Here is a 112,925-nt window from a genome sequence, read left to right on the forward strand (position 1 = left end):
CATCATGGCCATGGCGCGCCATGCGGGCGTGGAGCTGCATTCGGAAGACTGGATGAAGTATGGTTACGACGTGCCGCTGCTGCTGAACATGCAGCCCGCCGGCAAGTACCTGGGTGAACGATTCCACCGCGCCGGCGGCGTGCCGGCCATCATGTGGGAACTGCAGCAGGCCGGCAAGCTGCGCGCCGAGCGTATCACCGCCACCGGCAAGACCATGGCCGAGAATCTGCAGGGCCGTGCATCGAACGACCAGGAAATGATTTACGCATTTTCCGCCCCGCTGCGCGAACGCGCCGGTTTCCTGGTATTGAAGGGCAACCTGTTCGACTTCGCCATCATGAAGACCAGCGTCATTTCGGAGACCTTCCGCGAGCGTTATCTGAGCACGCCCGGCCAGGAAAACATCTTCGAATGCCGCGCCGTGGTCTTCGACGGCTCGGACGACTACCACGCCCGCATCAACGACCCCGCACTGCAGATCGACGAAAACACTCTGCTGGCCATTCGCGGCGCCGGTCCGGTCGGCTGGCCCGGTTCGGCCGAGGTGGTCAACATGCAGCCGCCCGATGCGCTCATCAAGCGCGGCATCTCGACCCTGCCCACGCTGGGCGATGGCCGCCAGTCCGGCACTTCCGACAGTCCCTCCATCCTCAACGCCTCGCCCGAGAGCGCGGTTGGTGGCGGCCTGGCCTATCTGCGCGATGGCGACCGTGTGCGCATCGATCTCAACACCGGCGAGTGCAACATGCTCATCAGCGAGGAAGAGCTGGCGCGCCGCAAGAGCGAAGGCATTCCGCCGGTGCCGCCCAGCCAGACACCCTGGCAGGAAATCTATCGCAGCACGGTCGGCCAACTGGAGACCGGTGCCTGCATGGAGCTGGCCCTGAAGTATCAGGGCGTGGCGCAGACCCTGCCACGGCACAATCACTGACATGCTGACCCTGCATCGTGAATTGCGCATGCCACCGGCCCCGGTGAGAAGGATCAAGGGGCCGATGCGCATCGACGCGCACCAGCACTTCTGGCGCTACCGTTCCGAGGATTATCCGTGGATCGGTACCGGCATGGACCTGCTGGCGCAAGACCGCCTGCCCTATCAGTTCCAGCCCCTGCTGGACGCCCAGGGCCTGCATGCGTCGATCACGGTGCAAGCCCGTCCGGGCCACGAGGAGACCGGTTTCCTGCTGGAGATGGCGCGGCGCGATGCACGCATCGCCGGCGTGATCGCCTGGGATGACATCGCCTCGCCGCAACTGGCCGAGCGCATGGAGCAATGGGGCCGCGCCAAGATGCTGGGGCTGCGTCATCCGATGCAGGACGAGGATGATGCCGCGCAAGCGCTGGTACAACCGCAGTTCAATCACGGCGTGCGCTGGCTGCAGGAGCGCGACTACGTGCTGGAAGTGCTCACCCATGAACGCCACCTGCCGCAGCTGCGCCAGCTCTGCGCCTTGCATGACCAGCACTGGGTGGTCCTGAATCACCTCGGCAAGCCGGCCCTGAAGGAATTCCGCAAGGGCCGCGCCGCCTATGAGCGCTGGCGCCAGCAGTTGCGCGAACTGGCCGCCATGCCGCACGTGGCCTGCAAGATCTCGGGCCTCTTGACCGAAGCTGACTGGCTGCGCGGACTCTGCACGCGCGACTTCGATCACATCGTGCAGTGTCTCGATACGGCGCTGGAACTGTTCGGTCCGCAGCGCCTCATGTTCGGCTCCGACTGGCCCGTCTGCCTGCTGGCCGCCTCCTATGCAAGGGTGGTGGCGGTGGTGCGGGAATGGGCCGCGCGCCGTCTTTCTCCAGCGGACCAGGACGCCCTGTGGGGCGAATCCTCGGCCCGGATTTATGGCCTGATGCCATAAGGTTTTCCCCGGCTGCCTTTTCATTGCCAAGCGGTTTTCACGGTGCGATATTGCGCCAGGGAACGCTTTGTCATGACAAGGTACGGGGAGACAAAAAATCAAACGCCTCAAACGCAACATGACCCTGCTGGTCGGCTCGCTGACACTGATGGCAGGGGTCATCACCAGTGTGGTGCTCTACCAGAGCTACAAGCAGGTAGAACACATTTCGGTCAATCACACCCTCAACGTGGCGCGTATCGCACAGCGTTCGATCTCGCGCAACATGGAGCTGCTCTCGCTGGCGCTGGACAGCCTGGCGTGGCGCTATCGCCATACGCAACTGCATCGCATGCCGGCGCAGCAGCAGCTTGATTTCCTGCTCGGCGAAAAGATCGAGGCCGGCTACATCGCCGCCCAGGGCATCATCGACGCCGATGGTGAACGCGTGGTCGGATCACCCGTGCTGGACGAGATCATGCCGGGCAATTTTTCCGGACGCGATTTCTTCGATGTGCCGCGACAGGACGCGCGCGGCACGCTCTTCATTTCGTCCCCGCAAGCGGTACGGCTGGAACGGCGCGCCCAGGTGATCGTACTGTCCAAGCGGCTGGTCCATGTCGACGGCAGTTTTGGCGGGGTGGTCTTCATGGTGCTCTACCTGGATTATTTCCGGCAGCTGTTCGAGGCCATGTCATTGGAAAAGAATGCGGTCATGTCGCTCTACTCGGTGGAGGGCGTGGCCTACATGCGCCTGCCTTATGACGAGGCCTTCATCGGCTCCCGAGTCGAAAATGCCCCGCAGCTGCAAAAGCTGCTGGCGTCCAGCGCCCCCGCTGAAGGCAGCTATTTCACGCGCTCGCAGCAGGATGGGGTGCAGCGCCTCTACACCTACGTGCGCGTGCCACAGACGCGCTGGGTGGTCTTCATCGGCCACACCAAGGCGGCGCTGTTCCGTGAATGGATGCGCATGTTCTATGCCGTGGTCTTCCTGATGGCGCTCTTCAGCACGGCGGCCTTCTACCTCATCAGCCGCGTGCGCGAGGAATTGTTCCGCCGCAGCAAGCTGGACCAGCAACTGGAAGAGCAGGCCCGCACCGACAAGCTGACCACGCTGCTGAACCGCCGCGCCCTGGACGAAGTCCTGCAGGAGGCCTGGCACAAATGCCAGCGCAATGACGCGGCGCGCTTTGCGGTGCTGTTTGCGGATGTGGATTTTTTCAAGCTCTACAACGATACCTACGGCCACAAGGCGGGCGACTATGCCCTGGTGGCCGTGGCCCGTTGCATCAAGGGCGCGGTCTCCCGCCATTGCGACCGCGCCGGACGCTACGGGGGTGAAGAATTCGTGGTGCTGCTCGATGAGGCCGATGCCGAGGGTGCCATGCACGTGGGCAAGCTGATATTGGCAGCGCTGCAGGCCCAGAAGATCCCGCATGAACGCAGCCCGTTCGGCCGCCTCACCATCAGCGTCGGCGTGGCCTGCCTGGAGCGGGGCGTGCATCGCAGTATCGACGAAATCGTCAAGGCCGCCGATGAAGCGCTCTATCAGGCCAAGCGCGAGGGCCGCAACCGGGTGCGGCTGTACCAGGCCACCGCCAAGGTGGCCCCGCCTGAGTGGCAGCTCAGTTCAGCGAACAGTTGAGCCACTTGGCGATGCGCACCCCATCCAGCCGCGAGCCATCGGCAGTGCCGCTGCCCAGCATGGTGACGATCACCGGCCGGCGGTCATGCACCAGCAGGCGCAGCACCATGTTGTGGCCGGACTCGTTGATGAAGCCGGTCTTCTGCACGGTGGCATTGACCTGGCCGTAGCGGATCAGGCGATTGGAATTGATGTACTGCAGCTGGCCACGGCCGATGTTGATGATCTTCTGCTTGTCCAGCGAATCATTGCGGATGAGCTGGTAGCGGTTGGCCGCCTTGACCAGTTCGGCCAGCTCGCGCGGGGTCGAAACATTCTCGGGCGACAGGCCGGTGCCGTTCTCGAAATGGGTATGCGGCATGCCCAGTGCCTGGGCGCGTGCATTCATGGCGGCGATGAAGGCCGGACGGCCGCCCGGATAGTCGCGGCTCATGGCGGCGGCAGCGCGGTTCTCGGAAGACATCAGGGCGATGTGCAGCATGTCGGCACGCGACAGGCTGGCCCCGACGTTCAGGCGCGAATGCGTAAATTTGAGGTTGTCCAGGTCATCCTCGGTCACTTCCAGGCGATTGGCCATGGGCAGCGACTTCTGGTCCAGCCAGACGATGGCCGTCATCAGCTTGGTCACCGAGGCGATGGGGGCGACCGTATCGGCGTTGCGCTCGAAGAGCGGCGTATTGGTCTCTTCATCGAGCACGTACACCCCGCGCGAGAAGATGTGGCGGCGCGAGGCTTCGGTGAAACCGCAGCGCGGCAGCAGCTCGGGCTTGGTGTTGGTGGTGATGGCGGGTGTCGGGCTGGCCGGACTCGCCACGGCGGCGGCGGTGGCCGCGGTCGCTCCGGCCGCCGCAGCGGCCGCAGCCGCACGGCCACGACGGCGGCCACGCGCCGGGGTGCGCGCCTTGGCAGGCAGGGCGGCCTTCTTGCGTACGCTGCGATTGCGGCCCTTGGCACCGCTGCTGGCGGCCCGGTGCTTGCCGGCCGTGGAACCGGCGGCCTGGGCCTCGCTGAGCTTGCCCGAGAGCGCCGTCAGTGCCAGCAGCAAGACGCTGCACATCAGGAGACGGACCACCATGCCGGCCCGGCGCAGGCCAGGCAGGATCAGCAGGGAAAAGCGTAAATCATTACCGGAACGGGACTGCTGCGTGCGAAACATCGTCGAAAACCTTGTCGGTGCGATCATCCAAGACCGGCCATGATACGGAAACTTGGCTTTCAATGCAGCAACCTTCACTGCCGTACAGCCTCAAGTGAATAAGATGACAAGGCGACAAGTCCCGGGGAGGCCGCCGCCGCGAGACATAATTTGCTTCCCTGGCTGCAACCGGGCGGCGCATAATCTGTCCATTCCCGGCCGGGGCAGGCTGCTTCCGGCGCACTCCGTCTGACTGAATCAACGATTTTCTTCATGTCCAATCTCATCGTACACGGTGGCCGCCCGCTGCGCGGCGACATCACCCCCTCCGCCAACAAGAATGCCGTCCTCCCCATCCTCTGCGCCACCCTGCTGACCGACCAGCCTCTGCGGCTGATCGGCATCCCCGAGATCACCGATGTCAAGAAGATCCTGGAGATCTTCCGCGTGCTGGGCAGCGAGGTGAAGGTGGACTATGCCAGCGGCATGCTGGAACTGCATCACCGCGATACGCACTTCGATCCCAAAGTGCACCACCTGCCGGAGGAGATGCGTTCCTCCATCATGCTGGTACCGCCGCTGCTGGCGCGCTTCGGCGTGGCGCGGCTGGAGAACGACGTCAAGGGCTGCACGCTCGGCGTGCGCGAGATCGATCCGCACGTTGAAGTCTTCCAGCGCTTCGGGGCGCGGGTGGAAAGCAGCCCGGATTCGCTGATCATCCGCACCGGCGGCCGCATGCAGGCCAATCATCACTGGCTGGACTATGCCTCGGTCACGACGACCGAAAACTTCGTGCTGTGCGCCGCTGCCGCCGAGGGCGAATCGGTGCTCACCAATGCCGCCTCGGAACCGCACGTGCAGGAATTCTGCCGCTTCATGGTGATGATGGGCGTGCAGATCGACGGCCTCGGCACCTCGCGCGTGACGGTGCGCGGCGGCCAGCAGCTGGGCGGCGGTGAATTCCGCTTCGACGAGGATTTCCACGAGATCGCCACCTTCCTCGCCATGGGCGCCATCACCGGTGGCCAGGTCCGCGTGCGCAACAGCGCACCGGAACAGTTCCCGCTGATCGACCGCACCTTCGCCAAATTCGGCGTCGAAGTGGTGCATGAGAACGGCTGGTCGCACACGCGCCAGAACGGGCCGCTGAAGGTGGTCAAACCCTTCACCAGCAACATCCTCACCAAGGTGGAAGCCGCCCCCTGGCCCTATCTGCCGGTGGACCTGCTGCCGATCTTCATCGCCCTGGGTGTCAAGGCCGAGGGCAACACCATGTTCTGGAACAAGATCTACGACGGTGCCATGGGCTGGAGCAGCGAATTGTCCAAGTTCGGTGCCCACGTGTTTCTGGGCGATCCGCATCGCCTGATCACCTTCGGCGGCCTGCCACTGTCGCCGGCCTCGGTGGAAAGCCCCTACATCATCCGCGTGGCCATCGCGCTGTTCATGGTCGCCGCCAGCATCGAGGGCCGCTCCGAGATCCGCAATGCGCTGCCGATCCGGCGCGCCCATCCCAAATTCGTCGAGAACCTGCGTTCGCTGGGAGCAGTCGTCGATTGGGTCGAGGAAGACTGATCTACACGGTTCGACCTTGCAGGGGAAGTGCCCGGCGCAAGCTTCCCCTGCCACTCTCCGATTTCCATCCCGCGATGTTCCCTGCGCACCCTCCGGTTCCTCCCTCCTGTCCCCTGCGATTGCAGCTGTCCTCCCGGGTGCTGTGCATTGTCCTCAGGGCCAGTTTTCTTCTTCCTTTCACAGTTTGTGTTGGCTGCCGCCAGTCCTGCGCCGGCACACTTTTGAAATTGCCCAAAACACCTGCTTGTTGATCAAATAAATCGAATTATTTCGACAGCCCTGCGCCGACCCGGCACGGATAATTTCTGCCGTCAATCTACGCCGTGGCGGAAGTACTGGTCATGCATGGCGGATGCGGTCGAGCCACCCGAACACAAGACAAGGCCGACCGGCCCCCGGCAGGAATCGCTTCAGCTCCCTCCACCGAGACAGGCTTCGCCCCACTGATCCGAACGCAGACGCTTGCGCCGGCCAGTCCTGTCTCCTCCGCAATGATCGCCATGCCTGCCGGGTCGGCAGTGCCGTGGCCTCTGTCGTCCTGCGGCTGGCGTAGTCGTGATCAACATGCATGCCGGATGACGCGATCGGGTATGCCTTCAACGATAAAGCAGCCACCATGAGCATTACCGTACTGAATCTGACCGAAGCCAGCGCCCTGCTGCGTACCATCAACAAGCGCGACATCAAGGATGTGCGCGCCATCGATCTCGACCTGGCCCTGGTGCTGGAGAGCGGCCACAAGATCATCATCAGCCGCGGTGCCGTGGCGGCGGTGAATTCACCACAACTGATGCTGGAGTTCGCCGACGGCGATGTCGCGCTGGGTGACGTGTTCGAGAAGCTCAACCACATCGAGGTCCCGGCCGATGCTGCCGTGACCGTCACCTCCAAGGAGATCACGCGCTATGGCATCAAGCGTGTGGTCAAACCCAAGGTCGCCAGGAACAAGCAGGATCAGGAAGCGGACAAGGACAAGACCGACGAGGAAACCGCGGCCTCCCCCGACACCGACGAGGCGCGCCCCGCTGAAACGCTGGCCGGCAACGACGGATCCCGCAGCAGTCGCAGCGGCGACTCGGGCGGTAGCGACCTCACTGCGCGCAAGTTCACCAGTGGCAAAGGGAGCAGCTCTTCGCTGGCGATACAGGATGTGGCCGATGCCCCGGCCGATATCGGCAGCAGCAAGGGTGGCATCTCCTGGCCGGTGATTGCCGGCGGCCTGGGCCTGCTGGCAGCGGCAGGGGGTGGCGGCGGAGGCGGGGGTGGCGGCGGTGCTGCCGCGTCCGGTGCTGGTAGCGGCAGTGGCGCTGGCATTGCCGCAACCCTGTCCGGTGCTGCAGCCCTCGGTCCGCTCAACAATGCCACCATCACCGCCTATGACGCTGAAGGCCGGGTGATCGGCAAGGCGGTCCCGGTCATCAATGGCCGTTACACGCTGGTGCTGGACCAGTCCGGCTACAAGGGCCTGATCCTGCTGGCCATCCGCGACAACACCCCCGGCGTGGCCGACAACTATGCCGATGAAGCCAGCGTGCGCATGACCGACCTGGGCAACACCGTGCTGCGTGCGGTGGCATTGGCCGATGGCAGCAACCAGATCATCAACGTCACGGCCTTGACCGAACTGGCCGCGCTCAAGGCGGGCCTGGGTACCGGCCAGACCAACCTGGCTGCCGCACAGGTCGGCGCGACCACGGTGACCGGCGCGAATGCTGCCGTCAGCAACCTGTTCAAGGTCGACATCCTCTCCGGTGACGTGGCCCCGGTGACCACCACCGATGCGCAAGGCGCGGCCGTGATCAATCCGGCCTTCCTGCAGTCTGCCAGCGTGACCGCGCGCAACTACGGCATCGCGCTCAAGGCCATTGCCAACCTGGTCCAGACCAACAAGGAACGCTATGCCGACAACGGCGAAGCCATCCGCAAGCTGGCCGATGCCCTGCAGTTCACGGATGGCTTGCAGAGCCGGCTCAAATGGAAAGACGGCACTACCCAATCCGACCTCTTCGGCGAAAGCCTCAATGCGCGCGCCAACGATCCTGCCCGCAGCCAGAGCGAGCGCGACCAACTTCACGGGCGAGGAAGTCAAGCGCATCGTGGAAGGCGTGCGCATGGTCACCACCAGCCGCAACGACATCGAACGCAGCATGGAGATCACACTCGTGGGCCCCGGCAGCGCGTTGGGCGCCACCTCCCGCGCCACCCTGGTGGTGGACACCCGCGCCCCCGACCTCGACCTGGATGCCAGCCAGGCCGGGAATCAGGCCACGGTGAACACCATCGTTCCCAGGAACCAGGCCAGCGACGGGGTCAAGCTCTTCAAGGGCGAGGTGACCGCACCCGTGGCAGGCGACACCGCCAAGGTGGTGCTGACGCTGCCTGTGCCTGCGGGGACCAGCCCTGCAGGCTCTGAAAAGATTGTCCTGAGTACGGACAAGCGGTTCCCCACCACCACCGACTTCAACATCACCGGCAGCATCGGCGGGGTGGACGGGCTGGCCATTCGCTACACAGCCGCCACCCGTGAGCTGAGCATCAGCCGCCAGGACGGGGCCAGCCTGCCCGGCAGCCAGGTCAAGGCCATCCTGGAGGGGATCAGGTACAGCTTCCCGCCCAATCCCGACCTCAGCAGCGGCCTAAACAACGAACACCGGTTCGAGATCGCGCTGGTGGATCAGGCGGGCAATACCAGCAAGGGCCGCGTGGAAATGTCGACCCTCAGGACGACACCGGCCAGCCTGGTTGTGAGCGTGGTGGACGGACAGTTCGGCTACGGACTGATCAAGATGTCCAACGTCTTCGGATCGCCCAGACCACCAGCATGCAGGGCCTCAAGCTGGGCTGGTACTGGGCCGCGCAGGCGGGCACCTCGATCGTCGGCGGCAATGGCAATGACGAGCTGGTCTTGGGTGCTGCTGCCGATCCCGAGATCGTCGGGGGCATCCGTGTGCAAACCGGTGCAGGTGACGACAGGATCACCGTGGGCAGCTTCGGCAAGACGAGTGGCCTGAAGGCTACCGTTACCGACTTCACGGTCGGTATGGACCGGGTGAAGGTCTTTGGCCAGATCCTGAACCAGGACTTCGTGAAGAACTACGTCACGGCCTCCGATCTCAACGGCAGCACTCAGTTGCAGATCGACCTGGATGGCGCGGGCGCGGGCAAGCTGTATTACCACCTGACCCTGCAGGGAGTGCAGTACAACCCGTCCATGATCGGTAGCATCTTCGGCGTGTAAGCGGCAGGTCTCACCAGCCAAAGCACAAGGGCGGCCAACTGGCCGCCCTTGTGCTTTACTGCGTTTGCCTTTGCTGCGTTGATGGCTGCGTTCAGAACAGCAGGATCAGCAGCAGGATGATGGGAATCGGAATCCCCAAGAGCCAGAGCAGAATGGCACCCATGTCAGTCTCCTATGAAGGTTGGTGTTCAGGTTCGGCGAAACGTGGCGCGGGAGGGCGCTGTTCAACGCAACTCAGGTTCGCCGACGCGGCGGTCATGAAGTTCATGACGCAACACCGGTTCGCCGTAGAGTTCGTTGCGATCACGCAGGCGGCCGCCGTAGGTGGCCAGCAGACTGGCGACGAAGGCACCGCACAGCAGAGCCAGGAACATCCACAGCGAGGCATAGGCAGCAGCCTTGCGGGCGGCATCAGCGGCTTCCTTGGCCTTGGTGGCAGCCTGGTCCAGATTGCGCTGGTAGGCGGCAAAGGTATCGGCCACGCGCTTCTCGGCATCGGCTTGCGACAGGCCGGTATGGCGTGCCACCAGTTGGCCCAGGTAGCGCTTGTCGTTGTCGGCCAGTTGCTGGTTGGCCAGCGAATAACCGAAGACGCGGACCACTTCCATGCGTTGGGCCGAGGTCAGTTCACGGCCATCGGCGGGAGTCGGTGCAGCCAGCGGCGCGGCGGGAGCGGCGGTGGCGGCATCGCTGCCGGCGGCTGGAGTCACCGGTGCGGCAGGGGCTGCGCTGGTGTTGGCGGTGCCATTGGCGGTGCCGCTACGGAACATGGAATCGATGAAATAACCCGAGGCACGATCAGCCAGGTTGCCAGCTTGTTGCGCGCTCTCCGGGCCCATGGCCGCAGCGGTCGCGGCAGCGCCGGTACCGAGTACGCCACCGGCGGCACCCAGGGTCTTGGCCCCGCCCGAGATCACGCTGCCCACGGCCGAGCCCAGCAGGGCAGCGGTGGCCAGCGAAGCCACGGCCCAGGCCAGCAGGCCATGTGCGGTATCGCGGAAATAGACTTCACGGGTATGCAGGCCAGCCCACTTCACGCGCAGGCGGCCGGCCAGGAAGCCACCGATGGCCGAGGCGGCGATCTGGGTGAACAGCAGCCAGCCGGCCGTGGAATAGCCGATGGCCTTGGCCGAGACGCCCTCGCCGGACCACGGCGAGATCGACGAGAAGCCGAGGCCAAAGCCCAGCATCACCAGGATGAAGGACAAGGCCGCCGCCGCAAAAGCGCCCGCCAGAATGGCACCCCACGAAACGCCGGAGCCGTTGTTGTTGACGGCCTCGACGCTGGCCGGTGGAAGGGGATGGATGGTTGAGGTGGTCATGAGTCTCCTCGCGATTCTTGATGGATTGATCTCTGCGACTGGCGCAGGGCTGGGGGGCATTGCCACGGAGAGACTGTAGGCGCGCGCTGGCGCGCGCGCCATCGGCGGAGTTCGGCAGGTGGCGTAGGAGAGCAGGGAAGCGGGGAGTCGGCGTACAGGAAAACGTGCAGAATTCCGTACAAAATTCCGTGCCGAATTCACTACAGGAATCAGTACGGAAAAACGCAAGGAAAAACGTACAGAAAGAGCGGCAGAACAATGCTCAGTACGCTGTACAGAAAACTGCACAGCAGCGCTGCACCGAGTCTTATAGAATGAGCGCCTCACACACCGGCATCCTGCCCTGCCGCCCCAACCTGCTACGGATTCCCATGGCCAACACGCACAGCACTCCGATCACGCATTTCCTGTTCGACCTCGACGGTACTCTCATGGACAGCGACGCCCTGCACCACGCTGCCTTCAACACCATCCTGTCGCGCTGGGGCCGCTCGGTGGATGTGGACTACTACAAGACCCACATCATGGGGGCGTCCAACGCCATGATCTTCGATCACCTGTTTCCCGGCATGCCGGCCTCGGAATACCAGCCGCTGGCCGAAGAAAAGGAACAGCTGTTCCGCTCGCAGCTGGACCAGCAGGTCGCGCCCACGCCCGGCATCGAACGCCTGCTCGACCATATCGCCCGCATCGGTGGACGCACGGCAGTGGTGACCAATGCACCGCGCGCCAATGCCGAGCTGATGTTGAGGGCTACCGGCCTGGCCGGCCGCTTCGATACGCTGGTGATTGGCGATGAGCTGGAACGCGCCAAACCCGATCCCCTGCCCTACCTGACCGCCCTCCAACTGCTGGGCGGCACACCGGACCAGGCGGTAGCCTTCGAGGATTCGAGTTCGGGCGTGAAAGCCGCCAGCAGCGCCCAGGTCTGGACCTTCGGCATGCTGGGTGGACTGGATGAAGCGCGCCTGCGGGCTGCCGGTGCCCACGCCGTGATCCGCGATTTCAACGGTCAGGCGCTGTGGGACAAGCTCGGCGGATAAGTCCGCGCCTTCATTGCGAGCGGGCCGCCTCGAAGTGATGGTCCGGCAGGAACCACAGCAGGGCCAGCAGCACGTAGATGGCGGTCGCGCCCAGCGGGGTGGCCAGTGACAGCGGAATGGCCACCGCATAGAGCAGGATGGAGAGCGCATTCTTGCGCCCGTGTCCCAGCATGGCCGCCAGCGAAGGATGCGCCGCTTCACTGTGGCGCAGCGCGCGTTTCAACAGCAGGAAAGAGACCGAACACATCAGCAGCACCACGCCATAGCAGGCCACGGGTGCGCTCTGCCGATGATGGTTGGCCACCCACGAGGTGACGAAGGGCAGCAGCGACAGCCAGAACAGCAGGTGCAGGTTGGCCCACAGCACGCGCCGGTCGACCTGCGTGGCCAGCTGCAGCAGGTGATGGTGGTTGACCCAGTAGATGCCGATGTAGACGAAGCTCAATACATAGCTCAGCAGCGGCGGCATGAGCGGGGCGAGGTCGGCGAGACCGGCGCCTTGCGGTGTCTGCAAGCCCAGCACCATGATGGTGATGGCAATGGCGATGACGCCATCGCTGAAGGCTTCCAGCCGCGACTTGTTCACGACGTGGCCGCCTTGGCCGGCAGCGGCTGGCGAAATTCCCACGCCACCATCGCCACCAGGATCAGCACCGGCACGATCAGCCCGGCAAAGCCGATGGCGTGATAGGCGAAGGCGGCGGCGATGGCACCCGCGCCGAACGACAGCACCGGCCACACGAACTTGATGCAGCGCTCGGTGGTGCCGGCATCGGCCGCGCCGCGCAGCATGTCCACCACGTCGATCACCACTTGCGTGACGTTGCCCGTCATCAGCGAGGTCGGTGCCAGATGCGCCAGCAGCAGGCGGCTGATGGCGCTGTGGACACCCATGGAGGCGGTGCCCAGCAGGCCCGACGCCATCACCCAGCCTGCGGTAGGCGACTGCACCGGCGCGGCGGCGATGCCGCAGAGCATGAATCCGGTCAGCAACAGCAACTGCAGCAGCAGTGACCAGCCCAGGGCGCGGCCATCGCGGCGCTGGATGGCGGCGATGAACAGGCGTGCCACGGCCACGCCGAGGATGAAGGCCGGGAAGGCCAGGAATTTCAGCAGGATGGACATCTGCGAGGTATCCGCCAGGGCCGCGCCGATGAGGATGAAGTTGCCCGTCACGTGCGCCGTGAACAGGCCGAACAGCGCGATGAAGCCCAGCGTATCGACATAGGCGGCGAGGAAGGCCAGTCCCGAGGACTGGAGGCGGTTGCGTTGTGCGGCATTCATGAGGTGTCTCGCTTCCGGAGGGCGGGGGGCAGGCCGCACACCTTAGCACCGCTGCTGCCGTCCGCCCATTATCCCTGTGGATAAGACAAGTCCGGCGAAGCCGCGCCAAACCCTTGCCGATCCGGCAACGATATGCCTTTGATGGATGCAACAAAGGCATTTTCTACAAAAAACAGCACATTTGTACAATCCAAGCCGGGCCTGAATGCTGATGATGCGAAGGACTGCACGGCAAGGCCTGCGATGCCCGAAGAGGGGCGTTGCGAAGGCGTGCCGGTGCAAGGATTTTCGCAACCCGGCAAGACGGATTCATTATGGAAAGTACCGTATACGTCGTCGATGACGATGGCATGGTCAGGACCGCCCTGTTGAGACTGCTGGCCTCGGCCGGCCTGAAGGCGCGCGGCTTTGCCTCAGCCGACGAGTTTCTGCGCGAGTCACTGCCGGGCACGCCGTGCTGCCTGCTGCTGGACATGAAGATGCCCGGCTCGGATGGCTTCGAGGTGGTACGGCAGCTGGAACAGCGCGGCGATGCCATTCCGGTGATCTTCATTTCCGGCTACGGCACCATTCCCGTGACGGTGCAGGCGATGAAGGCGGGTGCCCATGAATTCCTCACCAAGCCGATCGAAGACGAGCGCCTGCTGGGTGCGGTGCAGGAGGCGCTGGCCATTGCCGGGCGTGATCTGCGTCAGCGTGTGGAGCAGGCCGCCAGCACTTCGCGGCTGGAAAAGCTGACCCCGCGTGAGCGGGAAGTGCTGGAACTGGCCATCGGCGGATTGCTCAACAAGCAGATCGCCACCGAGCTGGGCATCAGCGAAATCACCGTCAAGGTCCACAAGCGCCGCGTGATGGACAAGATGCAGACCAAGACCCTGGCCGACCTGGTGCGGGCGGCGGAGCGCTTGCAGATTCATTCTGCGCGGCAGCGGTGAGGGTGTCGAGCAACTCTGGAACGAATGGAAAGACGCCGTTCGCGCATCCGGCAGGAAACGCCGCTCTGCGCTGGCAAGAACGATGAAGGCGATACGACGGGGGACGACGGCAAATCAAGCGGATCCGGATCTCCATCTGGTCGTCGTCACCGGCACGGGAGACAAAATATATACGGACCAGAGCATCGCGCCCTTGTTGACGCCAGATGACCGCACCCATATTTCCGTGCTGGGCGAGTAGGCCTGGCATGGCCTATCCCTGTCCCCTCACCCACCCCATCGGCCCCACCCCCATCACCTGCTTGAAGACCCGGCTGAAGTGACTCTGGTCCGAGAACCCGCACTCCAGTGCAATGACCGACATGCTCTTGCCGTCCTCGCGCAGCAGCTGGCAGGCCAGGGCGATGCGCTGGCGCTGCAGCCAGGCGTGCGGCGGCAGGCCAAAGCTGAGCTTGAAGGCGCGCGAGAAATGCGCGCGCGACAAGCCGCACTGCGCCGCCAGCTCGGCCAGCGTCAGGCGCTGTCCCAAATGCGCCAGCATGTAGTCCCGTACCCGCACCTGCTGCCATCCGGCCAGGCGGCCGCTGTTGCGCGCCAGCGGCTGGCCGCCATAGTGCCGGGCCAGATGCGTGTGCAGGGCCAGCGTCACGCTGTCCATGAACACCGTATCGCCATCATTGGCCGCCTCGCCCAGCATCGGCAACATCGCCTGCACCAGGTGCCAGATCACCGGGTCGCGCACCGCCTGGCGCTGCTGCAGCCCGCTGATGCGGCGTCCGCCCTCCTCGCTCCATTGCTCGATGGTGGCGCGCGGCAACTGCAGGCGTACGTTGTCGTAGTCCGACAGGTGCTGGCAGCGCCACTGCTCGCGCAGGTCGGTGATGGCCATTTCGCCGCTGCGGTGGCCGCCCGCATGCACCAGCTGCTGGCCGCGCCACAGCTTGTGATGGCGGAAATCCTGCAATTGCACGATCACCGAAAAGGCATCCTCGCCCGGAATGTCGATCACCGGCACCGCCCCGGACGAGACGCCCGTGACCTGCGACTGCGCGGCGCGCGTCAGGCCCAGGCCGTCCTGCAGGCGGAGACGCTTGATGAAACGCTGGGGCAAGGGCTGGATCACGAGGAAAATCGATAAAAGTGAAAGAAAGAAAAACCACCCGCTCCAGTGGCGGCCAACAAGCCGATGCATCCGAAGCTGAGTGAAGGAAAACGCAAAAAAGGCAGAGCCGTCAAGCTCTGCCTTCCGCACCCTGCATCAAGAGGGAGCGCTCACATCGAGGTCCGCCCCGACTCAAACAGGAACCAGGCCCGCTGCTCGGCCTCGTCGATCCAGTTTTCCAGCAGGCTGGCGGTGGCGACGTCGCCGTGCTCATCGCACAGCTCGTGGGTCGCCATCATGAAACCGACCAGGCGCAAGTTGTCCTCGCGCAGTTCGGCCAGCATGTCGGAGGGCGTGACGAAGTCGGCATCGTTGTCGGCCAGCCGCTGCAGCTTGCCGACCTGCCCGGTGGACCGCAGTGTGGTCGCGCCGATCTTGCGCACCCGCTCGGCCACCGCATCGGTGATGGCAAGGATCTGCTGGGACTGGTCGTCCAGCAGCAGGTGATAGTCGCGGAAATGCGGCCCCGACATGTGCCAGTGGAAATTCTTGGTCTTCAGGTACAGCGCGAAGATGTCCGCCAGCAACATGGTCAAGGCCCCGCCGATCTCCTGGCTGGCCTGCGCGGACAGCACGCCAGGCGTAGCCAGCGGTGCCAGGCGACGCTTTTCAAGCTGCTGGCGTTGGTTTGCGTCCAGGCTCATGGTACTTACCCCTTCAGGAAGGCCAGCAGGTCTTCGTTGATCTGGTCCTTGTGGGTGGCGCACAGAGCGTGCGGCGCGCCGCCATAGATCTTCAGCTGCGCACCCGGCACCATCTCGGCCACCAGCTTGCCGGTGGTCTGGAAGGGGACGACCTGGTCGTCATCACCGTGGATCACCAGGGTCGGGAAATTGAATTTCTTGATGTCTTCACGGAAGTCGGTGCCGGAGAAGGCGCTCACGCAATCCAGCGTTCCCTTCAGCGAGGCCAGCATGGCGATGTTGAAGGTCTGCGAGAGCACGCCGGCGCTGACCGCATCGGCCTTGCCCGGACGGTTGGTGCCGAAGAAGACGGCGGCGAAGTCGCTGATGAATTGCGCGCGATCCTTGAGCAGGCCTTCCTTGATGCCGGCAAAGACCTCGGCCGGCACGCCCTGCGGGAAGTCCGGCGCCTGGCCGAAGATCGGCGTCACCGCACCCAGCAGCGCCGCCTTGGCCACGCGCTTGCTGCCGTGGCGGCCGATGTAGCGGGCCACGTCGCCGCCGCCCATGGAGAAGCCGACCAGGGTCGCGCCCTGCAGGTCCAGCTTGTCCATCAACTCGGCGAGGTCATCGGCGAAGGTGTCGTAGTCGTAACCGCTCCAGGGTTGGCTGGAACGGCCGAAACCACGGCGGTCATAGGCGATGACACGATAGCCGCGCTCGGCCAGGAAGTTCATCTGGTATTCCCACATGTCGCCGTCCAGCGGCCAGCCGTGGCCGAAGACGACCGGTTGGCCGCTGCCCCAGTCCTTGTAATAGATTTCAGTGCCGTCGCGGGTAGTGATGGTGCTCATGGTGTAACTCCTTGTGAGATGGTGTGGAGAGGCCGTGCAGGGGACAGCAACCGCCCTGCGCATGGCAGAGCGGCCTGACAACGTTGAATCTGCCAATGAAGCTGGAAGAGAGACCGCCGTGAATCGACTTGATTCCTACGGTTGAGCTGCGGCCCGGCCCAGCCGCCACTGGCCCGGACCGCACAGCGCGATGGCCGTGAAGATCACCAGCAGCAGCCAGCCGAACTGCCCTTCCGCGATGCTCCAGCCGGGATGCACCGCCAGCATGGCCACCAGCAGCACGCCGATGATGGGCAGGCAGGCCAGGCGGGTGAACAGGCCCAGCGCGATCAACACCGGACATAGCGCTTCGGCCAAAATGGCGGACCAGAGCGATACCGTCGGGCCGAGGCCGAAGGGATCCTCGATGACGGTCAGCTCATGCGCGTAATGCATGAGCTTGGGCAAGCCATGCACGTAGAACAGCATGAAGCTGCCGGCCACGCGCAGGAACAGCAAACCCAGATCCAGGGGCGGGACCGGCCAACCGGTCCGGCGAGCGGAATGATGCGCTTGCATGATCGGCCCCGCTCAGAACGCGAAGCAACTGCAACCCAACGCGCCCCAGAAACCGGCGAAGTGGGAAACCGGAACGCTGGACTTGCGCGCCACGTCATGGGAGTGACCATGCACGCCGCACGAACCCGCGCAGGCATGCGGCAGCGCGGTCTTCTTCTGGCGCGCGGCATCGCTGCTGGCGACGGCGCGATAGTGTCCCGGCACCTTGGCCACCGGCGACCACTCGGGCAGCACCGGGATCTCGCCCGGGCCGTGCGCGGAGAACGGACCGGTGCCATAGACCACCTTGCCATCCACCACGGTCATGACCGATTCGATGGACTTGATGTCGTCTTCATGCACGCTGAAGAAATCCGCCGACAGCACGGCGAGGTCGGCCAGCTGGCCGGCCTGGATGCGACCCTTCTTGGCCTGCTCGCTGGAGAACCAGGCGCTGCCTGCGGTCCACAGTTCCAGTGCAGTTTCGCGAGGTAACCTGCCAGTTGACCGGTACAGTGGCGTCCCGCCAACAGTACGGCCGGAGACCAACCAGTACAGTGCAGTCCAGGGGTTGTAGCTGGCCACGCGGGTGGCGTCGGTACCGGCACCGACCGGCACGCCCATCTCCAGCATCTTGGCCACGGGTGGCGTGTGCTCGGCGGCATCGCTGCCGTAGCGGTCGATGAAGTACTCGCCCTGGAAGGCCATGCGATGCTGGATGGCAATGCCGCCGCCCAGTGCCTTGACGCGCTCGATGTTGCGCTCGGTGATGGTCTCGGCGTGGTCGAACATCCAGTGCAGGCCGTCGAAGGGGATATCGCGGTTGACCTTCTCGAACACGTCCAGCATGCGCGAGATCGATTCGTCATAGGTGGCATGCAGGCGGAACGGCCAGCGGTTGGACACGAGGTGGCGCACCACCCGTTCCAGCTCCTCTTCCATGCCGTCGGCCAGGTCGGGACGCGGCTCGAGGAAATCCTCGAAGTCGGCCGCCGAGAACACCAGCATTTCACCGGCGCCGTTATGGCGCAGGAAGTCGTCCCCGTCACCTGGCTTGACCATACCGGTCCACTTCTGGAAATCGGCCAGTTCACTTCCCTTGCTCTGGGTGAACAGATTGTAGGCAATGCGGATGGTCAGTTGGCCGTCGGCTGCGAGCTTGTTGATGATCTGGTAGTCGTCCGGGTAGTTCTGGAAACCGCCGCCGGCATCGATGGCGCTGGTCACGCCCAGGCGGTTCAGCTCGCGCATGAACTGGCGGGTCGAATTGACCTGGTATTCCTGCGGCAGGGTCGGTCCCTTGGCCAGGGTGGCATACAGGATCATGGCATTGGGACGAGCGATCAGCATGCCGGTCGGATTGCCCGAGGCATCGCGCACGATCTCGCCGCCCGGCGGATTGGGCGTGTCCTTGGTGTAGCCGACCGCTTGCAGCACGGCGCGATTGAGCAGCGCGCGGTCATACAGGTGCAGCACGAAGACCGGGGTATCGGGTGCGGCCGCGTTCAACTCTTCCAGCGTGGGCATGCGCTTCTCGGCGAACTGGAATTCGGTCCAGCCACCGACCACGCGCACCCATTGCGGATGCGGCGTGCGCGCCGCCTGGTCCTTCAACATGCGCAGTGCATCGGCCAGCGACGGCACGCCTTCCCAGCGCAGTTCCAGGTTGTAGTTCAGGCCGCCACGGATGAGGTGCAGGTGCGAGTCGTTCAGGCCGGGGATGACGGTGCGGCCGCCCAGGTCGATGACCTGGGTGCTGGCCTGCTTGAGACGCATCACGTCGGCGGCGCTGCCGACTTCGATGAATTTTCCGCCGCCGATGGCAACGGCGTCGGCGATGGGGTTTTGCTTGTCGACGGTGTGGATCTTGCCGTTCAACAAAATCAGGTCAGGGGTGACGCTGGCTGCGGTGGTCATGGAGGCTCCGGGCATGGGCTGCAACGATGAAGAGGGCGGATTGCGCAAGTTGTGGCGTCGCGGGCGGCGAACCGTCCATCTCATGCGCTTGTGTTGGTGCTTTTGTTGGTGATGGCAGTGTGCAAAAACGCGCTGCCAGCGTCTAGCTATACGAACAGATAATGGCAGCGCCCTGCCCGCTTGCCTATGATCGCCTCCGGCAGCCTCACTCCCCTGCCACGCCGCTGCGCACCGCCTCTCCCCGGCCAAGGCAGCGGCTGCCGTCTCCCTGTTCACTCCACCTACGGAACCATCATGACCACCAACACCAAACTCGACGTCCTGACCCCGACCAACTGCCAGCTCATCATCATCGACCATCAGCCGCAGATGGCCTTCGGCGTGCAGTCGATGGACCGCCAGGCACTGAAGAACAACGTCGTCGCCCTGGCCAAGTCGGCCAAGGTCTTCAACATCCCTACCGTCATCACCACCGTGGAAACCCAGGGCTTCTCCGGCTACACCTATCCGGAACTGCTGTCGGTCTTCCCCGAGCACGACATCCTGGAACGTACCTCCATGAACTCCTGGGATGACCAGAAGGTGCGCGACGCCCTCAAGGCCAACGGCAAGAAGAAGGTGGTCGTGGCCGGCCTGTGGACCGAAGTCTGCAACAACAGCTTCGCCCTGTGTGCCATGGCCGAAGGCGACTACGAGATCTACATGGTGGCCGACGCCTCCGGCGGCACCTCCAAGGAGGCCCACGACTACGCCATGCAGCGCATGATCCAGGCCGGCGTCATCCCCGTGACCTGGCAGCAGGTGATGCTGGAATGGCAGCGCGACTGGGCCCGCAAGGAAACCTACAACGCCGTCATGGACATCGTGCGCGAACACTCGGGTGCCTACGGCATGGGCGTGGACTACGCCTACACCATGGTGCACAAGGCCGAGCAGCGCCCGCACGGCAACCAGAAGATCCTGGCACCGGTGCCGGCCAAGTAAGCCAGTCCGGTCACCGACGCCGCCGCGCTCCTGCCCTGCATCGGCGGGGCGCGGCGGCGTCCCATCTTCACGAGGAGCCGGGCCATGTCCGCTTATCTGATTTCCCTGGGGGCCGGCATCCTGATCGGTGTCGTCTATGCGCTCTTCAAGGTGCGCTCACCGGCACCACCGGGCATTGCCCTCATCGGCCTCTTGGGCATGGTGCTGGCCGAGCGCCTGGTCAACGGCCTGGGGCCCCTGCTGGGCCACTGATCCCGGAGTACGCATGAAACCTTACCTGATCTCCCTCCTGATGGGCCTGCTGGCCGGCCTGATCTACGCGGCCCTGCACGTGCAGTCACCGGCACCGCCCATCATCGCCCTGCTCGGCTTGCTGGGCATGCTCATCGGCGAACAGCTGGTGCCCATCGTGCGCCGCAAGCTGGCCGGCGAGCCGCTGAGCGCAGCGTGGTTCCACCGCGAATGCATGCCCAAGATCACCGGCACACCGCCGCCGGACGCCAAGTGAGCCACCGGGCAGACGATGATGAGCGAAGGGGAGACAACGCCACCATCACACCGCCCCATCGCGGTGATCGATGACGATCCCGGGGTCCGCGCGGCCCTGTGCAACCTGCTGGATTCCGCCGGGCATCGCCATTGCAGTTTCGATGGCGGCGAGGATTTCCTCACCAGCACCTGCCTGCCGGTAGCCGCCTGCGCCATCGTGGACCTGAACCTGCCGGGAATGAGCGGCTTCGAACTGGCCGAGCAGCTGCGCAGCCTGCGGCCGGACCTGCCGGTGCTGTTCATCTCGGCGCAGGTCACGCCGCTGCAGCGCCAGCGCGCCACGGCCATGGGCATGGCGCTGCTGGTCAAACCGGTCGACGCCGATACCCTGCTGGTGCTGCTGACGTCCACCCTGCTCTACGGCCCGCCCTGAACCGCGCGCGTCGGCAATGCGGCACAATGCGGCCTTGACCTCATCATCCTTGCCTGGAGATCCCCTTGCCGTCCGACCCGCGCCCTGCCGACGACGATGCCCTGCTGCACGCCCTGCGCGAATTGTCGGCGCTGCTCGACCCGGTGCTGCTCAAGCCGGCGCTCACACGCGCGCTCTGCCAACTGGCCGGTGCACGGCGCTGCCTGCTGGTGCGACATGAGGCCGGCCTGACGCTGATCGAGGCCGAGGCCAGGCGCGACGGGAGGGACGTCTGCAACAGCCAGGATCACTGCATCGCCGGGCCGGACGATCTGCACACGGCCGCGCTCACCCTGCGCCTGAGCCATCGTGGCCAGGCGCGTGGCGAACTGCTGCTGTATTACGACGCGCCACCCGCTGCGGCCCTGACGCGCCGCGCCCATCACCTCGCCGCCCACTCCGCCGTGGCCCTGGCCAATGCCGCCGACCATGCGCAGGCCTTGCTGGAAAAGGAACAACTGCTGTGCGCCGAGCGCGAACTGCGCACCAGCCAGGAACTGCTCAAGCAGGGCGAACGCTTCAACCACGCCGGCAGCATGCGCTACCTGGTACGCGAAGACCTGATGTTCTGCTCCGATGAACTGTGCCGCATCTACGGCCTGCCGCCGGGCCGCAACTGCATCACCTATGACGAGTTCGCGTCCATCATGCATCCCGATGACCGGCAGGAAGTGATCGAGACCGTCAATGCGGCCGTCGCCATGGGCGGCACCATTCGCGTGGAGCACCGCATCTGCCGCCAGGACACGGGCGAGGTGCGCTATCTCTCCGGCATCGGCAAGCCGGTATGGGTGGATGGCACCTTCACCGAATACGTGGGGACGGCCACCGACATCACCGTGCGGCGGCAGGCGGAATACGCCATCCGCGCGGCTCAGGTGGACATGGAGCGCGTCTCGCGCGCCAACACCGTGGGCCAGCTGACCGCGTCCATCGCCCATGAAATCAACCAGCCGCTGATGTCCATCGTCTCCAACGCCGGGGCCAGCCTGCGCTGGCTGAACCGGCCCGTGCCGGAACTGGAACATGCGCGCGCCGGCCTGCGCGACATCATCAGCGAAGGCCAGCGCGCCGGCGGCATCATCAGCAGCCTGCAGAACCTGACCCGCAATCGCGCGCCGCAATTCGAGCGCCTCGACCTGGCTGCGCTGATCCGCCATACGCTGACCCTGTCACGCAGCGAGCTGGATCAACGCGAAGTGCATCTTTCGCTGTCCCTGCCGCCTGCCGAGGTCCATGTACTGGGGGATACGGTGCAGTTGCAGCAGGTGCTGCTGAACCTGGTGGTCAATGCCATCGATGCCATGGCAGCCGTGCCGGAAAATGCTCGCACGCTCAACATTGGCGTGAGCTGCTGCAATGAACAGCGCGTGAAGGTAGAGATACAGGATAGCGGCGAAGGCATCGCGGCCGACGCCATGCCGCACATCTTCGATGCCTTCTATACCACCAAGGAAAACGGCATGGGCATGGGGCTGGCGATCTGCCGTTCCATCATCGAGACCCATCGTGGCCGCCTGCGCGTGGAGGCGGCGCAGCCGCAAGGGACGGTGTTCAGCTTCGACCTGCCGCGCGTGCCGTGAGCCGCGGGGCCATCAGCCCAGCCGGCGACGCCATGCGCCCGGACTGCTGCCCACGATCTGCGAGAACACGCGGCTGAAATGGCTCTGGTCGTAGAAGTCGCAGGCCACTGCGATCTCGGCCAGCGACAGGCTGGTGTGGCGCAGATATTCGCGCGCCATGTCGACCCGCTGCAGCAGCAGCCACTGGTGCGGCGTGTGGCCGGTACTGGCCTTGAAGGCGCGCAGGAAGTAGCTGGCCGACATGTTGCATTCGCGCGCGATCTCGGGAATGGAAACCTGCTCGCGGTTTTTCTGCAGCAGCATCTGCTTGGCTCGCTCCTCGTGCAGGCGCGACAGCCGCACATGGCGCGGCGCAGGCAGGCTGGCCCCGCCATAGCGTTGCAGCAGATGGGTGCCCATGGCCAGGCCGAGCTGGTCGACGAACAGGTAATTGTCGGCATCGGGCTGGGCCAGTGCCGGGGCCAGTGCGGCGGCCAGATGGGCCAGCACCGGATCATCGTGGCCGGTGACGGTGGCCAGCCCGCTGGCCTTGCGGCCGCGCAGATCCTCGTTGACCGTGGCAAACCATGACAGCGGCAACTCCACCAGCAGGAAGTCGAAGGGCGTCTGCAAGTCGGCCCGGTAGTCTTCGGAAAAATCGCGGATGTAGACGGCACCGCGTCCGAACTCGAACTGCGCGCCCTGGCGGCCACGGAAAATGCTGCGGCGGTGCTGCGACGCCATCGAGATGCCGACCAGGAAACCGCGATCGGAGGCCGGCGTGTAGACCTGCGACACCTCACTGCCCTCGACCCGCTTGCGATAGAAGCTGAACTGACTGCCCTGCAGCTCCTGGCTCTGCTTCAGCGCAGTGGACGAGCAGCCGAGAGAGTCGCTGCGTGCGGGGGCGGTGGCAAGCGGGACCTGGGCAGTCATGGGCGACCTCGTGGAAAACTGGAATGCAGGAGGGCATGCGGCAACCCTGTTCCGGGATTCTACAGGGCCGCGCATTCCCGTGTGAGGAATCAACAGCTTGCTTGCCCGCGATTACTGTTGCTTGCGGGCAGCCTCCTGCAGCATGGCCTCGCCCAGCTGCACATGGCCGCGCTCGGCCAGCGCTCTGCCTGCACCTTCGATATCCCGCACCTCCTTGTTCTGGCTGAGCTTGCGCTTGCCTTCCAGGCGCGTGATCTCGATTTCGATGCCGACGATGGCCTTGAGCAAGGTATCGGTGTAGTCGGCAGGCGCATCGGACATCTTCCACGGCTTGGCCTCGCCGGCCTCGTGAGTACGGGTCAGGCGCGCCACCACGCCGCGCAGGTAGCGCTCGTCATCGCGGATGGTCACGCGGCCATGGGCATGCGCCACGCTGTAGTTCCAGGTCGGCACCTGGCGATGCGCCTCATGCTTGCTGGGATACCAGCTCGGCGAGATGTAGGCATCACCCGCCGAAAACACCACCAGCACCTGATCGCCATCGGCCAGCTCGCGCCACAGCGGATTGGCGCGCGCCACGTGAAGATGCAGCGTGCCCAAGGCCCCTTGGGCAGGGTCGAGATGGCAAGGAAGATGGTTGGCATCCAGCCCGCTGGCCGTGTGCGAGACCAGCACGCCGAAAGGATGGGCGGTGATGAGCTGGTGCAGGCTGGCGGTGTCCTGGTCGGCGAAATGGGCGGGGATGTACATGGCGGGCGGCTGGCGTTGGACTGGCGTTGAAGGGAGAGGAGCGCCCTATTCTATTGCATCCTGCGCCGCGACTTCCTGCAGTTGCGGACAGCGCCAGTCAACGTCACCGTTCGCTCAGCGCGCTTCTGCGGTCTGCGGGCTGACCGGCATGGCCGAGCTGGGCAGGCCGAAGACACGGTCAAAGCCGAGGTTGAACAGATAGGTGTAGATCATGAAGAACACGATCAGCCCGAAGTCCAGTACCAGCGCTTCCCACAGGCTGATGCCCAGCCACCAGGCGAACAGCGGCACCAGCATCACCACCAGCCCGCCTTCAAAACCGAGGGCGTGCGCGGCACGGCGCGCAAAGTTGCGGCCACGGCGCGGCTGGCGCGCCTCCCAGCGTTCGAACAAACCGTTGAAGATGAAATTCCATACGAAGGCAATGGTCGACGAGGCCACGGCGGCCGCCGATGCATGGCCACTGTCATGGCCCGCGAAGACGCTCAGCCCGACCGTGGTGAAAATGATGGCCAGCCCCTCGAAGAGGCAGGCATAGACCAGCTTGCGTTTGAATCCCTGCATGATGTGCTCCAGAAGACCGCAGCGCGCCAGTCCTCTGGCCGCGCGATGGAAAGCATTCTATGATGAAGTTTTTGATGAATGAAGTCGGCTTCTTTCAGTTTTTCTGACAGGTCGGCACTGCCATACACACAAGGAACAGACGATGGCTTTCTCCAGTGACAACGTCAGGGTCTTCCTGGCCGTGCTCGACAGTGGTTCATTCTCGGCGGCGGCGCGCCAGCTGGGACGCGTACCTTCCTCGGTCAGCATGACCATCAGCCAGCTGGAAGCGGAGCTCGACCTGGTGCTGTTCGACCGCACCGCGCGGGATGCCCGACCGACCGAACTGGCGCGCGCGCTGGAACCGGATGCGCGCCTGCTGGCCAGCACCCTGCGCCAGCTCGACGCCCACGCGCTGGCCATGCATCAGGGACTGGAGCGCAAGCTGACGCTGGCGGTGGCCCCGGAACTGCTGTCGGTGCCCTGGGCCAAGCCGCTGGCGGTGCTGGCGGAAGAATTTCCCTCACTGGAGGTGGAAGTACTGTCCTCGCCGCAGGCCGATGCCATGCGCATGCTCTATGACAACACCGCACAGCTGGCGCTGGTCTTCGAGCGCCATGCCGGCAATGACCGCGAAGCCTTCCAGGAATTCAGCAGCGAGATGATGGTGGCGGTGATCGCACCCGAGCATCCGGCGCGGCTGCGCAAGAAGCGCAAGCTGCGTTATGAGGACCTGTACGACATCCGCCAGATCGCCGTGGCCAGCCGCGATGCCAGCATCTCGGACCCGCGCTTCTTCCTCGCACGCCACCTCTGGCGCACTGACAATCACCTGGCCACGCTGTCGCTGGTGCGCGAGGGACTGGGCTGGGCCTATCTGCCGCACAGCCTGGTGCAGGCACAGATCGAGGCCGGTACGCTGGTGGACATCGATTTCGACAACATCAGCAACCAGCAGCGCATGTGGGTGGATGTGGTGTGGAACAAGGACCAGCCGCTGGGCCTGGGAGCGCAGCGTTTCATTGCCCTGATGCGCGAAATGGCACCGAGCCGGCGCAAGCGCGCGCACAAATGAATGCGGCCCGCAGAGACCGTTCGGACTGAGCCGCGCCGTCAGGGCCGGCTCGAAGGCGCTGCGCGGGCAAAATTATCATCACGCTGCACAGCGTCTTCGATACGCGGCGGGGCCGCTACTCAGTCCGAACGGTTGGTTTTTGCACGATGAACACCGATTGAAAACCGCTTGAACACTGATCAATTTTTCTAAGTTTTTAAGAAGAGCTACCTTAGAGAAAAAATTCAGAAAACTTAGTTTTCAAGGAATGATTTTGGTCTTTCCCTTGGCCGCCAGCAACTGCACCAGCAGCTGGTCACGCTCGGCGGCAATGCCGGCAGAAGTCTTGCCGCTCATCTGCTCTTCTACCCCCGCGCGAATCTGTGCCTTGAGCGCGTCGGTGATGGAAGGCGCTCCCAGATCGGCCCACCAGCTTTCGATGGGCGGCCCCAGGTGATCCAGCATGTGGCCGATGCCGCCCTCTCCGCCCGACATGTGCAGATTGAGATAAGGCCCCATCAAAGCCCAGCGCAGGCCGGGCCCGTAGGCGATGGCCGTATCGATGTCTTCGGTGCTGGCCACGCCCTGTTCGACCAGGTGGAAGGCCTCGCGCCACAGGGCGGCCTGCAGGCGGTTGGCGATGTGGCCCTTGACCTCCTTGCGCACGTGGATGGCCTTCTTGCCGATGGCGGTGTAGAAGTCCAGCGCAGCCTGCACCGCCTCCGGCGCGGTCTGCGCACCGCCGATCACTTCCACCAGCGGGATCAGGTGCGGCGGGTTGAAGGGATGGCCCAGCACCACCCTGCCGGGATGGCGGCAGGCGGCCTGCACCTTGCTCATCAGCAGGCCCGAGGAACTGGAGGCCAGGACCACATGCGCCGGCAACGCGGCATCCATGCGCCGGAACAGATCGATCTTGAGGTCTTCGCGCTCGGGGCCGTTTTCCTGCACGAAGTCCGCGCCCTCGAGCGCCTCTTCCAGCGAGGCCGAGAAACGCAGGCGCTCAGGGGAGGCACCGGGCGCCAGCCCCAGCAACTCCAGGCTGGGCCAGTGACGCGCCACGGCGGCACGCAACTTCACTTCCGCCTCCGGCATCGGGTCGGTGGCCGAGACCTCCAGCCCCCGCGCCAGGAAATAGGCCGCCCAACTGGCCCCGATCACGCCGGTGCCCACCACCGCTACCCGGCGCACCTCCTGTTGACCGGCCCGAGCGCCGCTTGCTGATGCTTGCATCTGTGTCTCCTTTGTTGATGGGCTTCAATGAAGCCGGGTTCGTTATGAATATTCTTGATAAATCTCGATTTTATTCGAGGTTTTAGCGCGAGATTTGCATGGGCATTCGGCTACGATTGGCATCAAAGCACATACACAAATTCCCGGATATGAATCGGGATCAACTCCGGGTCACGCCATGTTTCTCTATCTTCCTTTCCTGCTGGCCTTTCTCACCGTGTTGGGGATTGCACTCGGCTGGAAATCAATAAGCAACAAGCTATGGTTGGCAAGCACCATCGTCACCCTGTGGTGGTTCAGCCAAACCGCCCAGGGCCCCCTGGGTTTCATCTTGTAATGGCACCGTCTCATGGACCGTTCCGTTGTCTTCACCCCACGCGAACCCGTGCTGCCGGGCGGGATTTTCCTCAATTGCCTGTGCCTGCTGGCCATCAGTGGCTACCTGGGCCTGCTGCTGTACCTCCAGTCGATGGCGCTGTTGCCTGGCACCCCGCTACGCCAGCTGCAGTACACCGGCATCATCCTCACCGGCATCGGCTTCCTGCGCAATCTGCGCTTCGGGATCAAGAGTGCGCATTATGGGGTAGCGCTGCTGGGCGCGCTGCTGACCGGGCTGATGGCCTTGCGCCAGATCTCGCTGGAAGCCCTGGCCGGGCAGACGCCCACGGGACCGCTGTTGCAAGGCATGCATTTCCATACCTGGATGGCCCTGTTTTCACTGACCGCAATCCTGACCATTGCAGCCCTGCTGGGTGTCAAGAGTGCCGAATACCCGGCGACGCTGCTGCTGCTGCAAAGCGCGGAAAAGGAAAATGAACCACGCCGCATCCCTTGGGGCAGGATAGTCGCAGGCACCATCTTCGTGCTGCTGGCCGGTGCGCATCTGGTGGCCAGCATGAGCGGCTGCGGCCGGCTGGTCTGTGACGAGGGGCTGATCGATCTCCTGCAATTGCATTCGCCACCCTCGCCCAAGCCCTGAAAAAAAACGGCGCACACCTGCCGTGAGCAGGGGTGCGCCGGTCAATGACGGCTCAAGACTATCGTGGCCCGCACGCCAACCACGCGTGCCGGGCCAGGGGACTACACGGACATCAGAAGCGGTGCTGCATGCCCAGGGTCATGCCGAACTGGCTGTTGGAGAAGCCGACGTCATCGCGCGACAGGCCCACCAGCTGGTTGTTCTTGGCCTTGGCATAGGCCGTGCTCAGGTACAGGTCGGTGCGCTTGGACATCGCGTACTTCAGGCGCAGCGAGTACATGATGGGATCAGCATCGTTGGCCACGTTCTTGATGTTCTGGTAGTAGATCGCACCGATCACGCTCATGGCCGGAGTGAACTTGTACGTCACGCCGCCCCAGATGAAGTCGCTGCGCTGGTCGGCAGCGCCGCTGGCCAGGGTCTTCTTGTAGTAGCGGTAGCCGAGGTTGAACTTCCAGGCATCCGACAGCTGGTAGCCGGCGGCCAGGTGGGCGCTGGTGGCGCGGTCATACGGGGCGTTGGTGGTGCTCACGCTGTTGTTGCGGTCATAGGTCGCGGCCACGCTGAACGGACCCGAACCCCAGCCCAGGCCGACACCGTACTTGGCACCGTTGCTGGTCTCGCCGGCCACTTCGCCGAAGCCGTACATGGCACCGACCTTCACGCCCGCGAACTCGCCCTGGTACTTGACCAGATTGGACACGCCGGTCGGCATGCCGTCCTTGCGGCCACCGGTGGCACCGGCCGAGGTCACCCAGGAATAGTTGGCCGAGTAGCCCATCGGGTCGAACGGCAGGATGAAGTCATAGGTGGTGGAGAAGGAACGGCCCACCACCACGCGGCCGAAGCCGCCTTCCAGGCCGACGTTGGACTGGCGGTTGAAGAGCTGGTTGGAATCGCCGTCGAAGGCGCCGTTATCCAGCTTGAAGCCGTTTTCCAGCTGGAAGATGGCTTTCAGGCCACCGCCCAGGTCTTCGGTACCACGGAAGCCGATGCGCGAGGTGTTCATGGTGCCCGAGCTGAGGCGCACCAGGCTGTTGCCGGCAGCATTGGCATTGGTGACATATTCCACGCCCGAATCGATCAGGCCGTAGACGGTAACGGAAGTTTGCGCCTGCACGGAAGTCGTGGCGAACGCGGCGAATGCGGCCAGCATGCTGGCGGCGAGGTGATTCCTTTGCACTGAGGTCTCCTTGGTTGAAAGCGTTGGATGGCGTCGGCACGGCCGTGCCGTGCGACGTCTTCTGTTCATGCACCCGGTGTGCTCCTGATGGCTTTTCCGGGTGAGCGAGGCGATGGCGGATAGCCTTGCTCGCTGGTTTTCATCGATGCGATGAACCGTCAAAAAACTAAGTTTTTCCGAACGGGAAACTTAGACATCCCGTTCGGTCAGCTTAGTTTTTCAGAATGCCCACAAGGCCTGTTCCGGCAGCGACAGCCAGTATTCGCCCTGGTCCAGGCGCTGCGGTGCGTAGGCGCGCAGGCCGACCGAACCGGCCGGTCCGCCCTCGACCTTGAACAGGCATTCCCAGCGGTCGCCCAGGTACATGCAGGTCGAGAGCGGCAGGCGAATCGCATTGCCGGTCTGCTCACCCGCGATGCGCACCTGCTCGACCCGGATGATGCCGGTGAGCTGCTCGCCGGGCTTGGCATCCTCGCGTCCGCGCAGGGTCGCCACCGCCGTGCCGCCATCCAGCTTGACGGTCACGCGGTCACCCTCGCGGCTGACCACCTCGGCGGCCAGCTTGTTGTTGCTGCCCATGAATTCGGCGGTGAACAGGGTATTGGGGGTCTGGTACATGCTCTGCGGCGTGCCCTGCTGTTCGATGCGGCCATTGTTGAGCAGCAGGATGCGGTCGGAGATGGCCATGGCCTCGCCCTGGTCGTGGGTCACCATCAGCGCCGACAGGCCCAGGCGCACGATCAGTTCGCGCAGGAAGGCGCGTGCTTCCTCGCGCAGCTTGGCGTCGAGGTTGGAGAGCGGCTCGTCCAGCAGGATCACCTGCGGGTTGTAGACCAGCGCACGGGCGATGGCCACGCGCTGCTGCTGGCCGCCGGAGAGCTGGTGCGGATAGCGTTCGCCCAGGTGGCCCAGGCCCAGCTGCGACAGCACTTCCTTGACGCGCTTGGCGATCTCGGCCGAGGGCGTCTTGCGCAGCTTGAGGCCATAGGCGACGTTGTCGGCCACGGTCTTGTGCGGCCACAGCGCATAGGACTGGAACACCAGGCCCAGATTGCGTTCTTCGGCCGGCATCTCGAAGTTGCGTGCGCCATCAAAAACGCGGCGGGTGCCGATGTCGATGGTGCCGGCCTTGGGCGATTCCAGCCCGGCCACGGCGCGCAGCAGCGTGGTCTTGCCGCTGCCGGAGGGACCCAGCAGCGCCACCACTTCGCCGCGCTGCAGTTGCATGGAGACGCCCTTCAGGATGGGGTTGGCGGAGGCGCCGGTGCCATAGTCCAGGTGCAGGTCGTTGACGGAAAGTTCGGTCATGATGATTCCTCAGAATGCTCTTGCTGTATCGGGAGGCCGGCACCCCGGGTACCGGCCGTGCTTTCGGTGCAGGTCAGTCGTGCAGCTTGACGCCGAAGCGCAGCGCAATGCCCAGGCCCACGGCCACCAGCGTGATGTTGATGAAGGACAGCGCTGCCACCAGTTCCACCGCACCCGCGGCCCACATGGAGACGATCATCGAGCCGATCACCTCGGTACCGGGCGAGAGCAGGTAGACACCGGTGGAGTACTCGCGCTCGAAGATCAGGAACACCATCAGCCAGGCGCCCACCAGGCCGTAGCGCACCAGCGGAATGGTGACGTCACGCGTGACGCGGGAGCGCGAGGCACCGACCGCGCGGGCGGCTTCTTCCAGTTCCGGGCCGACCTGCAGCAGGGCGGTGTTGATCAGGCGCAGGCCGTAGGCCATCCACACCACCGAGTAAGCCAGCCAGACCGAGAAGATGGTCGAACGCAGGCCGCGCAGGGCGGGAATGAAGCTGTCCACCAGCCACAGGGCGATGGGGTTGTCGATGCCCTTGAGGGCCGAGTCCAGCAGCGAGGGCACGAACAGGAACACCCACAGGAAGGACAGGCCGGCCAGCAGGCCCGGCACCGCACGCGGCACCAGCACGCTGTAGTCGAGGAAGCGGGTCACGCCATCCTGCTTGCGGTGCATGGCCAGGGCGATGGCGGTATAGCAGGCCACGGCCAGGGCGCCGCCGATCACGCCGATCAGCACCGTGTTGATGATGCCGCGCACCAGCGAGGGTTGATCCCACACGTTGAGCAGGTTCTCGAAGGTCAGCACGTCCAGCAGGTTGACGCCATCGCCCCAGTGCGAAACGAAGGTACGCAGGCCGATGCCCGAGAGCGGGATGATGACCGTGAACAGCAGCCAGCCGGCGATCAGAGTGAACGCCACCCAGCGCCACTTGCCCAGCGGCAGCGCCTTCTGGCGCGCGCCCTTGCCCTTGATGGCAACGAACTTGTTGGCCGAGCGCAGCAGCCAGCGCTGCAGCATCACCAGCGGCATGGTCACCGCCACCAGGCACACGGCCACCGCTGCCATCAGGTGATACGACGGCGTGCCCAGCTTGTTGGTGAGCTTGTAGAGATAGGTCGGCAGCACCAGGTGGCCTTCCGGATCGCCCAGCACCAGCACCAGGCCGAACACTTCAAAGCCGAGGAAGAACACCAGCACGCCGGAGTAGGCCAGTGCCGGGGTAATCATCGGCAGCGAGACGTTGAGCGCGACCTGCAGCGGCGAGGCACCGGCCACGCGGGCTGCTTCTTCCACATCCGAACCCAGGCTGCGCAGGGCGGCCGAGGCATACAGGTAGACGTGCGGCACGTGGGTCAGGCCGGCGATGATGACGATGCTGGTGAAGGAATAGATGTTCCACGGATCACCCTCGAAACCGAACACCGACAGCAGGTTCTTGACCCATACCGTGTAGAAGCCGACCGGCCCCATCGAGACCACGTAGCCGAAGCCGATCACCATGGGCGAGACGAAGATCGGCACCATCAGCGCGGGAGCGATGAAGCTGCGGCCCGGCAGGTCGGTACGCACCATCAGGAAGGCCAGCATGCCGCCCAGCGGCACGGCGATCAGGGCCAGGCCGGTGGCCAGCGTGAGGCCATTGACGAAGGCCTGGCGGAAGTCCGGGTCATCGAAGATGAAGCGGTAGGAATCGAAGGTCAGCGTCTTGACCGGCGCGAAGAACGGGGCCGACAGGAAGCTTTGATAGAAGATCAGCAGCAGCGGCACGAAGATGGCCAGGGCTGCCAGCAGCACGACCAGGCCGCGCGGCCAGTTCAGCCGGAAACGGCGGGTCGGCAGGGCTGGCTCGCTGCGCGGTAGCGTTGTGGTGGTTTGCATGGTGCGCCTCATGAGTGGGCAGATGGATCAGGACAGGCAGGGAAGCGGCCAGAGCCGCGCTCCGGAACAACGATGTTGCAAGGTGCTGACTTGCACCCCGTTCGGACTGGGCAGACCCGCAGGGAAAAATCGAAGGCGTGACGCCCTTGGCACTGCGGACTCCCCGGCCCGTAACAGGATTGATTTAAAAAATTTACTTCTTGGTGGCTTCCTTCCACTGCTTCAGGAAGTCCAGGCGCTTCTTCTGATCCAGGTATTCCAGCAGTTCGGTGGAGACCGGCATGGGCTTGAGCGACGCACCCAGCTGCTTAGTCAGTTCGGCCGAGGTGGTGGCACCGGTCACATCGCCACGGATGGCGAACAGCTGCGCATCATTGGCGATGATGGTCTGGCCGCGCTTGGAGAGGATGTAGTCCACCCACAGCTTGGCGGCATTGAGGTTCTTGCCGGCCTTGTTGATGAAGATCACGCGCGAGAGCACCAGGTTGTAATCCTTGGTGAAGGCCACGCCGATGGACGGGTCCTTCTTGGCGCGCACCAGGGCGTAGGGGCCGAGGATGTTGTAGCCGATCAGGTTTTCACCCGAGGAGATGCGCTCGAGCATGGTGCCGGTCGAGGATTGCACGCGCGCAGCCACGCCGCCCATGGCCTTGGCGAAGTCCCAGAAATGCGGGTTGTGCTTCAGGTCATAGGTCATCAGGCTGAAACCGACGCCGGACTTCTCGATGTCGTAGGTGGTGACCTTGTTCTTGAATTTTTCCTGCTTGCTGACCAGCAGCTTGGTGAACTCGTCGTGGGTGGCCGGCACTTCGGCTTCGGTCACCAGGCGCTTGTTGTAGACGATGGCAGCGGGCTCGAAGGTGGTGCCGTAGGCAGTGTCCTTCCAGTTGGCCCAGGCCGGCACGGCGGCGGCTTCCGGTGACTTGTAGGCCACGGCATAGCCTTCGGAGGCCAGCTTGACCTGCAGGTCCATGGAAGAGGACCACATCACGTCAGCCGTGGCGCCACCGGCGGCCGCTTCGGAGATGAAGCGGTTGTAGGCTTCGGTGGAGTTCATGTCGTTGTACTCGACCTTCACGCCCGGATAGAGCGCACCGAAATCCTTGATCAGCGCTTCGGCCGCCTTGGAATCGGTGGTGCTGTAGATCACGACCTTGCCTTCCTTCTTGGCGCCGTCGATGACCTTGGCGTAATCGGCGGGATAGCCGGCGGGGGTGTCGGCATGGGCCACACCGCTGAAAGTGACGGGCAAAGCGAGGGCCAGGCCGAGCGCAATGCTCAGGCGACGTTTGTGCAACATGGATTCTCCTTGATGATGAAACGGACCTTGCGCCGGCCCGGCTGCAGAGCACGCCTGACGGCGTGTGCAACCTGGCTGATCAGCGCACCAGGCCCAACTCCTGGGACTGCCTGCGATAACGCGCAACGGTCTGCGCGATGTAATCCGAGAGCGGCTTGCCGGTCATGGCAAAGGGTTGCAAGCCACCGATACTGCGCTGGCGATCGAATTCGGGATCGGCCAGTACCCGGTCGAAATACCGGACCCAGCGCCGGTAGTCCGCCTCCGGCGCATGCGGGCTCATGTAGAAGCCGCGAATGATCGGCCACACCACCTCGTAACCCTGTTCGCGTGCGGTCGGTATTGCCTGCAGCGGGCCCGGCAGCCGTTGCTCGGACAGCACCGCCAGGATGCGCACCTTGCCGTCGGCCATGAAGTAGGCGGCTTCCGAGGTGTCGCCCGAAATCACCTGCACGTGTCCGGCCTGCAAGGCGGCAAACGAATCACCGCCGCCTTCCAGCGCCACGAAGCGGAACTGCCTCGGCGTAAAACCGGCTTGCTGTGCCAGCAGCGCCATCTTCAGCCAGTCCTGGCTGCCCACGGTCCCGGACAAACCCACGGTGACCGCCGACGGATCCTTGCGGATCGCTTCCAGCAACTGCTTCAGGTTGCGCCACGGCGCATCGCCGCGCACCGCGATCATGCCGTGATCGATGCCGATCCCGGCCACCCAGCGCACGTCGCCCACATCGGCGGGGCCATACTTGCCTTGCGCCAGGCTCAGCAGCGAGCCGCCCGAAAACGCCACCAGCGTCTCCGGCCCACCGCGCCGCTGCGAGACCACCGAACTCCAGGCCACCGCCCCGATGCCGCCGGGCAAATACGCCACCTTGAAGTCCTGCTTGCCGCCCTCTTCCTGCATGGCCCGGCGCAACAGCTTGCACGAGGCGTCCATGCCGCCGCCCGGCTTGGCCGGGACGATGCACTCGGCCGCCAGCGCGCACGGCATCGCACAGGCCAGCAGACAGGCGGCCAGCAAGCGAACACAGTGGTGCCAACGATGCGAGCGGTCCGCCTTCATGGCGGTCAGCAGCAGAAACGGGAGGCGGGAAGAACGGTACGGACGGGTCCGGACCCAAGGGTGGTCATGATGTGTCTCCGGCTTGGATTTTTTGATATGGGCGCATCGTACAAGAAAAGCCTTTCAGCCGGCTTTCAGCGAAGCTGTCAGTGTGGGATCGATGCTACGCAGTTTCCACAATGGCCGGATGAGGACGTTTCAAAGGCGGCGGCCCATCTGTTAGCATCCGCGCTGGAGACAAGCCGTACCGCAACGTACAAGTAAAAGTAAAAGGGCCGCCGCATGCGCATCCTGCTGGTCGAAGACCATATCGAACTTTCCCGCTGGCTGTCCAAGGCCCTGCGCGACGCCCACCTGACGGTGGAGTGCGCGCACAACGGTGCCGACGCCGACAGCCTGCTGCTCACGCAAGACTATGCGCTGGTGATCCTCGACCTGACCCTGCCGCGCATGGATGGACTGGAAGTCCTCAAACGCATGCGTGCGCGCGGCAGCCGCACGCCGGTGCTGATCCTGACCGCACGCGGCGGCCTGGCTGACCGCGTCAGCGGCCTCAACCTGGGGGCCGATGACTATCTGGCCAAACCCTTCGAACTGGAAGAACTGGAAGCGCGCGTGAAGGCCCTGCTGCGCCGCTCGCAGAGCCAGGAAGCGGTGACCGTGGCCTGCGGTGCGCTGTGCTTCGATACGGTATCGCGCACCTTCACCTATCACGGCGAACTGCTGGCGCTGACCCCGCGCGAACACGCGGTGCTGGAAGTGCTGATCATGCGCCAGGGCCATACGGTCCCAAAGGACAAATTGTTCCAGCAGGTCTTTTCGCTGGATGACAATGCCAGCGTGGACGCCATCGAGATCTACATCCACCGCCTGCGCAAGAAGCTGGAACACGAGGGTGCCGGCCGCGTCGGCATCACCACCCTGCGCGGCCTGGGCTACCTGCTGCAGGCCGCGTAATGGCGCAGACCACCCGCCGACTGGGCAACCTGCGCAGCCAGCTGGTGCGCTGGCTGCTGATTCCGCTGACGCTGCTGGTGGCGCTGGACGCGGTCTCGGTCTACTACAACGCGCTCGAAGTGGCCGACCTGGCCTATGACCGTTCGCTGCTGGCCTCCACCCGTGCGCTGGCCGAACGGGTCTCCATCGTCAATGGCCATGTCACGGCCGACGTGCCCTACGTGGCGCTGGACAGCTTCGAGACCGATACCCTGGGCCGCATCTACTACAAGGTCACGGGCCTGAAAGGGGAACTGGTGTCCGGCTACGAAGACTTGCCGCCGGTCCCTGCCAACGTCAAGCGCTCGGAAGTCTATCCGGCCTTGGTGCGCTTCTATCAGGCCGACTATCACAACCAGCCCATCCGCATCGCCGCGCTGCTGCAGCCGGTGTATGACGACAGCATGCGCGGCATCGCCCTGATCCAGGTCGGCGAAACCATGGAGGGCCGCAACGGCATGACGCGCAAGATCCTGTTCGACACGCTGTGGCGCCAGGGCACGCTGGTGACCGTGGCGGCGCTGCTGGTGTGGTTTGCGGTGCGCTTCGTGCTGCGCCCGGTGATGCAGCTCAAGGGCGAGGTGGAGTCGCGTGCGCCGACCGACCTGTCCGGTTTTGATCCGGCACTGGTGCACAAGGAAATGCGCCCGCTGGTGCAGGCCATGAATGGCTACATGGGCCGGTTGCAGGCCCTCATCAGTGCGCAGCGGCGCTTCATCGCCGATGCCTCGCACCAGTTGCGTACGCCGCTGACGGTATTGAAGACCCAATCCGAACTGACCCTGCGCGAACTGCGCCGCACGCGGCTCGACCCGGCCGAGCTGCGCGAGCTGGTGGAGGGCATGGCCCGCACCACCGATTCCGCCGTACATCTGGCCAATCGCCTGCTGACCCTGGCGCGCGCCGAACATGGCGCGGCCGAGGGCGGCACCATGCGCGTCTCGCTCACCGATGCCGCACGGCAGGTCGCGCTGGAGTTGTCGCAGCAGGCGGTGGCGCGGCGCATCGGGCTGGCCTTCGAGGAAGAGGGCGACGTCGGCATCGAAGCCAATGCCCTGCTGCTGCATGAACTGATGGTGAACCTGCTGGACAATGCGATCCGCTATACGCCCGTCGGCGGCCAGGTCACCTTGCGCGTGCGCGCCATGCGCCGTCCGGGGCAGCCGACTGCGGCCCTGCTGGAGGTGGAAGACAACGGCCCCGGCATCGCCGAGGCCGAGCGCGCAAAAGTGTTCGAACCCTTCTATCGCGCCGGGGCCACCCAGCACGTCAACCCGGGGGGGACCGGGCTGGGGCTGGCCATCGTGCGCGAGATCGCCGCCATGCACAGGGCCAGCGTCACGCTGGATGCCCCGGCGCAAGGCAGCGGGCTGGTGGTGCGCATCGCCTTTCCGGGCGTGGTCGAGCTGCGCGCCTGATCACCAGAGTTAGTTCAGAATTGTTCCCAATCTCCGTCACCGGCCGGCGGCGCCTTGCTGCTGGCCTTGGCAATGGCGGCGTTGGCGGCCGTCTTGGCCGGCAGGGCGGGGACCACGACGGCTGGCGCGGGCGGTGCGGCGGCGGGCTTCTGTGCCGCTGGCTTGGGAGCAGCTGGCTTGCTGGTCACCGGCTTGGCGTAGGCGGTCGCAGCCCCGATCGCCGCATGCTGGCTATCCAGCCGGAAGATGCTGACCGTCTCTGACAGGCGGTGCGATTGCTCCTGCAGGGATTGCGCAGCGGCCGCCGCTTCCTCGACCAGCGCGGCATTCTGCTGCGTGACTTCATCCATCTGCGCGATGGCGCGGTTGATCTGCTCGATGCCGGCGCTCTGCTCGTTGCTGGCGGCCGAGATCTCGCCGACCACGTCGGTGACGCGCCTGACGCTGGCCACCACTTCGCTCATGGTGCTGCCGGCCTGCTCCACCAGGCGGCTGCCGTTGTCCACCCGCGTCACCGAATCATCGATGAGCGCCTTGATCTCCTTGGCCGCCGATGCGCTGCGCTGGGCCAGGGTGCGCACTTCGGAAGCCACCACCGCGAAGCCGCGTCCCTGCTCGCCGGCACGGGCGGCTTCCACCGCCGCGTTCAGGGCCAGGATGTTGGTCTGGAAGGCGATGCCGTCAATGACGCTGATGATGTCGACGATCTTGCGGGAGGCATCATTGATCTCCCCCATGGTCTGCACCACCTGCCCCACCACGCTGCCGCCCTGCACCGCCACTTCGGAGGCGGTGGCGGCCAGGGTGTTGGCCTGGCGGGCGTTGTCGGCATTCTGCTTGACGGTGGAAGTCAGCTCTTCCATGGCCGAGGCGGTCTCTTCCAGCGAGCCGGCCTGCTCTTCGGTGCGCGAGGACAGGTCCAGGTTGCCGCTGGCGATTTCCTTCGACGCGGTGGTGATGGCATCGGTCCCCTGGCGGACCTGGGTGACGATGCGGTGCAGGTTCTCGTTCATGGCCTTCAGTGAGGCCAGCAGGGTGCCGGTCTCATCCTTGGTGGTGGCCTCGATGCGCACCGTCAGGTCGCCCTGCGCCACCGCACCGGCGATGCTGACGGCCTGGTTGAGCGGACCCGTGATGGAGCGCGTGACCAGCCAGGCGGCAGCGACGCAGATCAGGATGGCCGAGCCCGAGAGCAGCAGCATCAGGCTGGTGGCGGAACTGGCGGTCTGTTTGCCCTGGACCACGCTCTCGTCCATCATGGTCTTCTGGTAGGCCACGAAGTCATCGAGCGCCTTGAGGTACTTGTCCTGAACGGGCACGACTTCCTTGAAGAGCAATTCGGTGCCCTCTTCCTTCTTGTTCTGCTTGATCAGTTCGCGCAGCTTGTCACGCGAGGGCGTGTAGGCATTGCGGGCATCCATGACCATCTTGAGCATGTCCTTGTCGCGCGGGCTGGTAAGCAGTTTCTCGATCTGCGCCAGCGCCTTGCCGGTCTTGGCGCTGAAGGACTGCCCTTGTTCCGTGTACTTCGCCGATTCCTCGGGCGTGCGGCCGAGCAAGGCATCGCGCAGACTGCGCACGGCGCCATTGACGTTGTCACTGATGTCACTGGCCAGTGCGATCTTCTGGTAACGGTCCTCGACGATCTCGGCGGTGGACTTCTCGACCCGGTCCAGGCTCTTGAGCGCGATCCCCGTGATCACGCACATCACCCCGATGAGCACGGCGAAGCAGACGGCCAGCCGGACGCTGATCCTGATATCTTTGATGTTCATACTTACCCCCTTGTTGGCTGTGAAGACATGCATGTCTTTCTGTCAGCAAATTGTTTACGGAATGCAACGCCGCACTGGATCGCCTGACGCATGAAAAAAGCGCCGGTCAGCAGATGCTGAACGGCGCTTTTGGCCAATACTTGAGAAAACAGGGTGAGGTCCGGAAGGCGGACCTGGCCCCTGAGCCTGCGATAGTTAGTTCAGAATTGTTCCCAATCCCCGTCATCGGCCGCCATGGCCTTGCCGCCGGCCTTGGCGCTGGCTGGCGCGGCCGGTTTCGCCGGCAGCGCCTTGGGTGCCGGCACGGGTGCTGCCACAGCGGCTTTGGCGGGTGCGGCGGCCACCGGCTTGCTGCTGGCCTTGGGCGGCACCGGCTTGCGCGCGGGCTGCGCACGCGGCGTCTCATGGCTGCTGAGCTTGAAGATGCTCACCGTTTCCACCAGGCGGCCCGACTGTTCCTGCAAGGACTGGGCGGCGGCGGCGGCCTGTTCCACCAGGGCGGCATTTTGCTGGGTCACTTCGTCCATCTGCACGATGGCGTGATTGATCTGCTCGATGCCGTCGCTCTGTTCGTTGCTCGCCGCCGAGATCTCGGCCACCACGTCGGTAACGCGGCGCACGCTGGCCACCACTTCGCTCATGGTGGCACCAGCCTGTTCCACCAGACGGCTGCCGTTATCCACGCGGCTGACCGAATCATCGATGAGGGCCTTGATCTCCTTGGCCGCGGACGCACTGCGCTGGGCCAGGGTACGAACTTCGGAAGCCACCACCGCAAAGCCGCGTCCCTGCTCACCGGCACGGGCCGCTTCCACGGCGGCGTTCAGGGCCAGGATGTTGGTCTGGAAGGCGATGCCATCAATGACGCTGATGATGTCGACAATCTTGCGCGAGGCTTCGTTGATCTCGCCCATGGTCTGCACCACCTGGCCCACCACGCTGCCGCCCTGCACTGCCACTTCGGAGGCGGTGGCGGCCAGGCTGTTGGCCTGGCGGGCGTTGTCGGCATTTTGCTTGACGGTGGAGGTCAGTTCTTCCATCGCCGAGGCGGTCTCTTCCAGCGCGCCGGCTTGTTCTTCGGTGCGGGAAGACAGGTCCAGGTTGCCGCTGGCGATTTCGGAGGAGGCAGTATTGATGGTGTCGCTGCCGGTCCGCACCTCGCTGACGATGCGGTGCAGGTTCTGGTTCATGGTCTTGAGCGAAGCCAGCAGCTTGCCGGTTTCGTCCCGGGTGGTCTCGCCGATCTGTATCGTCAGGTCGCCTTGCGCCACGGCGCTGGCCACGTCCACCGCTTCATTGAGCGGCCGCGTGATGGAGCGCGTGACCCACCAGGCTGCCAGCACGCACAGCAGAATGGCCACGGCCGACAGTTCCAGCATCAGGGCGATGGCCGAATCGCTGGTCTGCTGGCCTTCGGCCACGCTTTCATCCATCAGCGTTCTCTGGAAGGCGACGAAGTCGTTGAGGACGTCGAAGTAGCGGTCCTGCTTGGGAATGACTTCATTGAAGAGCACTTCGGTGGCCTCTTCCTTCTTCTGCTGAAGGATCAGCTCACGCAGTTTGTCGCGCGACGTGCTGTAGGCGGCACGCGCGTCCTGGATGGCCTTGAACAATTCCTTGCCGCGCGGCGTGCTGATCAGTTTTTCGATCTGGTTCATGGACTCGGTGGTCTTGGCGCTGTTGGCCGCACCGCGGTCGAGATAGCGCTTGGCCTCCTCGGGGTTGCGTCCCAGCATGGCATTGCGCAGGTTGCGCGCGGCCGAATTGACGTTCTCGCGGATCTCCATCACCAACGCGATCTTCACGTAGCGGTCCTCGACGACAATGCGCGAAGCCTTGCTGATGCTGTGCAGGCTCTGCATTCCTACGCCCGCGATCAGGCACATGACCGCGACCAGGATGCCGAAGCAGGCCGCCAGTCGTGCGCTGATCTTGATGTTCTTGATGTTCATTCGTGTTCCTCGATGGAGTGTGAGAGTGCTGGTGAGCGCAGTCTGGCTGCGCGCGCGTCATCCAGCCATCAGGGATATCCTGATGCGCGCAGACAACACGCAACATGCGATTGCCGCAAGGCAATCCCACTGGCGCTGCCCCAAAATGAAAAAAGCTGCCGTTCAATCTTCTTGAACGTCAGCTTTTTGTCAGACTTGAGCCTGCGGGGTCAAATTCTCATGGCTCGGCTCGCATTTCCGTCACACGAACGTCCCGATGGCCGCGATCACCGCCTCCCGCACCGACCCGCTGACCACGAAGCCATGCGCGGCCTGCACGTCGTCGTGGAACCAGCGATCGCCCTCCAGGCAAGCCGGAATCTGGCGGCGGATCTCGTCATAGGCTACCTGCGTACCCTGCCCCAGCTTGAAGTCCTTGAGCAAGTCCTCGGTCATCGTCAGCGCCTGCGCCGCCAGCAACATTTCCACGCCGACGATGTATTGCGTGTTCTGCACCACCGTCATCGCCTTGCGGGCGCACCAGGTCGAGTTGGAGATGTGATCCTCGCTGTTGCCCTTGGAAGGGATGCTGTCGACGCTGCCGGGCATGCACAGGGTGCGGTTTTCCATCACCAGCGAACTCATGGAACACTGCACCACCGGATAGCCCGTGTTGACCCCGCGCACGCCGCTCATCAGGTTGCGCGGCAATCCCCACGACAGGGTCGGATCGATCAGGCGCGCGATGCGGCGTTCGCAGATGCTGCCCAAGTCGGTGATGGCCATGGCCAGCAAGTCCATCGCCTGCGCCAGATACTGGCCGTGGAAGTTGCCGCCGGAAATGATTTCGAAACCTTCGCCGTCTTCCTTGTTGAAGATCAGCGGATTGTCGGTAGCGGAGTTGGTCTCTTTCTCGATGATGGTATCGATGTAGTCGAGTGCATCGAATACCGGACCATACACTTGCGGTGCGCAACGCAGCGAGTACACATCCTGGATGCGCGCGGTGTAGGGGATATCGGTGCGGCGCAATTCATCGGGCAATTGCACGGCGCGCGCTTCATGCGTGGTACGGGTGGAGCCCTTGAGCAGCGTGCGGATGACTTCTGCCGTCTTGATCTGGCCCGCATGCGGACGCGCCTGCTGGATACGCGGATCGAAGGCCGACATCTCGGCCCGCATCGCTTCCAGCGTCAGCCCGAGCGACAGGCAGGCATCGGTCAGCAGATGGCGCGCATCGTGCGCGGCGAGGATGGCGACGGCCAGCGAAGCGGTGCAGCCATTGATGAGGGCCGAGGCATCCTTGGCCTTAAGATCAAATTTGACCGAACCTATCCCGGCCTGCTCGATGGCCTGCGTAGCACGCATGCGCTGGCCCTGATACATCACTTCGGCTTCATCAAACCCGGCAATGGCCGCCGCCAGGTAAGCCAGCGGCGCCAGATCGCCGGAAGCGCCGACCGATCCCTTCTGCGGCATGATCGGATGGATACCGGCATTGATGAAGGCCAGCAGGCGATCCACCACTTCCACGCGCGGCGCGGAATAATTCGATGCAAACGCATTGGCTCGCAGCAGCATGGTGGCGCGGCTGACTTCTTCCGAGAACGGCTCGCCGATACCCGCGCTGTGCGCACGAATCAGCTGGGTCTGGAACAGCTCGATATGCTCGACCTTGATGCGGGTGTCCTTGAGCAAACCGACGCCGGTATTGAAGCTGTACATCATGGGCGCTTCATCGTGCATCCAGGTGCTTTCGATGTAGTCGCGGCTTTGCTTGAGGGCCGTTCGCGAAGACTCGGCGAGTGCGACTTTCAGGTGAGGGGCGCGGGCCACGCTGACGACTTGCGCAGCGGTGAGGTTGAATCCGTCGATGGTGATGGTGGACATGGAGACTCCGTAATCTTTCAGTAAAAAGCCTGAGCGCGCTCAGGGCTGGAATTGTTCGACCAGATGGCGGAAGACCTGCGCAGCGATGCAGGCGTCCTCGGTGCTCATGGTCTCGTCGGGGTGATGGCTGATGCCGCCGTTGCCACAGCGCACGAACAGCATGGCCACCTCGCACAGCGGTGCCATCGCCATGGCATCGTGCCCGGCCCCGGAAGGCAGGTGGCGCACCGGCCAGCCGGCCGTCTCGATGGCCTGTGCCAGCGCTGCCTGCAGGCGCGGCGCGCAGGGCACGCTGGCCGCCTCATGGGTCTGGCGCAAATCGATCCCGACCTGGCGCCGCGCGGCAATGCGCTCGATCTCGGCGCGCACGTCGGCCACCGCCGCCAGACGGTCTGCATCCTCCTCGGCCCGAATGTCGATGGAAAAACTGGCCAGCCCCGGCACCACATTGGCCGCGCCCTGCACCACTTCCAGGATGCCCATGGTGCCCACCAGCCCCGGCTTGATGCCGCAGCGCCGTTCGATGTAAAGCCCGATCTCGGCTGCTGCCATTGCCGCATCGCGGCGCAGGTGCATGGGCACCGTGCCGGCATGTCCGGCCAGGCCGCGCACCTCGGCCATGAAGCGGCTGGCCCCGGAAATCGCAGTGACCACGCCCACCGGCAAGCCCTCGTTGAGCAACAGCGGGCCCTGTTCGATGTGCACCTCGACAAACGCCGCCACGGAAGCGGGCGACCACGCATCCCCTGCAATCCCAGCCGGATCCAGTCCGGCAGCCTGGATCGCCTGGCGCATGCGGATGCCCTCGCCATCCACGTTTTCCAGCACGGCCTGGTCGAAGGTGCCGGCCACGGTGCGGCTGCCCAGCAGGGTGGCCTTGAAGCGCACGCCCTCTTCCTCGGCAAAGCCGATCACCTCGATGGGAAACGCAAAACGCTTGCCCGCACGATGCCATTGGGCAATGCAGGCCAGCGGCAGCACGATGCCCAGGTTGCCGTCGTACTTGCCGGCATTGCGCACGGTATCGAAGTGCGAACCGGTCACCAGCGCCGGACGATGCTCATGTCCTGGCGCGGCCTCGTAGCGGCCGATCACGTTGCCGGCGTTGTCGCGCCGCACGCGCAGGCCGGATTGCTCCATCCAGCGCGTCAATTCGGCGGCGGCAGCCTGGTGCGTGGGGGTGAGATAGGTCCGGGTCAGCATGCCGGGGGCTTCACTGTGCTGCGCCAGCAGCTCGGCCCACTGCATCGCTTGCTGGCCGGCCTGCTGGCTGGACAAGTCCATAGCGTTCATCGCGTCTCCTCTGCTCGACCGGCTCCGGGATGGAGCGAGACTCGAAAATTTTCGCGTTTTTTATTGTATTCAAAAATTGTATGCAATATAGTGATCTCGCGCCACCGCGACAAAAAAGATCACCTGCGTTGGCAACATTTCAATAAAACAAGTCAAGGAGACAACGGTGAGCAAAGTATTCAAGTCCCTGTTCGGGCAGGTGGTGCTGGCGCTGGTGGCCGGCATCGTCATCGGCCTGCTGTGGCCGGATTTTGGTCAAAGCCTCAAACCGCTGGGCGACGGCTTCATCAAGCTGATCAAGATGATCATTCCGGTCATCGTCTTCTGCGTGGTGGTGCAAGGCATCTGCGGTGCCAGCGACCTGAAGAAGGTCGGCAGCGTGGGCGTCAAGGCCATCATCTATTTCGAAGTCGTGACCACCATCGCCCTGCTGCTGGGCCTGGTGCTGGCGCTGCTGGTCCACCCCGGCGCGGGCATGAACATCGATCCCAGCAACCTGGATGCCAGCAGCCTGTCGGGCTACATGGCCAATGCCGGCAAGGTCAAGGAAACCGGCTTTGCCGACTTCATCATGAAGCTGATCCCGGCCACCGCCGTGAGCGCCTTCACCTCCGGCGATGTGCTGCAGGTGCTGCTGATCTCGGTGACCTTCGGCTGTGCGCTGCTGCTGATCGGTGACAAGGGCGCACCGGTGGTGGCGCTGGTGTCGTCGCTGTCGGATGCCTTCTTCAAGTGCATGTCCTTCTTCATCCGCCTGGCACCGCTGGGCGTGCTGGGGGCGATTGCCTTCACGGTCGGCAAGTACGGCATCGGCTCGCTCAAGCAGCTGGCACTGCTGGTGCTGCTGTTCTACGGCGCGGTGATCTTCTTCGTGCTGGTGGTGCTGGGCGGCATCCTGCGCGCCAGCGGGCTGTCCATCTTCAAGCTGATCCGCTACCTGCGCGAAGAGCTGGTGGTGGTGCTGGCCACCACCTCCTCGGACAGCGTGTTGCCGCAGATCATGAGGAAGCTGGAACACATGGGCATCAAGAAATCCACCGTCGGCCTGGTGATCCCGACCGGCTATTCCTTCAACCTGGATGCCTTCTCGATCTACCTGACCATGGCCGCGCTGTTCATCGCCCAGGCCACCAACACGCACCTGTCCTGGGGTGACCTGGCGGCGATCCTGGCCATTGCCCTGGTGACCTCCAAGGGCGCACATGGCGTGCCCGGCTCGGCCATCGTGATCCTGGCAGCCACGCTGACCACCATCCCGGCCATTCCGGTCGTGGGCCTGGTGCTGGTGCTGTCCATCGACTGGTTCATCGGCATCGCCCGTGCGCTGGGCAATCTGCTGGGCAATTGCGTGGCCACCGTGGTCATCGCCAGCTGGGAAAAGGATATCGACAAGCAACGCGCCCGCGCCGTACTCAATGGCGAACACGTGACGCCGCTGGCCGAGGAACTGCCCGTCATCGACCTGCCGGGCGTGGCCGGCAACCCGGCCCGGGCCTGAGCCCGCCGATGGACGCAGGGGAAGCGGAATTGGCTGGCCATCGTTGCACTGGTTACAATGGAGCGCCGCCGCCTGGCGGCCCTCACAGCCACCCGTCCACGCCAGCCATGACCGCTTCCGCCCCTGCCCCCGCGCCCGACAGTTCCGACGCCATCGCCAGCGACATCGCCGCCAATATCGCCGCGCAGCGCCTGCCGCCCGGTGCCAAGCTGCCCGAGGAAGCGCTGGCGCGGGTGTACCAGGTCAGCCGCACCAAGATCCGCGCGGCGCTGGTGATGCTGGCCAAGGACAAGCTGGTGGACCTGATCCCCGACAAGGGGGCCTTCGTCAGCAAACCCACGGTGGAGGAGACGCGCAACCTGTTCTTCGTGCGCCGGGCGCTGGAAGCGGCCATGGTGCGCCAGTTCGTGGCCTGCGCCACCGAAGCGGATTACGCCCGGCTGGAAGCGCACCTGGAACAGGAACGCCAGGCCGTCAAGGATGACAACATGCAGGTGCGCTCTTCCCTGCTGAGCGACTTCCACATCCTGCTGGCGCGCATCGTCGGCAACGACGTGCTGACCGACATCCTGGAAAAGCTGGCTGGCCGCAGCGCCCTCATCACCATGCTCTACCAGTCCACGCGCGATGCCGCCTGCTCCAGCGAGGAACATGGCGCCTTCATCGCGGCGGCGCGGGCGGGCGATGTCGAGAAGGCCGTCGAACTGATGGAACACCACCTGCTGCATGTGGAACAGGCACTGGCCTTTGAACCCAAGTCCGGCCCGCGCAAGGATCTGCTGCGCGAACTGTTGTCATGAATTCGTCAGCAAGCGCTGAGCGCAGTTGAAAAACTTAGTAAATATTCATTTCCATTCATATCAGTCCGCCTGCTGCAAGGGATAGCGGGCGGTCTTACCGTACTCCGACTAAGTTTTCTTCACATCGGCCCGGAACCGCCCAAGTCTCGGGCAAGCCCGCATCAGACGGTGAAATCCAGCTGTATTCCACGGTTACCGCCACGGCAGCGGGGTCCAAACTCATGCACCGGTCCGGATGCCGTCCGTCAAGATTGAACAGGGCCTGGTTCACCAAACAATAATGATTTCAGGGATTCCACATGCTCAACTCCATCAAAGCCCGCATCCTGTTCTATACGATTGCCCTGCTGGTCGCCAGCCTGGCGGTGGTCGGGACGGTGTCCTTCTTCATCATCCAGACGGATAACGAACGCGCCATCGAGCGCAACGCCCAGGCCGTGGCCACCGGTTTCGGTTCCACCATCAATGAATGGGTGGCGGCCCGCACCGCCATGACGGTAGCCGCCGCCGAAGGCGTGCAGGGGGCCGATCCGGTGTTCGTCATCAAGCTGCTGCAGAAGAGCGGCGGCTTCTACGTCACCACCCTCGGCCGCGAAGACAAGACCGCCTTCACCTCGGCTGCCGAAGGCCTGCCGGCCGGCTATGATCCGACCGCCCGCCCCTGGTACAAGCAGGCGGTGGCCGCCGGCAAGCCGGTGCTGACCAAGCCCTACACCGATGTCGCCACCAAGAAGCCGATGGTCTCCTTCACCGCACCGGTGATGCAGAACGGCCAGCGCGTGGGCGTGGTGGCGGCCGCCATGTTCCTCGATGGCGTCTCCGAAGTGGTGCGCGCCATCCACCCGACCCCGGCCAGCTACGCCTTCCTGGTGGACCGTGACGGCCTGATGCTGGCGCACCCGGATGGCCAGTGGGTCAACAAGCCGGCCAAGGAGTGGAATGCCGAGCTGACCCCGGAACGCCTGCAGAGCCTGGCGGCCGATGACAAGGTCAGCGCGCTGCCACTGGATGGCGCGGCCAAGCTCATCAAGGGCATCCCCATCAAAGGCACCGAATGGACCCTGATGCTGGCCATGGACAAGGCCGACGTCACCGCCGGCATGCGCAATGCCACGCGCTCGGCGCTGATCGCGCTGGTGCTGGTGGCACTGGCGGCAGCGGGCATCATGAGCGTGATCACCACGGCGGTGTTCCAGCGCCTCTCGCGCGTGCGCCGGGCCATGGACAGCCTGTCTTCCGGCAACGGCGACCTGACCCTGCGCCTGGCCGAAGACGGCAAGGATGAAGTGACGCAGATCTCGCGCTCCTTCAACCAGTTCGTCAACCAGATCACCGGCATCCTGCAGGACGTGCGCCGCAGCAGCGATACCGTCAAGATTTCTTCCACCGAGATCGCCAGCGGCAATCAGGACCTGTCGGCCCGTACCGAGCAGCAGGCCGGTGCGCTGGAAGAAACCGCCTCGGCCATGGAACAGCTGACCTCGACCGTGCAGCAGAACTCGGAAAGCGCGCGCCGCGCCAACGAACTGGCCGGCAATGCTTCCCGCATCGCGGCTCAGGGCGGTGAAGTGGTCGGCAACGTGGTCTCGACCATGGAAGCCATCAATGCCTCCTCGCGCCAGATCGCCGACATCATCACGGTGATCGACGGCATCGCCTTCCAGACCAACATCCTGGCCCTGAACGCCGCCGTCGAAGCGGCCCGCGCCGGTGAGCAGGGACGCGGCTTCGCGGTGGTGGCTTCCGAAGTGCGTTCGCTGGCCCAGCGCAGCGCCCAGGCCGCCAAGGAGATCAAGCAGCTCATCGACAACTCGGTCTCCAAGGTGGCCGACGGCGGCGTGCTGGTGGCCCAGGCCGGGCAGACCATGGAACAGATCGTGGCCAGCATCCGCGACGTCAGCGTGATCGTCAGCGAAATCGCCCATGCCAGCAGCGAACAGAATGGCGGCATCCAGGAAGTGAACCTTGCCATCACGCATATCGACGAAGGCACGCAACAGAATGCAGCGCTGGTCGAACAGGCGGCAGCCGCCGCCAAGTCCTTGCAGGATGAGGCGCACCGGCTGTCGGTGCTGGTCGGCGGCTTCAAGATGTAGCGCCACCTTCGTCATTCTGACGTGCCCGTCTCGTCAGAATGACGAAAGCGCTGACACACCCCATGGCCGGCCCCGCGCGCAAGCGGGTCCAGCCGTTTGCGTTAAAATGGCCGACGCAGTCAGCCTCTTCCGTCCTCCCGCAGGCCGGGTCTGCCAGCCGCGCCGCCCCAGGGCCATCGACATGCAACATGATGAGCCCGCCGGATCTCCCGGGCGGCAACATGATGACCCGTCCCGACCATGATGAATCCTCTCTCTACCGCTCCCGCCCTGCTCTCGGCCCGTCTCAAGAATGAAACGGCCACGCTGCACGAGCAGATGCATGCCCTGATGGAACAGGCGCAACCCTTCGCCAGCCGCGCGCAGTACGTGCGCTTCGTGGCGGCGCAGTATCACTTCCAGCGCGATGTCGAACATCTCTTCGACGATCCGGCCATCCAGGCCGCCGTGCCTGACCTGCAGGTGCGCGGCCGCGAAGCCGCTGCGCTGGCCGACCTGGCCGACCTGGAGGCCGCGCCCGGTGAGGCCGTCATCGCCACCGGCAACGTGGCCATGCCTGAAGCGCTGGGCTGGCTCTACGTCTCCGAAGGCTCGACGCTGGGCGCGGCCTTCCTGCTCAAGGAGGTCAAGGACAAGCTGGGCCTGAGCGAAAGCTTTGGCGCGCGCAACCTGGCGGCCTACCCGGAAGGACGGGCGGTGGTCTGGCGCCGCTTCGTCAGCTTCCTCGATGCGCCCGGCCTCTCGGCGCAGGAACAGGATGCGGTGGTGGCCGGTGCCGCTGCGGCCTTCGAACGTTTTGGCGTGCTGTTGAAACGGCACTTCGCGCTGGACTGAGGCCATGGCGGACAGTCCGTCCCAACCGCCCCTGCCGCTGCCGTCCAGCCAGCTGGCCCCGCGCCGCACGCGCTGGCTGTGGCTGCTGCTGGCCTATGCCAGCCTCGGTATCGGCATCGTGGCCATCTTCATACCCGGCATTCCCACCACCGAATTCGTGCTGCTCTCCGCCTGGGCCGCCGGCAAGGGTTCACCGCGCCTGCAGCGCTGGCTGGAACAGCATCGCCTGTTCGGCCCGATGATCCACAACTGGCGCCACGGCCGCGTGGTGGCGCGGCGCGCCAAGATCAGCGCTTCCCTCATGATGAGCCTGTGCCTGGTCATCATGCTCTTCACCGTCAAGCGTCATTGGGTAATCGTGCTGGCCACGCTGGGCATGGCCCTGGGTGCGGCCTGGATGTGGTCGCGCCCGGAACGCGCGGAAGACGCCGAGCCCGGCGAGCGCTCATAAAAAAGCCTGTCCCGCGCAAACGGGACAGGCTCTTCGTTGATGCACGTGCCAATCGGCGTCAGGTGATCGACGACGACACCTTCCACAGATCCACATCGCCATCGGTGGCGTGCTTGTCGATGCTGGCCAGTTCCTCCTGCGTGAAGTCCAGCTTCTTGACCGCATCCAGCGAATCGTCGAGCTGCTCGACGGTGCGCGCACCGATCAGTGCAGACGTGACGCGCGCATCGCGCAGCACCCAGGCGATGGCCATCTGCGCCAGGGTCTGGCCGCGCTTGGCGGCGATGTCGTTCAGGGCACGGATGCGCGCCAGGTTGTCCTCCGACAGCATGCGCTGCGGCAGCGACGGCGCACGCGTCACGCGGGCGCCTTCCGGCACGCCACCCAGGTACTTGCTGGTCAGCAGGCCTTGCGCCAGCGGCGAGAAGCCGATGCAGCCCACGCCCAGTTCTTCCAGCGCCGGCAGCAGGCCGCTTTCAATCGTGCGGTTGAGCATGGAATAGTTGGGCTGGTGGATCAGCAGCGGCACGCCTTCGCTCTTGAGGATGGCCGCTGCCTTGCGGGTCAGCTCGGGCGAATAGGACGAGATGCCCACGTAGAGCGCCTTGCCCTGGCGATGCAGCTGGGCCAGCGCGCCCATGGTCTCTTCCAGCGGCGTGTCGGCATCGACGCGGTGCGAATAGAAGATGTCGACGTAGTCCAGGCCCATGCGCTTCAGGCTCTGTTCGCAGCTGGCGATGAGGTGCTTGCGCGCACCGCTGGGACCGCCGTAAGGACCGGGCCACATCTGCCAGCCGGCCTTGCTGGAGATGACCAGCTCATCACGGTAGGGCAGGAAATCCTTGGCCATCCAGCGGCCGAAGTTTTCCTCGGCGGAACCGGCCGGGGGACCGTAGTTGTTGGCCAGGTCGAAGTGGGTGACGCCACGGTCGAAGGCGCGGCGCAACACGGCGCGGCCGGTTTCGAAGTTGTCGACGCCACCGAAGTTCTGCCACAGGCCCAGCGACACGGCAGGCAGCAGCAGGCCGCTGCGGCCGGTGCGGCGGTAGGGCATGCGGCCATCGTAGCGGGAGGATTCGGCGATATAGCTCATGGGTCTCCTTGGAGAAATGTTCTGCGGGAAGAATCGAGGGGGAACTGCCTGAACTGCCACTTCCTGGGTGGTGTGCTGAAGTCTACGCTTCTCTCACTTATTCATTAAATGCAAAATTTTGATGCGATTGATCTGTCTGACAGATGAATCGCCAGGCCCGTTCCCGACGGATCTTCAGCGTGCCGGCAGGATGATGGTGGCGATCAGGCCGCCTTCCGGATGGTTGCGCAAGAGCAGTTCGCCGCCATGGGCCTGCACGATGTTGCGTGAGATGCCCAGACCCAGGCCCATGCCGCCGCTGTTCTGCGCGCGTCCGTGTTCCAGCCGCACGTAGGGCTGGAACAGCGTACCCATGGCATCTTCCGGCACGCCGGGGCCGTGGTCGCGGATCTCGATTTCCACCAGGTCGCCACCGACACCGGCCGAGGGCCGAATGCTGATCTCGACCTTCTGGCCGTAATACAGGGCATTGTCGAACAGGTTGCCGATGGCGCGCTTCAGTGCCAGCGGCTTGGCCATGACGTTGATGCCGGAGGGCGTGAAGGCGATCTCGTGGCCAGCCAGGCGGGCATCGCGGATCATGCGCAGCACCAGCGCATCGAGGCGCACCTCGGTGCGGTTCTCGTGGATGTCGCTGTCCTTCACCGATTGCAGCGCGCCCTTGACCATCATGTCCAGCTCATCGAGATCATCATGGAAATCGGTGCGCATGGCGTCGTCATCCATCAGTTCGGTGCGCAGCTTGAGGCGTGTGATGGGCGTGCGCAGGTCATGCGAGATGGAGACGAACAGGCGCTCGCGGTCTTCCAGGTAGCGCTTGATGCGCTCGCGCATGCCGGAGAAGGCGCGCGCCGTTTTGACGTATTCGCGGCTGCCGGTCTCGGGCAGGCTGGGCACGGTCTCGCCCTTGCCGAAGGCTTCGGCGGCATCGGCCAGCGCGGCCAGAGGACGGGTGGTCCAGCGCACCACGAGGATGGTCAGCAGCAGGATCGCCGCCAATGACAAACCCTGCAGCACCAGGCGGTCCAGCCACAGCGGATTGTCGCTGTCGAGGAAATACGGGTTGGGCATGAGCGCGGCCAGGTAGATCCAGCGGCCGCTTTCCACCTGCATCTGGATCACCAGCACCGGCGCCGAGTTGGGCTTGGTCAGCAGGATGTGCTGCACCCAGTTGTCGGGCAGGTCGTTGACGGTGAGGCCATCGCTGGCTACCGGCAGGCCATCCGGCCAAGCGAAGGCCAGCCGCGCTTCCGGCAGGAAGGGCAGGTCTTCGCGCAGGGTCTGGGCGGCGACATCGATGGCCAGCTTGGCCAGGCGGCTGTCGCCGATCGATTTGACCGGTACCGCGCTGCTGTTGGCATTGATGAAGAAGCGCGTGCCACCCATCTCGCGCAGCTGCTGGATCATCAGCGGGCGATAGTTGGGCGGCAGGGTCATGAAGTAGCGGATCGCCGACGCGGCGCTGTGGGCCAGGTGCTGGGCGGCGGTGCGGGTCTCGGCCTCGGACTTGCTGCGCAGCTGCACGGCCCAGATCAGGCCACCGGCCACCTGCGTGACCAGCACACCAAAGATCATCACCACCGACAGGCGGCCCAGCAGCGAATCCGGCAGCATCCAGTCCAGCAGCGCAGCCAGGCGACGGCGCAGGCTGGGGGGACGCGCGGCGGCAGCGGGGACAGCCAGCGCTGCCGTCTCCGCCGCCAGGCTCTCAGGCGGCTGCGGCACTGACGTCGGCCGAGAAGACATAGCCGGCACCGCGCACGGTCTTGATCAGGTGCGGCTGGCGGCCGCCATCGTTCAAGCGCAGGCGCAGCTTGCTGATCTGCACATCCAGCGAGCGGTCCAGCGGACCGGCATCGCGTCCGCGGGTTTCTTCACAGAGCACGTTGCGATCGAGCACGTCGCCCGGATGTTCGACGAAATACTTCAGCAATTGATAATCCATGCCGGTCAGCGGCACGACTTCGCCGGCGCTGTCGGTGAGGGTGCGTTCCACCGTATCGAGCGAGAAGCCGGCGAAGCGGTAGTAGCGCGGGGCGGCACTGTTGTCGATGCCGATGCGGCGGTGGATGGCCTTGATGCGCGCCAGCAGTTCGCGCGGGCTGTAGGGCTTGGCGATGTAGTCGTCCGCACCCAGTTCCAGTCCGACCACGCGGTCGGTCTCGTCCGAGCTCGCGGTGAGCATGATGACCGGCACGTTGGATTTGCGGCGCACCGCCTTGCACAGGGCAAAGCCGTCGGTGTCCGGCAGCATCACATCCAGGATCACCAGCGAGAGCTCATCGGCAAAGCGCTGGAACTCGGTCAGGAAGGCCGCGCCATCATGGGCCAGGCGCACTTCGTACTGGTTCTTTTCCAGATAGGCCTTCAACAGGGTGCGGGTCTTCTGGTCATCGTCGACGATCAATATCTTGCGCGTCATGTTGCTGCTCCATCTCCGAAATTCTTAATCGTTACGATTGCGGGCGAGTGTACGCGCAATCGCTGCCAGCCGTTTCTGGGTCTGTTCTTCGCTCAGGTTGCGGTCGAGGAAGAAGCGCTGCACCTCGGCCACGATGGCATCCTTGGTCGTATCGTCGGTGGCCATGCGGTGCACCAGGCTGGGCGCCTGCCAGGCCGGCCCCTTGCTGAAGGCGCGCCAGGAGTCGCGCGCACAGCGGTCCATGTGCGGATCGGCCGCGCGCAGCACGGGAATTGAACCCTTGATCCTATTGTATTCGGACTGCACGGCCGGCGACATGGTCAGCCGCGCCAGCGTTTCCTGCATCGGCTGGTGCGCATAGTTGCCGGCGAACATGGCCAGGGTGTCGGTACTGTAGAGGTGGAAGTCGCCCGTACCCGGCGCCGGTGCACAGCCGAACTGCTGGTCCACTTCCATGCCCCAGGCATTGAGCTCGCCCTTGGCCCAGTCACCCATGATGAGCATGGCGGCCTCGCCGCTGACCATGCTGCGCGCCACTTCCGTCCAGGGCCGCTCGCGCACCGGCTGCGGCATGGCGGAGGCCAGGCTGCGCAGGCGCTTGAGGATATGCAGCATGCGCGCATCGAGATAGGCGGCCGGGCTCATCTCCACGAACAGGCGGCGGTAATAGGCCGGGCCGCTCTCGGCCAGCGCGATGTTCTCGAACAGCGTGGCCAGTTGCCAGGCCTCGGCACTCTGCGCCAGGGGCACGATGCCGGTGCCCTGCAGCTTCCTGACGATCTGGTCGAAGTCGTCCCAGGTCTTGGGGGGCGCGAGGTTGTAGCGCTTGAAGATGGCCGTGTTGTAGAACAGCGAGTTGATGCGGTGGATGCCCAGCGGCGCGGCCACCACGTGGCCGTGGTTGTTGAGCAGGGACCAGACGGTGGGGAACATCTGCTTTTCCCAGTTGCCCTGCACGGCCACATTGTCCAGCTCGAGCAAGAGGCCGAGGTCGGCCCACTCGCCGAAGACCACGCCATTCAACTGCGTCACTTCCGGGGCACGATTGGCCAGCACCATGCTCTTCAATACCTTGGCGGCGCCCATGCCGGCGCCGCCGGGGATGGCCACGTCGCGCCACTGGATATCCTGTTTGGCGAGCTGATTGACTACCACGTTGATGGCCTGGCGCTCGCTGGCCGAAGTCCACCAGTGCAGCACCTGCAGGGCATTGCCGGTGGCCGGGGACGGCCCCGCTGCAGGCACCTGTGCATGGGCGGGCAAGGCAGCCAGCCCCAGCGCCAGCGCGAGCAGGCACAGCACGGCCAGCCCGAAGCGGGCCGGGCCGACGCGTGCATTCGCGGGCCGTTTCGTTTTTATCATGGGGGGTGCTGTCTCCAAACCGGAAGAGACTATAGCCGGGTGACTGCCATTGTGCAATTTGTGCAGCAGTGCGCCGCCACCGCACGCATCTTGAAAACGATGAACTCGGTTTAGCTCTTGTTAATAAATGTAAGACTGGTTCTGCTTATCTTATCCACAGGCGCGATCAGATGCTGCGCCACCTTGCCCCCTTGCCGCCTCGGTGAACCCGCCCGCGCCATGCTGCAGGGCCTGTAAGGATATGTAATGCGCAAGGTGCGGCGAATCGACTTAATTTCTTTTTGAATCAAACACTTGCGGCACTCTCCGGCCAGCCGCTGCCCAGGCTCGCATCACATGCGGGCCGCTGCTACTGTCACGGCGTTTCGTGGCGCAGGGCTGCTGCGATCCCCACAAAAACCAAGGAGACCCAAGATGCAGACCGAACAAAAGGCTGGTCGTTTTTCCCTCATCCCTTCCCTCCCGGCATTGCCGCGCCGTCGCCTGCTGGCCGCCTGTGCCTTGGCCTTCGGCCTGACAGGGCTGGCCGCCGCGCCTGGCCAGGCAGGCACGCTGACCATCGAAAGCTGGCGCGTGGATGACCTGCCGCTGTGGCAGGAGGTGCTGATCCCGGCCTTCCAGCGCAGCAATCCGGGCATTACCGTGAAGTTCTCGCCGACCGCCCCGACCGAATACGATTCCAGTCTGGCCGCCCGCATGGCCGGTGGCACCGCCGGTGACCTGGTGGCCTGCCGCCCCTTCGACGTCTCGCTCTCGCTGTACAACAAGGGCCATCTGGAAAAGCTGGATGGCAAGCCCGGCATGGAATTCTTCGCGCCTGCGGCCAAGGCCGCCTGGCAGACCGATGACGGCAAGGACACCTTCTGCATGCCGATGGCCTCGGTGATCCACGGCTTCTTCTACAACACCAAGATCTTCAAGGAACTGAACCTGGAGCCGCCCAAGACGGAGGCAGAATTCTTCAAGCTGCTCGATACCGTCAAGGCCAACGGCAAGTACGCGCCCCTGGCGATGGGCACTTCCGAACAGTGGGAATCGCACCAGGTGCTCTTCACCAGCATCGGCCCCAATTACTGGAAGGGTGAAGAAGGCCGCAAGGCGCTCATCGCCGGCAAGGCCAAGTTCACCGATCCGCAATTCGTGGCCGCCTGGGAATACGAAGCCAAGCTCGGCAAGTACCTGCCCAAGGGCGCATCGGCCCAGACCTACAGCGACAGCCAGAACATGTTCGCCCTCGGCAAGGGCGCGGTCTATCCGGCCGGTTCCTGGGACATCGCTTACTTCAACGGCAAGATGGACTTTGCCGCCTTCCCGCCGCCGGTCCCCAAGAACGGCGATGCCTGCTATATCTCGGACCACAACGACATCGGCATGGGCATCAACAAGAAATCGAAAAACAAGGATGACGCCTACAAGTTCCTGGCCTGGCTGGGCTCGCAGGAGTTTGCCGATCTCTACACCAACAAGGTCACCGGTTTCTTCTCGCTGTCGAACCACCTGATCTCGGTGAAGGATCCGATTGCCAAGCAGATGATGGGTTGGCGCAAGAACTGCGCCTCCACCATCCGCGTCAATTCGCAGATCCTCAACCGTGGCACGCCCAGCATGGAAAACGAGATGTGGAACGTCAATGCCCAGGTGCTCAACGGCAAGATGAGTCCGCAGGATGCGGCGGCCAAGATCCAGGCCGGCTTTGCCAAATGGTACAAGCCGCAACAATGACCTGACGGTCCGGCCAAGCAAGGCACCAACCCGGAGCGAAGGACCCGCCAAGAGGTCCGCTCCCTCCCCTTCAGGAAGAGAGACATCCGTGAAAACCATCCGCGCCTGGCAACTGGCGGTGCTGCTTGCACCCGCCGTGCTGATCTACGCACTCTTCAGCGCCCTGCCCCTGCTCGATACCCTGCGCCTCGGTTTCTACACTGCCAATGATGCAGGCGTGCGCAGCTTCGTGGGCCTGGACAACTACCGCACCATCCTGTTCGATCCCGACTGGTCGGCCGCTTTCTGGAATGCGATGTGGAACAACGTCAAGTTCTTCTGCATCCACATGGCCCTGCAAAATCCCATCGGCCTGTTGCTGGCCTCGCTGTTCAGCCTCAAGGGACTGCGCGGTGCACGCACCTACCGCACGCTGATCTTCCTGCCCACGCTGCTGTCGGTGGTGATCATCGGTTTCATCTGGCAACTGATCCTCTCGCCGCTGTGGGGCGTGGGCGAGAAACTGCTGGGCCTGGTCGGCCTGGCCGACTGGTTCGCGCCCTGGCTGGGGCAGGAATCCACGGCACTGCTGACGCTGTCGCTGATCTCGGTGTGGCAGTACGTGGGCATTCCCATGATGCTGATCTACGCCGCCCTGCTGGCGGTGCCCGAAGAAGTGCTGGAAGCGGCGCACGCCGAGGGGGCCAGCGGGCTGCGCATCTTCTGGCAGATCAAGCTGCCGCTGATCTACCCGACCCTGGGGCTGGTGACCATCCTCACCTTCGTGGCCAACTTCAATGCCTTCGACCTGATCTATTCGGTCAAGGGCGCGCTGGCCGGCCCCAACTACGCCTCCGACCTGCTGGGCACCTACTTCTATCGCACCTTCTTCGGCTACCAGGCGCAGATCGGCAGCCCGACCATGGGCGCGGCGGTGGCGACGCTGATGTTCCTGGTGATCCTGGCGGGCGTGGGGGCCTATTTCGTGATGGTGCAGCGTCGATTGACGCGCTATGCCCTGTGAAGGCAAGGAGAACGGCATGCAGCTTTCCTCCTCCGTCGGCACTTCTTCCACTTCTGCAACTATCCCGACCACCATGCGCAAACCCTCGCTGATCCAACGCAGCTTCGGCCCCGCCGGCCATCTCTGGGTGCATGCGGTGCTGTGCCTGTATGCGGTGATTGCGCTGTTCCCGATTGCGCTCATCCTCATCAATTCGGTCAAGACCCGCAATGCCATCTTCGAAGGTCCGATGGCCCTGCCCACTGCCGAGACGCTGACCTTCGCCGGTTTCCAGAAGGTGCTGGCAGGGACCCACTTCCTGCTCTACTTCGGCAACAGCCTGGCCGTGACACTGGCCGCCCTGCTGCTGATCGTACTCTTCGGCGCGATGGCGGCCTGGGCGCTGACCGAGTACCGCTTCTTCGGCAATCGCGCGCTGAACTTCTTCATCGCCATCGGCATCATGATCCCGATCCGGCTGGGCACGGTCTCGATCCTGCAGCTGGTGGTGGCGCTGGACCTCATCAATACGCGTACCGCACTGGTGCTGGTCTACACCGCGCAAGGGCTGCCGCTGGCGGTGATGATCCTCTCCGAATTCATGCGCCAGATTCCGGGCGAGTTGAAGGATGCGGCACGCTGCGATGGCGTGGGTGAACTGAGCATCTTCTTCCGCGTGATCCTGCCGCTGCTGCGTCCGGCCATTGCCACCGTGGCCGTGTTCACCATGATCCCGGCCTGGAACGACCTGTGGTTCCCGCTCATCCTCGCGCCCGGCGAAGACACCCGCACCGTCACGCTGGGCGTGCAGCAGTTCATCGGGCAATACGCCACCGACTGGAATTCGGTGCTGGCGGCGCTGTCGATGGCGGTCATCCCGGTGCTGATCCTGTACATGGCCTTCTCGCGCCAGCTCATTCGCGGCCTCACCTCAGGCGCCGTCAAATAATTCAAAGGAGACTTCATGGCACACGTCAACATCAAGCAATTGCGCAAGACTTACGATGGCCGCGCCGATGTGCTGGCCGGGCTCAATCTCGATATCCGCGATGGCGAATTCTGCGTACTGGTCGGGCCTTCCGGTTGCGGCAAATCGACCCTGCTGCGCATGCTGTGCGGGCTGGAAGAAATCAGCGGCGGCGAACTGGCCATCGGCGGCGAGGTGGTCAACCACCTGCCGCCGGCCGAACGCGGCATCGCCATGGTGTTCCAGAGCTATGCGCTGTATCCGCACATGAACGTGTACAAGAACATGGCCTTCGGTCTCAAGGTCGCCGGCAGCAGCAAGAGCGACATCGATGCGCGCATCCGGCATGCGGCCTCCATCCTCAAGATCGATCACCTGCTGCAGCGCCTGCCGCGCGAACTCTCGGGCGGCCAGCGCCAGCGCGTGGCCATCGGCCGCGCCATCGTGCGCCAGCCGCGCCTGTTCCTCTTCGACGAACCGCTGTCCAATCTCGATGCGGCGCTGCGCGTGCAGACCCGGCTGGAGATCGCCAAGCTGCACCGGCAACTGGCGGCCACCATCGTCTACGTGACGCACGACCAGGTCGAGGCCATGACCCTGGGCGACAAGATCGTGGTCATGCACGAGGGCCGCATCCAGCAGGCCGGTACGCCCCTGGAGCTGTACCAGCAGCCGCAGAACCTGTTCGTGGCCGGTTTCATCGGTTCACCGAAAATGAATTTCTTCCCCGGCGTGGTCACGCGCTGCGACGACAGCGGCGTACAGGTCGAAATCGCCGGTGGACTGCGGCTGCTGGCCGATGTCGATCCGCAGGGTGTCGCGCCGGGTGCAGCAGTCACGCTGGGCCTGCGCGCCGAACAGATCCGCGAAGGGCTGGGCGACGGCCAGCCGCTGCGCGGCGTGGTCAACCTGGTGGAACACCTGGGCGAAGCCAACTTCCTCTACGTGACGCTGGAAGGCGGCCACGACCTCGTGGTGCGCGGCGATGGCAATCGCAGCGTGCATATCGGCGAGCTGATCGCGCTCTCCGTGCACAGCCACGCCTTCCATCTCTTCGATGCGCAAGGGCAGGCGCTGCGTCGGCGCAATCCCGGCAACCTGCAGGCAGCGCGTCGCCTCGCCGAGGACTGACGCATGGACGCTATCGCCTATCTGCTGGGCATCGATGGCGGCGGCACCAAGACCCTGGTGCGACTGACCTCGCCGCAAGGGCAGGTGCTGGCGCAGGCCAGCGGCCCGGGTTCCGCATTGCGCATCGGCGCAGCGCAGGCGTGGCGCGTCATCGGCCAAACCATCGAGGATGCCTTTGCCAGCGTCGGACTGCAGCGTCCCGCCGATCAAGCGCTGGCGGTCGGCATCGGCATCGCAGGCGAGAACGTGGCGCAGTGGTCGGCCGACTTTCGGGCACAGGCACCGGCCTTCGGCGTGCTGGAGATCGTCAACGATGGCGTGGCCACCTTGCTCGGCGCGCATGGCGGCGCGCCCGGTGCCATCATCGCCGTGGGCACCGGCACCATCGGTCTGTCGCTGGACCTGGATGGCAGCCGCCGCGTGGTCGATGGCTGGGGTTTTCCCAGCGGCGACGATGGCAGCGGCGGCTGGATGGGCTTGCGCGCCCTGCACCATGCCCAGCTGGCGCTGGATGGGCGCAGCCATCGCGGGCCGCTGGCCGACGCCGTACTGGACCTGTGCCGCAAGGAACTGCCCGCCGACACGGCACGCGACGAACGCGCCACCCTGCTGGACTGGCTGGCACAAGCGGACCAGGCCGCCTTCGCGCGCGCAGCGCGGCCGGTGGTGGCGCATGCCCATGACGATGTTGCCGCCCGCAGCATCCTGCAGGCGGCGGCCGCCGAGATCAGCCGCATGATCGATACCCTCGACCCCGCACAATGCCTGCCGCTGGCGCTGTGCGGCGGACTGGCCGCTGCCTTGCAGCCCTACCTGGAACGCCGCCAGCAGGCCCGCATCGTGCCGCCGCAAGCCGATGCGGTGGACGGTGCCCTGCTGCTGGTGCGGCGCGCCCTGCAACCCAAGGAGACCCCGGCATGAACGCACTGACCCAATTGCACGGCAACGTGCTCACGCCCCACGGCTGGACCCATGGCAGCATGGTCTTCGACCAGCGCATCCGCTCCATCGACGGCCGCCCGCTGCGCCAGCAGCCGCGCGTCATCGACGAAGGCGACTACATCCTGCCCGGCTTCATCGACTTGCACGTGCATGGCGGCGGCGGGCGCGACGTGATGGAAGGGGGCGACGCGGTGCAGGTGCTCTCGCGCCTGCATGCGCGGCATGGCACCACCAGTCTGCTGGCCACCACCATGACCGCGCCGCTGGAGGAACTGGAAGTGGCGTTGAAGGCCATCCGAAGCGCCACCGACGATCGCCTGCCCGGCCATGCGCGCGTACTCGGCGTGCATCTGGAAGGGCCTTACATCAATCCCGGCAAGCTGGGCGCACAGCCGGACTTCGCCATCGCGGCGTCGCTTGAGCAGGTGGATTATCTCGACGGGCTGGCCCCCATCAAGCTCATCACCATCGCCCCGGAAGTGGACGGCCACCTGAAGCTGGTCTGCAAGCTGGCCAATCGCGGCATGAAAGTACAGATCGGCCATACCGCCGGCAGCTATGACGATGGGGTGGCCGCGCTGGCCCATGGAGCCTCGGGCTTCACGCACCTGTTCAATGCCATGAGCGGCTTTCATCATCGCGCGCCCGGCATGATTGGTGCGGCGCTGGCCCATGCGCAGTATGCCGAACTGATTCCGGACCTCCTGCACGTGCATCCCGGCGCCATCCGTGCGGCGCTGCGTTCCATCCCGCGCCTGTTCTGCGTGACCGACTCGACGGCGGCGGCGGGCATGCCCGATGGCGACTATGCGCTGGGCCGGCAGGTGGTACACAAGTGCGCGGGCGGAGTGCGGCTCGACGATGGCACTTTGGCCGGCAGCGTGCTGACCATGGACCAGGCGCTGCGCAACCTCATTGCGCTGGGCATGGACGTGGCCGAAGCCTCGCTGCGCACCTCGACCTATGCCGCCGATTACCTGGGCCTGGCTGACCGTGGCCGCCTGGCCACCGGCCACTACGCCGACGTGGTGGTGTTGGACCGGCAATTTGCCCTCAAGGCTGTCTATGTGGAAGGAGAAGAGATTGACCTCGCTGATGCTTAAGGAAGCCCGCTCTGCGGCTGATTACGTGGCCGTGCAGCTGACCCGCGACCAGGACCGCTATGCCGCACTGGGCGCGCAACTGCGCGCGGCGCCACCGGCGTCCATCGTCACGGTGGCGCGCGGCAGCTCGGATCATGCGGCCGCCTATTGTGCCTATCTCATCATGGCGCGCCTGGGCCGCATCGTGGCGTCGCTGCCGATGTCGCTGGTGACGCTGAACCGGGCCCCGCTGCAGGTGCGCGATGCGCTGGCCATCGCCATCTCGCAATCCGGGCAGAGTCCGGATGTGGTGGAGCCGATCCGCTATTTCCAGGCGCAGGGAGCGAGTACGGTGGCGCTGGTCAACCAGGCCGATTCGCCACTGGCGGCTGCAGCGCAGTGGAGCCTGCCGCTGCATGCGGGCGTGGAGGCCAGCGTGGCGGCCACCAAGAGCTTCATCGCCAGTCTGGTAGCCGGGGCATTGCTGACGGCGCATTGGCAGGATGATGCCGCCTTGCTGGATGCCCTGGCGCAGTTGCCCCAGGCGCTGCGCGCGGCTTGTGTGTGCGACTGGTCAGCGGCGGTGGAGGCTTTGGTCACGGCCAACCGCCTCATGATCGTGGGGCGCGGTATCGGCTTCCCGCTGGCGCTGGAGGCGGCGCTCAAGTACAAGGAGACCTGCACCATCCAGGCCGAGGCTTTCAGCGGCGCGGAAATCAAGCACGGGCCGATGGCTCTGATCGAAGACGGCTATCCGCTGCTGATGTTTGCCACACGCGGCCCCTCGCAGGCCGGCATGCTGGCGCTGGCCGCCGAGATGCGCGCACGCGGGGCCAGGGTCTTGCTGGCGGCACCCGAGGATGTGATCGAGCGCGACCTCACCTTGCCCGTGGCTGCCACGCCGGACCTCGATCCCATCGTGGCGATCCAGGCCTTCTATGTGATGGCGGCGCAATTGTCCGCCGCGCGCGGGATGGATGCCGACCGGCCACGGCATCTCAACAAAGTCACAAAAACGAACTAACCAAGGTTCAGGCCTGGGCCTGCCGCGCCTCCTCAATGAAGGCGCGCAGGTAATCGATCTCCACATCGCTTTCCCGTGCGCCCAGGTAGATGTGCTTGGCGATGCCCTGCTTGCCCAGGCGCACCGGCACGATCTCCATCTGTTCGGCATATTCCAGCACCAGCCAGCGCGGCAGGGCTGCCACGCCGCGCCCGCTGGCCACCATCTGCAGCATGATGTCGGTGGTCTCGATGGTCTTGTGGCGGCGCGGCACGATGCCGGCCGGCGCGAGGAACTGAGTGTAGATGTCGAGCCGGTCCACCGGCACCGGATAGGTCACCAGCACCTCGTTGTTCAATTGTTTGGGCTTGACGTAATCGGCGCCGGCCAGCGGATGGTCGGCCGCCACCACCAGTACCTGTTCGTAATCGAACACCGGCTCGAAGACCAGGCCGGGCTTGTCCAGCGGATCGGGCGTGACCAGCAGGTCGATCTCGTAACCGAAGAGCGCACCGATGCCGCCGAACTGGAATTTCTGCTTCACGTCCACATCCACATCCGGCCAGGCGGCCAGGTAGGGCGACACCACTTTCAGCAGCCATTGGTAACAGGGGTGACATTCCATGCCGATGCGCAGCGCGCCGCGCTCGCCCTGGGCGAACTGGCGCAATCGTTCTTCGGCCAGGTTCAGTTGCGGCAGCACGCGGTTGGCGACGGCCAGCAGGTATTGGCCGGCTTGCGTCAGACGCAGGTGGCGGCCTTCACGCAGCCAGATGTCGGTGCCGAGCTGCTGCTCCAGCTTCTTCATGCTGTGGCTGAGTGCGGATTGCGTGACGTGCAGCACGCCGGCCGCCGCCGTCAGCGAGCCCTGGCGTTCGACTTCCTGCACGATGGAGAGGTGGATGCGGTCCAGCATGATGATGAATGGAATTCATGGTTGAGGAGGAATGCATCATTTTAAGTCATGTCTGAAAACTGCTCATCCGGCCATGTTTCAGTTGTAATCTGCACGGGAAGAAATGACATACAGCGTCAACCAGGGACCGGCAGACTACGTCCATGCCAAGCCGCTTTCCATCCTGATCACTGAACGAGGAGCTCATCATGCGCATTTCTTTCCGCACCCTTTCCGCCCTGTGCAGCATCGCCACCATCGGCACCCTGGCCGTCTTCGCGTCGGCGTTCAGCCAGAGCGCCTATGCCGCCTCGGCCAGTGAACTGGACCAGGCCCTGTCTCCGCATCGCGCCATGGTGCGCACGGCACTGGCACCCCAGACCGGCAGCGTGAATGACAGCGGCAACACCATGCAACTGGCCTCCAACAGCGAATCTCCTTCCTGCCGCAGCCTGCGCATGCAAGCGGAGCGCGCGCGCACCGGCGATCCGAGCAACGTGCAACGCGCCCCCGTACCGGGCACCTGGCGCGATGGCCGCTTCACCATGAACGGACCGGGCAACATCGAGTATGGCGAACGCGCCCGCATCGAATCGCGGTACATGAGCGAGTGCCGCTGAAAATCTTAGTTTTTCCTTGCTGCATCTCTCCTGTTGGCAGACCTTCATGGTCTGCCTTTTTTGCATTGACCTTGCAAAACGCTGACAAGACCATCTCGCCAACGCCCGCTTCTGGTGCGCCTTTCCAGTCAGTGCTTTGTCAGTTTCCCGTGCGGCGCGATCTTTCCGCGTGAAGGAGAACGAAGTCGAACCTTTCTCCATGGCCGTGCTCGAAACCTAACAATGCGCGATGGCCTGGCATGGCCTGCGCTGTTACATCCCATCACAATTCTGCAGTCAACTGCGCATCGCCGCGTGTCGTTAGCCAGGCTATCGCAACGCGTTTTCCGTGCGCCGTCACGGATCGAGGACTTCATCATGACAACAAGAAACAGATCTTCCGCCATCATCGTTTCGGCTTCGCTGCTCGGTGCAGTGCTGGCCCTCTCCGCCTGCCAGAAGCAGGACGCCGTCCCGCCCACCGCAGCCGCCGCGCCGGCTGCGCCGACCACGCCGCCCTACACGCCGCCCACGGCCGAGCAACTGTCGCAGATGGTGGCACCCATCGCCCTGTTCCCGGACAAGCTGGTGGCGCAAGTGCTGGCCGGGGCCACCTATCCGGACCAGATCGTCGCCGCCAACCAGTGGCTGGGACAGAATGGCGCGCTCAAGGGCGATATCCTGCAGGCAGCCGAAGACAAGCAGCCCTGGGATGTCAGCGTGAAATCGCTCACCATGTTCCCGGCGGTCCTGTCGCAGATGGCTGCCAATCCCGACTGGACGCGCTCGCTGGGCGATGCCTTCGTCAATGATCCCAACGATGTGATGAATGCCATCCAGGCCCTGCGCCTGCGTGCGCAACAGGCCGGCAATCTCAAGAGTTCCTCGCAGCTGAAGGTGGTCAGGACGGTACGCAGCAGCGACACCGTGCGGGTGGAAGATGCGCCCGCGCCGCGCACCGTCTACGCCGGTGCCCCGGTGATCCCGCCGCCGCCGCAGACCATCGTCATCGAATCCAGCCAGCCGGATACGGTCTACGTGCCGGCCTACAACCCGGCCGTGGTCTATGGCCCGCCGGTGCCGGTGTATCCGGGCTACGCCTATCGTCCGCCCAGCCCGGTGGCCAATGAAGTGGTGGTGGGTGCGCTGTCCTTCGGCGTGGGCGTGTTCGTGGGCGAGGCCATCAGTCATCACAGTGACTGGGGATGGCATGACTGGGGCATGCACTGGGGTGGCGGCGGTGGCGGCGATCGCCCCTCCGGCGACTGGCAGCGGCCGGCCGTGGTGTACAAGAACACCACCTATGTCTCGCACTCGACCACCGTGATCAATCGCGTGATCAACAACAACGTGACGGTCAACAATACGCGCGTGGTGAACAACAACGTGAACAACGTCAGCAACGTCAATAACGTCAGCAATGTCAGCAACGTGAACAACGTGCGCAATGTCGACGAGCGCAACGTCAACAACCAGACCCGTATCGACAATCGCCACGAACAGGTGGCACCGGCGGCCATGAGCATGCCGCATTTCACGGCCAGCGATGCACGTCCCGGCGCGATGCCGTCACTGCGCGCGCAGGAAACTCAGCAGAAGATGGCACTGGCCAACCTGCATGCACAGCCGCAGGCGCAGAAGGAAGCCGTGCAGGCAGCGGGTGCGCGCCCGCATCAGGAAGCGCCACAACAGGCACAGCGCGAGCAGCAGGAGCAACGCCAACTGCAGCAGCAACAACAGGAGCAGCGCGCGCAGAAGGAACAGCAGGCAGCACACGAACGTGAACAGGCCCAACAGAATGCCGCGCAACAGGCCCGCCAGCAGGCCGAGGAAAGAAAGGCCCAGGCGATGAAGCAGGAAAACCTTCATCCGCAGATGCAGGCGCATGCTGCCGCCGCGCCCCGTGAAGAACGTCCGCCGCAGCACGAACAGAAGGCCGCCCCCGAGCGGCATGAGGCAGCGCCCCATGCACAGGAAGCGCACGCGCAAGCGAAGCACGAGCCGGCCAAACACGAGGAAGACAAGCGCGCCAACGACAAGCATGAAGGCGAGAAGCACGAGGGAGAAAAGCACAACGGCTGAGGCCGTGAGCCCCTTCCTCGCATCGCTGAGTAGCAACACGAAGGGCCGCTTCCATGCGGCCCTTCGTGTTTGACGCTGCGGCAATCAGCTGCCGATGTTGTCGGGATCAGTGCGCTGATCCAGCGTCAGCTGCAGGAAGGCCAGGTCCAGCCACTTGCCGAACTTGGTGCCGACCTGCGGCATGTGGCCGACCTGCTCGAAGCCGAGCTTCTTGTGCAGGGCGATGGAGCCGACGTTGCTGGCATCGATGGCGGCCACCATGACGTGCTTGCCGACCGCGCGGGCACGCGGGATCAGCGCTTGCATCAGGGCCACGCCCAGGCCTTCGCCACGGTGATCCTTGTGGACGTAGACCGAATGTTCCACCGAATGGCGGTAGCCGTCGAAGGGACGCCAGTCACCGAAGCTGGCATAGCCCAGCACCTTGTCGCCCTCCACCGCCACCAACACCGGATAGCCCAGTTGGCGACGGGCCGCCAGCCAGTCCTGGCGGTTCTGGTCGTCCACCAGCTTGTCGCTCCAGATGGCCGTGGTATTGACCACGGCGTCGTTGAAGATCAGGGTGATGCCGGGGATGTCGGCAGGGGAAACGTCGCGGATCTGCATGGTGTCTCGGTCTCGGAATTCGGGGTCTGCAGCGACAATGCTGCGGATGAGCAGTGTAGCCGAAGACGGCCATGCCCGGATCTTGCCGCGAGGCAGCGTCTTAAGACATCTGACAACTAGAGGTGTTAGAATGCGTGCGCTCATCCATAGAGCAACCCGCCTGGCCTGATTGACCGTGGCCAGGACCGGGCACCACAAGAAATGCCAGCCCCGCAAGCTGGACGCAAGATCGGAGACGCGTTGACCCACTCTGAAATTGCGACCCATGACCCATTCCATTGCAACGACGTCTCATCCTGCGCAGGCCGCTCCACGCGGCATTGCGGGTGCCGGCGCGCGTGCCGTGCAGCGGTCATGGCGGGCGCAGTCCTGCCCGATGCGTCCGTGTCCCGATGCCTCGCGCAGCTTGTTTTCCAACCACTCCACTTTGCTCCCATCATGACCACCAAGTTCAGTCCCTCGCGGCGTGCCGTCCTCGCGGCCACCGCAGCGGCAGTGCCGCTAGTCTCGCTGCCCCTGCTCAAGCAGGCCCGGGCCGATGGCCTGGAAGGCATCGAGCTGCAACACTACCAGCCGGTGTTCTTCAATGCCGCCCAATGGCTCTTCATCCTGGCCGCCTGCGACCGCCTGATCCCCGCCGAAGGGCGCGGGCCGGGCGCGCTGGAAACCAATGTGCCGGTCTTCATCGACCAGCAATTGCATGCCGGCCTGGGCAGCGACATCTACCAGCAGGGTCCGCACCAGACCGATGCACCGGCCACGCTGGGCTTCCAGATTCCCTACGCGCCGCAGGACGTCTACCGCATCGGCATCGAGCTGACCCAGCAGATCAGCCAGCAACAGCATGGCAAGCGCTTCGAGCAGCTGGAGGCCAAGGACAAGGATGCGCTGCTGACCTCGCTGCAGAAGAACGGGGCGGACTTTGCCGCGCTGGGCGAGAAGGCGATGAAGCCTTCGCAGTTCTTCGGCCAGCTGCTGGGCGATACCAAGAACGGCTACCTGGCCGATCCCATGTACGGCGGCAACAAGGACATGAAGGCCTGGGTCGCCATCGGATTCCCCGGCGCGCGTGCGGCCTATACCGAATGGGTGGACCAGCACAACGTGAAGTATCCGCTGGGACCGGTGAGCCTGTCGGGCAAGCGCGCCTGATGCGCGGCCCTGTCTCCTCGTTCACGCCTGCAACCTCTTACTGACTTAATTCAATGCCTAACATTACCAACGACGACGTCGACGTCGTCATCGTCGGCCTCGGCTGGGCCGGCTCCCTGATGGCCATCGAACTGGCCCAGGCCGGCCTGAAGGTACGCGCGCTGGAGCGCGGCCCGGACCGTCCGCCCGAAGACTTCGCCTATCCCAAGCCAGCCGACCAGTACGGCTACGCCACCCGCAACAAGGTCTTCGCCACTCCGCGCGATGCTGCGCTGACCGTGCGCTACAACACCGCGCAGCAGGCGCTGCCGACCCGCAAGTGGGGCGCCTTCGCGCCCGGTACCGGCGTCGGCGGCTCGGGCCTGCACTGGACGGCGGTGCTGATCCGCGCCACGCCCACCGACCTCAAGCTCAAGACCTACGCCGACCAGGCCTACAAGCACAGCAGTCTCGATCCCGAGATGCGCATCAAGGATTTCCCCTTCACCTGGAACGAGATCGAGCCGCACTACGATTTCTTCGACAAGGTCTGCGGCCTGTCGGGCAATACCGGCAACCTGCGCGGCCAGATCCAGCCGGGCGGCGATCCTTTCGAAGGACCGCGCTCGAACCCCTATCCGCTGCCGGCGCTGCACGACACCTACAACAACACCCTGTTCGCCGACGTGGCGCGCAAGCTGGGCTACCATCCCTTCCCCAATCCCTCGGCCAACGTCTCGCAGGCCTGGACCAATCCGTATGGCGCACAAATTGCACCTTGCAACTATTGCGGTTTCTGCAGCAAGTATCCCTGCCTGAACTATTCCAAGGCCTCGCCGCAGACCACCATCCTCGATGTGGTCAAGCGCCTGCCCAACTTCGATTACAAGGTCAACGCCAACGTCATCCGCGTGGACCTGCACGCCGACAAGAAGACCGCACGCGGCGTGACCTACATCGACGAGAACATGAAGGAAGTGTTCCAGCCGGCCAAGATCGTGATCCTCTCCAGCTTCCAGTTCGCCAACGTGCGCCTGATGCTGCTCTCGGGCATCGGCAAGCCCTATGACCCGATCACCGAGACCGGCGTCATCGGCCGCAACTATGCCTTCCTCTCCAATGGCGGGGCGACGCTGTTCTTCAAGGACAAGCACTTCAATTCCTTTGCCACGGCCGGTGCCACCGGCGAAATGTTCAACGATATTTCGCCCGGCAACTTCGACGATGGCATCAAGCTGGGCTTCATCGGCGGTGCCAAGATCCACAGCTCGCAAGCCTCGGGCGCGCCGATCGGCACGGCGCTGCCGCCGGGCACGCCCAGCTGGGGACGCGGCTGGAAGGAAGGCATGATCGACTGGTACGACCATTCCATGAAGATCAGCATCACCACCACCTGCATGTCCTATCGCGGCCACTTCCTGGACCTGGATCCGAACTACAAGGACCCGTGGGGGCAGCCGCTGTTGCGCATGACCTTCGACTGGCGCCAGAACGAACTCAAGCTGCAGCGCTACCTGCGCGACATCGTGCTCAAGATTTCCAAGGAGCTCAATCCGGACCACATGTCGGAAAGTTTCCTGGCCCTGGATTCGCATTGGGACATCACCAAGTACGTCTCCACCCACAACGTGGGCGGCGCGATCATGGGCGATTCGCCGCGCGATTCGGCCTTGAACAAGTACCTGCAATCCTGGGATGTGCACAACGTCTTCGTCCCCGGCGGCAATGCCTTCCCGCAGAACTTCCAGGCCAATCCGACGGCCACCATCGGTGCCATCACGCTCATGGCCGCGCACGCCATCAAGACGCAGTACCTGAAGAACCCCGGCCCGCTGGTCCAGGCATGAAGGGGGGAGAGAACATGAAAAAAATGACTTCATTGCTGGCCGGACTGGCGTTGTCGCTGGGCGTGCTGGGTGTGTTGAATGTGGCGCAGGCGGCCGACCAGGATACGGTGGCACGCGGCCAATACCTGGCACGCGCCGGCGACTGCATGGCCTGCCACAGCGCCGCCGGCAAGCCGGCCTATTCGGGCGGACTGGCCATCGACAGCGGCCACGGCATCATCTATTCGACCAACATCACGCCGGACAAGGAACACGGCATCGGCAACTACAGCGAAGCCCAATTCTCGGCGGCCGTGCGCCATGGCGTGCGCGCCGATGGCACGCAGCTCTATCCGGCCATGCCCTACCCCAGCTATGCCAAGGTGAGTGACGAGGACATCCACGCCCTCTACACCTACTTCATGCAAGGAGTGAAACCGGTGGCCTCCACGCCGCCGGCCAGCAGCATGAGCTTCCCGTTCAACATCCGCTGGGGGATGAAGCTCTGGAATGTCTTCTTCGCCAATGACAAACCGTTCAAGGAGCAGGACGGCTGGAGCGCCGAAATCAAGCGTGGTGCCTATCTGGCCGAGGGCCTGGGCCACTGCGGCAGCTGCCACACCCCGCGTGGTTTCGCCATGAACGAGAAGGCCAGCGACAGCAGCCAGGCCCAGTTCCTCTCGGGCGGCGACCTCAATGGCTGGGCGGTACCGTCGCTGCGCGGCATGCCGCACTGGAGCGCGCAGGACATCGTCGACTACCTGCAGACCGGCCGCAACAAGACCGCGTCAGTGGCGGGCGAGATGAGCCTGGTGGTGGAACACAGCACGGCGCACCTGAAACCGGAAGACCTGCAGTCCATCGCCGCTTACCTGAAGACGCTCTCGCCGGTGGCCTCCGCCAGCAGCGGGCGCGTCACGCCGCAAGGGGCCGAGGCGACCACGAAGAAACTCACGGCCGCCAAGGACCTGAGCCTGGGCGAGCGCCTGTACCTGGACAATTGCGCGGCCTGCCACTTCGTCAATGGCAAGGGCGCGCCGGGCATCTTCCCGGTGCTCGATGGCGCGACCGTGGTCAATGCCGACGATCCCAGCGCGTTGCTGCACGTGATCCTGGCCGGGGCGCGCACGCCGTCCACCGAGAAGGCACCGTCGATCCTGGTCATGCCGGGCTTCGCCCATCGCCTCTCGGACAAGGAAGCGGCAGAACTGGCCAGCTTCGTGCGCCAGGGCTGGAGCAACCAGGCAGGGGCCGTGTCGGAGAAGGAAGTGCGCCGGATGCGCGAGGGTCTGGCCAAGCACGGGTCCTGATCTGCTGCGCAAATCGTCGCTGTGAAAGAAAAGGCTCGCATGGCAACATGCGGGCTTTTTTTACGCGGCTGTCACGCCAAGCCGGCTGCAAGTTGATTGACCACGATGAACGATCGCGCCACTATAGCGCCCAGGCAATTCTTCTTGAAAGCACGCATGCTCCCCACCTACGGTGCCACCTATCGCGGCAAGCACATCAGCATCTCCTGCACGCAGCAACGCGATGGCGACGTCCTTTGCACCGTGCAGATCGATGGCGAACCGGCCCCCGGCCTGCACGGCAATCCCTTTGCTTCGGTGGCCTCGGCGCAGGTGGCCGGTGTGGGTTACGCGCGTGCGGTGATCGATACCCAGCTCGACAATGACGTGGCCGAGCATCACGGCTATTTCATCCGGGTCAGCAGCAGGGAACAGATCGACGGTACCTGGGTCGGCAGTTACCAGCTGCATCGCAATGACAACCCGGTCGCCTTCCGGCGCGTGGTGTGCGAGGACTTTCGCGGCAATACCTCGGTGGAGGCAGAACAGTATGCGATGGCCACGGCCTTCGTGGCAGTAGACGCCGACGTCAAGGCCGGCAAGCTCTGAGCGGACGGGAAGGCTTCAGGCCGCTTTCTTGCGGCGGGCGGGCAGCTTGTCCTGCTGGGCCAGGATGGCCGACAGCAACCCCGGAAAACGCTGCTCGATATCGGCGCTGCGCAAGGTGTTGATGTGGGTGGTGCCATTGCTCTCGGTACGCACCAGGCCGGCTTCGCGCAAGACCTTGAAGTGGTGCGAGACGGTGGACTTGGGACGCCCGCCATCGAGTTCGCCGCAGGTCGCACATTCCACGCGCGCCAGGTGGCGCACGATCTCCAGGCGGATCGAATCGCTCAGCGCGTAGAGCACGCGCTCCAGCACGAACTCGGCAATCTCGGGATGTTTGTAGGGACGCATCTGCAAGATGATACACCCTGGGTTATACTCCTTCCATAGTTCGAAGATTTACGAACAAACGAATCGAGTGCTGTGCCAGTGCAGCGCTTGTTGATCTCATTTTCATCATTGACAAGAAGCCACCCATGTCTGCTCTCTTTACTCCCTTCAAGCTGAAGGACCTGAACCTGCGCAACCGCATTGCCGTCCCGCCCATGTGCCAGTACATGGCGGTGGACGGCAAGGCCAACGAATGGCACCTGTCGCACTACGCCAGCATCGCCCGTGGCGGTGCCGGCCTGGTGATCGTGGAGGCCACTGCCGTGGCCCCGGAAGGCCGCATCACGCCGGGCTGCACCGGCATCTGGTCGGACGAGCTGGCGCAAGCCTTCGTGCCGGTGGTGCAAGCCATCAAGGCCGCCGGTGCCGTGCCCGGCATCCAGATCGGCCACGCCGGCCGCAAGGCCAGCGCCAATCGTCCCTGGGAAGGCGACGACCACATGGCCGCCGACGACGCGCGCGGCTGGGACACCATCGCCCCGTCCGCGATTGCTTTCGGCAAGGGCTTGCCCAAGGTCCCCAAGGCCATGAGCCTGGACGACATCGCCCGCGTGCGCCAGAACTTCGTCGATGCCGCCATCCGCGCCCGTGATGCCGGCTTCGAATGGCTGGAGCTGCACTTCGCCCACGGCTACCTGGGCCAGAGCTTCTTCTCGGCGCATTCCAACCAGCGTGATGACATCTACGGCGGCAGCGTGGAAAACCGCGCCCGCTTCCTGCTGGAAACCCTGCGCGCCGTGCGTGAAGTATGGCCGGAACACCTGGCCCTGACGGTACGCTTCGGCGTGCTGGAATACGATGGCCGCGACGAGCAGACGCTGGCCGACTCCATCGGCGTGGTGCGCCAGTTCAAGGAGATCGGCATGGACATGATCAGCGTGACCATCGGTTTCACCATTCCGGAAGTGCAGATCCCCTGGGGTCCGGCCTTCCTCGGTCCGATCGCCAAGCGCGTGCGCGAGGAAGCTGGTGTGCCGGTGTCTTCCGCCTGGGGCTTCGGTACGCCGGAACTGGCCGAGCGCGCCGTCAAGGAGGGCCAGCTCGACCTGGTGATGGTGGGCCGTTCGCACCTGGCCAATCCGCACTGGACTTACCAGGCCGCCAAGGAACTGGGCGTGGAGCGCCCTTCCTGGACGCTGCCGGCACCTTACGCGCACTGGCTGGAACGTTATTGATGCACTGATGCGGCATCGTGCTGCGGGGCTTGCTGCCTTGGCAGCATGACAGGATGACAGCATTGCCGGTCTGCAAGCCGCTCAGGGATTCCCTGAGCGGCTTGTTTGTTTTCTAGGGAAAATCACTAGAGCCAGGCAAGGTGCTTTCTCCTAAGATGAAGTCGTCTTGAGGAGATCATCATGTTCACCACCTTCCTGCTGACTGCCGTTCTCTCTACGCTGGTGACCGTTGCGTTTTCGGCCACGGGCATCTACCTGTTGGCCGAAGCGCGCTGGCGGCATCATCCGCTGGCCAGCCGTGCCAGCCTGCCGCCCGATCGGCTGCCGTATTGAGCGAGCGGGACGGTGCCATGTCCGGTGCCGCCTGGTGTGTGTCTGCCTGAATCGCGATGAAATGATGTTGGCCCCCTGGTCGTCGGACCCGGGGGATTTTTTTTTGCGTGAGGGTTACAGGGCAGAGTAGCGCGGCAACAGGTCCTGGTCAGCCAAGCGGATTTCGATGGCGTTGGCGGCCTGGATGTGATCGGGGTTTTCATCGTCAAACGCATCGCCCGCCACCGAGACGATGATGGTGCCGCGTTGCTGTCCGTCCTCGTTCAATACCGGCAGCAGCTCGGCGGCCTCGGGGACTTGGGCGCGCGTGATCCTGCCTGGCAGATACAGCAGCCATCCGGCGCCGGGGCGATCGGCGAAGACCTTGTGGCGCATGCCATATCCGCCAGGGTCGACCGCGATGAAGGGAGGCTGCCATTGCAACGAGAGCCCCGTCAGCACCTTGATCAGATTGGCCTTCTGACAAAGCGCAGGAACTGCCTGCGCCTGCAGGCGGAAAGTGGAATTGCCGGGTCCATCGGCCTGCTGCAATCCGAGCAGGATGGCGGAGCCGCCCTCTTCTTCATAGCCGTTCCAGATACCAAGATAACGAAAGCCGTTGGCAGGATCACTGCGCTCCTCCTCTTCCACAATGGCCAGTGCAGCGCGTGTAGGACCGTCTCTTTCAAATGCCTGGATGCGCCGGGCATCTTCCGGCGTATCAGCTGGAGGGCACCAGTCGTCCAGCGGCATGCCCACAGCGTCCAAAAGAACCGCGACTTTCCACAGTATGGAGAAATGTTCGGATGCGCTAGGCAAGGTGGCGAGCGTTGAAGCAAAGGCAAAGTTGATGACAAGATACATGATCATGGCTTATGGAAAAGTTGGATGGCGAGCTTGTTGGCAGGAAAGACCTCGCTCAGATGACGAAAGACCAAATGATCCTGCACGTACCAGCACAAGTGGGCAGGACTGGACTTCAATACGGTCGCACTCTGCGCGGCGGCTTGTTTCATAAGATTCGGGTACCCCTTCAATCCATAGAAGAACTTGGGCTCACCCGTCTTTCTGTCAAAAAACTGCGCATATCGTGCCTTGGCCTCTTGCAGCAGACACGGGCCGAGCTGGAATCCATCGAAATCAATGTCATCGAAGGCCCACTCGGTATAGGGCGCAAACCCGGTGACACGCGCCTGATAGGCCCGCGCCTCTTCAGACATGTGCCAGTTGCGTGGCACCAGGCTCCCCGCTGCGGGGGGACAGCGCTTGCAGGATTGATCTTTCTTGAGTACATCGGCCTGACTCAATGGGGAGGACTTGGCCTCTTCGGCCCTGCGCGAACTGCTGTAGATGGCCGCCCCGGTACCGGCTGCGACCGCCGAAGCACCCAGCCCTATCCATCCAAGAATCTCGCTGCTGATCAGCGGTACCGCCACGACGGGAGCGATCATGTTTTGCGCTCCTCATCTTGCGGCGCGGCCAGCTTGTGCAGGACGGCGATCATGTCATCGAGCCTTTGTTCGGGCGTGGCACCCGGGCGGCGAAGGTAACGCACGGTGCCCGGACGACGGAACAGGCCAGGCCAATCGGCCGACAGATACATCATGTAGATCAGGTGGGACAACGCACCGAAGCCCAGCGACAAACCATGCGCATAGGCCTCGCGCATGCGCCGGATCACCTCGCTGCGGCCCGGCACACGCTGCAGGTCTCCACGCTCGGCCAGGAACTGGTCGGCCACGGCGGCAATGAAATGTTCGGTATCGCGTGCACGCAAACGCGCCAGGTCGTCTTCATCGAGGCGGATCATGTCGGCCTCCCGATGTGAACCCGGCGGCCATCGAGCAACAGGTGCCATTCAAACAGGTGACCGAAGAGCGTGTGGCGCTGTGCTCCCTTCAGGTCACGCGCTGCTGCAGCCAACACGCGCGGATCCCACAAGCGCAGCAGTGCAGTGCGTCCGTCGGGCAAGCTCATCTGCATGCACAAGCGCAATAGTTGCGCCAGGCCCTGCAGATCCTGCGGGCCAATGATCCAGGAAACCGCCGGAGCAATCGCTTCCAGGCGGCTGATCTGCTCCAGCAACGCGGGGGACAACTTCTCGGCCGCCAGCAGCCAGGGCCCGGCGGGCGCCAGATGCGCATCCACGGTCTCGGCAAAAAGTGCAATGACGCCGGGTGCCTCACGTAGCGCCGCATCCGTGCAGGACTCGTAGTGCAGTCCGTCCACGAGGACGTACAGCTGCAGTGCCGGCATGGTCTTCCTCGCCTCGGCCAGTCGCTTCATGACGTCGGCGGCCATCAGCTGCGCACCAGCAGGGTGGCGCCGCTGACGGCAGCATCGCGCATGCAGCTCAGGCAGATGCCGGAATCGGCCGATGCAGCGTTCCCGGCGCCGGCCTTGGCTACCTCGGCCTCAGCGGCCAGGAATTCCGGACTGGCGATCCGGCCCTCGGCATGCGTGCTGGTAGCCTGGCTGGCGATGAGTGTGGCGCCGCAGGCGGTGCGGTCACCGTGGCGTGCCACGGCCGCGCCGAGCGAGAACATGTCGCCCGCACCGGTAGTGATGGCGAAGGTCCCCTGGCACCGGGGGCAGACCGTCTGGTCGCCCACGCGCGCCACCGGCTTGCCGTGGGCCATGAAAGTGAGATCGCCGGAGATGACCGTGCCGCCGTGGCTGGTCCTGTCCCCGATGGTGATGAAGGCTTGTGGCACACGCTCCTCCTCTGCAGTGATGACATCAGCCGCAGCGCGAAGAAGAGAATCCGAAAGAAGCCTTCAGCCGGTGCCGCAGCAAGGCCGCACATCATGCCGGGGCAAGACGCATCGGCCCGCATCGGGCAGAAAAGAAGAGCGAATCCTGGAAGGATTTTTAGTAACGCCTGATACGATTTCGAGCAGGCGCAAGCAATCAAAACAAATCAGTAAAACAGCAAAGTCCACAAGGGAACGCTGGCCAGCAGCAGACAGCCAAGGAAGGCGGCAAGGAAGAGCAGTTTTTTCTTTCGGGTGGCCATGGTGAACCTGCAGGACGGAAATGGGCGCGCATGCGCAAGGCCGCAGTGTACCGCGCCCGCCGCCATCAGGCCATGCCGTTGCGGCCGTAGGCGCGGAAGCCGGGCCGCTCGCTGAGACGCTCGTAATACGCTGCCACGGCCGGCAAGGGCGCATGCTCCAAGGGCGTGCCGAACCAGCGATTGACCGACAACCCGACCGGAATATCGGCCAGCGTGAATGCAGGACCCGCCACGAAACCGCCACTGTGCTGCAACCGTTGTTCCAGCACCTGCATGAAGCGCGTCCAGCCGGCGATGGAAGCCGCCAGTTGCTGCGCATCGCCATGCTCGGCCGACTTGCGCACCAGCGCCATGAAGGCATAGCTCCAGCTTCGGTTGAGGTCGCTGGCCTGCCAGTCGATCCACTGGTCGATGCGCGCGCGCAGACGCGGTGCTTGCGGATACAGCGCACCGTCACCGTATTGCCCGGCGAGATAGCGCAGGATGCTGTTGGACTCCCACAGGACGAAGCCATCATCATCAATCACCGGCACCATCGCATTGGGATTCATGGCAACGAAGGAAGGCTCGCTGGTCGATTTGAAACCAATACCCCAGTCCTGCCGCTCGAAGGCAATGTCCAGCTCGCTGCAGGCCCACAGGACCTTGCGTACGTTGATGGAATTGTCACGGCCGTAGATCGTCAGCATGCAGGCTCCCGTACAGTAAGTGTCAGGCTGGCAAGCCTAGCAGGTGGTCCGGTACGGTGCCATGCACAGTTCTTCCTCATTCTCCCCGGTGACTGTTGCGCTGCGGTCAAGTGGCCCGGTACAAAGCTGCCAACTGTACCGGGACGGCTCGAGGAAGTGGCCGTACAATCGACCTCCCACTGGCCATACCTGCCGCCCACGCCCATGTCTTCCTCCAACATTGCCAAGCTGTTGCTGCTGGCTGCCATCTGGGGCACCAGCTTCATGCTCATGCGCATCGCCGCACCGGTCTTCGGCCCCATGCTGACCACCTTCGGCCGTGCTTCGCTGGCCACGCTGTCGCTGCTGGCCTTTGCCCGCATGCGCGGGGTGCCGCTGCAGTGGCGCCGCAACTGGCTGCCCTACCTGGTGATCGGCATCTTCAATACCGCCCTGCCCTTCGCGCTGTTTGCCTGGTCGGCGCTGCACATTCCCTCGGCCTACATGGCCACCATGAATTCGCTGGCACCGATCTTCACGGCCATGTTCGGTTTCCTGCTGCTGGGCGAACGGCTGAGCCTGGTGCGTACCGGGGCCTTCGTGCTGGGCCTGGTCGGTGTGGCGGTGCTGGTGGGCATCGGCCCGGCGCCGGTCAATGCGCTGGTGATCGCCGGGGTGCTGGCGGCCATGAGTGCGGCGGTCAGCTATGGTTTTGCGGCCACCTTCACGCGCATGCGCGCCGGCGGCATTGCGCCCATCGCCATGGCCACCGGCAGCCAGTTCGCCGCTGCCCTGTGCCTGCTGCCGCTGGCCGCGCCGTCGATGCCGCATGCGCTGCAGGCCGGCACCCTGCCTGCACTGTTATCTGTACTGGTGCTGGGCGTGGTCTGTACCGGTATCGCTTACGCACTGTTCTTCCAACTGATTGCCGCCGAAGGGGCGACCAAGGCCATCACCGTGACCTTCCTGGTGCCGATGACGGCTTCGCTGTGGGGCTGGCTGCTGCTGGATGAACCGGTGACCGTGGGCACCGTGACCGGCATCGCCGTCGTGCTCATCGCCACCGCCACCGCCTTGCGGGCCAAACCGGCAGCGGCCGCCAAGGACAAGAAAGTGACTGCCTGATTCGAGGCTGACCCCAACAAAAAGGCGCTGCGGGAAAATCCGCAGCGCCTTTTTTCATGCAACCCAGGTTTGGCTTACCAGCCGTACTGCGCACACGCCTTGCGATACGCCAGCCCTGCCAGCGCCACATCTTCCAGGCCGATGCCGATGGCCTTGTAGATGACGATGTCCTCGTCCTGGCGCTGATAAGGCATGCTGCCATCGACAGCCTGCGCCAGTTCCATCACCTTGTCCCACGCGAACACACCCGGTGCGCACTGCACCAGGTCGCCGGCCTCCTGCTGCGCCTGCGGCTTCCATTCCACGAACAGCGCGGCGGCACGGCCGATGGCGGTGTCGTCCAGCTCGCGCACGTTGGCCTTGGAGGCACCGACGGCGGCGACGAAAGCCCCCGGACGCAGCAGCTTGCCATCGAACAGCGGCGTGGCTGAACGGGTCACGGTGACCAGCACGTCCGCTGCGGCGGCGGCTTCATCGACGCTCACCACCCGCGCCGGAACGCCCAGGGTGCGCGTGACTTCCTCGGCCAGGGCTTCGCGGCCCGACAAGCCGGCGATCAATACTTCCTTGAACGGCCGCACCTGCAGCAGCGCCGGAATGTGCGAACGCGCCTGCACGCCGGTGCCGATCACCGCCAGGGTGGCGGCGTCCTTGCGGGCCAACGCATCGCAGGCCACCGCCGTGGCGGCCGCAGTGCGCAGGCCGGTCATGGCGTCGCCCTCCAGCGTGCACAGCGGTGCGCCGGTCTCGCTGGAGAACAGCTGGATGACGAACCTGAACTGGCCCTTGATGGTGGTGTAGACCTTGGCCCCGGCGATCCCGGCCGATGGAATGACCGCCCCCATCATCGACAGCATCACGCCATTGGCGGCACTGGTGCGCACGCGCCCCTGATGCGCGCCCTCGGCGGCGTGGGCAAAGGCCTCGCGCATGGAGGCGATGGCGTCTTCGGTGGTCAGCAGTTCGCTGACCTGCTGGTTGGTGAGAAATTTCATGCGGGACCTTGGCTTCAAAAAATGCAGGAAAAATTATGGCGTGCCGTGCTCGGCCTTGAGATAGTTCCAGATCCGGTCTATGTCCGGATTGGCTCCATCCAGACGGCGATAGACGCGGATATCCATCTCGTCGCACCACAGCCCCTGCTCCAGCGCTTCGCTGTCGTTCGGGGCGATGGCCAGGGTCAGCTTGCCCTCGGCGATCTCGCGCGACACCGCACTGGCCGGCAGCCAGGCGATGCCGTGGCCTTCGACGGCCATGCTCTTCAAGCCTTCAGCCAGGTCGGTCTCGAAGCGGCGGAACAGGTGCACGCGGCGCGGGCTGGAATGCAGGGCCTTCTCGACGATGCGCGAGAGCGAGGAATATGGGGAATAACTGAGGAAAGGTTGCGGATCATTGGGCGTCCCTGGCAACACATACTTGGGCTGGCCACTGGGCAGCGTCTTGACATAGGGACGCAGCGGCTCCTTGCCCAGCGAAAGCACGGCATAGCGTTCGGTATCGAGGGCGATGCCCTGCTGGCGATGGTCATAGCACAGCAGCAGGTCGCAGTTGCGCTCCACCAGGGCCATGACGGCATCGTGCACGTTGCCGGCCATGACGGTGGTGGCGATGGCGCCGATGGTCTTTTCGATTTCCGACAGCAGCTTGGGGAACACCGTCAGCAAGAGCGTGTGCGGCATCGCAAAGCGTACCGAGGATTGCGCCCCTGCCAGTTGGCCGCGCAGCACCAGCCGCGCCTGCATCGACTGGTTGAGCATTTCCTTGGCGATCGGGACGAAGGATTCACCGGCCGGCGTGAGCGTGCAGGGATAGGACGAGCGATCGAACAGTTCGGCGCCCAGCCAGGTTTCCAGCGAGCGGATGCGGCGGCCGAAGGCCGGTTGCGTGACATTGCGCAGTTTGGCCGAGCGGCTGAAGTTCAGCGTATCGACGACCGAGAGGAAGTCCTCCACCCATTTGATTTCCATCTTCCCTACCCCGTTGGCTTGCCGCGCTGATCCGGCGGCTTGTCTTTGGTGCCGACCACGTTGTGCCTGGCGGCGACCCTCCTTTGGAACGCAGCCACTATACCGAAATGGCATGGACAGCGCCCCATGCCATTTTGGCATGAGGCGCAGTAAAAGCGGGTAGACAGGCGATGAATAAACGATGCGGCGCAGTGATCACACCAGCTCAGCCGGGGCCCTGCAACAGCGCTGGCGGCATCAGGGGCAAGCCGTGATGGAAAACCGCATGCGGAAGAACAGTTGCCACATCGTGCTGCGCATCGCGCAGGCACAGGTCCAGCCGCACCTGCCGGCCCGCACGGTCGAGCCGCACGGCGCGCAGGTAGTGGCGCTCCGGGAGCACGGCCGCAGCGGAGCCGGCCATGGCGGCCGAGAACGGTGCGCCCCAGCAGGTGAGCGCGAAGCCCTGCTGTTCCAGCCAGTGGCACACGGCAGCGACCAGACGCGGATCGTCGGGCAGCAACAGATCCGCATCGGCGGGCGCCTGCGACAACGGCAAATCCTGCAGCCAGCGCGCAAAGCTGCCGTAAAGGACGAACCCCGGATGCGCCAACTGCAGCGCTTGCAGTAAGGCAAGGGTCTGCTCCGTATCGATGGCGTGCGGCAGATGGCGCGCGATCAGCGCGTATTCGTGCGAACGATTGCTGCGCAGCTGGCCGGGCGTCTCGGACGTACTGGCGCGGTCATAAACCAGGATGCGTTCTTCGACGAAACGGAAGCGGTCCGCCATCAGCCGTGCCAGATCCCAGGCCAGCGGCACGAACTGCTCGCCCACCCGCAGGTTCTCGGCGCACAGCACCAGCCAGCCGCCGGGACGCAAACAGTCGCGCAATGCGCGCAGCAGACGCTCCAGCATGCCGAGGAAAGCGGCGTAGGTCTGGCTGGCGTAAAGCTGTCCAGCGTGCGCGGCGTCGGAGGCGTCCGGCCACTGGCAGCCGAAGTAAGGCACGTTGCTCAACACCAGGTCCACCGGCGGCAGGGAATGCGCGAGCGCCGTGGCATCGCCTTGCAACACTTGCTGTGGCGGACCATCGGCCCCGAGACGCTGCAGCCGCTGGCGCGTCAATGCCACGCGCTGGCCATCTATCTCGATGCCGATGCCCGCGCGGCCCACGCTGTGCGCGGCGACCAGCGTGCTGCCAAATCCGCAGAAGGGATCGAACACCTTGCCGTCAGGCGGGCACAGATGCGCAATGAACGGCTGCATCTGCTCCACCCAGCCGCAATCGCGCGCGCCGAAGGGATCGGTCTCGGCCAGCTCCTGTGGCAGGGTCCAGGCCGGGTCCTGCCTGCTGAGGTGCAGCCAGCTGTTGTCGTTCATCACGGGCTCCGCAGCAGCTGCAGCGGCTGCACCGCGCGACTGTGCAGGGGCGCGGCACCGGTGGTTTCCAGCAGCACATGTTGTTCGGGATTCCAGCCGCCGCACAGGCGGCCATTGGCATGGAACACCAGCTTGTAGATGCGTCCGCTGGCATGGCGCGCATGCATGCGCACATAGTCCGAGGCTTCGAAGGTGAGCTGCATGCCGCGCCAGTGCAGCACCACGTTCCAGAAGTAGTAGCCGGAGGTGGCATGCACCGGTTGCGCTTCGGCGCTCAGTTCCGGATCGGCCAGGCAGGCTGCCAGCAACGCCGCCACATCGATGCGCGCGCCGCCGATGTAGCGGGCCGTCACGTTGTTGCGGTATTGCGGTCCGAGTTGCGAGAACTCGCGCAGGATCACCGCCGTCACACCGCGCTGTTGCGCCCAGCGCAGATAGGCTTTCAGCGCGGGCACGCCATCGATGCCACCCCGCTGCACGATGCACACCAGCTTCACCGGCAACTGCGGCACCAGTTGCGTGAGCGTGGCGTCGATGCCGGCCTGCGTGGCAACCGCCTGTCCGCTGCGAAAACGCATGATGGCCTGATTGGCCTGGGCCTCATGATGGTGGCGCGACAGTTCCACCCAGCCGAGATCGAAGGCCTGCAAGCGCGCGATCAGCTCCGCGCCACGCGGCGTGGCCAGGCCGCCTCCATTGGTGTAGAGCACGCTGCCCTGCACGGGTGACTGGCGCGCGTGCTCCTGCAGGACATCGAGCATGGACAGCATCCAGCCGGCGTCATCAGTGGTCTCCAGCCCTGACAGCGACCACGACAGCGGCAGCCCGCGCAGCGCAGCGAGCGCTTGCCGGAGCTGTGCGCCGTACTGCGGACCGGGTCGTAGCGCTGCGGCGTGCGGGCCGCCATCGTCCAGCGTTTCCGAACAGAAGCGGCAGCGCGCCGAGCATGGTTGCGCCGAGGCATAGGGCGTGAAGGTCACCGGCTGGGCGATCTGCAAAGTTCGCCCGCCGATCTCCCAGCGCCGCCAGCGTGTTGCATCGTCCTGGTCGGGCTCGCGCCGGATCACGCGTGGCAGGCGGTTTTCCAGCAGCTGCTGCAGGGCGGCGGGCATCAGGTCCGGCAGCGCCGGACTATCCGGTGCGATGGCCTCGGCGGTGTCGACGGCGTCAGAGATGGCCATGGTCTCACTCGCTGCCGGTGAGGTTGAGGAAGGTATCGAGGATATGGAAGTGATCGTCGAAGAAGCTCGCTTCCATCGCCGCCAGTTGCGCAATCGGTGTCCACACCGCCTGGGCCGCATCATCGGCGGCCTCGACCTCGGGCAGTTGTTCCAGCCGCAGGTCAAAGTAGTAAGCATGAGTGATGGTGCGGCCACGCGCACTGCGGTCGGGGTGATCGAAAATCTTGACGTCCACCAGGGCCTCTTCCAGCGTCACATCCAGCACGGCCAGGTTGGTTTCCTCGGCCAGTTCGCGCAGGGCGGCCTGCATCAGGCGCTCGCGCTGGTCCAGGAAACCGCCGGGGATGGCCCACAGGCCACGCCCCGGAAAGCCCTTGCGCTGCACCAGCAGCACGTGGTCCGCCGCGCGGATCACGGCATCCACTGTCGTGAAGACCGGCGGATAAGGTGCCGCAGCCCAGGCCGCTTGATACTTGCGCAACTGGCGATATTCTTCCACCAGGGCGGCGTAATGCGGCAGCAGTGACCAGGCGCGCAGGTAGTGGCGCACGCTGGGCGGCACCATCGTGTCGAGAACGTCGAGGCTGACTTCCAGGTCCTCGGCCTCGAACCAGACATTGCGAATGTCGGTGGCATCGATATCACCCGCGCGCGGCAGGGCTTCCAGCTGCCATTGCGGGAAGTGGCGCAGGTAGTAGCTGGAGGCATCCTTGAAGTGCCCGACCAGCAGCACCCTTGCCTGGGGATCGGTCTCGGCCGCGACCAGGCGGCGCACTTCGGCGGACCAGCGGCGATCGTCGTAGTAATCGCGGGTAGCGACGAAGCGCAGGCGTTCGCGCTGGCCCGGCGGCATGGCACCGGCGATCATGGCGGCGCGCTCTTCCCAAGTGAAGGGGTTCTTGGTGTTACGGGCGTGGAAGGCCGAACCCAGCACCACGATCACCGTGGCCGCGCGCTCCAGCGCGTGATGCAGCAGGTGCAGGTGGCCGTTGTGCACGGGCTGGAAGCGGCCGATCACCACGGCGGCATCGTATTGCGGAGTCAGGACGGGCATGCGCTTTCCTTAATTTTTATCAACAGGGTCGAACGGCCGTTCACCTGAATGACGGATGACGGCCAGCGCCTCAATAGCGCACTGCGATCGGAATCTGCCTTCCGCTGCCGAAGGCCCGGGCGCGCACCCGGATCACTGGCGGCGACTGGCGGCGCTTGTATTCGTTGCGCGCCACCATGCGGCAGATGCGTTCGACCAGTGCTGCCCCGGTTTCGGTTCCGCTGAGCTGTTCGACTGCGCGGCTTGCCGCAAGGGCTTCATCGGCAGGAAGGCGGCTGCCTTCGATGTGCCACTTGAGAATCTCGTCCAGCACCTCGTAAGGCGGCAGGCTGTCGGTATCGCGCTGGTCCGGGGCCAGTTCGGCCGAGGGGGCCTTGCCGATGATGGCCGCGGGGATGATCTCGCGGCCGGCCTGCGCATTGAGGTGGCGCGCCAGGGCATAGACCTCGGTCTTGTAGAGATCGCCGATCAGCCCCAGGCCGCCGTTGGTGTCGCCATACAGCGTGCAGTAGCCGACCGAGATCTCGCTCTTGTTGCCGGTGGTCAGCAGCAGCGCGTCATAGCCGTTGGAATACTCCATGAGGATGGCACCGCGCACGCGGGCTTGCAGGTTTTCCAGCGGCAGCCCGCGCAGGGGTGCGCCGAAGGCCTTGGCAAAACCGTCCTCGAACTCGCGCACCAGATCGGAAATGGGATGGCGGAACAGCGTCACGCCCAGCGCCTGGCACAGCGTTTCGGAATCATCGACCGAACCGGTGCTGGAGAACATCGACGGCATGGTCACCGCCACCACGTTCTGCGCCCCCAGCACCTCCACGGCCAGCGCGATGGTGAGCGCCGAATCGATGCCACCGGAACAACCGACCACCACCTTGCCGAAGCCGCAGCGGCGCGCATAGTCGCGCAGGCCCAGCAGGATCTGGCGGCGCTGGAATTCGGGCGTGGCCAGGGTCTGGTCTGCGCGGACCGGTTCGCCCACACCATCGCTGCGCAGGAAGCGCCCGCTCTCGAAGGCGATGACCTGGAAATCCTCGGCCAGGCGCGCCGCCTCGAAGGCCAGTCCCTGCAGCGGCGACATGGCGAAGGAGCCGCCGTCATAGACCAGTTGGTCCTGCCCGCCGACCTGGTTGACGTAGAGCAGCGCCATCTGGCGGCGCAGGCAGGCGGCCTGGAACAGGGCGTGGCGCTGGCTGCGCTTGCCGACGTCCGACGGGCTGGCATTGATGGAGACCACCAGTTGCGCATCGGCCTGGGCCAGCTTCTCGAAGGGATTGACGCGATAGCTGCGCAGATCGTCGTTCCAGCCATCCTCGCAGATCAGGAAGCCGACCCGCATGCCCTTGACCGGCAACACGCAGGCCGTCTCCGGACCCGCCTCGAAATGGCGGCCATCATCGAAGACGCCATACACCGGCAGCAACTGCTTGTGATACTCGGCCACGATGACACCCTCGCGCACCGCCAGCAGGGCATTGAAGAGCGGCTTGCCGGGGCCGGGATTGCGGCGCGGCGCGCCGATCACGGCCGTCAGTCCGGGCAGGCTGCGGGTGGCGTCGATGACCGATTGCAAAGTCTGCTCGGCCTGCGCCAGGAAGCGGGCTTCTTCCAGCAAATCGCCGGGGTAGTAGCCGCAGACCGAGAGTTCAGGAAAGACCACCAGGTCGGCACCGGCCCCGGCGGCGCGCTGCAGGCCATCGAGGTGAAGCGCCAGATTGCCGGAGAAGTCACCGATGGTGGGGTTGCATTGGGCGATGGCGATGCGAAGCATGATGCATCCTTTCTGCCGCCGCAGCGGCTCAGGCAGGGGTGGCCGGCGCAGCGATGCCGAACAGCTGGCGCAGGTAGGCCAGGAAAGTTTCATCCTTGCACAAAGTCTTGCCCGGCGAATCGGACAGCTTGGCCACGGCCTGGCCATTGCAGGACGACAGCTTCATGACGATGTTCAGCGGCGCGATGCCGGTGTCGTTGCTGAGGTTGGTGCCGATGCCGAAACCGGTCATGGCACGGTCGGAAAAATGACGATACAGGCGCAGCGCCTGCGGCAGGTCCAGTCCATCGGAGAACACCAGGCGCTTGGTGTTGGCATCCAGGCGCAGCTTGCGATAGTGCGCCAGCGCCTTCTCGCCCCATTCGAAGGGATCGCCCGAGTCGTGCCGCAGGCCGTCGAAGAGCTTGGCGAAATACAGGTCGAAGTCCGCCAGGAAGGCATCCATGCCGACCACGTCGGTCAGGGCCACGCCCAGGTCGCCGCGGTATTCCTGCACCCAGTCTTCCAGTGCGGCCTTCTGGAAATCACGCAGCCGCACGCCGAAGGATTGGTAGGACTGCAGGTATTCGTGGGCCATGGTGCCGATGGGCACCAGCTGATATTTTTTGGCGAGCCAGACGTTGGAGGTTCCCTTGAAATATTGCGGAACCTCGCGCGCCAGCGTGGCCACCACTTCCTCCTGCCACGCTCCGCTGTAGCGGCGGCGCACGCCGAAGTCGAAGAACTCGAAGGGATGACGGCCTGGCGCTTCAGCGGCGAAGGCGTGCAGCAGAGCAACCTTCTCCTCCAGACGGCGGCGCGCTTCTTCCCCGGCCGCTGCCGTGCCGATCCGGCGGAAATAGAGTTCGTTGACGATGTAGAGCACGAAGATTTCGAAGCCCATGACATGCACCTGCGGACCGCGCGCGACGATGCACAGGCGCTCGCCCTCGGTGCTGACCTCGATGAACTTGCGTTGGAAGCGGAACAGCGCGAGGAAGTCGATGAAGTCGCTCTTCATGTAGCGCAGCTGCGCCAGATAGGCCAGTTCATCACTGCTGAAGCGCAGGCTGCACAGGTGATCCAGCTCGCGCTCCACCTCGTCTTTCAATTCGGCCAGCGGGAATTGCGGCTGGTTGCGGCACACGAAGGTGTATTCGGCCAGGGCACCGGGATGGCTGTGCAGCAGGGCCTGCCACATGGTGAACTTGTAGAGATCGGTTTCCAGCAAACTACGAACGACGGGTGCCATGATGGGGCACTCCTTTCAACGTGGATGGGTCAGGCGTTGGCTTGCAGTTCCTGCAGCACCTGCTCCGAAGTGGCCAGGCGCACGCCGGCCTGTGACATGGCCGCCAGGAAATCCTGGTACTGCGCCTCGAAGCCGGCCACCGGACTCATGCAATCGGTCACCAGCACCAGCCGGGCACGGCCGGCGGCGTCGAGGTTGGCGGCGATGTGCTCGGTGGTGGCGCGCACGCAGTGGCTGCCCGCCTCGCCGGTGATGTAGACGGTATCGGCCTGCGCCAGGGTGGCGATGAAGCCACGGTTGAGCTGGGTGGCCGGATCGTCGTCATCCGGCACTTCGGCCATCACTGCGGAATAGTGCTCGGTCCACGGGTTGCTGCCCTTGCCCAGCTTGGTGACCACGCCCAGCGTGCGTTCTTCCCAGCGGTTGTAGGCGGCGCGCACATCGGCGTGGACCGCCCCGCCCCAGCTGCCGATCTCGCAGTGCACCGGCCAGACCATGAGGCGATAGCGTCCGGCGGTTTCCAGGGCATCGAGATAGGCCAGTGCGCGCGGCAATGCTTGCGGATCACGTGGCAGGTAAGCGCCGGCACGGACCTGCGCGGCCTCGATCTGGGTGAAAGGCGTGACCGCCGCGCCATCAGCTTGCTGCCAGAACGTGGGATGGGCGATGTCCAGCCTGTGGTGGGCGTCGAGGGTGATGCTGATGGCCGACAGGCCGGTACCGCCCTGGTCGATCAGACGCGCCACGCGCTGCAGGTCGGCATGGCTGCCCGCCACCGGCAGCGCTGGTTGCAGTACCCCGCCGGTAACCGGGTCCACCGGCAGCCAGTCCGTCGGCAGGTCGCAGAAATCGTTTTGCGGATCGATCACGAGGAGATGCAGGGAGCGCTTCATGGTGTCCACCTTTCGGAGTGCGTCGGGTTACGGTAAGGCCAGTGTAGACCACTTAATTTAATTTTGCAACTAACATAGGCTTCGTAAATTTTCTGGATTAGCTCTCCAAATAGGGCTTACAGGTCATCCGTGATCCGAATTGCAACAAATAGATTCACAATGACACTAAGTACCTTTAGACTTCCCGGACTTGGACAAGGCGAGGAGAAAAATGGATCCGGTGATCTGCACAGTGGATGTGGCGTTGCTCACGCTCACGGCCGAGGGGCTGGAAGTGGCGCTGCTCAAGCGCGAACATGCGCCCTTCAAGGGGGTGGCGGCGCTGCCCGGCGGCTACATTCATGCGCGCACTGACGTCGATGCGCGCGATGCCGCGCGCCGCGTGCTGCTGGACAAGACCGGCATCGCCGCGCCCTACCTGGAACAACTGGCCACCTTCTCCGGTGCGGCGCGTGATCCGCGCGGCTGGTCGATCTCGATCGCGTATTACGCGCTGGTACCGGCCACCACCATCGCCCAGGCCGAGCGGGACGAGGTCCGCCTGCACAGCGTGGACCGCCTGCCGCCGCTGCCCTTCGACCATGGCGACATCATCGGCACCGCCGTCTCGCGCCTGCGCAGCAAGAGCCAGTATTCGTCGCTGCCCTGCCATCTGCTGGGCGATGTCTTTACCTTGCCGCAGTTGCAGCGGGTCTATGAAGTGCTGATGGGCGAGAGCATCAACAAGGTGAGTTTCCGCCGCAAGATGACCGAGATGGACATGCTCGATCCGGTGGACGGACAGTTCGAGAGCGGGGCGCATCGTCCGGCGCAGCTGTATCGCCTGAAGCCCGCCTTTCGTGAAGAGTTGCAGTTGCTGGAGCGCGGGCTTTGAGAATGGCAAGCGGCAATGTGATCGGCCAGTACGAAGGAAAGCGGCGCACACCGGATGAACTAGTCATATAACGTTGGGCAGTGACCTTGCTCCTTGGAGGCCCGGGTCCGGTTTCGCGCCGGCCCAGGGCCTTTGTTTCAAGTTGAATCTTTGCCTGGGGTGCCAGCTGATACAGGCTGGGCCAGGACCATTGCCGGGCAGGCTGCCCCTTGGTCGCATCTTCAGCATTTCGTAGCTGCAGCCGTCATCCGGAAGTTGCAAGTTTCCACATGGAAACATTACAATGCGGGCCAGTGTTGCATCAGGGAGGGATACTTGATGAGCACAGGATCTTCGCATGCCCAAAGCATCCCCGGGTCTGGAACAGCGGCTTCCGGACTATCTCTACGCCCGCCTTCTGCGGCGGGCTTTTCCGTATCACCCAGTCTCCCAAAATGAACCGTTAGTCAATCAGCTTGACGCCAGCGAGCGGTTGCGACGCGACTTTGCGCTCGCTCTTGCGCGCTTGGCTGATCAGGCCTGGCTTGAATTCAACGACTTGCCCTGCGACCCGGTCGATAAGACGCGGGATGCAGTGTCATGACGACCAAAGGCGTCATCCTCGAACAGGCTGACAGGTCGTTCACGCACATCGAGCCTCACGGTGGCGGCGCCAACGCAGCCATCAAGGCAGAGACTGCGGCCGAGAAAACGTTTTGGCAGAAGTCGAGTCCTTGGGTGCACGGCGTGCTGGGCGTGGCCAGTTTCGTTCCAGGCTTGTCGGTCATCACGGGTGCGATTGATGCGGCCATCTATACCGCCGAGGGCGACTACGTTGAAGCGGGGATCGCTGCGGCGAGCATGATCCCGGGTGGCAAGGTGGTCACCAGCGTTGGCAAGGTCGCCAAACGCGCAGTTGGTATGGCAAAGGGTGCAGGAACGGCATCCCGGGTTGGCAAAGGTGCGCATGAGGCAGAAGAACTCGCCAAAGCAGCCAAGTCGGCAAAGGAAACAGAGGAAGCTTCCAGAGCTGCCCGCGAAGCCAAGCTCGCCAGAGAAACTGCACCTGGGCCCCCAAAGCCCAAGGACCCAAAGAAGGATGTCACCGTCAAGGCCCGACCGTTTAAAGTGCCTTGCTTCCATCCCTATGACAAGAAACAATTCATGCGGATGAGCAAGGAGGAACAGAAGGCGTTTCTGAAAGAAATGGCGGAGCAACTTAGACGTCAAGAGGAGGCGATCAATAGTCTGACAGCTAGCGAATACGCGATGGCCAGGGATGCGTTTAAGAAAATGAAGCGCAATCCGGCAGCCAGCGCGGCGCAAGAAAGCCATCGGAAAGGACTCCTTGAACAAATGTCGCAGAGTATTGGCAACAGCCTGCGTGACGACGGCATGCACCCAACCGAAGCGAAAACAAGGGCCGGAACTCGTGCAAAAGAACTGATGGAGAAATTAGCCGCTTTACATGAGCCAGACATGGTCGCCGGAGGTTGGATGCAACACAAGACTGCGAATATTGGCCGCGCTGACGTGAACAAGTCAATTGGAGCAAGCTGGAACCAGGCTTACACGCCGCCTGGAAGTCGGAATTCAGGGCAGAAGCCGCTGACTAGGGTGCGCCAGAGCCAAACTAGGTCCGCTTGAGCCGCACGAAATCTATGGATTCGAGCCCGCTATCGTATTGGGAGGAAAAATTCGCCTCGAAAATGTAGTCAAGGTGAATGCCAATGTGCACCTGACGATTCTCCGGCAGTTCGCAGAGCCGGAATTGCCATTCGCGGGGATCGATATTGAAAAGTTGCTCGATTCTTGAATATGGAGCCCTTCGTCAATGCGGCCGCCTCCGCATTGGGACGAATCACACTGAGCGAATGTCCAGGAGCCATCCATTCACAACGGCCCTCAGCCCCCACACCGTTCCCGGCATCGGCGCCAAAAACCAAAGCGGCGCACCCACAGTGGGTGCGCCGCTTTTTTCATGTCGAAATTCTTGAGCCAGGCTCAGGCACAGCAATTGCCGCCGGAATCGGCACAGCGTTCACGGCGCTGCAATTCACGGCGGTGGCGCACGCGTTGCGAGACGCGATAGACGGCGCGCTGGGTCAGCATCATGGACAAGGTGCTCAAGCTGAACTCGGCGGCAATGAGCAAACCGACCAGAGCGGCAAATTGCAGGTAGATCCGTGGATACACGGAGAGACTACGCGAGAACAGTTGATGCAGCATGATGAATTCCTCTTTCTTGTTTTACGTGCCGGGGGTTCTGCTACACACCAGTGACGATGCAGCGAACCGCGATGCGTGGCCGGTCATGCCGGTCCACGCATCGGATCACCCTGCATCAGGCACCAGCGTAGGTCGAATCGGCAACGCTGCCGGCGGTTTGCACGGCGCTCTTGGCAGCAGCGTTGCTGACGGCCGGGAACACCGAGTCAGGCTGGTTGGCGATGCCTTGTGCCTGGGCGCGGGCCAGGTCGGCCTTCACGGCAGCGCGGGTGGTGTGCGAGACGAAAGGCTTGTCAACCGGGTATTGGGCTTCAGCGAAAGCGACGGACGAAGCGGACAGGGCCAGGACGGCGGCGATGATGGTCTTTGCGGACATGATGTTTCTCCTTGAATGCGTTACGTTAAGTGGACTTCAGTCGGGTTGATTACTGTTCAGTGATGCGTGGGGCCGGGATGTCGTTCGGCTCACGCCACTCACTCTCTAGAACCGCATCGTTTCTTGCGTTGCGATGTCGTTCATCGATGGACTGAAGTCTACGGAAGAGCGCTCAGGAGAAAAACCACGCTGGAAAGAATTGAGTGTTCCGGGTTCTGGAACAATCGCCATTGCCTATCGAGCCGATAGTCCGAAAGTGATACAAAGCCGCGCCATCAGGTCCACTGGCGCTGGTTCGCGCGCAGGGGCTGGGTGTATTCCTCGTGCTGGACCTGCTTCGCTACCGGACGCGCAGGGCCGCTCTCGGCGCGTACGCGCACCTCGGGCGCGCTGGTTTGCGAGGACATCTGCACTGCAGGCTGCAGCTGGCGCGGAGGACGGACCACCGGCGGCAAACGTCCACCCGCGAGCGTTTTACGCAAGCGCTTGCACATCGGATCGCCAGTTTGCTCAAGCTGGCGGGCAGGCTGGCCGGTTCTGGATTGGTCGGTAGCTGGCATGATTCGGTTCTCCCATCTTGTCGCGGGCACCTTGGGTGCCTTCATTGTCGGGGAGCAGTATCACGCCGGAGGACCGGGCGGTTAAGCGGACAACGGCTCTGCCTGCTGTAGGAAAGCAGGCAGAGCCGCAGCTGAAGACAGCGCCGAATGCGCCCGGATCAGAAGTGATGGTCGTAGCGGATCTGGAACTTGCTGTTCTCGGCCCGGTTGCGCACGGCGAATTCCTGGTACACGTTGAAGAACAGCAGGTCGCGCTCGGACAACCTCACCATGGCCGCCGGCCCCAGTCCGACCACGCGCTCGCGCCGCCCGCCCACATCGCTGCCGTTGACCTTGGTATCGGTGATCTGCTGCAGCCAGTAGCCGGCCGCGCCGATGGTCAGCGCCGGATTGAGCACGTACTCGGCGGAGAAGTTGGCATGCACCGCCTGCCCCGCCTGCGTGGAGCTGACGTTGTTGCCGAAAGCCGCATTGGGCGAGTTGTTGCGGGCATTCCAGAGATAGTGCAGACGCCAGCTGAAACTCAGGTTCTGGCTGGCCCACAGCGTACCGGCCCAATAGGGATCGAAGGACCAGGTATTGCTCCCCGGATTGACGGTGGCATTGCGGTCATAGGCCCCGGTCGGCAGGATGAACTGCAGTTCGAACCGCTGCGAATAAAGCGGCCCTTGCGCCCCCATGACGGGATCGTACTGCACAGACACGCCGGCGCTGATATCGCCAATGCCGGTATTGCCGCGAAGGATGGCATTGTTGGCACCATCGTCCACCTTGGCATTGGCCACCCACGGCACCAGCACCTGGAAGCCCAGTTGCTTGTTGCCGAATTTGGCCCCCGGTGGCACGTAGATGAACTGGCTGATGGGGGCGAATACGCTGATGTCCTGGGTGGCAGGAAATCCCAGCCGGTTGCCGTTGTTGTCCACCAGTTTGGTGGCCCTGGTGTAGGTGAGGTATTCGACGAAGTAAAAGCCGGGACCGCCGGGCAGCGGTGCGCCGTCGAAGAAACTGGTCCCGCCCATGTTGACGGCGGGCTGGTCGTAGGCGCTGGCCAGCGCGGGCAGCAAGCTCAGGCTCAGTGCCAGCCGCGCCGCGCGCCGGCGGGCGGGCTGTCGGTGCTCTCTCATGGTGTCTCCTTGTATTGTTATCGGATGGGTCGCTTGCCGTGCGTCGGATTCAGAGATAGGTCGAGGCCAGTCCGCCATCGACCGGCAGGTTCACGCCATTGATCCAGCGGCTGCCGTCATCGCACAGCCAGACGATGGCTGCAGCGATCTCGTCCGGATAGGCCGGACGCTTCATGCGATGGGCATCCTTCTGCACGCGGTCCTGCCCGAGCATGGTCACGAAATCGCCCAGGATGGGCGTGAGCACCGGGCCCGGCGCAACGCTGTTCATGCGGACCGAATGCTTCAGGAACCAGGGCTGGGCCTGGGCCATGCTCCAGACGATGAGCGCTTCCTTGAAATACTGGTAGCAGCGCTCCTGCGGCACCGGATGCTGCGCCAGCCACTCGGCCCCGGCCGCGAAACCGGCGGTCTGCGCCAGCGCCTTGTGCTGGTCCAGGCGCTGCGGCCATTCGGCACCGAGGATGGAAGCCACGTTGACGATGGCGCTGCCCGGCGGCATGCGGCGAATCAGCAGCTCGGTGAGATGGCGCAAGCCGAGATAGTTCACGCGTGCAACCAAGTCCGCCGGGGCCGTGCCGGGCACACCGGCGATGTTGCACAGGCCATCGATCTTCTCGGGCAATTGCGCGGCGGCGTCATGGATGGCATCGGCGGTGGAGAGATCGGCCTGCACGAAACCCTCCACGCTGATGATCGGTGCATTGCGATCCACCCCGATCACGCGGGCACCCTGGACCCGCAGCAGCCGGGCGGTCTCGGCACCGATGCCGGAAGAAACGCCGGTGACGACGATGGTCTTGTCTTGCAGTGTCATGCTGGTCTCCTTGAATAATGATTTATATCGTTTGGTTTTTTACAGCGGCATGCATGCGATAGAGTCAGAAGGGATACGGCGTGGCCTGCTCCTTGACGGTGATCCACTTCCATTGCGTGTACTCTTCCCAGTCGGCCGGCCCGCCCACGCTGGTGCCGTTGCCTGCAATGCCGGGACCACCGAAGGGGTTCACGCACTCGTCATTGACGGTCTGGTCATTGACGTGGACCATGCCCTGGCGCAAGCGACCCGCCACCCGCATGGCGCGGGCCAGCGAACCGGAGATCACGCCGGCGGCCAGTCCGCCCTGGTTCTGGTTGGCCAGGGTGATGGCTTCTTCCTCGGAATCCACCGTGATGACGCTGGCCACCGGACCAAAGATTTCTTCATCAAATACGCGCATGCCGGGCCGCACGCCGGACAGCACCGTCGGCTGATAGAACAAACCTTCATAGGAGCCTCCAGCCAGCAAGCGTGCGCCGGCCGCCACGCTGTCCTGCACCAGTCCGTGCACGCGCTGCAGCTGGCGCGCATCGATCAGCGGGCCCAGCGCCACCTGGCCGCTGGCCCCATCGCCCACTGGCAGGTGACGCGCCTTGTCCACCAGGCGCTCCAGCAGACCCGCTGCCTGCGAGGCATGGACCAGGATGCGATTGGCTGCCATGCAGATCTGCCCCTGGTGCAGCCACGCGCCCCAGGCCGCGTTGCTGGCGGCGACGTCGAGGTCGGCATCGTCGAGGATCAGCAGCGCATTGGCCCCGCCCAGTTCCAGCGAGACCTTCTTGAGATGGCGTCCGGCCAGCTCGCCGATGCGGCGGCCCACGGCGGGCGAACCGGTGAAAGCGATCATCGGCACCTGCGGTGCCGTCACCAGCGCCTCGCCGGCCTCCGCGCCACCGGGCAGCACGTGCAGCAGACCGGCCGGCAAACCCGCTTCCTCAAAGATGCGCGCCAGCATGAAGCCACCGGACACGGGCGTGCGCACATCCGGCTTGACCACCACCGCATTGCCCGCCGCCAGCGCCGGCGCCACCGTGCGCAAGGTCAGGATCAGCGGGAAATTGAAAGGCGAGATCACCCCGATCACGCCCAGTGGCGCACGTTTGGCGATGCTCAGGCGACCCGGCGCGCTGGGCAGCAACTGTCCCTGCGCCTGCAGCGGCATGCTGGCCGCGAGGTGGCACAGGGTGATCGCTTCGCGCACCTCATGTTCGCCCTTGAAGAGCACGCCGCCGGTCTCGCGCGCCACCATGCGCGCCAGCTCATCGAAGTGCTGCTGGAACAGGTTGCCCGCGCGACGGAAGATCTCGGCACGCTCACGCGGCGGCACCGCCAGCCATTCCGCCTGGGCGGCCACGGCGGCCTGGACGGAGATGGCCACGTCATCCGCGCCGGCCAGACCGACCTCGGTCAGCGGTGCGCCGGTGGCCGGTTCGATGACGGTGGTGCCGTGTGCGGTTTCTTCCCAGCGGCCACGGAACAGGTGGCGTTGCCAGCGGGCAGGATCGAGCAAGGGGGTGGATGGGGCGGACATGCGGGTCTCCTTTGTAATGGCCGGTGAATCCGGATCGGCAGCCATTCTGCAAAGCCTGTGCCACCGCGCTGCGCGCCATCCCATGCGGCTTCGCAGCAAGCTCATCCATCCGCGACGGGGAAGGCCAGAGCAGGTTTCAGGGAGAGATTTTTGCTGCGATGGAGCAGAGTTCTTGACGCAGTGCAGCTTGCGCATTTGCGCAAATTCGCCAACCATCAGCCCACTGAATTTCATCATTTGATGAACCGGGCCTTCGCCCGTCCCGCTTGCCCCTTTCCGCCAGGAGTTCGCCCATGCCGCCATCCCAGCGTATTTCCCTTGCCGAGATGGTACGCAGCCAGGGCAGCGCCGCCGCCCCGGTGCAGTTGAGTTCGGCCAGCACCGACCGCTGGAGCGTGGACGCCCATCCGACCCTGGCGGACCTGGGCGAATGCCTGTTCTTCTCGCCCGGCGACGGACGCATCTGGCTCAATGACCAGCGCATGCTGCTCATCCACAGCCGCAGCATGGGGACGCTGCGGCGCGAGCTGATCGACAATCTCGGCATCGACAAGGCGCGCGGCCTGCTGACCCGCGCCGGCTACATCTCCGGCGCGCGCGATGCGCAGCTGGTGCGCGAACGCTGGCCCGAGGCCGATCCCTCCACCATCCTCATGGCCGGCACCCGGCTGCATACGCTGGAGGGGGTGGTGAAGGTGATCCCGGTCAGCTTCAGCTATGACCCCGACAGCGGCCGCTACGAGGGCGAATTCCTGTGGCACAACTCCAGCGAAGCCGATGAACACCTGGCCGCCTACGGCGTCGCCACCGCGCCCTCGTGCTGGCAGCAGATCGGCTATGCCATCGGTTACGTGAGCACGCTGCTGGGACATCTGGTGATCTTCCGCGAAGTGGAATGCCGCGCCATGGGCACGCCGCATTGCCGCGTGATCGGCAAATCGGCCGAACTGTGGAGCGATGCCGAAGACGACCTGCGCTACCTCAATGCCCAGGACTTCGTCGGCAGCGGCATGCTGGCCACCGATGGCGAAGCCGCCGCCGCCAGCCACAGCGGGCTCAGCGCCGAGGCGGCGGAAGCCATGGAGGCTGATCTGACGCGCGCGCTGGTAGGCACTTCCTCGGCCTTCAACGCCGCCTGCCATCTGCTGAACCGGGTGGCACCGACGGATGCGACCGTGCTCTTCACGGGCGAGTCGGGCGTGGGCAAGGAACGCTTTGCACGCATGCTGCACCAGATCGGCCGCCGCGAACGCCAGCCCTTCGTGGCCATCAATTGCGCCGCCATTCCCGAGACGCTGATCGAGACCGAACTGTTTGGCGTCGAACGTGGTGCCTATACCGGGGCCACGCAATCCCGCGCGGGCCGCTTCGAACTGGCCGACGGCGGTACGCTGTTCCTTGATGAAGTGGGGACCTTGAGCCTGGTGGCGCAAGGCAAGCTGCTGCGGGTGCTGCAGGAGGGTGAATTCGAGCGCGTCGGTTCGACCCGTCCGCTCAAGGTCAAGGTGCGGGTGGTGGCCGCGACCAATGAGGACCTGGCGGTGGCGGTACGGGAGGGGCGCTTCCGGCAAGACCTGTTCTTCCGCCTCAACGTGTTCCCGATCCACCTGCCGCCGCTGCGCGAGCGGCGCGACGACATTCCGCTGTTGATGAATCACTTCCTCAAGTTCTACGGGCAACGCCACGGGATAGCGGTACGCGGGTTCACGCAGCGTGCGGTGCAGGCGCTGCTCAACTACAGCTTCCCCGGCAACATCCGCGAGTTGCAGAACCTGATCGAGCGCGGCGTGATCCTGGCGCAGGGGCATCCGCTGGATTTGCCGCATATGTTCATCAGCGGTGAGACGCTCAATGACGAGGTGCTGTCGCTGGCCCTGCAAGGCGAAGGGGAAGGCGAGACCGGCACGCTCGCCGGGCGCCAGGGCCAGCGCAGCAAGGAAACTTCACATCAGCCTGAAGGCAGCCTGCTGGAGACGGTGCAGCAATGGCGCGGTGGCCGCAAGGAGGAAGGTGATGCGCTCTCCCTGCCCGCGCTGGAGCAGACCCTGATCGCCGAGGCCATCGAACGGGCCGGCGGCAACCTGTCGGCGGCGGCACGCCTGCTTGGCATCACGCGGGCGCAGCTGGCGTACCGGCAGCAGAAGCGGGAAAGTTAGGGAATGTGCGGGCATCTCCTGGCAGGCAGGAGACGAGACGAAGAGCGTCAGGCGACGTTCTTGTAGGGACTGGGACGGTCGGCCTCATCGGCCACGATCTGCATCTCGCCGATGCGGTTGCGCAGTTCTTCCCAGGGATGGATGGGCAGATCCTTGTCGAGATGTTCGGATTGCCTGCGCGCGGACAGATCTTCCACCTCCTGCATCACGCGGTCCTGCCAGCGGTGTTCGAGCGCGATGAACAATGCAATGGCTGCCACCAGCCCGACCGAACAGATGGCCAGGGCGGCATAGATGGCGTACTGCATGATGGTATCGAACCAGTCCATGTCCTCCCCGTCCTCGTTGTTTGATGGCAATACGGCGATGGTAGCTTGCGGATGGGTTGACGCCCATCAGGAAATGACTGAGGCCCCCCCGGCCACATGGGACCAAGCTCATCCACAGGAACCCGCGCTGCCAGCGGGCGGTCTGCCGTTCAGGCGCAGGCTGCACGGTGCGCCTCGTCTCGCACACGGAGCCCTCGATGATTGCCACCCCATCCGCCACCATCCCTGCCCGCCTCGACCGCCTGCCCTGGTCACGCTGGCATTGGCGCGTGGTCATCGCCTTGGGCGTGGCCTGGGTGCTGGACGGGCTGGAAGTCACCCTGGTCGGCTCGCTGGGCAGCGTGCTGGAGCGCAGCGATACGCTGGCGCTCGATGCGGCGCAGGTCGGCTGGACCGGCTCGCTCTACATCGCCGGTACCGTACTGGGCGCGCTGGTCTTCGGCCGCCTCACCGACCGGCTGGGACGCAAGCGGCTCTTCATGCTGACACTGATGCTGTACATGGCGGCGACACTGGCCACCGCCTTTGCGCAGGATTTCCTGCTCCTCGCCCTGTGCCGCTTCGTGACTGGCCTGGGCATCGGCGGCGAATACGCGGCCATCAATTCCGCCATTGATGAGCTGGTGCCGGCGCGCGTGCGCGGACGGGTCAATCTCATCATCAACGCCAGTTTCTGGATCGGCGCGGCACTGGGTGCCGGGCTGTCGCTGGTGATCCTCGATCCGCAGGTGATGGGTGCGGCACTGGGCTGGCGCGCCTGCTTCCTGCTCGGGGCCGTGCTGGCGGTGGCGGTGCTGCTGGTGCGGCGGCATGTGCCGGAGAGTCCGCGCTGGCTGCTCATGCACGGCCGCCACGCCGAAGCCGAAGACGTGGTGCGCCGGATCGAAGCGGAGGTCGAGCAGCAACATGGCCCCCTGCCCGCCGTGGAACACGCCGCGAGCGCATCGACCCGGAGTGGTACGGCAGGCAGCGGCATGCTGCCCTGGCGCGAGATCGCCCACGTGCTGCTGCATCGCTATCGCCAGCGCAGCGTGATGGTGGCCCTGATGATGGTGGCCCAGGCCTTTGTCTACAACGCCATCTTCTTTACCTACTCGCTGGTGCTCACGCGCTTCTTCCAGGTGCCGGACCATCGCGTGGCGCTCTACATCTTCCCGTTTGCGCTGGGCAATGTGCTCGGGCCGCTGCTGTTGGGCCATCTGTTCGACAGCATCGGCCGTCGCCGCATGATTGCGGCCACTTACCTGCTCTCCGGTGCAGGATTGGCCGCCACGGCCTGGGCCTTCAATGCCGGGATGCTGGATGCGCGTTCACTGGCGCTGTGCTGGAGCGCAGTATTCTTCGTGGCCTCGGCGGCGGCCAGCTCGGCCTACCTGACGGCCAGCGAGGTATTCCCGTTGCGCATGCGTGCCATGGCCATTTCGATTTTCTATGCCATCGGTACCGGCGTCGGCGGATTCGTGGCGCCGGTCCTGCTGGGCTGGCTCATCGCCAGCGGTGACCGCCATGCAGTGGCAGCGGGCTATGCGCTGGGCGCATGCCTGGCGCTGCTGGCCGGGGTGTGCGCGCTGCGCTTTGCGGTGGATGCGGAACGGCGCACGCTGGAAGAAGTGGCGGAATGGAAATCCTGAATGCCTGAGCTGATGATGAAGCTGTTCAGTCATCAGCCGCGCTTATGACAGGATTTTTTCCGCAATGCCCGCCCCCAGCGGTGCCAGCAAGGCCTGCAATTCCTCTTCGCCAAACTTGATGGTGGCGGTGTCATCGCGCCCCAGCATGCCCTCGGCCAGCGCCGACTTGCGCGTCTGCAGTTCGAGCAGGCGTTCTTCGATACTCCCCTCGATGACCAGCTTGTAGACGAATACCTGGCGCGTCTGCCCCAGCCGGTGCGCGCGGGCAATGGCCTGCTCTTCCACGGCCGGGTTCCACCAGGGATCGGCCAGCACCACGGTATCGGCAGCCGTCAGGTTCAGGCCAACCCCACCCACCTTCAGGCTCACCAGCATCAGCGGCACTTCACCTTGCTGGAAGCGGGCGATCACACCGCTGCGGGCGGCTGGTTCGGTGTCGCCGGTGAGCATCAGGCAGGGCAGTTGCAGCGCCTGCAGTTCAGCTTCGATCAGGTCCAGCATGCTGGTGAATTGCGAGAACAGCAGAATGCGCCGCCCCTCCTCCACCAGCGCGGGCAGGGTATCGCGCAGCCACTCGATCTTGGCGCGCTCCAGTCCACGCGGCATGCGGCCCTGCTTCAGCAGGTAGGGATCGCAGCAGACCTGGCGCAACTTGAGCAGCGCATCCATTACCGACACCTGGCTGCTGCCCAGGCCGCGCCGCTCCAGCGCGCGGCGGACCTGCTTGTCGGCGGCGATGCGCACGCTCTCGTAGAGCTCGCGCTGGCGGCCCTGCAGTTGCAGGCGTTCGATGATCTCGATGCGGGCCGGCAGCTCCTGCAGCACATCCTCTTTGCGCCGGCGCAGGATGAAGGGGCGCACGCGCTGGGCCAGCAGGCGCGCACGGACGGTCTCGCCCTGCTGCTCGATGGGCTTGCGCCAGAGCCGTGCGAAGCTGCGCGCATCCCCCAGGAAGCCCGGCATGAGGAAATGGAACTGGCTCCACAATTCGCCGAGATGGTTTTCCAGCGGCGTGCCGGTCATGCAAAGCCGATGACGTGCGTGCAGGCGGCGCGCGGCAGCGGTGCTGCGGGCAGCGGCATTCTTGATGGTCTGCGCCTCGTCCAGCACCAGCAGGTGAAAGCGCAGCGACAGCAGCAGGTCGAGATCGCGCCACAGCAGCGGATAGGTGGTCAGCACCAGATCGGCCTGTCCCTGCGCAATGGCGCTGACATGGCGCGCGCGGTCCTCGCCATGCAGCACCTGCACGCGCAGGGCCGGGGCGATGCGCTGCGCTTCCTGCTGCCAGTTGAACAGCAGCGAGGTCGGCACCACCACCAGCGCGGGCAGGTCGAGCCGGCCGGCCTGTCGTTCGATGAGCAGATGGGCCAGCACCTGCGCCGTCTTGCCCAGGCCCATGTCGTCGGCCAGGATGCCGGCCAGGCCATGCTGGCGCAGGTACTGCATCCAGGCCACACCCTGCAGCTGGTAACCGCGCAAGGTCAGGCCCAATCCTGCCGGGGGTGCCACCGGTTGAACGCTGCCGGCGGCACGCAGCCGCTGTGCCAGTTGCAGCACGCCGGCAGCGCCGCTCATGTGCCACGGCGCACCGCCTTCCAACAGCTGGAGATCGGCCTGCAGGCTGTGCAGGCGATGGGCATCCCAGGGCGAGAGTTGCAGCGGTCCGTCCTTGCGCTTGAGGTCCACCAGCAGATCCAGCAAGGACAGCACCACCGCCTTGAGCGGACCGGCCATGGCATCGATGCGGCGGCCGCCCGGTGCACGCAGCGAGATCACGGCATGCGGATCCATGCGCTCCACCTGTTGCGCATCGGCCCAGCGCGGGTCGCGCCGCAACAGGTCGGCCACCATCGGTGCCACATCCAGGGTCTGGCCATCGACCTCGATGCCCATAGCCAGCAGCCAGCGGCCACTGGGATCGAGGCCGTCGAAGATCTCGCTGGAGAAGGCGCGCGGCTGCAGGGGCGCGGCCACCTCGCGCGCGCTGAGCTCACCGGTCTCGCTGCTGACGATGAAGCGCCACGCCGTGACCGGCACACTCTCATGCGCAAACCCCGGCCGCACGCGCAAGGTCCAGCCCTGCTGCTGCAGACGCGGGGCCTGGTCGGCCCAGAAGTCGCCGAAGGCGTCTTCCAGCATCAGGGTCCAGAGCGGACCGGCGTCATGCAGGGGATTCTCGGCACGCCATTGCAAGGCATCCTCACGCAAGGGCAGCAGGCCCATCTCGCGAATGCTCTCCAGTGCGGCGGCCTCGGCGGCGTGGTTGCGCGTGACGTGCGCCGGCGTGTAACCGGCTTCGTCATCGGCGTGACCCACAGGAGCCGGCACACTCCAGCGCTGCGCGCCCTCACCATAGACCCAGTCGATCTGCGCCACCGTCACCATGCCGCCACGCGGCCCGAACAGCCCGTGCGCGCGCATGCCCAGCAAGCCCTCACCACGGGTGAGCGTCTGCAGGGTCAGGCGAGGGTGGAATGCACTGGAGGAAGGCGAAGCAGGCATGCGGCCGATGAAAAACGGGGAAGCGGCCATTGTAGGGCGCTTCAGGCCGGGTGTGCAGGAACGCGGGGAAACTGGCTGGGGTCATGCGCATGCGCTCAGCGCATGCCAGCGATGGGAGGCTTACTTCGCAGGCGGCGTGATGCAGAAGTCCAGCATGCCGAACGGCGTGCGGCCTTCACCGGTAGCCCATACCCACACGGCCCAGCACAGCAGGCCGCACACCAGCAGCAGGGCCAGCAGGATGTGCAGTCCGGATGCCTTGCGCAGGAAGCCTTCAACGCGGTCAAACAGGGCAGTCATGGGAATAGATGCAGAAATGGAATAACTCGGAGTACCCCATTGTAGCGAAGCCCCCGGACCGATGAAATGGGACAAATTGCCGCAGTGTCAGGCTGGCAATATCCTTGCGGGGCCGCTTGGCCGGGGCTCTGTTACCCTAGCGCATTCTTCTCAACGCGTTCGCCACCATGACCACTGCCCTGCTCATCATCGACGTCCAGCAAGCCCTGTGCACCGGCCCTGAAGCCGTCGACAACGGCGACACCACAATCGCCAACATCAACCTGCTCTCGGCCCATGCACGTGCGGCAGGCGCACCGGTGATCTTCGTGCAGCACGAAGATAGCGGCAGCTTGCAGCACGACAGTGCCGGATGGCAACTTGCGGACGGTCTGCATCATCAGGCCGATGACCTCTACCTGCGCAAGCGCGGATCAGATGCGTTCCACCAGACGTCACTGGAATCGCAGCTGCGCGAACGTGGCGTGACACGATTGGTGATCTGCGGCATGCAGACCGAGTTCTGCGTGGAATCCACCGTGCGTCGCGCACTGGCGCTGGGCTTTCCGGTAACGCTGGCGGCAGGGGCACACACCACCGCACCGAACGGTGTGCTACCGGTGGATCAGGTGGTGGCCCATCATCAGGCCACGCTGGCCAATCTGGGGGCGTATGGCGTGCGCACCACCATCGCGGCAGCCGCCGATATCGCTTTCTGAGGCAGGCCCTCAGAAGCGCTGCGGACTGAACGGTGCCAGATCGATTTCCGGCACCTCCCCCGCCAGCAACTGCGCGGCGATGCGTCCGGTGCGTGCCGAGCAACCCAGGCCGATGTGGCCGTGGCCATAGGCGTGGATGATGTCGGCACTGGCGCTGGCCGGTCCGATGCAGGGCATGCCGTCGGGCGTGCTGGGGCGGCGGCCCAGCCAGTATTTCACGTCCTCCGCCGGCAGCGTGCGCGGCAGGCCGGGGAAGAGTTTCAGGGCGATGTCGCGCATGATCTCGCCGCGCCGCCAGTCCGGTGCCGCCTCGAAGGAGGCGAACTCGACCTGGCCGGCAATGCGCAAGCCGGTTTCCATCTGCGTGGCGATGACCTTGAATTCGGACACCATCATCGGCGTACGCGCTCGCGCCTCCTGGTCGTGCCCGCCAATGACGGCGTGATAGCCGCGCTCGCTCTCCAGCTGCACCTGATCGCCAGCGGCAGCCGCCAGCGCCTTTGAGCGTGCACCGGCGCAGATGACGGCGGCATCGCAGGCGATCTCGCCCTGTTCGGTCAGCACGGCCTTCAAGCGTCCCTGCTCCACGCAGAAACCCGTGGCCCGGCCCTCGACGCGGCTTGCACCGCGTGCCAGGGCATGCGCCTGCAAGGCCTGCAGATACGCCGCAGGATTGCGGCAATGACCGGCCTCGTCGACCTGGACCGCAAAGCCGAAGGCCGGATCCAGATCCGGTTCGCGTTCACGCAGTGCCGCGCCTTCCACCTCCTGCCACTGGATGCCCAGCTCGCGACGCACACCCCAGCCGAACGCATCATTGTCGAAATGCTGGCGCGAACGGTAGACATGCAGCACCCCCGAGGTATCGATCAGGTGCGCCACACCGGCGCGCTGCGCCACCTCCAGATGCAGGCGGCGGGCATCGGCCACCAGCGTGCGCAAGGCGCGTGCGGTGGTGCGGATGCGATCACGGCGCGCGCTGGCAAGGTTGCGCAGCAGCCAGGGCGTCAGGCGCGGCAGGTAGCGCCAGCGGATCGACAGGGGACCGAGCGGATCCATCAGATAGCCGGGGACTTTCTTCCACATCCCCGGCTCCACCGGCGGAATCACCGAATGCGAGGAGAGCCAGCCGGCATTGCCATAGCTGGACGCCTCCTCGCTGCCGGCCGGATTGAAATCCAGCAGGGTCACCTGCAAGCCCTGGTCCAGCGCGTGGATGGCAGTCATGAGACCGACGGCACCGGTGCCGATGATCACGGCATGGCGGGGAAAGACAATGGCGGAAGAAGTGGACATGGCGGGATGTGCGATGCAAAGCAGCATGATACGAGAACCGCGCGCGTCCGTCAGGATCGCGCATGGCGCGTCCTGCGGCTTCGCTCGGCTCCATCAGGGATCACGCTTCTCCAACGCGATCAGGGAGTCTGGTTGTAGGTCACCGTGCGCGGCAGATAAGGCTGGCCATTGATGCGCCGCCGCTGATGGAAATTGCCGCTGCCGAACTGCTCGCTGAGGATGTCGTGGCGCGCGTCGTAGTAGCGTGACTGCACGCCCAGCAGGCCCATGATGGTGTGCTCCAGCTGGTCGGTCTGGTAAGGCCGGTATTCGAGCCGGGCTTTGTCCTCCGGGCTCTTGCCGGTGAAGGAGCGGGTCCATGCCAGCATCGGAATTTCATAGCCGGTGGCGTCGCTCACCGACTGGCCGGCGTGATTGCGCGTGTGGCCCACCTCCTGCGCGTGGTCGGAACTGAAGAGCAGGCTGGCATGGTCCTGCGGTGCCGCGTTCATGGTGAGCTTCAGCATGCTGCCGACCACGTAGTCGTTGTAGGCCATGGCGTTGTCGTACTCATTGCGCAGCTGGCGTATCCACGCCGAGCGGTCGGCGTCCTCCAGCTTTTCGGTCACGCCATCGCGCACGGTATCGAAACGTGCGTACTGGCTGGGGTAGCGCATGTCATAGGTAGGATGCGCGCCCAGCAGGTGCACCACGATCAGCTTCTTCGGGGACGGGTCGTGCAAGGCAGTGTCCAGCGCCGGCAGCAGGTTGCCGTCGAAATTGTTTTCGCCGCGCCCGGCCCCCTTGTTGATGAACACCTGCTCGTCGGCACGGCGCGAGACCAGGCCCAGCCAGCCATCGTTGGGCGGCTGGTTGGACAGCCAGTGAATCCGGAATCCTGCCTCGCGCGCCAGCATCAGCACGTCCGGCTTGCGGTTCCAGGCCTGCGGATCGTTGAGGTCGGCCGGCGTGAGCATCTTCATCAGCGAGGCCATGGTGGCGGGTTCCGACGAGACCACGTCGCGGAACACGATGAGCTCCTTGCGCATCGCTTCCAGCGTCGGCGAGGTATGGCGCTCATAGCCATACAACGACATGTTGGCGCGATTGAGACTCTCGCCGATGATCCACACCACGGTGTTGCGCTCCGGTCCGGCATAGCGCACCTGCCAGTCGGAGCGATGCGCCATGTTGCGCGCCACATCCGCCTCCATGGTGGCGGCCTGGGCCAGTTGCTCGCGATAGTCGAGATAACGGATGGGCCAGAACAGCAGCGGATTTTCCTTGGCCATGGTGGGATTGAAATGCAGGGCCACGAACACCGCCAGCAAGCAGCCGACGGCGGCCCGCCCGCGCCAGCGCCAGGGCGCGGCGGGCTGCCCCTGCTCGCGCCGGCGCAGCCAGCGCTCGCCCAGCCACAGTCCGGTCCACGCCAGCAACAGCAGGCCCAGCGCCTCGGCCAGGTCGCGGCCATTGTGGCGGAAGAACTCGCTGCTCTCGGCCGGGTTGGTATTGAAGCTGGCTTGCAGCACCAGGATGGGATTGGGGCGCAGGCCGAAATAGTCGCGCAGGAAACCCTTGATGGCAGCATCCAGGAAGAATACGCCGATGATCACCAGCGTCGCGCGCGAGAACCAGCGTGGCCGTTCGCGCATCCGCGGCAAGACCAGAAACACGCCGGCGATGCCGGGCAAGGCGGTGGCCATGAGCACGCTGCTCTTGGCCAGTTCGTTGGCGCTGATGCGATCCAGTACCCAGAAGAAAACCAGGCCGATGAGGCCCAAACCAAGTCGCTTGACCAGTTTTTCCAATGCTGTCTTTCCGCCGCCCCGCCCGGCAAAATTTTGTTCTGAAGAAATATTGTCCGGGGCGCCGCTTCCCTGGCGGCTTGTCTCCGGCGGCGCGGACGCTTTGTCCGGCCTGCGCGATAGGACAAGCTCGGCGATAATTTGTTTCCGCGCGGCGGGCCAAGTATGGCACCGTGCAGGAAAATGACCAACAATACCGACTCCCCGGGCCCCTGCTTCTGAAAGGAACACCATGCGACTCTTCTCTCACGCCATCCTGGCCGCCCTCATCGGCCTGTCGGCCAGCCTTGCAGTCTCCGCCCCGGCGGCAGCCCAGGGCGTCTATGACGAATGGTCGACGGTGAAGGCACCGGCCGCGCCGGCACTGTCGCACGTAGTCATCGACCCGGCCACCACCGCCGTGCTGGTGCTCGACATCGCGCGCCAGACCTGTCATCCGGACAGCCGACCGCGCTGCGTGGCGATGTTGCCGCGCGTGGCCAGGCTGCTGGCCATGGCACGCGAGAAGAAGGTCCCTGTGATCCATACCCTGGGCGGCAACAGCACGCCGGCCGACATCTGGCCCGAAGCGGCCATGCAGGGCGGTGAGCCGCTGTTCAAGTCGGGCCCGGACAAGTTCATCAATACCGAGCTGGAAAAGTTGCTGCGCGAGAAAGGCATCAAGACCGTGATCTGCATCGGTGCGGCGGCCCACGGCGCGGTGCTGCATACGGCGGCCAGCGCAGCCTTCCGTGGTTTTGACGTGGTGGTGCCGGTGGACCTGATGGCCTCCGACACGGCCTATGCCGAGCAATACACGGCATGGCACCTGGTCAATGCGCCGCGTCTCGGTGAGCGCGTCAAACTGACGCAGCTGAGCTGGATCGAGTGAAGCGGAGGTGACATCATCCGCTGCGCAACAAGTGCAGCGAATGCATCAATGCGGGGATCTGATGCAGGCCATGCATCAATCCCCGGAGGGATTATCTGCTTTCCTGTGCGCGTGGCACGGGCTCAGGCGAACTGGAACAGTTGCGCCGCCGTCTCGCCGGTGATGCAACGGCGATCGGCCTCGTCACTCACCAGACTTTCAAAACGCCGCCAGCTGTCGGCATAGCTGGTCATGCTCTCATGCTGGGTGTGCGGCCAGTCGCTGCCCCACAGCAGGCGATCCGGTCCGAAGTGCTGGCGCAGCAGCGGCCAGGCCTGGCCAGCGAAACGGGCACCGCCCTCGCTGCCGCCGTTGCGATACTGCGCCGACAATTTCACCCACACCTGGCGCGAAGGGCCGGTGGAGAGCAGGTAGCGGAAACCCGGGTCATCCACGCCCAGTGCCGCGTCGACCCGCCCGAAGTGATCGACCACGACCTTCAATCCCAGTGCCAGCAAGGGTTCCAGCACCCGTGGCAAATCTGCGGCCTCGCGATGAATCTCTACCTGCCAGCCCAGTGCCGCAATGCGCGTGAGCGTGTCGCGCCACGCGCCGCCGAAATCCGGCAGCGGCGCGCCACCCACCAGGTTGAAGCGCACGCCGACCACGCCGCCCTGCTGCAAGGCCTGCAATTGCGCGTCGTCGATATCGGCATCGACCATGGCGATGCCGCGCAGGCGCTGCGGAGCGCGAGCGATGGCCTGCAACAGGTAGCCGTTGTCGCTGCCCAGGAAGCTCGGTTGCACCAGCACGCCATGACTCATGCCATGCGCATCCAGCTGCGCCAGGTACTCCTCGACGGTCACGTCGTAAGCCGGCGTGTAACGGCGCACGTCGGCCATCGGCAGGCCACGCGCAAAAACGTGCGCGTGGGTATCGATGCGCAATGCGGGCGCGGTCACGGTGGCGGTCTTGCTCATGCGCCGGTTTCCATCTGGCGTCCCTTGGTCTCGGGCAGCATCAGCACGGCGATCACCACCAGCGAATAGGCGATGGCGGCATCGATGCCGATGGCCTGGCCCAGCGGCATGGAGTCGCTCATGTGCCCGACCAGCACCGGGAAGCCGGCCGAGGCCACGCGTCCGAAGTTGTAGCAGAAGCCCACGCCGGTGCCGCGAATGCCGCTCGGATACAGCTCATTGAAGAGCGCGCCGAGACTGGCCGGGATGCCGGCCGCGAAGAAGCCCAGCGGGAAGCCGCAGATCAGCATCTGGGTATCGGTCAGCGGCAGGAAGATGTAGCACAGCACGGTCGCCACGCAGCACAGTGCGAACGACGCCACGGTGCGGCGGCGGCCGATGCGGTCCAGCAATTGCGCACTGGCGATGCAGCCACACCAGAAGGCGATGATGATGACGGCCAGATAACCGCCGGTAGACAGGACCGACAGGTGCTTCTCGGTTTTCAGATAAGTCGGCAGCCAGGTCATCAGCGCATAGTAGCCACCGTGTGCCCCCACGCCGAGCAGACTGCCGATGAGGGTCAGGCGCAGCACGTCGGGACGGAAGATGCCCAGCAGCGTACTGGCCGCAGGCTTGCTGGTGGCAGCCTTGCGGCCGGCCAGGAAGGCATCGGTCTCGGACACCGAACGGCGCACGTAGACCACCAGCAACGCGGGCAGCAGACCGATGACGAACATCACGCGCCAGGCCATTTCCTGCGGCAGCATCGTGAACAGCACCGAGAACAGCAGCACCGCACCGCCCCAGCCCACGGCCCAGGCGCTCTGCACGGTACCCATGGCGCGGCCGCGATGTTCGGCGCGGATGGTCTCGGCCATCAGCACCGCACCGGCCGCCCATTCACCGCCGAAACCGAAGCCCTGCAGGGCTTTGAGCACCAGCAGCTGCGGATAGCTTTGGGCGAAGGCGCTCAGGAAAGTGAAGAAGGAAAACCAGATGATGGTGATCTGCAGGGTCTTGACGCGCCCGTAGCGGTCCGACAGGGCGCCGGCGAACCAGCCGCCGATGGCCGAGGCCACCAGCGTGGCACCGCTGATCATGCCGGCGTCCGCCTTGGAGAGCGAGAAGGCCGCGATCAGCGCGGGGATGGCCAGGCTGAACATCTGCACGTCCAGCGCATCCAGTGCCCACCCGCTGAAGCAGGCCCAGAAAGTCTTGCGTTCCTTGGCAGTGACCTGCCGATACCATGAAAACATTGTCTCTTCCTCTATGCCGAAGGCGCGCTACCTCGGGCTTCCCCGTCCGGCCGCCAGGGCGGTGCCGGAACGTGATGCAAGCACGATGGTGGCGCGTAGCTGATTGATATATTTAGTGGACTACTCATATAGTCATCTATATGAGTTAACGGAAGATAACACAGCCGGGGTGACTCAACAATCCTCCTGAATCCTGATCACTGCGGCGAGCGATGAAACCTTGTGGCGCTCAGGGATGCATCATCGGTGGACAAGGACGGCGTCGCAGTGCCGTCCACCTGCGTGCGGTACGATGCACCCTGTCATTGTGGGCAGGCCCGGCCCCGGGTAGACTGAGCACTTTCTCTTTTGCAAGGCAAGTTTCAGCATGCTTGACCAGACCGCCGCCGATGCGCGCCTGCCGCTCTATCTCCAGTTGCGTGACCAGCTCGCGGCGCAGATCCGCGCCCAGAAATGGCAACCGGGACAAGCCATCCCGTCCGAAGCCGAATTGAGCCAGACCTATCAGGTGGCCGTGGGTACGGTGCGCCGCGCGGTCGAGACGCTGATGAGCGAAGGCCTGGTGGAACGCACGCACGGACGTGGCACCTTCGTGCGCAAGGCGCGTTTCGACAATTCGCTGTTCCGCTTCTTCCGCTTCGAATCGGCCGATGGCCGCCCGCTGCAGCCGACCAGCGTGATCGTCAGCCGCAAGGTCATCGAGGCACCGCGTCAGGTGGCCGAGGCCTTGCACCTGAAGACGCACGCCCGGGTGATCGAACTGCTGCGCCTGCGCAAGGTGGATGGACAACCGGTGCTGGCCGAGAACATCTACCTGTGTGCCCAACGCTTCAAGGCGCTGGCGGGGAAGGCACCGGAAGATTTCGGCGATCTGCTGTATCCGCTGTATGAGCGCGAATGCGGGCTCATCGTCGCCTCGGCGCGTGAAACACTGACGGTGGAAACGGTGACGGCGGCGCAGGCCAAGCTGCTGGGACTCAAGGAAAAGACGCCGGTAGTGGTGATCGAACGCATCGCCTTCGGCTCGGATGGCGCGCCGCTGGAGTGGCGACAATCGCGTGGGGCGGGGAGCAAGTTCAGGTATAGCGCGGAGATTCGCTGATCTGCTCTTGACGAGGCCGCTGGTACCGTTACCGCCAGGAGGCCTGATCGGCTGGCAATGTGCGCAGCGGATCATGCACGTTCAGTTGATCGGCATGTCCAAGCTTCTCCGTGAAGACCACCAGATTGCAACCGGCGCTGGTAAGGGCCGAGCGAAACAGGATGCCACTGGCACCTGACGTCATGGCTGCATCACCTATCGCCCACGAAGGTGGGTCAGTGGTGTCCTGAAAAAGCAAGCGCCGCCAATCGCAATAGAAACTCCGCCAGATCGGGCTCCACCCCGGGCCGATGCCATCACGGAAATCCACCACCTTCTCCAGCCTCACCTGATAGGCCACGATCACACCCGGCGGCAGCAGTGGAGCCAACTGCTGGTATTCGGCCAGTGCCGTGGCCGTCTCCAGCGAGAGGTACAAAGCCGGCACGCCGGGCCGGTTGAGCCTGCCGCCGAATCGCGCTGCGCCGGCACCTGAGACCGGATCAAACGACCAGCGAGGAACATGGACCCGATAAGCGACCGTCTCAAGACTGGTCAGGATCATCCCGAAAATCCGGCTTCCAGCGAAGAAAGATAACGCACGAGATCATCGGTACGATCTTCCGACACCAGCTGATGCGGCGTATTGCCACCGAAAACCGGGAGCGCGGCCTGTTGAAACCAGGCCAGGGATGCTTCCACATTGCCGAAGAGATCATTGCAGAGCCGAATGACGCGTACGGCTTCATGCAGATGCCTTTGCATGGCGTACGCTTCGCTGCAATGTGACAGCGCCGGGTAGCGGCATGAGGCCATGAGCGCGGCAGCATCGATACGCAGCACTGCAGCAAAGCGCTCTGGCGAAAGCGTTTCTGTATCACTGCCCGCGTACAGAAAATGAAGGAGCGCGCGGAAATCCTGACCGAAATCCGGGATGGCTTGCGCGCTGCCGTCGTTCATGATGTCGTCATCCGGGCATAAGAAAGGCCCCATTATTGCACCGTCAACGACGACATCGCGGTTCGATTGCATGCCTTTCATATCACCACCTCTTTTGCCAGCAAGGAAAAGGACGATTGTGAATCTGCACGGTGCAGAAACGCCACACGGCATTTGAACTTTTCCGACAATCTCGTTTACTATCGTCGCTCAGCCCATCACTTCCCACACCATGCAACTGAAGCGATCCCTCATTCAGACACGCGCAGCCCTTCCGGCCGCCGGTGTCTGCCTGCGCGGGCTGAACACCAAAAAACGGCATCTCCGCTGACGGGGATGTCACGTCCCGTCCGGCGGATCGCCTGGCGGGACTGGATCGCAACATCACCCTTCTTTCAGACCTCGCCCGGCGCACTGCCGGCGGAACGGCTTTCTTCAACCGTTCTTCACGAGGTACATATGCAAACTGATCGTCACCCGTCCGCTCTGCAACTCCACGTCGACGCCCAATACGCCAGCCCCTATGCCATGTCGGTCTTCGTCGCCCTGCGCGAAAAGGCCTTGCCCTTCGATCTGCACACCGTCGACCTCGACGCCGCCGCCCATCATGATCCTGCCTATGCCGCGCTGTCCCTGACCGCGCGCGTGCCGACGCTGCAGCAAGGCGAGCTGGCCCTGTCCGAATCCTCGGCCATCACGGAATATCTGGAAGACGACTTCGACGGCGCCCCGCTCTATCCTTCCACTCCAGCGTTGCGCGCACGCGCACGCCAGGTGCAAGCCTGGCTGCGCAGCGACCTGATGCCCATCCGCGAAGAACGCAATACGCAAGTGCTCTTCTATGCCGCCCGCAAGCCGCCCCTGTCCGCGCAGGCAGAGGCCGCAGCACAGCAGCTGTTCCGTTTCGCGGAAGCCCTGCTGCCGCAGGGAGCAGACCATCTCTTCGGCCAATGGAGCATCGCCGATACCGACCTGGCGCTGATGATCAATCGTCTCGCCCTGCATGGCGATCCTGTACCACCGCGTCTGGCCGCCTATGCCAAGGCGCAATGGCGGCGTTCCACGGTGCAGGAGTGGGTGGCCATGCAGCGCCCGCCGCTGACGGCATGAACGATATCGGGCATCACTGATCCGTGATCCCCAATGAAAAAAGGGCGGCGTCCCAAGACGCCGCCCCCTCATGCACTCTTGCGAATGACGACAATCAGGCAATCGCCTCCGGACGCGGACGGGCAATCGCAAACACCACCGCCACGGCCACCAGGTCGAAGGCCGCCAGGAGCACGAACAGGGGACCATAACCAATCTGCGTGACCAGGATGCCGAAGAGCAGCGTGAACAGCGTCGCCCCCAGGTAGCCGCTCATGCCGGTCAGGCCGGTGGCAGTGGCCACCTGATTCTTGGTGAACACATCGGAAGTGATCGAATACAGCGCGCCCGACAGCGTCTGGTGCGCAAAGCCGCCAATGGAGAGCAAGGCAATGGCCACATACGGACTATCGACGAAGCCCACGCAAGCCGGCCCGATCATGGCCAGACTGCCCACCAGCATCACCAGCTTGCGCGAAGTGAACAGCGACACATTCAAATGCTTGTGGAACAACGGGCTCAGGTAGCCGCCCAGTACGCAACCGATGTCCGCCGCCAGGAAAGGCAGCCAGGCGAACATGGCGATTTCCTTGATGTTCATGTGGCGCTCGGTGGCCATGTACAGCGGGATCCAGGCATTGAAGGTCTGCCACGCCGGTTCCGACAGGAAGCGCGGAATGGCGATCGACCAGAAGTTCTGGCTGCGCACGATCTTGGTCCAGCTTTCACGCACGACTTTTTCAGGCGTCTTTTCCTGGCCGTCGAGGATGTAGTCGCGCTCTTCCGGCGAGAGCAGCTTCTGTTCACGCGGGCTCTTGTAGAACAGCATCCACAGGAAGAACCAC

Annotated in this window: 108 protein-coding genes (2 of these 108 running past the window's edge); 49 read left to right on the top strand and 59 right to left on the bottom strand. The window is 64.4% G+C overall.

Annotation, left to right across the window (positions count from 1 at the left end; translation table 11 throughout):
• The 3 genes from J2X56_RS17245 to J2X56_RS17255 all read left to right on the top strand — a co-directional run.
• Window positions 1–931 carry the 3' portion of an IlvD/Edd family dehydratase gene (locus J2X56_RS17245; protein ID WP_310161177.1) on the top strand. The gene continues 854 nt to the left of window position 1, outside the view, so 931 of the gene's 1,785 nt are visible here — the last part of the coding sequence; its start codon lies beyond the left edge, outside the window; the stop codon is at window positions 929–931.
• 1 nt (window position 932) lies between these two features.
• On the top strand, window positions 933–1,859 hold the full coding sequence (locus tag J2X56_RS17250; RefSeq protein WP_134223790.1) for an amidohydrolase: 927 nt from the start codon (window positions 933–935) through the stop codon (window positions 1,857–1,859).
• Between the two features lie 118 nt (window positions 1,860–1,977).
• Window positions 1,978–3,483, top strand: a complete 1,506-nt coding sequence (locus J2X56_RS17255; RefSeq protein ID WP_310161181.1) for a GGDEF domain-containing protein — start codon at window positions 1,978–1,980, stop codon at window positions 3,481–3,483.
• Here the strand turns inward: J2X56_RS17255 and J2X56_RS17260 are convergent.
• Entirely contained in the window at window positions 3,464–4,639 is a 1,176-nt protein-coding gene (locus J2X56_RS17260) for a serine hydrolase (protein WP_121040999.1), read from the bottom strand. The genes J2X56_RS17255 and J2X56_RS17260 overlap by 20 nt on opposite strands.
• Window positions 4,640–4,891: 252 nt before the next feature.
• On the opposite strand from J2X56_RS17260, the gene J2X56_RS17265 reads away from it, so the two are divergent.
• The 3 genes from J2X56_RS17265 (at window position 4,892) to J2X56_RS17275 (ending at window position 9,431) form a co-directional block, all read left to right on the top strand.
• Complete coding sequence (locus J2X56_RS17265) at window positions 4,892–6,193, top strand: UDP-N-acetylglucosamine 1-carboxyvinyltransferase (RefSeq protein ID WP_310161189.1); 1,302 nt, start codon at window positions 4,892–4,894, stop codon at window positions 6,191–6,193.
• 616 nt (window positions 6,194–6,809) lie between these two features.
• Complete coding sequence (locus J2X56_RS17270) at window positions 6,810–8,606, top strand: hypothetical protein (protein ID WP_310161191.1); 1,797 nt, start codon at window positions 6,810–6,812, stop codon at window positions 8,604–8,606.
• Window positions 8,607–9,014: 408 nt separating this feature from the next.
• Window positions 9,015–9,431 carry a hypothetical protein gene (locus J2X56_RS17275; protein WP_310161194.1) on the top strand — a complete coding sequence of 139 codons (417 nt, stop codon included), beginning with the start codon at window positions 9,015–9,017 and terminating at the stop codon, window positions 9,429–9,431.
• Window positions 9,432–9,655: 224 nt separating this feature from the next.
• Here J2X56_RS17275 and J2X56_RS17280 read toward each other — a convergent pair whose 3' ends face one another.
• Window positions 9,656–10,753 carry a hypothetical protein gene (locus J2X56_RS17280; RefSeq protein ID WP_209569463.1) on the bottom strand — a complete coding sequence of 366 codons (1,098 nt, stop codon included), beginning with the start codon at window positions 10,751–10,753 and terminating at the stop codon, window positions 9,656–9,658.
• Window positions 10,754–11,124: 371 nt separating this feature from the next.
• Here J2X56_RS17280 and J2X56_RS17285 point away from each other — a divergent pair, with 371 nt between their 5' ends.
• Window positions 11,125–11,796, top strand: a complete 672-nt coding sequence (locus J2X56_RS17285; RefSeq protein ID WP_310161576.1) for an HAD-IA family hydrolase — start codon at window positions 11,125–11,127, stop codon at window positions 11,794–11,796.
• A gap of 10 nt (window positions 11,797–11,806) precedes the next feature.
• Here J2X56_RS17285 and J2X56_RS17290 read toward each other — a convergent pair whose 3' ends face one another.
• Both J2X56_RS17290 and J2X56_RS17295 read right to left on the bottom strand, forming a co-directional pair.
• Window positions 11,807–12,382, bottom strand: a complete 576-nt coding sequence (locus J2X56_RS17290) for a TMEM175 family protein (protein WP_199725047.1) — start codon at window positions 12,380–12,382, stop codon at window positions 11,807–11,809.
• Window positions 12,379–13,080 (bottom strand): YoaK family protein, encoded by a 702-nt coding sequence (locus tag J2X56_RS17295; protein WP_310161197.1) that lies wholly within the window; start codon window positions 13,078–13,080, stop codon window positions 12,379–12,381. Before J2X56_RS17295 ends, J2X56_RS17290 begins: the two co-directional genes overlap by 4 nt.
• 314 nt (window positions 13,081–13,394) lie before the next feature.
• Between J2X56_RS17295 and J2X56_RS17300 the strand changes: the two genes are divergently transcribed.
• Entirely contained in the window at window positions 13,395–14,015 is a 621-nt protein-coding gene (locus tag J2X56_RS17300) for a response regulator (RefSeq protein ID WP_310161200.1), read from the top strand.
• Window positions 14,016–14,268: 253 nt separating this feature from the next.
• Here the strand turns inward: J2X56_RS17300 and J2X56_RS17305 are convergent, their stop codons facing one another.
• The 5 genes from J2X56_RS17305 to J2X56_RS17325 all read right to left on the bottom strand — a co-directional run bounded on the left by J2X56_RS17305 (window position 14,269) and on the right by J2X56_RS17325 (window position 19,108).
• Complete coding sequence (locus tag J2X56_RS17305) at window positions 14,269–15,138, bottom strand: AraC family transcriptional regulator (RefSeq protein WP_288069099.1); 870 nt, start codon at window positions 15,136–15,138, stop codon at window positions 14,269–14,271.
• Window positions 15,139–15,287: 149 nt separating this feature from the next.
• Window positions 15,288–15,821, bottom strand: coding sequence for a Dps family protein (locus J2X56_RS17310; protein ID WP_039783149.1), 534 nt, complete (start codon window positions 15,819–15,821; stop codon window positions 15,288–15,290).
• A gap of 5 nt (window positions 15,822–15,826) precedes the next feature.
• Window positions 15,827–16,654 carry an alpha/beta fold hydrolase gene (locus J2X56_RS17315; RefSeq protein WP_039783148.1) on the bottom strand — a complete coding sequence of 276 codons (828 nt, stop codon included), beginning with the start codon at window positions 16,652–16,654 and terminating at the stop codon, window positions 15,827–15,829.
• Window positions 16,655–16,789: 135 nt separating this feature from the next.
• Window positions 16,790–17,212, bottom strand: a complete 423-nt coding sequence (locus J2X56_RS17320) for a DoxX family protein (RefSeq protein WP_121041017.1) — start codon at window positions 17,210–17,212, stop codon at window positions 16,790–16,792.
• Window positions 17,213–17,224: 12 nt separating this feature from the next.
• Window positions 17,225–19,108: an amidohydrolase gene (locus tag J2X56_RS17325; protein ID WP_310161208.1), complete on the bottom strand. Its 1,884-nt coding sequence runs from the start codon at window positions 19,106–19,108 to the stop codon at window positions 17,225–17,227.
• A gap of 294 nt (window positions 19,109–19,402) precedes the next feature.
• On the opposite strand from J2X56_RS17325, the gene J2X56_RS17330 reads away from it, so the two are divergent.
• The 5 genes from J2X56_RS17330 (at window position 19,403) to J2X56_RS17350 (ending at window position 22,636) form a co-directional block, all read left to right on the top strand.
• Window positions 19,403–20,092, top strand: coding sequence for a hydrolase (locus J2X56_RS17330; RefSeq protein ID WP_039783146.1), 690 nt, complete (start codon window positions 19,403–19,405; stop codon window positions 20,090–20,092).
• Between the two features lie 84 nt (window positions 20,093–20,176).
• The gene (locus tag J2X56_RS17335) at window positions 20,177–20,344 is read left to right on the top strand and encodes a DUF1427 family protein (protein ID WP_083859654.1); all 168 of its coding nucleotides are present in this window, start codon (window positions 20,177–20,179) and stop codon (window positions 20,342–20,344) included.
• A 13-nt stretch (window positions 20,345–20,357) separates the two neighbouring features.
• The gene (locus J2X56_RS17340) at window positions 20,358–20,600 is read left to right on the top strand and encodes a DUF1427 family protein (protein ID WP_034334045.1); all 243 of its coding nucleotides are present in this window, start codon (window positions 20,358–20,360) and stop codon (window positions 20,598–20,600) included.
• A gap of 18 nt (window positions 20,601–20,618) precedes the next feature.
• Entirely contained in the window at window positions 20,619–21,014 is a 396-nt protein-coding gene (locus J2X56_RS17345; RefSeq protein ID WP_310161214.1) for a response regulator, read from the top strand.
• Window positions 21,015–21,079: 65 nt separating this feature from the next.
• Window positions 21,080–22,636, top strand: coding sequence for an ATP-binding protein (locus tag J2X56_RS17350; protein ID WP_310161215.1), 1,557 nt, complete (start codon window positions 21,080–21,082; stop codon window positions 22,634–22,636).
• Window positions 22,637–22,648: 12 nt separating this feature from the next.
• Here the strand turns inward: J2X56_RS17350 and J2X56_RS17355 are convergent, their stop codons facing one another.
• From J2X56_RS17355 to J2X56_RS17365, 3 genes are all read right to left on the bottom strand, one after another.
• On the bottom strand, window positions 22,649–23,551 hold the full coding sequence (locus J2X56_RS17355) for a helix-turn-helix domain-containing protein (protein WP_121041027.1): 903 nt from the start codon (window positions 23,549–23,551) through the stop codon (window positions 22,649–22,651).
• Window positions 23,552–23,662: 111 nt separating this feature from the next.
• On the bottom strand, window positions 23,663–24,301 hold the full coding sequence (locus J2X56_RS17360; RefSeq protein WP_310161217.1) for an FMN-binding negative transcriptional regulator: 639 nt from the start codon (window positions 24,299–24,301) through the stop codon (window positions 23,663–23,665).
• A 114-nt stretch (window positions 24,302–24,415) separates the two neighbouring features.
• Window positions 24,416–24,865 carry a PACE efflux transporter gene (locus tag J2X56_RS17365; RefSeq protein WP_034331311.1) on the bottom strand — a complete coding sequence of 150 codons (450 nt, stop codon included), beginning with the start codon at window positions 24,863–24,865 and terminating at the stop codon, window positions 24,416–24,418.
• A gap of 142 nt (window positions 24,866–25,007) precedes the next feature.
• On the opposite strand from J2X56_RS17365, the gene J2X56_RS17370 reads away from it, so the two are divergent.
• On the top strand, window positions 25,008–25,919 hold the full coding sequence (locus J2X56_RS17370; protein ID WP_310161221.1) for a LysR family transcriptional regulator: 912 nt from the start codon (window positions 25,008–25,010) through the stop codon (window positions 25,917–25,919).
• Window positions 25,920–26,159: 240 nt separating this feature from the next.
• Here the strand turns inward: J2X56_RS17370 and J2X56_RS17375 are convergent, their stop codons facing one another.
• Window positions 26,160–27,131: a 3-hydroxyacyl-CoA dehydrogenase NAD-binding domain-containing protein gene (locus J2X56_RS17375; RefSeq protein ID WP_310161223.1), complete on the bottom strand. Its 972-nt coding sequence runs from the start codon at window positions 27,129–27,131 to the stop codon at window positions 26,160–26,162.
• Window positions 27,132–27,309: 178 nt separating this feature from the next.
• Between J2X56_RS17375 and J2X56_RS17380 the strand changes: the two genes are divergently transcribed.
• On the top strand, window positions 27,310–27,468 hold the full coding sequence (locus J2X56_RS17380) for a hypothetical protein (protein ID WP_166675775.1): 159 nt from the start codon (window positions 27,310–27,312) through the stop codon (window positions 27,466–27,468).
• 12 nt (window positions 27,469–27,480) lie between these two features.
• Window positions 27,481–28,110 (top strand): hypothetical protein, encoded by a 630-nt coding sequence (locus J2X56_RS17385; protein WP_310161225.1) that lies wholly within the window; start codon window positions 27,481–27,483, stop codon window positions 28,108–28,110.
• Window positions 28,111–28,222: 112 nt separating this feature from the next.
• Here the strand turns inward: J2X56_RS17385 and J2X56_RS17390 are convergent, their stop codons facing one another.
• The 5 genes from J2X56_RS17390 to J2X56_RS17410 form a co-directional block, all read right to left on the bottom strand.
• Window positions 28,223–29,293 carry a porin gene (locus tag J2X56_RS17390; RefSeq protein ID WP_084319776.1) on the bottom strand — a complete coding sequence of 357 codons (1,071 nt, stop codon included), beginning with the start codon at window positions 29,291–29,293 and terminating at the stop codon, window positions 28,223–28,225.
• A 219-nt stretch (window positions 29,294–29,512) separates the two neighbouring features.
• Window positions 29,513–30,601 (bottom strand): ABC transporter ATP-binding protein, encoded by a 1,089-nt coding sequence (locus tag J2X56_RS17395; RefSeq protein ID WP_039783129.1) that lies wholly within the window; start codon window positions 30,599–30,601, stop codon window positions 29,513–29,515.
• A gap of 73 nt (window positions 30,602–30,674) precedes the next feature.
• Window positions 30,675–32,486, bottom strand: coding sequence for an iron ABC transporter permease (locus J2X56_RS17400; RefSeq protein WP_121041041.1), 1,812 nt, complete (start codon window positions 32,484–32,486; stop codon window positions 30,675–30,677).
• Between the two features lie 193 nt (window positions 32,487–32,679).
• Window positions 32,680–33,786: an ABC transporter substrate-binding protein gene (locus tag J2X56_RS17405; protein ID WP_310161230.1), complete on the bottom strand. Its 1,107-nt coding sequence runs from the start codon at window positions 33,784–33,786 to the stop codon at window positions 32,680–32,682.
• A 79-nt stretch (window positions 33,787–33,865) separates the two neighbouring features.
• A complete protein-coding gene (locus tag J2X56_RS17410) occupies window positions 33,866–34,846 on the bottom strand; it encodes a tripartite tricarboxylate transporter substrate binding protein (RefSeq protein ID WP_134134261.1) in 981 nt (326 codons plus the stop codon).
• A gap of 282 nt (window positions 34,847–35,128) precedes the next feature.
• On the opposite strand from J2X56_RS17410, the gene J2X56_RS17415 reads away from it, so the two are divergent.
• A complete protein-coding gene (locus tag J2X56_RS17415) occupies window positions 35,129–35,803 on the top strand; it encodes a response regulator (RefSeq protein WP_034331694.1) in 675 nt (224 codons plus the stop codon).
• A complete protein-coding gene (locus tag J2X56_RS17420; RefSeq protein WP_204726847.1) occupies window positions 35,803–37,260 on the top strand; it encodes a sensor histidine kinase in 1,458 nt (485 codons plus the stop codon). Before J2X56_RS17415 ends, J2X56_RS17420 begins: the two co-directional genes overlap by 1 nt.
• Window positions 37,261–37,274: 14 nt before the next feature.
• On the opposite strand, the gene J2X56_RS17425 is transcribed toward J2X56_RS17420, so the two are convergent.
• From J2X56_RS17425 to J2X56_RS17440, 4 genes are all read right to left on the bottom strand, one after another.
• Complete coding sequence (locus J2X56_RS17425; RefSeq protein ID WP_310161234.1) at window positions 37,275–39,035, bottom strand: methyl-accepting chemotaxis protein; 1,761 nt, start codon at window positions 39,033–39,035, stop codon at window positions 37,275–37,277.
• Window positions 39,036–39,235: 200 nt separating this feature from the next.
• A complete protein-coding gene (locus J2X56_RS17430) occupies window positions 39,236–40,987 on the bottom strand; it encodes a methyl-accepting chemotaxis protein (protein WP_310161236.1) in 1,752 nt (583 codons plus the stop codon).
• Between the two features lie 240 nt (window positions 40,988–41,227).
• Window positions 41,228–42,856, bottom strand: a complete 1,629-nt coding sequence (locus J2X56_RS17435) for an aromatic amino acid ammonia-lyase (RefSeq protein WP_310161239.1) — start codon at window positions 42,854–42,856, stop codon at window positions 41,228–41,230.
• A 39-nt stretch (window positions 42,857–42,895) separates the two neighbouring features.
• Entirely contained in the window at window positions 42,896–44,149 is a 1,254-nt protein-coding gene (locus J2X56_RS17440; RefSeq protein WP_310161240.1) for an allantoate amidohydrolase, read from the bottom strand.
• Between the two features lie 166 nt (window positions 44,150–44,315).
• Here J2X56_RS17440 and J2X56_RS17445 point away from each other — a divergent pair, with 166 nt between their 5' ends.
• The 5 genes from J2X56_RS17445 to J2X56_RS17465 all read left to right on the top strand — a co-directional run bounded on the left by J2X56_RS17445 (window position 44,316) and on the right by J2X56_RS17465 (window position 49,828).
• Window positions 44,316–45,647 carry a C4-dicarboxylate transporter DctA gene (locus J2X56_RS17445; RefSeq protein WP_310161242.1) on the top strand — a complete coding sequence of 444 codons (1,332 nt, stop codon included), beginning with the start codon at window positions 44,316–44,318 and terminating at the stop codon, window positions 45,645–45,647.
• A 107-nt stretch (window positions 45,648–45,754) separates the two neighbouring features.
• Window positions 45,755–46,447 (top strand): GntR family transcriptional regulator, encoded by a 693-nt coding sequence (locus tag J2X56_RS17450; RefSeq protein ID WP_121041059.1) that lies wholly within the window; start codon window positions 45,755–45,757, stop codon window positions 46,445–46,447.
• Window positions 46,448–46,746: 299 nt separating this feature from the next.
• Window positions 46,747–48,543: a methyl-accepting chemotaxis protein gene (locus J2X56_RS17455; protein ID WP_310161245.1), complete on the top strand. Its 1,797-nt coding sequence runs from the start codon at window positions 46,747–46,749 to the stop codon at window positions 48,541–48,543.
• 240 nt (window positions 48,544–48,783) lie between these two features.
• The gene (locus J2X56_RS17460) at window positions 48,784–49,377 is read left to right on the top strand and encodes a biliverdin-producing heme oxygenase (protein ID WP_375163931.1); all 594 of its coding nucleotides are present in this window, start codon (window positions 48,784–48,786) and stop codon (window positions 49,375–49,377) included.
• 4 nt (window positions 49,378–49,381) lie between these two features.
• A complete protein-coding gene (locus J2X56_RS17465) occupies window positions 49,382–49,828 on the top strand; it encodes a YbaN family protein (RefSeq protein WP_121041063.1) in 447 nt (148 codons plus the stop codon).
• Between the two features lie 58 nt (window positions 49,829–49,886).
• Here J2X56_RS17465 and mgrA read toward each other — a convergent pair whose 3' ends face one another.
• The 4 genes from mgrA to J2X56_RS17485 form a co-directional block, all read right to left on the bottom strand.
• Window positions 49,887–50,921 carry an L-glyceraldehyde 3-phosphate reductase gene (mgrA, locus tag J2X56_RS17470; RefSeq protein WP_209533971.1) on the bottom strand — a complete coding sequence of 345 codons (1,035 nt, stop codon included), beginning with the start codon at window positions 50,919–50,921 and terminating at the stop codon, window positions 49,887–49,889.
• A gap of 174 nt (window positions 50,922–51,095) precedes the next feature.
• Window positions 51,096–52,646 carry an ATP-binding protein gene (locus tag J2X56_RS17475; protein WP_121041067.1) on the bottom strand — a complete coding sequence of 517 codons (1,551 nt, stop codon included), beginning with the start codon at window positions 52,644–52,646 and terminating at the stop codon, window positions 51,096–51,098.
• On the bottom strand, window positions 52,630–53,343 hold the full coding sequence (locus J2X56_RS17480; protein WP_034331706.1) for a response regulator: 714 nt from the start codon (window positions 53,341–53,343) through the stop codon (window positions 52,630–52,632). The genes J2X56_RS17475 and J2X56_RS17480 overlap by 17 nt, the downstream gene beginning before the upstream one ends.
• 24 nt (window positions 53,344–53,367) lie before the next feature.
• Window positions 53,368–54,705, bottom strand: a complete 1,338-nt coding sequence (locus tag J2X56_RS17485) for an ABC transporter substrate-binding protein (protein WP_288069796.1) — start codon at window positions 54,703–54,705, stop codon at window positions 53,368–53,370.
• A gap of 414 nt (window positions 54,706–55,119) precedes the next feature.
• On the opposite strand from J2X56_RS17485, the gene J2X56_RS17490 reads away from it, so the two are divergent.
• The 7 genes from J2X56_RS17490 (at window position 55,120) to J2X56_RS17520 (ending at window position 62,555) form a co-directional block, all read left to right on the top strand.
• A complete protein-coding gene (locus tag J2X56_RS17490) occupies window positions 55,120–56,427 on the top strand; it encodes an ABC transporter substrate-binding protein (protein WP_209583417.1) in 1,308 nt (435 codons plus the stop codon).
• Window positions 56,428–56,515: 88 nt separating this feature from the next.
• Entirely contained in the window at window positions 56,516–57,430 is a 915-nt protein-coding gene (locus tag J2X56_RS17495) for a carbohydrate ABC transporter permease (protein WP_134134117.1), read from the top strand.
• A gap of 73 nt (window positions 57,431–57,503) precedes the next feature.
• Window positions 57,504–58,358 (top strand): carbohydrate ABC transporter permease, encoded by an 855-nt coding sequence (locus J2X56_RS17500; RefSeq protein ID WP_121041374.1) that lies wholly within the window; start codon window positions 57,504–57,506, stop codon window positions 58,356–58,358.
• A 15-nt stretch (window positions 58,359–58,373) separates the two neighbouring features.
• Entirely contained in the window at window positions 58,374–59,507 is a 1,134-nt protein-coding gene (locus J2X56_RS17505; RefSeq protein WP_310161253.1) for a sn-glycerol-3-phosphate ABC transporter ATP-binding protein UgpC, read from the top strand.
• A 3-nt stretch (window positions 59,508–59,510) separates the two neighbouring features.
• Window positions 59,511–60,428: a BadF/BadG/BcrA/BcrD ATPase family protein gene (locus J2X56_RS17510; protein ID WP_310161255.1), complete on the top strand. Its 918-nt coding sequence runs from the start codon at window positions 59,511–59,513 to the stop codon at window positions 60,426–60,428.
• On the top strand, window positions 60,425–61,552 hold the full coding sequence (gene nagA / locus J2X56_RS17515) for an N-acetylglucosamine-6-phosphate deacetylase (protein WP_310161256.1): 1,128 nt from the start codon (window positions 60,425–60,427) through the stop codon (window positions 61,550–61,552). The genes J2X56_RS17510 and nagA overlap by 4 nt, the downstream gene beginning before the upstream one ends.
• A complete protein-coding gene (locus J2X56_RS17520) occupies window positions 61,545–62,555 on the top strand; it encodes an SIS domain-containing protein (protein WP_310161580.1) in 1,011 nt (336 codons plus the stop codon). Before nagA ends, J2X56_RS17520 begins: the two co-directional genes overlap by 8 nt.
• A gap of 7 nt (window positions 62,556–62,562) precedes the next feature.
• Here the strand turns inward: J2X56_RS17520 and J2X56_RS17525 are convergent, their stop codons facing one another.
• Window positions 62,563–63,450, bottom strand: coding sequence for a LysR substrate-binding domain-containing protein (locus J2X56_RS17525; RefSeq protein ID WP_310161257.1), 888 nt, complete (start codon window positions 63,448–63,450; stop codon window positions 62,563–62,565).
• A gap of 188 nt (window positions 63,451–63,638) precedes the next feature.
• Here J2X56_RS17525 and J2X56_RS17530 point away from each other — a divergent pair, with 188 nt between their 5' ends.
• Window positions 63,639–64,049, top strand: a complete 411-nt coding sequence (locus J2X56_RS17530) for a hypothetical protein (RefSeq protein WP_209583426.1) — start codon at window positions 63,639–63,641, stop codon at window positions 64,047–64,049.
• A 357-nt stretch (window positions 64,050–64,406) separates the two neighbouring features.
• Complete coding sequence (locus J2X56_RS17535; RefSeq protein WP_310161261.1) at window positions 64,407–66,110, top strand: DUF3300 domain-containing protein; 1,704 nt, start codon at window positions 64,407–64,409, stop codon at window positions 66,108–66,110.
• A gap of 84 nt (window positions 66,111–66,194) precedes the next feature.
• Here the strand turns inward: J2X56_RS17535 and J2X56_RS17540 are convergent, their stop codons facing one another.
• Complete coding sequence (locus J2X56_RS17540) at window positions 66,195–66,716, bottom strand: N-acetyltransferase family protein (RefSeq protein WP_310161263.1); 522 nt, start codon at window positions 66,714–66,716, stop codon at window positions 66,195–66,197.
• Window positions 66,717–67,154: 438 nt separating this feature from the next.
• Here J2X56_RS17540 and J2X56_RS17545 point away from each other — a divergent pair, with 438 nt between their 5' ends.
• The 4 genes from J2X56_RS17545 to J2X56_RS17560 all read left to right on the top strand — a co-directional run bounded on the left by J2X56_RS17545 (window position 67,155) and on the right by J2X56_RS17560 (window position 71,571).
• The gene (locus J2X56_RS17545) at window positions 67,155–67,868 is read left to right on the top strand and encodes a gluconate 2-dehydrogenase subunit 3 family protein (RefSeq protein WP_310161265.1); all 714 of its coding nucleotides are present in this window, start codon (window positions 67,155–67,157) and stop codon (window positions 67,866–67,868) included.
• 53 nt (window positions 67,869–67,921) lie between these two features.
• Entirely contained in the window at window positions 67,922–69,694 is a 1,773-nt protein-coding gene (locus J2X56_RS17550) for a GMC family oxidoreductase (protein ID WP_088755552.1), read from the top strand.
• A 14-nt stretch (window positions 69,695–69,708) separates the two neighbouring features.
• Window positions 69,709–70,983 (top strand): cytochrome c, encoded by a 1,275-nt coding sequence (locus J2X56_RS17555; RefSeq protein WP_310161277.1) that lies wholly within the window; start codon window positions 69,709–69,711, stop codon window positions 70,981–70,983.
• 156 nt (window positions 70,984–71,139) lie between these two features.
• Window positions 71,140–71,571 (top strand): hypothetical protein, encoded by a 432-nt coding sequence (locus J2X56_RS17560; RefSeq protein WP_310161280.1) that lies wholly within the window; start codon window positions 71,140–71,142, stop codon window positions 71,569–71,571.
• A 15-nt stretch (window positions 71,572–71,586) separates the two neighbouring features.
• Here the strand turns inward: J2X56_RS17560 and J2X56_RS17565 are convergent, their stop codons facing one another.
• Complete coding sequence (locus J2X56_RS17565) at window positions 71,587–71,919, bottom strand: helix-turn-helix domain-containing protein (protein WP_310161283.1); 333 nt, start codon at window positions 71,917–71,919, stop codon at window positions 71,587–71,589.
• A gap of 125 nt (window positions 71,920–72,044) precedes the next feature.
• Here J2X56_RS17565 and J2X56_RS17570 point away from each other — a divergent pair, with 125 nt between their 5' ends.
• On the top strand, window positions 72,045–73,133 hold the full coding sequence (locus J2X56_RS17570) for an NADH:flavin oxidoreductase/NADH oxidase (RefSeq protein WP_121041093.1): 1,089 nt from the start codon (window positions 72,045–72,047) through the stop codon (window positions 73,131–73,133).
• 180 nt (window positions 73,134–73,313) lie between these two features.
• On the top strand, window positions 73,314–73,466 hold the full coding sequence (locus J2X56_RS17575) for a hypothetical protein (RefSeq protein WP_166675512.1): 153 nt from the start codon (window positions 73,314–73,316) through the stop codon (window positions 73,464–73,466).
• A 114-nt stretch (window positions 73,467–73,580) separates the two neighbouring features.
• Here J2X56_RS17575 and J2X56_RS17580 read toward each other — a convergent pair whose 3' ends face one another.
• The 6 genes from J2X56_RS17580 to J2X56_RS17605 form a co-directional block, all read right to left on the bottom strand.
• The gene (locus tag J2X56_RS17580) at window positions 73,581–74,309 is read right to left on the bottom strand and encodes an Imm52 family immunity protein (protein ID WP_245202253.1); all 729 of its coding nucleotides are present in this window, start codon (window positions 74,307–74,309) and stop codon (window positions 73,581–73,583) included.
• Window positions 74,310–74,311: 2 nt separating this feature from the next.
• Window positions 74,312–74,896 (bottom strand): restriction endonuclease fold toxin 5 domain-containing protein, encoded by a 585-nt coding sequence (locus tag J2X56_RS17585; protein WP_134134129.1) that lies wholly within the window; start codon window positions 74,894–74,896, stop codon window positions 74,312–74,314.
• Window positions 74,893–75,255: a hypothetical protein gene (locus tag J2X56_RS17590; protein WP_310161290.1), complete on the bottom strand. Its 363-nt coding sequence runs from the start codon at window positions 75,253–75,255 to the stop codon at window positions 74,893–74,895. Before J2X56_RS17590 ends, J2X56_RS17585 begins: the two co-directional genes overlap by 4 nt.
• Window positions 75,252–75,746, bottom strand: coding sequence for a DUF4123 domain-containing protein (locus J2X56_RS17595; RefSeq protein WP_310161291.1), 495 nt, complete (start codon window positions 75,744–75,746; stop codon window positions 75,252–75,254). The genes J2X56_RS17590 and J2X56_RS17595 overlap by 4 nt, the downstream gene beginning before the upstream one ends.
• The gene (locus J2X56_RS17600) at window positions 75,746–76,159 is read right to left on the bottom strand and encodes a PAAR domain-containing protein (RefSeq protein ID WP_310161293.1); all 414 of its coding nucleotides are present in this window, start codon (window positions 76,157–76,159) and stop codon (window positions 75,746–75,748) included. Before J2X56_RS17600 ends, J2X56_RS17595 begins: the two co-directional genes overlap by 1 nt.
• Window positions 76,160–76,526: 367 nt before the next feature.
• Window positions 76,527–77,150 (bottom strand): glutathione S-transferase family protein, encoded by a 624-nt coding sequence (locus tag J2X56_RS17605; RefSeq protein WP_121041105.1) that lies wholly within the window; start codon window positions 77,148–77,150, stop codon window positions 76,527–76,529.
• Window positions 77,151–77,354: 204 nt separating this feature from the next.
• Between J2X56_RS17605 and J2X56_RS17610 the strand changes: the two genes are divergently transcribed.
• Window positions 77,355–78,254: a DMT family transporter gene (locus tag J2X56_RS17610; protein WP_121041107.1), complete on the top strand. Its 900-nt coding sequence runs from the start codon at window positions 77,355–77,357 to the stop codon at window positions 78,252–78,254.
• A 74-nt stretch (window positions 78,255–78,328) separates the two neighbouring features.
• On the opposite strand, the gene J2X56_RS17615 is transcribed toward J2X56_RS17610, so the two are convergent.
• The 8 genes from J2X56_RS17615 to J2X56_RS17650 form a co-directional block, all read right to left on the bottom strand.
• A complete protein-coding gene (locus tag J2X56_RS17615) occupies window positions 78,329–79,249 on the bottom strand; it encodes an ornithine cyclodeaminase family protein (protein WP_121041109.1) in 921 nt (306 codons plus the stop codon).
• Window positions 79,250–79,282: 33 nt separating this feature from the next.
• A complete protein-coding gene (locus J2X56_RS17620; RefSeq protein WP_039784761.1) occupies window positions 79,283–80,221 on the bottom strand; it encodes a LysR family transcriptional regulator in 939 nt (312 codons plus the stop codon).
• A gap of 205 nt (window positions 80,222–80,426) precedes the next feature.
• Window positions 80,427–81,581 carry a DNA methyltransferase gene (locus J2X56_RS17625; RefSeq protein WP_310161300.1) on the bottom strand — a complete coding sequence of 385 codons (1,155 nt, stop codon included), beginning with the start codon at window positions 81,579–81,581 and terminating at the stop codon, window positions 80,427–80,429.
• The gene (locus J2X56_RS17630) at window positions 81,581–82,762 is read right to left on the bottom strand and encodes a hypothetical protein (protein ID WP_310161303.1); all 1,182 of its coding nucleotides are present in this window, start codon (window positions 82,760–82,762) and stop codon (window positions 81,581–81,583) included. The genes J2X56_RS17625 and J2X56_RS17630 overlap by 1 nt, the downstream gene beginning before the upstream one ends.
• A gap of 4 nt (window positions 82,763–82,766) precedes the next feature.
• Window positions 82,767–83,816, bottom strand: coding sequence for a bifunctional nicotinamide-nucleotide adenylyltransferase/Nudix hydroxylase (locus J2X56_RS17635; protein WP_310161305.1), 1,050 nt, complete (start codon window positions 83,814–83,816; stop codon window positions 82,767–82,769).
• 70 nt (window positions 83,817–83,886) lie between these two features.
• Window positions 83,887–85,584: an NAD+ synthase gene (locus J2X56_RS17640; protein ID WP_310161308.1), complete on the bottom strand. Its 1,698-nt coding sequence runs from the start codon at window positions 85,582–85,584 to the stop codon at window positions 83,887–83,889.
• A gap of 28 nt (window positions 85,585–85,612) precedes the next feature.
• Window positions 85,613–86,815 (bottom strand): nicotinate phosphoribosyltransferase, encoded by a 1,203-nt coding sequence (gene pncB / locus J2X56_RS17645; RefSeq protein WP_121041117.1) that lies wholly within the window; start codon window positions 86,813–86,815, stop codon window positions 85,613–85,615.
• A gap of 29 nt (window positions 86,816–86,844) precedes the next feature.
• On the bottom strand, window positions 86,845–87,708 hold the full coding sequence (locus J2X56_RS17650; RefSeq protein WP_204726825.1) for a cysteine hydrolase: 864 nt from the start codon (window positions 87,706–87,708) through the stop codon (window positions 86,845–86,847).
• Between the two features lie 211 nt (window positions 87,709–87,919).
• Between J2X56_RS17650 and J2X56_RS17655 the strand changes: the two genes are divergently transcribed.
• The 4 genes from J2X56_RS17655 to J2X56_RS17670 all read left to right on the top strand — a co-directional run bounded on the left by J2X56_RS17655 (window position 87,920) and on the right by J2X56_RS17670 (window position 90,377).
• Window positions 87,920–88,582 carry an NrtR DNA-binding winged helix domain-containing protein gene (locus tag J2X56_RS17655; protein ID WP_121041121.1) on the top strand — a complete coding sequence of 221 codons (663 nt, stop codon included), beginning with the start codon at window positions 87,920–87,922 and terminating at the stop codon, window positions 88,580–88,582.
• A 337-nt stretch (window positions 88,583–88,919) separates the two neighbouring features.
• Window positions 88,920–89,165 (top strand): hypothetical protein, encoded by a 246-nt coding sequence (locus J2X56_RS17660; protein WP_134223838.1) that lies wholly within the window; start codon window positions 88,920–88,922, stop codon window positions 89,163–89,165.
• Window positions 89,162–90,208: a polymorphic toxin type 15 domain-containing protein gene (locus J2X56_RS17665; protein ID WP_310161316.1), complete on the top strand. Its 1,047-nt coding sequence runs from the start codon at window positions 89,162–89,164 to the stop codon at window positions 90,206–90,208. The genes J2X56_RS17660 and J2X56_RS17665 overlap by 4 nt, the downstream gene beginning before the upstream one ends.
• 31 nt (window positions 90,209–90,239) lie before the next feature.
• Window positions 90,240–90,377 carry a T6SS immunity protein Tdi1 domain-containing protein gene (locus J2X56_RS17670; protein ID WP_310161582.1) on the top strand — a complete coding sequence of 46 codons (138 nt, stop codon included), beginning with the start codon at window positions 90,240–90,242 and terminating at the stop codon, window positions 90,375–90,377.
• A gap of 188 nt (window positions 90,378–90,565) precedes the next feature.
• Here J2X56_RS17670 and J2X56_RS17675 read toward each other — a convergent pair whose 3' ends face one another.
• The 6 genes from J2X56_RS17675 to J2X56_RS17700 form a co-directional block, all read right to left on the bottom strand.
• The gene (locus tag J2X56_RS17675) at window positions 90,566–90,790 is read right to left on the bottom strand and encodes a hypothetical protein (RefSeq protein ID WP_121041128.1); all 225 of its coding nucleotides are present in this window, start codon (window positions 90,788–90,790) and stop codon (window positions 90,566–90,568) included.
• A 115-nt stretch (window positions 90,791–90,905) separates the two neighbouring features.
• Window positions 90,906–91,166 carry a DUF4148 domain-containing protein gene (locus J2X56_RS17680; protein WP_034333171.1) on the bottom strand — a complete coding sequence of 87 codons (261 nt, stop codon included), beginning with the start codon at window positions 91,164–91,166 and terminating at the stop codon, window positions 90,906–90,908.
• A gap of 275 nt (window positions 91,167–91,441) precedes the next feature.
• Window positions 91,442–91,726: a hypothetical protein gene (locus J2X56_RS17685; protein ID WP_209569494.1), complete on the bottom strand. Its 285-nt coding sequence runs from the start codon at window positions 91,724–91,726 to the stop codon at window positions 91,442–91,444.
• Window positions 91,727–91,884: 158 nt separating this feature from the next.
• Window positions 91,885–92,853: a transporter gene (locus J2X56_RS17690; protein WP_310161321.1), complete on the bottom strand. Its 969-nt coding sequence runs from the start codon at window positions 92,851–92,853 to the stop codon at window positions 91,885–91,887.
• Window positions 92,854–92,902: 49 nt separating this feature from the next.
• A complete protein-coding gene (locus J2X56_RS17695; RefSeq protein WP_121041133.1) occupies window positions 92,903–93,670 on the bottom strand; it encodes a coniferyl-alcohol dehydrogenase in 768 nt (255 codons plus the stop codon).
• A 64-nt stretch (window positions 93,671–93,734) separates the two neighbouring features.
• Window positions 93,735–95,204, bottom strand: a complete 1,470-nt coding sequence (locus J2X56_RS17700) for a benzaldehyde dehydrogenase (protein ID WP_310161325.1) — start codon at window positions 95,202–95,204, stop codon at window positions 93,735–93,737.
• A 293-nt stretch (window positions 95,205–95,497) separates the two neighbouring features.
• On the opposite strand from J2X56_RS17700, the gene J2X56_RS17705 reads away from it, so the two are divergent.
• A complete protein-coding gene (locus J2X56_RS17705) occupies window positions 95,498–97,360 on the top strand; it encodes a sigma-54-dependent Fis family transcriptional regulator (protein ID WP_134134143.1) in 1,863 nt (620 codons plus the stop codon).
• Window positions 97,361–97,407: 47 nt separating this feature from the next.
• Here the strand turns inward: J2X56_RS17705 and J2X56_RS17710 are convergent, their stop codons facing one another.
• Window positions 97,408–97,689 carry a hypothetical protein gene (locus tag J2X56_RS17710; protein ID WP_121041139.1) on the bottom strand — a complete coding sequence of 94 codons (282 nt, stop codon included), beginning with the start codon at window positions 97,687–97,689 and terminating at the stop codon, window positions 97,408–97,410.
• A 197-nt stretch (window positions 97,690–97,886) separates the two neighbouring features.
• Between J2X56_RS17710 and J2X56_RS17715 the strand changes: the two genes are divergently transcribed.
• Window positions 97,887–99,320 (top strand): MFS transporter, encoded by a 1,434-nt coding sequence (locus J2X56_RS17715; RefSeq protein WP_166675513.1) that lies wholly within the window; start codon window positions 97,887–97,889, stop codon window positions 99,318–99,320.
• Window positions 99,321–99,362: 42 nt separating this feature from the next.
• On the opposite strand, the gene J2X56_RS17720 is transcribed toward J2X56_RS17715, so the two are convergent.
• Both J2X56_RS17720 and J2X56_RS17725 read right to left on the bottom strand, forming a co-directional pair.
• On the bottom strand, window positions 99,363–101,852 hold the full coding sequence (locus J2X56_RS17720) for a DEAD/DEAH box helicase (RefSeq protein WP_121041141.1): 2,490 nt from the start codon (window positions 101,850–101,852) through the stop codon (window positions 99,363–99,365).
• 90 nt (window positions 101,853–101,942) lie between these two features.
• Window positions 101,943–102,122 carry a hypothetical protein gene (locus J2X56_RS17725; RefSeq protein WP_034331740.1) on the bottom strand — a complete coding sequence of 60 codons (180 nt, stop codon included), beginning with the start codon at window positions 102,120–102,122 and terminating at the stop codon, window positions 101,943–101,945.
• Window positions 102,123–102,289: 167 nt separating this feature from the next.
• Here J2X56_RS17725 and J2X56_RS17730 point away from each other — a divergent pair, with 167 nt between their 5' ends.
• Window positions 102,290–102,820, top strand: a complete 531-nt coding sequence (locus J2X56_RS17730) for a cysteine hydrolase family protein (RefSeq protein WP_209569502.1) — start codon at window positions 102,290–102,292, stop codon at window positions 102,818–102,820.
• Between the two features lie 9 nt (window positions 102,821–102,829).
• On the opposite strand, the gene J2X56_RS17735 is transcribed toward J2X56_RS17730, so the two are convergent.
• Together J2X56_RS17735 and J2X56_RS17740 are read right to left on the bottom strand one after the other, a co-directional pair.
• Window positions 102,830–104,116 carry an FAD-binding oxidoreductase gene (locus J2X56_RS17735; protein ID WP_310161333.1) on the bottom strand — a complete coding sequence of 429 codons (1,287 nt, stop codon included), beginning with the start codon at window positions 104,114–104,116 and terminating at the stop codon, window positions 102,830–102,832.
• 119 nt (window positions 104,117–104,235) lie between these two features.
• A complete protein-coding gene (locus J2X56_RS17740; RefSeq protein ID WP_310161336.1) occupies window positions 104,236–105,906 on the bottom strand; it encodes a phosphoethanolamine transferase in 1,671 nt (556 codons plus the stop codon).
• Between the two features lie 229 nt (window positions 105,907–106,135).
• Here J2X56_RS17740 and J2X56_RS17745 point away from each other — a divergent pair, with 229 nt between their 5' ends.
• Window positions 106,136–106,774, top strand: a complete 639-nt coding sequence (locus J2X56_RS17745) for a cysteine hydrolase family protein (RefSeq protein ID WP_209569505.1) — start codon at window positions 106,136–106,138, stop codon at window positions 106,772–106,774.
• A gap of 122 nt (window positions 106,775–106,896) precedes the next feature.
• Here the strand turns inward: J2X56_RS17745 and J2X56_RS17750 are convergent, their stop codons facing one another.
• Complete coding sequence (locus J2X56_RS17750; protein ID WP_204726813.1) at window positions 106,897–107,733, bottom strand: amidohydrolase; 837 nt, start codon at window positions 107,731–107,733, stop codon at window positions 106,897–106,899.
• Window positions 107,730–108,971 carry an MFS transporter gene (locus tag J2X56_RS17755; protein WP_034331744.1) on the bottom strand — a complete coding sequence of 414 codons (1,242 nt, stop codon included), beginning with the start codon at window positions 108,969–108,971 and terminating at the stop codon, window positions 107,730–107,732. The genes J2X56_RS17750 and J2X56_RS17755 overlap by 4 nt, the downstream gene beginning before the upstream one ends.
• Window positions 108,972–109,338: 367 nt before the next feature.
• Here J2X56_RS17755 and J2X56_RS17760 point away from each other — a divergent pair, with 367 nt between their 5' ends.
• Window positions 109,339–110,073: a GntR family transcriptional regulator gene (locus J2X56_RS17760; RefSeq protein ID WP_034331745.1), complete on the top strand. Its 735-nt coding sequence runs from the start codon at window positions 109,339–109,341 to the stop codon at window positions 110,071–110,073.
• A 28-nt stretch (window positions 110,074–110,101) separates the two neighbouring features.
• Here J2X56_RS17760 and J2X56_RS17765 read toward each other — a convergent pair whose 3' ends face one another.
• Entirely contained in the window at window positions 110,102–110,617 is a 516-nt protein-coding gene (locus J2X56_RS17765) for an RES family NAD+ phosphorylase (protein WP_204726811.1), read from the bottom strand.
• Window positions 110,614–111,093: a DUF2384 domain-containing protein gene (locus J2X56_RS17770; RefSeq protein ID WP_310161346.1), complete on the bottom strand. Its 480-nt coding sequence runs from the start codon at window positions 111,091–111,093 to the stop codon at window positions 110,614–110,616. The genes J2X56_RS17765 and J2X56_RS17770 overlap by 4 nt, the downstream gene beginning before the upstream one ends.
• Before the next feature lie 357 nt (window positions 111,094–111,450).
• Between J2X56_RS17770 and yfcF the strand changes: the two genes are divergently transcribed.
• Window positions 111,451–112,101: a glutathione transferase gene (gene yfcF / locus J2X56_RS17775; protein ID WP_310161349.1), complete on the top strand. Its 651-nt coding sequence runs from the start codon at window positions 111,451–111,453 to the stop codon at window positions 112,099–112,101.
• A gap of 94 nt (window positions 112,102–112,195) precedes the next feature.
• On the opposite strand, the gene J2X56_RS17780 is transcribed toward yfcF, so the two are convergent.
• Window positions 112,196–112,925: the 3' portion of an MFS transporter gene (locus J2X56_RS17780; RefSeq protein ID WP_310161353.1), read on the bottom strand. Its footprint extends 527 nt past the window's final position; only the last 730 of its 1,257 coding nucleotides appear in the window; the start codon falls outside the window, past its right edge; it ends in the stop codon at window positions 112,196–112,198.

This window comes from Herbaspirillum sp. 1173 (genome assembly GCF_031455335.1).
Lineage (GTDB): Bacteria > Pseudomonadota > Gammaproteobacteria > Burkholderiales > Burkholderiaceae_D > Herbaspirillum > Herbaspirillum huttiense.

Coding starts and splice junctions, on each gene's coding strand:
- J2X56_RS17250 (WP_134223790.1), top strand. CDS start 933: ATGCTGACCCTGCATCGTGAATTGCGCATGCCACCGGCCCCGGTGAGA.
- J2X56_RS17255 (WP_310161181.1), top strand. CDS start 1,978: ATGACCCTGCTGGTCGGCTCGCTGACACTGATGGCAGGGGTCATCACC.
- J2X56_RS17260 (WP_121040999.1), bottom strand. CDS start 4,639: ATGTTTCGCACGCAGCAGTCCCGTTCCGGTAATGATTTACGCTTTTCC.
- J2X56_RS17265 (WP_310161189.1), top strand. CDS start 4,892: ATGTCCAATCTCATCGTACACGGTGGCCGCCCGCTGCGCGGCGACATC.
- J2X56_RS17270 (WP_310161191.1), top strand. CDS start 6,810: ATGAGCATTACCGTACTGAATCTGACCGAAGCCAGCGCCCTGCTGCGT.
- J2X56_RS17275 (WP_310161194.1), top strand. CDS start 9,015: ATGCAGGGCCTCAAGCTGGGCTGGTACTGGGCCGCGCAGGCGGGCACC.
- J2X56_RS17280 (WP_209569463.1), bottom strand. CDS start 10,753: ATGACCACCTCAACCATCCATCCCCTTCCACCGGCCAGCGTCGAGGCC.
- J2X56_RS17285 (WP_310161576.1), top strand. CDS start 11,125: ATGGCCAACACGCACAGCACTCCGATCACGCATTTCCTGTTCGACCTC.
- J2X56_RS17295 (WP_310161197.1), bottom strand. CDS start 13,080: ATGAATGCCGCACAACGCAACCGCCTCCAGTCCTCGGGACTGGCCTTC.
- J2X56_RS17300 (WP_310161200.1), top strand. CDS start 13,395: ATGGAAAGTACCGTATACGTCGTCGATGACGATGGCATGGTCAGGACC.
- J2X56_RS17310 (WP_039783149.1), bottom strand. CDS start 15,821: ATGAGCCTGGACGCAAACCAACGCCAGCAGCTTGAAAAGCGTCGCCTG.
- J2X56_RS17315 (WP_039783148.1), bottom strand. CDS start 16,654: ATGAGCACCATCACTACCCGCGACGGCACTGAAATCTATTACAAGGAC.
- J2X56_RS17320 (WP_121041017.1), bottom strand. CDS start 17,212: ATGCAAGCGCATCATTCCGCTCGCCGGACCGGTTGGCCGGTCCCGCCC.
- J2X56_RS17325 (WP_310161208.1), bottom strand. CDS start 19,108: ATGACCACCGCAGCCAGCGTCACCCCTGACCTGATTTTGTTGAACGGC.
- J2X56_RS17330 (WP_039783146.1), top strand. CDS start 19,403: ATGACCACCAACACCAAACTCGACGTCCTGACCCCGACCAACTGCCAG.
- J2X56_RS17335 (WP_083859654.1), top strand. CDS start 20,177: ATGTCCGCTTATCTGATTTCCCTGGGGGCCGGCATCCTGATCGGTGTC.
- J2X56_RS17340 (WP_034334045.1), top strand. CDS start 20,358: ATGAAACCTTACCTGATCTCCCTCCTGATGGGCCTGCTGGCCGGCCTG.
- J2X56_RS17345 (WP_310161214.1), top strand. CDS start 20,619: ATGAGCGAAGGGGAGACAACGCCACCATCACACCGCCCCATCGCGGTG.
- J2X56_RS17355 (WP_121041027.1), bottom strand. CDS start 23,551: ATGACTGCCCAGGTCCCGCTTGCCACCGCCCCCGCACGCAGCGACTCT.
- J2X56_RS17360 (WP_310161217.1), bottom strand. CDS start 24,301: ATGTACATCCCCGCCCATTTCGCCGACCAGGACACCGCCAGCCTGCAC.
- J2X56_RS17365 (WP_034331311.1), bottom strand. CDS start 24,865: ATGCAGGGATTCAAACGCAAGCTGGTCTATGCCTGCCTCTTCGAGGGG.
- J2X56_RS17370 (WP_310161221.1), top strand. CDS start 25,008: ATGGCTTTCTCCAGTGACAACGTCAGGGTCTTCCTGGCCGTGCTCGAC.
- J2X56_RS17375 (WP_310161223.1), bottom strand. CDS start 27,131: ATGCAAGCATCAGCAAGCGGCGCTCGGGCCGGTCAACAGGAGGTGCGC.
- J2X56_RS17380 (WP_166675775.1), top strand. CDS start 27,310: ATGTTTCTCTATCTTCCTTTCCTGCTGGCCTTTCTCACCGTGTTGGGG.
- J2X56_RS17385 (WP_310161225.1), top strand. CDS start 27,481: ATGGACCGTTCCGTTGTCTTCACCCCACGCGAACCCGTGCTGCCGGGC.
- J2X56_RS17395 (WP_039783129.1), bottom strand. CDS start 30,601: ATGACCGAACTTTCCGTCAACGACCTGCACCTGGACTATGGCACCGGC.
- J2X56_RS17400 (WP_121041041.1), bottom strand. CDS start 32,486: ATGCAAACCACCACAACGCTACCGCGCAGCGAGCCAGCCCTGCCGACC.
- J2X56_RS17405 (WP_310161230.1), bottom strand. CDS start 33,786: ATGTTGCACAAACGTCGCCTGAGCATTGCGCTCGGCCTGGCCCTCGCT.
- J2X56_RS17410 (WP_134134261.1), bottom strand. CDS start 34,846: ATGAAGGCGGACCGCTCGCATCGTTGGCACCACTGTGTTCGCTTGCTG.
- J2X56_RS17415 (WP_034331694.1), top strand. CDS start 35,129: ATGCGCATCCTGCTGGTCGAAGACCATATCGAACTTTCCCGCTGGCTG.
- J2X56_RS17420 (WP_204726847.1), top strand. CDS start 35,803: ATGGCGCAGACCACCCGCCGACTGGGCAACCTGCGCAGCCAGCTGGTG.
- J2X56_RS17425 (WP_310161234.1), bottom strand. CDS start 39,035: ATGAACATCAAAGATATCAGGATCAGCGTCCGGCTGGCCGTCTGCTTC.
- J2X56_RS17430 (WP_310161236.1), bottom strand. CDS start 40,987: ATGAACATCAAGAACATCAAGATCAGCGCACGACTGGCGGCCTGCTTC.
- J2X56_RS17435 (WP_310161239.1), bottom strand. CDS start 42,856: ATGTCCACCATCACCATCGACGGATTCAACCTCACCGCTGCGCAAGTC.
- J2X56_RS17440 (WP_310161240.1), bottom strand. CDS start 44,149: ATGAACGCTATGGACTTGTCCAGCCAGCAGGCCGGCCAGCAAGCGATG.
- J2X56_RS17450 (WP_121041059.1), top strand. CDS start 45,755: ATGACCGCTTCCGCCCCTGCCCCCGCGCCCGACAGTTCCGACGCCATC.
- J2X56_RS17455 (WP_310161245.1), top strand. CDS start 46,747: ATGCTCAACTCCATCAAAGCCCGCATCCTGTTCTATACGATTGCCCTG.
- J2X56_RS17460 (WP_375163931.1), top strand. CDS start 48,784: ATGATGAATCCTCTCTCTACCGCTCCCGCCCTGCTCTCGGCCCGTCTC.
- J2X56_RS17465 (WP_121041063.1), top strand. CDS start 49,382: ATGGCGGACAGTCCGTCCCAACCGCCCCTGCCGCTGCCGTCCAGCCAG.
- mgrA (WP_209533971.1), bottom strand. CDS start 50,921: ATGAGCTATATCGCCGAATCCTCCCGCTACGATGGCCGCATGCCCTAC.
- J2X56_RS17480 (WP_034331706.1), bottom strand. CDS start 53,343: ATGACGCGCAAGATATTGATCGTCGACGATGACCAGAAGACCCGCACC.
- J2X56_RS17485 (WP_288069796.1), bottom strand. CDS start 54,705: ATGATAAAAACGAAACGGCCCGCGAATGCACGCGTCGGCCCGGCCCGC.
- J2X56_RS17490 (WP_209583417.1), top strand. CDS start 55,120: ATGCAGACCGAACAAAAGGCTGGTCGTTTTTCCCTCATCCCTTCCCTC.
- J2X56_RS17500 (WP_121041374.1), top strand. CDS start 57,504: ATGCGCAAACCCTCGCTGATCCAACGCAGCTTCGGCCCCGCCGGCCAT.
- J2X56_RS17505 (WP_310161253.1), top strand. CDS start 58,374: ATGGCACACGTCAACATCAAGCAATTGCGCAAGACTTACGATGGCCGC.
- J2X56_RS17510 (WP_310161255.1), top strand. CDS start 59,511: ATGGACGCTATCGCCTATCTGCTGGGCATCGATGGCGGCGGCACCAAG.
- nagA (WP_310161256.1), top strand. CDS start 60,425: ATGAACGCACTGACCCAATTGCACGGCAACGTGCTCACGCCCCACGGC.
- J2X56_RS17520 (WP_310161580.1), top strand. CDS start 61,545: ATGCTTAAGGAAGCCCGCTCTGCGGCTGATTACGTGGCCGTGCAGCTG.
- J2X56_RS17525 (WP_310161257.1), bottom strand. CDS start 63,450: ATGCTGGACCGCATCCACCTCTCCATCGTGCAGGAAGTCGAACGCCAG.
- J2X56_RS17530 (WP_209583426.1), top strand. CDS start 63,639: ATGCGCATTTCTTTCCGCACCCTTTCCGCCCTGTGCAGCATCGCCACC.
- J2X56_RS17535 (WP_310161261.1), top strand. CDS start 64,407: ATGACAACAAGAAACAGATCTTCCGCCATCATCGTTTCGGCTTCGCTG.
- J2X56_RS17540 (WP_310161263.1), bottom strand. CDS start 66,716: ATGCAGATCCGCGACGTTTCCCCTGCCGACATCCCCGGCATCACCCTG.
- J2X56_RS17545 (WP_310161265.1), top strand. CDS start 67,155: ATGACCACCAAGTTCAGTCCCTCGCGGCGTGCCGTCCTCGCGGCCACC.
- J2X56_RS17550 (WP_088755552.1), top strand. CDS start 67,922: ATGCCTAACATTACCAACGACGACGTCGACGTCGTCATCGTCGGCCTC.
- J2X56_RS17555 (WP_310161277.1), top strand. CDS start 69,709: ATGAAAAAAATGACTTCATTGCTGGCCGGACTGGCGTTGTCGCTGGGC.
- J2X56_RS17560 (WP_310161280.1), top strand. CDS start 71,140: ATGCTCCCCACCTACGGTGCCACCTATCGCGGCAAGCACATCAGCATC.
- J2X56_RS17565 (WP_310161283.1), bottom strand. CDS start 71,919: ATGCGTCCCTACAAACATCCCGAGATTGCCGAGTTCGTGCTGGAGCGC.
- J2X56_RS17570 (WP_121041093.1), top strand. CDS start 72,045: ATGTCTGCTCTCTTTACTCCCTTCAAGCTGAAGGACCTGAACCTGCGC.
- J2X56_RS17575 (WP_166675512.1), top strand. CDS start 73,314: ATGTTCACCACCTTCCTGCTGACTGCCGTTCTCTCTACGCTGGTGACC.
- J2X56_RS17580 (WP_245202253.1), bottom strand. CDS start 74,309: ATGTATCTTGTCATCAACTTTGCCTTTGCTTCAACGCTCGCCACCTTG.
- J2X56_RS17585 (WP_134134129.1), bottom strand. CDS start 74,896: ATGATCGCTCCCGTCGTGGCGGTACCGCTGATCAGCAGCGAGATTCTT.
- J2X56_RS17590 (WP_310161290.1), bottom strand. CDS start 75,255: ATGATCCGCCTCGATGAAGACGACCTGGCGCGTTTGCGTGCACGCGAT.
- J2X56_RS17595 (WP_310161291.1), bottom strand. CDS start 75,746: ATGGCCGCCGACGTCATGAAGCGACTGGCCGAGGCGAGGAAGACCATG.
- J2X56_RS17605 (WP_121041105.1), bottom strand. CDS start 77,150: ATGCTGACGATCTACGGCCGTGACAATTCCATCAACGTACGCAAGGTC.
- J2X56_RS17610 (WP_121041107.1), top strand. CDS start 77,355: ATGTCTTCCTCCAACATTGCCAAGCTGTTGCTGCTGGCTGCCATCTGG.
- J2X56_RS17615 (WP_121041109.1), bottom strand. CDS start 79,249: ATGAAATTTCTCACCAACCAGCAGGTCAGCGAACTGCTGACCACCGAA.
- J2X56_RS17620 (WP_039784761.1), bottom strand. CDS start 80,221: ATGGAAATCAAATGGGTGGAGGACTTCCTCTCGGTCGTCGATACGCTG.
- J2X56_RS17625 (WP_310161300.1), bottom strand. CDS start 81,581: ATGAACGACAACAGCTGGCTGCACCTCAGCAGGCAGGACCCGGCCTGG.
- J2X56_RS17630 (WP_310161303.1), bottom strand. CDS start 82,762: ATGGCCATCTCTGACGCCGTCGACACCGCCGAGGCCATCGCACCGGAT.
- J2X56_RS17635 (WP_310161305.1), bottom strand. CDS start 83,816: ATGCCCGTCCTGACTCCGCAATACGATGCCGCCGTGGTGATCGGCCGC.
- J2X56_RS17640 (WP_310161308.1), bottom strand. CDS start 85,584: ATGCTTCGCATCGCCATCGCCCAATGCAACCCCACCATCGGTGACTTC.
- pncB (WP_121041117.1), bottom strand. CDS start 86,815: ATGGCACCCGTCGTTCGTAGTTTGCTGGAAACCGATCTCTACAAGTTC.
- J2X56_RS17650 (WP_204726825.1), bottom strand. CDS start 87,708: ATGAAGCGCTCCCTGCATCTCCTCGTGATCGATCCGCAAAACGATTTC.
- J2X56_RS17655 (WP_121041121.1), top strand. CDS start 87,920: ATGGATCCGGTGATCTGCACAGTGGATGTGGCGTTGCTCACGCTCACG.
- J2X56_RS17660 (WP_134223838.1), top strand. CDS start 88,920: ATGCCCAAAGCATCCCCGGGTCTGGAACAGCGGCTTCCGGACTATCTC.
- J2X56_RS17665 (WP_310161316.1), top strand. CDS start 89,162: ATGACGACCAAAGGCGTCATCCTCGAACAGGCTGACAGGTCGTTCACG.
- J2X56_RS17675 (WP_121041128.1), bottom strand. CDS start 90,790: ATGCTGCATCAACTGTTCTCGCGTAGTCTCTCCGTGTATCCACGGATC.
- J2X56_RS17680 (WP_034333171.1), bottom strand. CDS start 91,166: ATGTCCGCAAAGACCATCATCGCCGCCGTCCTGGCCCTGTCCGCTTCG.
- J2X56_RS17685 (WP_209569494.1), bottom strand. CDS start 91,726: ATGCCAGCTACCGACCAATCCAGAACCGGCCAGCCTGCCCGCCAGCTT.
- J2X56_RS17690 (WP_310161321.1), bottom strand. CDS start 92,853: ATGAGAGAGCACCGACAGCCCGCCCGCCGGCGCGCGGCGCGGCTGGCA.
- J2X56_RS17695 (WP_121041133.1), bottom strand. CDS start 93,670: ATGACACTGCAAGACAAGACCATCGTCGTCACCGGCGTTTCTTCCGGC.
- J2X56_RS17700 (WP_310161325.1), bottom strand. CDS start 95,204: ATGTCCGCCCCATCCACCCCCTTGCTCGATCCTGCCCGCTGGCAACGC.
- J2X56_RS17705 (WP_134134143.1), top strand. CDS start 95,498: ATGCCGCCATCCCAGCGTATTTCCCTTGCCGAGATGGTACGCAGCCAG.
- J2X56_RS17710 (WP_121041139.1), bottom strand. CDS start 97,689: ATGGACTGGTTCGATACCATCATGCAGTACGCCATCTATGCCGCCCTG.
- J2X56_RS17715 (WP_166675513.1), top strand. CDS start 97,887: ATGATTGCCACCCCATCCGCCACCATCCCTGCCCGCCTCGACCGCCTG.
- J2X56_RS17720 (WP_121041141.1), bottom strand. CDS start 101,852: ATGGCCGCTTCCCCGTTTTTCATCGGCCGCATGCCTGCTTCGCCTTCC.
- J2X56_RS17725 (WP_034331740.1), bottom strand. CDS start 102,122: ATGACTGCCCTGTTTGACCGCGTTGAAGGCTTCCTGCGCAAGGCATCC.
- J2X56_RS17730 (WP_209569502.1), top strand. CDS start 102,290: ATGACCACTGCCCTGCTCATCATCGACGTCCAGCAAGCCCTGTGCACC.
- J2X56_RS17735 (WP_310161333.1), bottom strand. CDS start 104,116: ATGTCCACTTCTTCCGCCATTGTCTTTCCCCGCCATGCCGTGATCATC.
- J2X56_RS17745 (WP_209569505.1), top strand. CDS start 106,136: ATGCGACTCTTCTCTCACGCCATCCTGGCCGCCCTCATCGGCCTGTCG.
- J2X56_RS17750 (WP_204726813.1), bottom strand. CDS start 107,733: ATGAGCAAGACCGCCACCGTGACCGCGCCCGCATTGCGCATCGATACC.
- J2X56_RS17755 (WP_034331744.1), bottom strand. CDS start 108,971: ATGTTTTCATGGTATCGGCAGGTCACTGCCAAGGAACGCAAGACTTTC.
- J2X56_RS17760 (WP_034331745.1), top strand. CDS start 109,339: ATGCTTGACCAGACCGCCGCCGATGCGCGCCTGCCGCTCTATCTCCAG.
- J2X56_RS17765 (WP_204726811.1), bottom strand. CDS start 110,617: ATGATCCTGACCAGTCTTGAGACGGTCGCTTATCGGGTCCATGTTCCT.
- J2X56_RS17770 (WP_310161346.1), bottom strand. CDS start 111,093: ATGAAAGGCATGCAATCGAACCGCGATGTCGTCGTTGACGGTGCAATA.
- yfcF (WP_310161349.1), top strand. CDS start 111,451: ATGCAAACTGATCGTCACCCGTCCGCTCTGCAACTCCACGTCGACGCC.